This is a genomic window from Pseudomonas botevensis, from assembly GCF_019145475.1.
Taxonomy (GTDB): Bacteria; Pseudomonadota; Gammaproteobacteria; order Pseudomonadales; family Pseudomonadaceae; genus Aquipseudomonas; species Aquipseudomonas botevensis.
The window spans coordinates 1-101,393 of sequence record NZ_JAHTKI010000026.1 but is presented as its reverse complement, the minus strand read 5'-3'; the positions used below and the strand labels follow the sequence as shown (position 1 = coordinate 101,393).

96 protein-coding genes are annotated in these 101,393 nt (G+C 61.9%); 49 read left to right on the top strand and 47 right to left on the bottom strand.

Annotated elements, in window-relative coordinates; translation table 11 throughout:
• From KVQ74_RS25530 to miaE, 3 genes are all read right to left on the bottom strand, one after another.
• A partial coding sequence (locus KVQ74_RS25530; RefSeq protein WP_217834135.1) for an ATP-binding protein occupies window positions 1–1,248 on the bottom strand: 1,248 nt, incomplete at its 3' end.
• Window positions 1,249–1,956 carry a winged helix-turn-helix domain-containing protein gene (locus KVQ74_RS25525; RefSeq protein ID WP_217834134.1) on the bottom strand — a complete coding sequence of 236 codons (708 nt, stop codon included), beginning with the start codon at window positions 1,954–1,956 and terminating at the stop codon, window positions 1,249–1,251. It abuts the gene before it with no gap.
• A gap of 147 nt (window positions 1,957–2,103) precedes the next feature.
• Window positions 2,104–2,712 carry a tRNA-(ms[2]io[6]A)-hydroxylase gene (gene miaE, locus KVQ74_RS25520; RefSeq protein WP_217834133.1) on the bottom strand — a complete coding sequence of 203 codons (609 nt, stop codon included), beginning with the start codon at window positions 2,710–2,712 and terminating at the stop codon, window positions 2,104–2,106.
• A gap of 160 nt (window positions 2,713–2,872) precedes the next feature.
• On the opposite strand from miaE, the gene KVQ74_RS25515 reads away from it, so the two are divergent.
• Window positions 2,873–3,736: a universal stress protein gene (locus KVQ74_RS25515; protein WP_217834132.1), complete on the top strand. Its 864-nt coding sequence runs from the start codon at window positions 2,873–2,875 to the stop codon at window positions 3,734–3,736.
• Between the two features lie 60 nt (window positions 3,737–3,796).
• On the opposite strand, the gene KVQ74_RS25510 is transcribed toward KVQ74_RS25515, so the two are convergent.
• Window positions 3,797–4,267, bottom strand: coding sequence for a DUF1289 domain-containing protein (locus KVQ74_RS25510; RefSeq protein ID WP_217834131.1), 471 nt, complete (start codon window positions 4,265–4,267; stop codon window positions 3,797–3,799).
• A 467-nt stretch (window positions 4,268–4,734) separates the two neighbouring features.
• Between KVQ74_RS25510 and acnB the strand changes: the two genes are divergently transcribed.
• On the top strand, window positions 4,735–7,344 hold the full coding sequence (acnB, locus tag KVQ74_RS25505; RefSeq protein ID WP_217834137.1) for a bifunctional aconitate hydratase 2/2-methylisocitrate dehydratase: 2,610 nt from the start codon (window positions 4,735–4,737) through the stop codon (window positions 7,342–7,344).
• A gap of 81 nt (window positions 7,345–7,425) precedes the next feature.
• Here acnB and KVQ74_RS25500 read toward each other — a convergent pair whose 3' ends face one another.
• The 5 genes from KVQ74_RS25500 to KVQ74_RS25480 form a co-directional block, all read right to left on the bottom strand.
• The gene (locus tag KVQ74_RS25500) at window positions 7,426–9,072 is read right to left on the bottom strand and encodes a SulP family inorganic anion transporter (RefSeq protein WP_217834130.1); all 1,647 of its coding nucleotides are present in this window, start codon (window positions 9,070–9,072) and stop codon (window positions 7,426–7,428) included.
• Between the two features lie 4 nt (window positions 9,073–9,076).
• A complete protein-coding gene (locus tag KVQ74_RS25495; RefSeq protein WP_217834129.1) occupies window positions 9,077–9,694 on the bottom strand; it encodes a ParB-like protein in 618 nt (205 codons plus the stop codon).
• Between the two features lie 149 nt (window positions 9,695–9,843).
• Window positions 9,844–11,124: an HAAAP family serine/threonine permease gene (locus KVQ74_RS25490; protein WP_217834128.1), complete on the bottom strand. Its 1,281-nt coding sequence runs from the start codon at window positions 11,122–11,124 to the stop codon at window positions 9,844–9,846.
• A 251-nt stretch (window positions 11,125–11,375) separates the two neighbouring features.
• On the bottom strand, window positions 11,376–11,558 hold the full coding sequence (locus tag KVQ74_RS25485; protein WP_217834127.1) for a hypothetical protein: 183 nt from the start codon (window positions 11,556–11,558) through the stop codon (window positions 11,376–11,378).
• Between the two features lie 68 nt (window positions 11,559–11,626).
• On the bottom strand, window positions 11,627–11,821 hold the full coding sequence (locus KVQ74_RS25480) for a hypothetical protein (RefSeq protein WP_217834126.1): 195 nt from the start codon (window positions 11,819–11,821) through the stop codon (window positions 11,627–11,629).
• 286 nt (window positions 11,822–12,107) lie between these two features.
• On the opposite strand from KVQ74_RS25480, the gene KVQ74_RS25475 reads away from it, so the two are divergent.
• Window positions 12,108–12,491 carry a tautomerase family protein gene (locus KVQ74_RS25475; RefSeq protein ID WP_217834125.1) on the top strand — a complete coding sequence of 128 codons (384 nt, stop codon included), beginning with the start codon at window positions 12,108–12,110 and terminating at the stop codon, window positions 12,489–12,491.
• 147 nt (window positions 12,492–12,638) lie between these two features.
• Complete coding sequence (locus KVQ74_RS25470; RefSeq protein WP_217834124.1) at window positions 12,639–13,607, top strand: 2-hydroxyacid dehydrogenase; 969 nt, start codon at window positions 12,639–12,641, stop codon at window positions 13,605–13,607.
• Here KVQ74_RS25470 and tssA read toward each other — a convergent pair.
• The 5 genes from tssA to KVQ74_RS25445 are packed head-to-tail and all read right to left on the bottom strand — an operon-like array spanning window position 13,604 to window position 21,144.
• Window positions 13,604–14,692 (bottom strand): type VI secretion system protein TssA, encoded by a 1,089-nt coding sequence (gene tssA / locus KVQ74_RS25465; protein WP_217834123.1) that lies wholly within the window; start codon window positions 14,690–14,692, stop codon window positions 13,604–13,606. The genes KVQ74_RS25470 and tssA overlap by 4 nt on opposite strands.
• A complete protein-coding gene (locus tag KVQ74_RS25460) occupies window positions 14,689–18,516 on the bottom strand; it encodes a type VI secretion system protein (RefSeq protein ID WP_217834122.1) in 3,828 nt (1,275 codons plus the stop codon). The genes tssA and KVQ74_RS25460 overlap by 4 nt, the downstream gene beginning before the upstream one ends.
• Window positions 18,513–19,289, bottom strand: a complete 777-nt coding sequence (locus KVQ74_RS25455; protein WP_217834121.1) for a DotU/TssL family secretion system protein — start codon at window positions 19,287–19,289, stop codon at window positions 18,513–18,515. Before KVQ74_RS25455 ends, KVQ74_RS25460 begins: the two co-directional genes overlap by 4 nt.
• An 18-nt stretch (window positions 19,290–19,307) precedes the next feature.
• Window positions 19,308–20,639, bottom strand: a complete 1,332-nt coding sequence (gene tssK / locus KVQ74_RS25450) for a type VI secretion system baseplate subunit TssK (RefSeq protein ID WP_217834120.1) — start codon at window positions 20,637–20,639, stop codon at window positions 19,308–19,310.
• 58 nt (window positions 20,640–20,697) lie between these two features.
• Complete coding sequence (locus KVQ74_RS25445; RefSeq protein ID WP_217834119.1) at window positions 20,698–21,144, bottom strand: type VI secretion protein; 447 nt, start codon at window positions 21,142–21,144, stop codon at window positions 20,698–20,700.
• 228 nt (window positions 21,145–21,372) lie between these two features.
• On the opposite strand from KVQ74_RS25445, the gene tssB reads away from it, so the two are divergent.
• The 12 genes from tssB (at window position 21,373) to KVQ74_RS25385 (ending at window position 34,205) form a co-directional block, all read left to right on the top strand.
• Window positions 21,373–21,915, top strand: coding sequence for a type VI secretion system contractile sheath small subunit (gene tssB, locus KVQ74_RS25440; RefSeq protein WP_217834118.1), 543 nt, complete (start codon window positions 21,373–21,375; stop codon window positions 21,913–21,915).
• 29 nt (window positions 21,916–21,944) lie between these two features.
• Window positions 21,945–23,426 (top strand): type VI secretion system contractile sheath large subunit, encoded by a 1,482-nt coding sequence (tssC, locus tag KVQ74_RS25435; RefSeq protein ID WP_217834117.1) that lies wholly within the window; start codon window positions 21,945–21,947, stop codon window positions 23,424–23,426.
• Between the two features lie 75 nt (window positions 23,427–23,501).
• A complete protein-coding gene (locus KVQ74_RS25430) occupies window positions 23,502–23,999 on the top strand; it encodes an Hcp family type VI secretion system effector (protein WP_217834116.1) in 498 nt (165 codons plus the stop codon).
• Between the two features lie 15 nt (window positions 24,000–24,014).
• Window positions 24,015–24,458, top strand: a complete 444-nt coding sequence (tssE, locus tag KVQ74_RS25425) for a type VI secretion system baseplate subunit TssE (protein WP_217834115.1) — start codon at window positions 24,015–24,017, stop codon at window positions 24,456–24,458.
• Window positions 24,442–26,250, top strand: coding sequence for a type VI secretion system baseplate subunit TssF (gene tssF, locus KVQ74_RS25420; RefSeq protein ID WP_217834114.1), 1,809 nt, complete (start codon window positions 24,442–24,444; stop codon window positions 26,248–26,250). The genes tssE and tssF overlap by 17 nt, the downstream gene beginning before the upstream one ends.
• On the top strand, window positions 26,214–27,239 hold the full coding sequence (gene tssG / locus KVQ74_RS25415; RefSeq protein ID WP_217834113.1) for a type VI secretion system baseplate subunit TssG: 1,026 nt from the start codon (window positions 26,214–26,216) through the stop codon (window positions 27,237–27,239). The genes tssF and tssG overlap by 37 nt, the downstream gene beginning before the upstream one ends.
• Before the next feature lies 1 nt (window position 27,240).
• Complete coding sequence (gene tssH, locus KVQ74_RS25410; protein WP_217834112.1) at window positions 27,241–29,781, top strand: type VI secretion system ATPase TssH; 2,541 nt, start codon at window positions 27,241–27,243, stop codon at window positions 29,779–29,781.
• Between the two features lie 68 nt (window positions 29,782–29,849).
• Window positions 29,850–30,338 (top strand): hypothetical protein, encoded by a 489-nt coding sequence (locus tag KVQ74_RS25405; protein WP_217834111.1) that lies wholly within the window; start codon window positions 29,850–29,852, stop codon window positions 30,336–30,338.
• 83 nt (window positions 30,339–30,421) lie between these two features.
• Window positions 30,422–30,886: a putative adhesin gene (locus tag KVQ74_RS25400; protein ID WP_217834110.1), complete on the top strand. Its 465-nt coding sequence runs from the start codon at window positions 30,422–30,424 to the stop codon at window positions 30,884–30,886.
• 55 nt (window positions 30,887–30,941) lie between these two features.
• On the top strand, window positions 30,942–31,607 hold the full coding sequence (locus KVQ74_RS25395; protein ID WP_217834109.1) for an endonuclease/exonuclease/phosphatase family protein: 666 nt from the start codon (window positions 30,942–30,944) through the stop codon (window positions 31,605–31,607).
• A 33-nt stretch (window positions 31,608–31,640) separates the two neighbouring features.
• Window positions 31,641–33,650, top strand: a complete 2,010-nt coding sequence (gene tssI / locus KVQ74_RS25390; RefSeq protein ID WP_217834108.1) for a type VI secretion system tip protein VgrG — start codon at window positions 31,641–31,643, stop codon at window positions 33,648–33,650.
• A 12-nt stretch (window positions 33,651–33,662) separates the two neighbouring features.
• Window positions 33,663–34,205 (top strand): toxin-antitoxin system YwqK family antitoxin, encoded by a 543-nt coding sequence (locus KVQ74_RS25385; RefSeq protein ID WP_217834107.1) that lies wholly within the window; start codon window positions 33,663–33,665, stop codon window positions 34,203–34,205.
• Window positions 34,206–34,423: 218 nt separating this feature from the next.
• Here the strand turns inward: KVQ74_RS25385 and KVQ74_RS25380 are convergent, their stop codons facing one another.
• A complete protein-coding gene (locus KVQ74_RS25380) occupies window positions 34,424–34,819 on the bottom strand; it encodes a DUF4280 domain-containing protein (protein ID WP_217834106.1) in 396 nt (131 codons plus the stop codon).
• A 190-nt stretch (window positions 34,820–35,009) separates the two neighbouring features.
• Here KVQ74_RS25380 and KVQ74_RS25375 point away from each other — a divergent pair, with 190 nt between their 5' ends.
• Window positions 35,010–36,077, top strand: coding sequence for a phosphotransferase family protein (locus KVQ74_RS25375; protein WP_217834105.1), 1,068 nt, complete (start codon window positions 35,010–35,012; stop codon window positions 36,075–36,077).
• Between the two features lie 38 nt (window positions 36,078–36,115).
• Window positions 36,116–36,883, top strand: a complete 768-nt coding sequence (locus KVQ74_RS25370; protein WP_217834104.1) for an SDR family oxidoreductase — start codon at window positions 36,116–36,118, stop codon at window positions 36,881–36,883.
• A 42-nt stretch (window positions 36,884–36,925) separates the two neighbouring features.
• On the opposite strand, the gene KVQ74_RS25365 is transcribed toward KVQ74_RS25370, so the two are convergent.
• The 3 genes from KVQ74_RS25365 to KVQ74_RS25355 form a co-directional block, all read right to left on the bottom strand.
• Window positions 36,926–37,522 (bottom strand): trimeric intracellular cation channel family protein, encoded by a 597-nt coding sequence (locus tag KVQ74_RS25365; protein ID WP_318837876.1) that lies wholly within the window; start codon window positions 37,520–37,522, stop codon window positions 36,926–36,928.
• Between the two features lie 1,013 nt (window positions 37,523–38,535).
• Window positions 38,536–38,796, bottom strand: a complete 261-nt coding sequence (locus KVQ74_RS25360; RefSeq protein WP_217834136.1) for a DUF1652 domain-containing protein — start codon at window positions 38,794–38,796, stop codon at window positions 38,536–38,538.
• A 194-nt stretch (window positions 38,797–38,990) separates the two neighbouring features.
• A complete protein-coding gene (locus tag KVQ74_RS25355) occupies window positions 38,991–40,484 on the bottom strand; it encodes a helix-turn-helix transcriptional regulator (RefSeq protein ID WP_217834102.1) in 1,494 nt (497 codons plus the stop codon).
• 254 nt (window positions 40,485–40,738) lie between these two features.
• Between KVQ74_RS25355 and KVQ74_RS25350 the strand changes: the two genes are divergently transcribed.
• Complete coding sequence (locus KVQ74_RS25350; RefSeq protein ID WP_217834101.1) at window positions 40,739–40,948, top strand: hypothetical protein; 210 nt, start codon at window positions 40,739–40,741, stop codon at window positions 40,946–40,948.
• Between the two features lie 68 nt (window positions 40,949–41,016).
• Here KVQ74_RS25350 and KVQ74_RS25345 read toward each other — a convergent pair whose 3' ends face one another.
• Together KVQ74_RS25345 and KVQ74_RS25340 are read right to left on the bottom strand one after the other, a co-directional pair.
• Window positions 41,017–42,300 (bottom strand): Zn-dependent hydrolase, encoded by a 1,284-nt coding sequence (locus KVQ74_RS25345; RefSeq protein WP_217834100.1) that lies wholly within the window; start codon window positions 42,298–42,300, stop codon window positions 41,017–41,019.
• A 67-nt stretch (window positions 42,301–42,367) separates the two neighbouring features.
• On the bottom strand, window positions 42,368–43,852 hold the full coding sequence (locus KVQ74_RS25340; RefSeq protein WP_217834099.1) for an NCS1 family nucleobase:cation symporter-1: 1,485 nt from the start codon (window positions 43,850–43,852) through the stop codon (window positions 42,368–42,370).
• 622 nt (window positions 43,853–44,474) lie between these two features.
• Here KVQ74_RS25340 and hydA point away from each other — a divergent pair.
• The 3 genes from hydA (at window position 44,475) to preA (ending at window position 48,714) form a co-directional block, all read left to right on the top strand.
• Window positions 44,475–45,914 (top strand): dihydropyrimidinase, encoded by a 1,440-nt coding sequence (gene hydA / locus KVQ74_RS25335; protein WP_217834098.1) that lies wholly within the window; start codon window positions 44,475–44,477, stop codon window positions 45,912–45,914.
• Between the two features lie 157 nt (window positions 45,915–46,071).
• Window positions 46,072–47,439, top strand: coding sequence for an NAD(P)-dependent oxidoreductase (locus KVQ74_RS25330; RefSeq protein WP_217834097.1), 1,368 nt, complete (start codon window positions 46,072–46,074; stop codon window positions 47,437–47,439).
• Complete coding sequence (gene preA, locus KVQ74_RS25325; protein ID WP_217834096.1) at window positions 47,440–48,714, top strand: NAD-dependent dihydropyrimidine dehydrogenase subunit PreA; 1,275 nt, start codon at window positions 47,440–47,442, stop codon at window positions 48,712–48,714. It abuts the gene before it with no gap.
• 231 nt (window positions 48,715–48,945) lie between these two features.
• Here preA and KVQ74_RS25320 read toward each other — a convergent pair whose 3' ends face one another.
• Complete coding sequence (locus KVQ74_RS25320) at window positions 48,946–49,566, bottom strand: TetR/AcrR family transcriptional regulator (RefSeq protein ID WP_038365564.1); 621 nt, start codon at window positions 49,564–49,566, stop codon at window positions 48,946–48,948.
• A gap of 146 nt (window positions 49,567–49,712) precedes the next feature.
• Between KVQ74_RS25320 and KVQ74_RS25315 the strand changes: the two genes are divergently transcribed.
• The 3 genes from KVQ74_RS25315 to copD are packed head-to-tail and all read left to right on the top strand — an operon-like array spanning window position 49,713 to window position 51,418.
• A complete protein-coding gene (locus KVQ74_RS25315) occupies window positions 49,713–50,147 on the top strand; it encodes a GNAT family N-acetyltransferase (RefSeq protein WP_217834095.1) in 435 nt (144 codons plus the stop codon).
• Between the two features lie 47 nt (window positions 50,148–50,194).
• Window positions 50,195–50,557 (top strand): copper homeostasis periplasmic binding protein CopC, encoded by a 363-nt coding sequence (gene copC / locus KVQ74_RS25310; RefSeq protein WP_217834094.1) that lies wholly within the window; start codon window positions 50,195–50,197, stop codon window positions 50,555–50,557.
• 3 nt (window positions 50,558–50,560) lie between these two features.
• Complete coding sequence (copD, locus tag KVQ74_RS25305) at window positions 50,561–51,418, top strand: copper homeostasis membrane protein CopD (RefSeq protein ID WP_217834093.1); 858 nt, start codon at window positions 50,561–50,563, stop codon at window positions 51,416–51,418.
• Between the two features lie 2 nt (window positions 51,419–51,420).
• Here the strand turns inward: copD and KVQ74_RS25300 are convergent, their stop codons facing one another.
• The 5 genes from KVQ74_RS25300 to KVQ74_RS25280 all read right to left on the bottom strand — a co-directional run bounded on the left by KVQ74_RS25300 (window position 51,421) and on the right by KVQ74_RS25280 (window position 56,916).
• Complete coding sequence (locus KVQ74_RS25300; protein ID WP_217834092.1) at window positions 51,421–52,563, bottom strand: HlyD family secretion protein; 1,143 nt, start codon at window positions 52,561–52,563, stop codon at window positions 51,421–51,423.
• A complete protein-coding gene (locus tag KVQ74_RS25295; RefSeq protein ID WP_217834091.1) occupies window positions 52,560–54,215 on the bottom strand; it encodes an MFS transporter in 1,656 nt (551 codons plus the stop codon). The genes KVQ74_RS25300 and KVQ74_RS25295 overlap by 4 nt, the downstream gene beginning before the upstream one ends.
• A 231-nt stretch (window positions 54,216–54,446) precedes the next feature.
• The gene (locus KVQ74_RS25290; RefSeq protein WP_217834090.1) at window positions 54,447–55,247 is read right to left on the bottom strand and encodes a sulfite exporter TauE/SafE family protein; all 801 of its coding nucleotides are present in this window, start codon (window positions 55,245–55,247) and stop codon (window positions 54,447–54,449) included.
• A 9-nt stretch (window positions 55,248–55,256) separates the two neighbouring features.
• Window positions 55,257–56,501 (bottom strand): NAD(P)/FAD-dependent oxidoreductase, encoded by a 1,245-nt coding sequence (locus tag KVQ74_RS25285; RefSeq protein ID WP_217834089.1) that lies wholly within the window; start codon window positions 56,499–56,501, stop codon window positions 55,257–55,259.
• A 73-nt stretch (window positions 56,502–56,574) separates the two neighbouring features.
• The gene (locus tag KVQ74_RS25280; RefSeq protein ID WP_217834088.1) at window positions 56,575–56,916 is read right to left on the bottom strand and encodes an ArsR/SmtB family transcription factor; all 342 of its coding nucleotides are present in this window, start codon (window positions 56,914–56,916) and stop codon (window positions 56,575–56,577) included.
• A gap of 104 nt (window positions 56,917–57,020) precedes the next feature.
• Between KVQ74_RS25280 and KVQ74_RS25275 the strand changes: the two genes are divergently transcribed.
• Window positions 57,021–57,884, top strand: coding sequence for an MBL fold metallo-hydrolase (locus KVQ74_RS25275; RefSeq protein ID WP_217834087.1), 864 nt, complete (start codon window positions 57,021–57,023; stop codon window positions 57,882–57,884).
• 123 nt (window positions 57,885–58,007) lie between these two features.
• Window positions 58,008–58,862 carry a tyrosinase family protein gene (locus tag KVQ74_RS25270; protein ID WP_217834086.1) on the top strand — a complete coding sequence of 285 codons (855 nt, stop codon included), beginning with the start codon at window positions 58,008–58,010 and terminating at the stop codon, window positions 58,860–58,862.
• Window positions 58,863–58,875: 13 nt separating this feature from the next.
• Here KVQ74_RS25270 and bkdR read toward each other — a convergent pair whose 3' ends face one another.
• A complete protein-coding gene (gene bkdR / locus KVQ74_RS25265; protein WP_016985245.1) occupies window positions 58,876–59,364 on the bottom strand; it encodes a Bkd operon transcriptional regulator BkdR in 489 nt (162 codons plus the stop codon).
• Between the two features lie 185 nt (window positions 59,365–59,549).
• Here bkdR and KVQ74_RS25260 point away from each other — a divergent pair, with 185 nt between their 5' ends.
• The 5 genes from KVQ74_RS25260 (at window position 59,550) to KVQ74_RS25240 (ending at window position 65,676) form a co-directional block, all read left to right on the top strand.
• Window positions 59,550–60,785, top strand: coding sequence for a 3-methyl-2-oxobutanoate dehydrogenase (2-methylpropanoyl-transferring) subunit alpha (locus KVQ74_RS25260; RefSeq protein WP_217834085.1), 1,236 nt, complete (start codon window positions 59,550–59,552; stop codon window positions 60,783–60,785).
• 1 nt (window position 60,786) lies between these two features.
• Entirely contained in the window at window positions 60,787–61,845 is a 1,059-nt protein-coding gene (locus KVQ74_RS25255; RefSeq protein WP_217834084.1) for an alpha-ketoacid dehydrogenase subunit beta, read from the top strand.
• Window positions 61,846–63,114 carry a dihydrolipoamide acetyltransferase family protein gene (locus KVQ74_RS25250; RefSeq protein ID WP_217834083.1) on the top strand — a complete coding sequence of 423 codons (1,269 nt, stop codon included), beginning with the start codon at window positions 61,846–61,848 and terminating at the stop codon, window positions 63,112–63,114. It begins immediately after the preceding gene.
• Window positions 63,115–63,117: 3 nt separating this feature from the next.
• On the top strand, window positions 63,118–64,491 hold the full coding sequence (gene lpdA / locus KVQ74_RS25245; RefSeq protein WP_217834082.1) for a dihydrolipoyl dehydrogenase: 1,374 nt from the start codon (window positions 63,118–63,120) through the stop codon (window positions 64,489–64,491).
• A 165-nt stretch (window positions 64,492–64,656) separates the two neighbouring features.
• Window positions 64,657–65,676: a branched-chain amino acid aminotransferase gene (locus KVQ74_RS25240; RefSeq protein ID WP_217834081.1), complete on the top strand. Its 1,020-nt coding sequence runs from the start codon at window positions 64,657–64,659 to the stop codon at window positions 65,674–65,676.
• A gap of 54 nt (window positions 65,677–65,730) precedes the next feature.
• On the opposite strand, the gene KVQ74_RS25235 is transcribed toward KVQ74_RS25240, so the two are convergent.
• A complete protein-coding gene (locus KVQ74_RS25235; protein ID WP_217834080.1) occupies window positions 65,731–66,609 on the bottom strand; it encodes a LysR substrate-binding domain-containing protein in 879 nt (292 codons plus the stop codon).
• Window positions 66,610–66,714: 105 nt separating this feature from the next.
• Between KVQ74_RS25235 and KVQ74_RS25230 the strand changes: the two genes are divergently transcribed.
• Window positions 66,715–67,323, top strand: coding sequence for a LysE family translocator (locus KVQ74_RS25230; RefSeq protein ID WP_217834079.1), 609 nt, complete (start codon window positions 66,715–66,717; stop codon window positions 67,321–67,323).
• Window positions 67,324–67,346: 23 nt separating this feature from the next.
• Here the strand turns inward: KVQ74_RS25230 and KVQ74_RS25225 are convergent, their stop codons facing one another.
• The 4 genes from KVQ74_RS25225 to KVQ74_RS25210 all read right to left on the bottom strand — a co-directional run bounded on the left by KVQ74_RS25225 (window position 67,347) and on the right by KVQ74_RS25210 (window position 70,758).
• Complete coding sequence (locus tag KVQ74_RS25225; RefSeq protein ID WP_217834078.1) at window positions 67,347–68,180, bottom strand: TIGR03915 family putative DNA repair protein; 834 nt, start codon at window positions 68,178–68,180, stop codon at window positions 67,347–67,349.
• Window positions 68,177–69,397, bottom strand: a complete 1,221-nt coding sequence (locus tag KVQ74_RS25220) for a putative DNA modification/repair radical SAM protein (protein ID WP_217834077.1) — start codon at window positions 69,395–69,397, stop codon at window positions 68,177–68,179. Before KVQ74_RS25220 ends, KVQ74_RS25225 begins: the two co-directional genes overlap by 4 nt.
• A gap of 144 nt (window positions 69,398–69,541) precedes the next feature.
• Complete coding sequence (gene dmeF / locus KVQ74_RS25215) at window positions 69,542–70,471, bottom strand: CDF family Co(II)/Ni(II) efflux transporter DmeF (RefSeq protein WP_217834076.1); 930 nt, start codon at window positions 70,469–70,471, stop codon at window positions 69,542–69,544.
• A gap of 11 nt (window positions 70,472–70,482) precedes the next feature.
• Entirely contained in the window at window positions 70,483–70,758 is a 276-nt protein-coding gene (locus KVQ74_RS25210) for a metal/formaldehyde-sensitive transcriptional repressor (protein WP_217834075.1), read from the bottom strand.
• Between the two features lie 442 nt (window positions 70,759–71,200).
• On the opposite strand from KVQ74_RS25210, the gene KVQ74_RS25205 reads away from it, so the two are divergent.
• Window positions 71,201–71,572, top strand: a complete 372-nt coding sequence (locus tag KVQ74_RS25205; RefSeq protein ID WP_217834074.1) for a DUF6124 family protein — start codon at window positions 71,201–71,203, stop codon at window positions 71,570–71,572.
• Between the two features lie 73 nt (window positions 71,573–71,645).
• A complete protein-coding gene (locus tag KVQ74_RS25200; protein WP_217834073.1) occupies window positions 71,646–71,915 on the top strand; it encodes a hypothetical protein in 270 nt (89 codons plus the stop codon).
• 129 nt (window positions 71,916–72,044) lie between these two features.
• On the opposite strand, the gene KVQ74_RS25195 is transcribed toward KVQ74_RS25200, so the two are convergent.
• The gene (locus KVQ74_RS25195; protein ID WP_217834072.1) at window positions 72,045–72,455 is read right to left on the bottom strand and encodes a hypothetical protein; all 411 of its coding nucleotides are present in this window, start codon (window positions 72,453–72,455) and stop codon (window positions 72,045–72,047) included.
• Window positions 72,456–72,498: 43 nt separating this feature from the next.
• Window positions 72,499–72,837, bottom strand: coding sequence for an FKBP-type peptidyl-prolyl cis-trans isomerase (locus KVQ74_RS25190; RefSeq protein ID WP_217834071.1), 339 nt, complete (start codon window positions 72,835–72,837; stop codon window positions 72,499–72,501).
• 143 nt (window positions 72,838–72,980) lie between these two features.
• On the opposite strand from KVQ74_RS25190, the gene KVQ74_RS25185 reads away from it, so the two are divergent.
• The 3 genes from KVQ74_RS25185 to KVQ74_RS25175 all read left to right on the top strand — a co-directional run bounded on the left by KVQ74_RS25185 (window position 72,981) and on the right by KVQ74_RS25175 (window position 75,561).
• Window positions 72,981–74,042 (top strand): M4 family metallopeptidase, encoded by a 1,062-nt coding sequence (locus tag KVQ74_RS25185; protein ID WP_217834070.1) that lies wholly within the window; start codon window positions 72,981–72,983, stop codon window positions 74,040–74,042.
• Window positions 74,039–74,350 (top strand): protealysin inhibitor emfourin, encoded by a 312-nt coding sequence (locus KVQ74_RS25180; protein WP_217834069.1) that lies wholly within the window; start codon window positions 74,039–74,041, stop codon window positions 74,348–74,350. Before KVQ74_RS25185 ends, KVQ74_RS25180 begins: the two co-directional genes overlap by 4 nt.
• A gap of 131 nt (window positions 74,351–74,481) precedes the next feature.
• Entirely contained in the window at window positions 74,482–75,561 is a 1,080-nt protein-coding gene (locus KVQ74_RS25175; protein WP_217834068.1) for a sensor domain-containing diguanylate cyclase, read from the top strand.
• 9 nt (window positions 75,562–75,570) lie between these two features.
• On the opposite strand, the gene KVQ74_RS25170 is transcribed toward KVQ74_RS25175, so the two are convergent.
• Complete coding sequence (locus KVQ74_RS25170; RefSeq protein WP_217834067.1) at window positions 75,571–75,879, bottom strand: RcnB family protein; 309 nt, start codon at window positions 75,877–75,879, stop codon at window positions 75,571–75,573.
• Window positions 75,880–76,076: 197 nt separating this feature from the next.
• Between KVQ74_RS25170 and KVQ74_RS25165 the strand changes: the two genes are divergently transcribed.
• The 4 genes from KVQ74_RS25165 (at window position 76,077) to KVQ74_RS25150 (ending at window position 80,083) form a co-directional block, all read left to right on the top strand.
• Window positions 76,077–76,673, top strand: coding sequence for a LemA family protein (locus KVQ74_RS25165; protein ID WP_217834066.1), 597 nt, complete (start codon window positions 76,077–76,079; stop codon window positions 76,671–76,673).
• A gap of 72 nt (window positions 76,674–76,745) precedes the next feature.
• Window positions 76,746–77,723: a M48 family metallopeptidase gene (locus KVQ74_RS25160; protein ID WP_225930177.1), complete on the top strand. Its 978-nt coding sequence runs from the start codon at window positions 76,746–76,748 to the stop codon at window positions 77,721–77,723.
• A gap of 288 nt (window positions 77,724–78,011) precedes the next feature.
• Complete coding sequence (gene tcuC, locus KVQ74_RS25155; RefSeq protein ID WP_217834064.1) at window positions 78,012–79,304, top strand: MFS transporter; 1,293 nt, start codon at window positions 78,012–78,014, stop codon at window positions 79,302–79,304.
• A gap of 11 nt (window positions 79,305–79,315) precedes the next feature.
• Window positions 79,316–80,083, top strand: coding sequence for a substrate-binding domain-containing protein (locus tag KVQ74_RS25150; RefSeq protein WP_217834063.1), 768 nt, complete (start codon window positions 79,316–79,318; stop codon window positions 80,081–80,083).
• Here the strand turns inward: KVQ74_RS25150 and KVQ74_RS25145 are convergent.
• Window positions 80,073–80,987 (bottom strand): LysR family transcriptional regulator, encoded by a 915-nt coding sequence (locus tag KVQ74_RS25145; protein WP_217834062.1) that lies wholly within the window; start codon window positions 80,985–80,987, stop codon window positions 80,073–80,075. The two genes, KVQ74_RS25150 and KVQ74_RS25145, sit on opposite strands and share 11 nt — an antisense overlap.
• 218 nt (window positions 80,988–81,205) lie before the next feature.
• Here KVQ74_RS25145 and KVQ74_RS25140 point away from each other — a divergent pair, with 218 nt between their 5' ends.
• Window positions 81,206–83,014 (top strand): monovalent cation:proton antiporter-2 (CPA2) family protein, encoded by a 1,809-nt coding sequence (locus tag KVQ74_RS25140; RefSeq protein ID WP_217834061.1) that lies wholly within the window; start codon window positions 81,206–81,208, stop codon window positions 83,012–83,014.
• Window positions 83,015–83,059: 45 nt separating this feature from the next.
• Here KVQ74_RS25140 and hcnC read toward each other — a convergent pair whose 3' ends face one another.
• The 5 genes from hcnC to KVQ74_RS25115 form a co-directional block, all read right to left on the bottom strand.
• The gene (gene hcnC / locus KVQ74_RS25135) at window positions 83,060–84,319 is read right to left on the bottom strand and encodes a cyanide-forming glycine dehydrogenase subunit HcnC (RefSeq protein ID WP_217834060.1); all 1,260 of its coding nucleotides are present in this window, start codon (window positions 84,317–84,319) and stop codon (window positions 83,060–83,062) included.
• Window positions 84,312–85,721, bottom strand: coding sequence for a cyanide-forming glycine dehydrogenase subunit HcnB (gene hcnB / locus KVQ74_RS25130; protein WP_217834059.1), 1,410 nt, complete (start codon window positions 85,719–85,721; stop codon window positions 84,312–84,314). The genes hcnC and hcnB overlap by 8 nt, the downstream gene beginning before the upstream one ends.
• Window positions 85,718–86,032 carry a cyanide-forming glycine dehydrogenase subunit HcnA gene (gene hcnA / locus KVQ74_RS25125; RefSeq protein WP_217834058.1) on the bottom strand — a complete coding sequence of 105 codons (315 nt, stop codon included), beginning with the start codon at window positions 86,030–86,032 and terminating at the stop codon, window positions 85,718–85,720. The genes hcnB and hcnA overlap by 4 nt, the downstream gene beginning before the upstream one ends.
• A 240-nt stretch (window positions 86,033–86,272) precedes the next feature.
• Entirely contained in the window at window positions 86,273–86,812 is a 540-nt protein-coding gene (locus KVQ74_RS25120; RefSeq protein ID WP_217834057.1) for a hypothetical protein, read from the bottom strand.
• Between the two features lie 223 nt (window positions 86,813–87,035).
• The gene (locus KVQ74_RS25115; RefSeq protein ID WP_217834056.1) at window positions 87,036–87,968 is read right to left on the bottom strand and encodes a hypothetical protein; all 933 of its coding nucleotides are present in this window, start codon (window positions 87,966–87,968) and stop codon (window positions 87,036–87,038) included.
• Window positions 87,969–88,269: 301 nt separating this feature from the next.
• Here KVQ74_RS25115 and KVQ74_RS25110 point away from each other — a divergent pair, with 301 nt between their 5' ends.
• Both KVQ74_RS25110 and KVQ74_RS25105 read left to right on the top strand, forming a co-directional pair.
• Window positions 88,270–88,953 carry a response regulator transcription factor gene (locus KVQ74_RS25110; RefSeq protein WP_217834055.1) on the top strand — a complete coding sequence of 228 codons (684 nt, stop codon included), beginning with the start codon at window positions 88,270–88,272 and terminating at the stop codon, window positions 88,951–88,953.
• On the top strand, window positions 88,931–90,325 hold the full coding sequence (locus KVQ74_RS25105) for a sensor histidine kinase (protein WP_217834054.1): 1,395 nt from the start codon (window positions 88,931–88,933) through the stop codon (window positions 90,323–90,325). Before KVQ74_RS25110 ends, KVQ74_RS25105 begins: the two co-directional genes overlap by 23 nt.
• A gap of 38 nt (window positions 90,326–90,363) precedes the next feature.
• Here KVQ74_RS25105 and KVQ74_RS25100 read toward each other — a convergent pair whose 3' ends face one another.
• The 3 genes from KVQ74_RS25100 to KVQ74_RS25090 are packed head-to-tail and all read right to left on the bottom strand — an operon-like array spanning window position 90,364 to window position 92,621.
• Complete coding sequence (locus KVQ74_RS25100) at window positions 90,364–90,774, bottom strand: SRPBCC family protein (protein ID WP_217834053.1); 411 nt, start codon at window positions 90,772–90,774, stop codon at window positions 90,364–90,366.
• A gap of 30 nt (window positions 90,775–90,804) precedes the next feature.
• Window positions 90,805–91,602, bottom strand: coding sequence for an SDR family NAD(P)-dependent oxidoreductase (locus KVQ74_RS25095; protein ID WP_217834052.1), 798 nt, complete (start codon window positions 91,600–91,602; stop codon window positions 90,805–90,807).
• Window positions 91,599–92,621 (bottom strand): aldo/keto reductase, encoded by a 1,023-nt coding sequence (locus KVQ74_RS25090; RefSeq protein ID WP_217834051.1) that lies wholly within the window; start codon window positions 92,619–92,621, stop codon window positions 91,599–91,601. The genes KVQ74_RS25095 and KVQ74_RS25090 overlap by 4 nt, the downstream gene beginning before the upstream one ends.
• Window positions 92,622–92,734: 113 nt before the next feature.
• Here KVQ74_RS25090 and KVQ74_RS25085 point away from each other — a divergent pair, with 113 nt between their 5' ends.
• On the top strand, window positions 92,735–93,700 hold the full coding sequence (locus KVQ74_RS25085) for a LysR substrate-binding domain-containing protein (RefSeq protein ID WP_225930176.1): 966 nt from the start codon (window positions 92,735–92,737) through the stop codon (window positions 93,698–93,700).
• On the opposite strand, the gene KVQ74_RS25080 is transcribed toward KVQ74_RS25085, so the two are convergent.
• Together KVQ74_RS25080 and KVQ74_RS25075 are read right to left on the bottom strand one after the other, a co-directional pair.
• A complete protein-coding gene (locus tag KVQ74_RS25080) occupies window positions 93,675–94,913 on the bottom strand; it encodes a M20/M25/M40 family metallo-hydrolase (protein WP_217834050.1) in 1,239 nt (412 codons plus the stop codon). The two genes, KVQ74_RS25085 and KVQ74_RS25080, sit on opposite strands and share 26 nt — an antisense overlap.
• A 124-nt stretch (window positions 94,914–95,037) precedes the next feature.
• Window positions 95,038–96,111, bottom strand: coding sequence for a diguanylate cyclase (locus tag KVQ74_RS25075; RefSeq protein WP_217834049.1), 1,074 nt, complete (start codon window positions 96,109–96,111; stop codon window positions 95,038–95,040).
• Between the two features lie 189 nt (window positions 96,112–96,300).
• Here KVQ74_RS25075 and KVQ74_RS25070 point away from each other — a divergent pair, with 189 nt between their 5' ends.
• The 3 genes from KVQ74_RS25070 to hglS all read left to right on the top strand — a co-directional run bounded on the left by KVQ74_RS25070 (window position 96,301) and on the right by hglS (window position 100,205).
• Entirely contained in the window at window positions 96,301–97,755 is a 1,455-nt protein-coding gene (locus tag KVQ74_RS25070; RefSeq protein ID WP_217834048.1) for a flavin-containing monooxygenase, read from the top strand.
• Between the two features lie 21 nt (window positions 97,756–97,776).
• On the top strand, window positions 97,777–98,706 hold the full coding sequence (locus KVQ74_RS25065; protein WP_217834047.1) for an alpha/beta fold hydrolase: 930 nt from the start codon (window positions 97,777–97,779) through the stop codon (window positions 98,704–98,706).
• Window positions 98,707–98,825: 119 nt separating this feature from the next.
• Entirely contained in the window at window positions 98,826–100,205 is a 1,380-nt protein-coding gene (gene hglS / locus KVQ74_RS25060) for a 2-oxoadipate dioxygenase/decarboxylase HglS (RefSeq protein ID WP_217834046.1), read from the top strand.
• A gap of 93 nt (window positions 100,206–100,298) precedes the next feature.
• Here the strand turns inward: hglS and KVQ74_RS25055 are convergent, their stop codons facing one another.
• Complete coding sequence (locus KVQ74_RS25055) at window positions 100,299–100,976, bottom strand: type 1 glutamine amidotransferase domain-containing protein (protein WP_217834045.1); 678 nt, start codon at window positions 100,974–100,976, stop codon at window positions 100,299–100,301.
• Window positions 100,977–101,393: the final 417 nt, after the last annotated feature.

The window sequence follows — 101,393 nt, the reverse complement described above, 5'->3', positions numbered from 1 at the left end:
ACCCCAGACCGAATCCCCCACCTCCACCTGCCCCCCATGCGACTGCGAAACCCGCCGCACCAGCGCCAACCCCAGCCCGAACCCACCGGTGCGCCGGTCCCGACTCGCATCCAGCCGCGAAAACGGCTGAAAAATCTTCTCCCGCCCCTCCACCGGCACCCCCGGCCCGTCATCGTTGACCTGCACCTCGTACAGATCCCCGACACGCACCAGCGACACCTCGACCCGCTGCTCGGCATAACGAATCGCATTGCGCAGCAAATTGATCACCGCCCGCGCCATGAACCGCGGCTCGATCCTTACCTCGTCGACCCCACATTCGCCGATCGACAACTGCACCCCGGCAGCCTCCGCCTCCAGCGCCACGCTGCCGACCACACTGTCGAGCCAATTGGCCGCCTGAATATTCTCGCGGGTAATCACCGTCGCCCCGCGCTCGAGACTGGCGTAGGTCAGCAACTCAGAGACCATTTCCTCCAGCTCACCGAGGTCGGCATACATATCGGCGATCAGTTCGCGATTCTGACTGGCGTCCGGCTGCTGCTTGAGCTGATCGAGCTCGAACGACAGCCGCGCAATCGGCGTGCGCAGCTCATGGGACACCGCGTTGGTCAGCTCGCGCTGATTGGCGATCAGACCCTCGATGCGCGCCGCCATCAGGTTGAAGTGTTCAGCCAGATCGCGAATGTTCGAGCGCTTGGACAGTTGAATGCGCACCGACAGGTCGTTGTCACCGAAACGCTCGGCGGCCAGGCGCAGTTTTTCCAGATCCCGCCAGTGCGGGCGCACCCAGAAGAACAGGACGATGCCGATCATCACCGCGATCATCAGGTAGGCCCCGGCAATGTAGAACGGCATCAGGCTCGGCTCCGCCGGCAGTTTGATGCTGAGCAGTTGCGGGCCGCCGTCGATCGAAGCGATGTACTGGGTGTACTTGTCGCGGATCACCAGCAGACCACGGTCCAGTTCGGCCTGTTCCTCTTCGTTCAGCGCCAGTTGATCGGCCTGAACCAGGGTCAGGCCCAGGCCGTAGTGCGGACGGATCGCCTGCAGGCGTTGTTCCCGCCCCGCACCGTCCAGCCCGCGCAACTGCTCGGTCAGCGTCCAGGCCTGACCACGCACGGCTTCGCGGTTATAGTCCTGCATCTGGTAGTCGAGCAGCGCGTCGAACGTGCGCTCGACGGTCTGCAGCGCGACGACCAGCCCCAGGGTCATGACCAGAAACAGCCCGAGAAATAACCGCAGCATCTACAACTCCCACGCAAACGGATTGAACAGGTAACCCTTGCCCCACACGGTCTTGATGCATACCGGCTCACGAGGGTTGTCCTTGAGTTTGTTGCGCAATTTGCTGATGTACACGTCGACACTGCGATTGAGACCGTCGAACGCGATGCCGCGCATGCGGTTGAGAATGTCATCGCGGGAAAGGGTCTGCCCGGCGGCACTGGCCAGCAACCACAGCAATTCGAACTCCATGGTCGTCAGCTCGATGTTTTCCCCGGCCAGGCGTACTTCCCGGCAACTGCGATCGATGCTCAAGTGACCGAACTCCAGCGCGCTGACCACGCCGCTGTCCGGCACCTGGCGCCGTTGCAGCGCCCGCAGGCGGGCGAGCAGCACTGGCGGCTTGATCGGTTTGATCACGTAATCGTCGGCGCCGGACTCCAGCCCCAGAATGTGATCGAGGTCATCTTCCTTGGCGGTGAGAATGACAATCGGCGTGTCCGACACGCTGCGAATCTCGCGGCACACATGCAGCCCGCTCTGCCCCGGCAGCATCAGATCAAGCACCACCACTTTGGGCCGAAACTCAAGAAAAGCGGCCACGGCCAGATCGCCGCGATGCACCGTGCGCACCTCGTAGCCGTGTTGTTCGAGGAAATGTGCGATCAACGCGGCGAGGCGCTCATCGTCTTCCACCAGCAGGACTTTGCCAAAACCCAGGTTATCCATAACGACCGTCTGCGACCCTAATCTCAAGTGGGCGACATTATGGCGGCATTCACGACTGGGGCGTTTGTCGCGGGCAGCAAAAACCGGCCGCTGGGGCCGGTTTTCCGTGATGTTTCATACTCTTAAGAGTTTTTAACAGTTTGTATCTCAAGCCGCGACCGGCACACCGCTGTGGAAGCGGAACTCCTCGTCCGGCGACTCGATCAGTTCCTGCTCGGCGGCGCGGACTTTCTCGATCACCTGAGCGATGTCCTTGGCGTCACCGTACTGGTAGGCCAGTTTCAGATACCCCTGAAAATGCCGCGCCTCGCTTTTCAGCAGGCCGAAGTAGAACTTGCCGAGTTCTTCGTCCAAATGCGGCACCAATGCTTCGAACCGCTCGCAACTGCGCGCTTCGATGAAGGCGCCGACCACCAGGGTATCCACCAGTTTCACCGGTTCATGGCTGCGCACGACCTTGCGCAGGCCCGAGGCGTAGCGACCGGCGTGGAGCTGGCGCAGTTCGATCTTGCGTCGCTTCATCAGGCGCATGACCTGTTCGTGATGCACCAGTTCTTCCCGGGCCAGGCGCGACATCATGTTGATCAGATCGACATGGGAATGGTACTTGGCGATCAGGCTCAACGCCGTGCTGGCGGCCTTGAACTCGCAGTTCTTGTGGTCGATCAGCAGGGTTTCCTGATCGGCCAGCGCGGCCTGAACCCAGGCATCGGGGGTGCGACAGCCAAGGAATTCGTGAATTTCGGGAAGGATCATGGGACTCACGGTTTAAAGGGGTTCGAGCGAAAGGCGCCGATTATACCGGGCTGTCCGCAGACCACCAGCCGCCAGCGTTGATATGCATCAAGTCGCGGGCGCGGCGGCAGGAACTATAGTTGTGCAACGCCGTGCCTTTTCATTGCTGGAGACTCCGCTCATGCAAGCCATTCGCAGCATTCTGGTAGTCATCGACCCTGAACACGCGGAAAGCCTGGCGCTCAAGCGCGCCAAGCTGATCGCCGGGGTGACCCAGGCCCATCTGCACCTGTTGGTGTGCGACAAGAAGCACGACCATGCCGGCATGCTCAGCGTGCTCAAGGCTGCGCTGCTGGCGGACGGCTACAGCGTCACCACCGAACAGGCATGGAACGAAAGCCTGCACGAAACCATCATCGACGTGCAGCAGGCCGAAGGTTGCGGGCTGGTGATCAAGCAGCATTACCCCGACAGTTCGCTGAAAAAGGCCCTGCTGACCCCGGCCGACTGGAAACTCCTGCGCCACTGCCCGACCCCGGTGCTGCTGGTGAAAACCGCCGGTTCCTGGAAAGACAAAGTGATCCTGGCCGCCGTCGACGTGGGCAATGCCGATGGCGAGCACCGCCACCTGCACACCACCATCATCGACCACGGTTTTGACATCGCCAGCCTGGCCAAGGGGCACCTGCATGTGATCGCCGCTCATCCGTCGCCGATGCTCTCGGCCGCCGACCCGACCTTCCAGCTCAAGGAAACCATCGAGGCACGTTATCGCGAGCAATGCCGGGCGTTCCAGGCCGAATTCGATATCGACGATGCACATCTGCACATCGAGGAAGGCCCGGCGGACGTGCTGATTCCGTTCATGGCGCACAAGCTCGAAGCGGCGGTGACCGTGATCGGCACCGTGGCGCGTACCGGACTGTCAGGGGCGCTGATCGGCAACACCGCCGAAGTGGTGCTGGATGCGCTGGAAAGCGATGTGCTGGTGCTCAAGCCGCAGGAGGTCGAGGATCATCTGGTGGAACTGGCGGTGAAACACTGAGTTTTTGGGCGTTTGTTTGAAAGTCCGTCTTCGCGGGCCAGCCCGCGAAGTGCCAGGGCTTCAGCCGCCCAGGGCATCCTTGAGGAAACCGGGCGCGATGTAGCGCTGATAATGCGCTTCCGACAGCAGGAAGAATTCCCGATCAATGGCGTCGCGCAGCTCCGGCAGGTTCCAGTCACGAAACTCCGGCATCAGCACCATCCCGTAGGCTTCCAGATTAATGATCACCCGCGCGCCCCGGGCGATCAGCTGGTAGGCCCAGCAATATTCCGACTGATGCGGCACGAAGCGGATCTTGCGCTGTTCCAGTTGCTGGCGCAGCAGCCCGCGATCAAACACCTCGACCTTGCTCGCCATCACTTGTGACAGCAATTGCTCCAGACGCAACCAGACGGCGGTCTTCTGCTCTTCGTCGTAACCGTTCCAGTGAATCACTTCATGGTGGAAACGCTTGCAGCCACGGCACACCAGGTCACCGTAAACAGTGGAGCAGAGGCCGACGCAGGGGGTCTTGATGGTCTGATTGGGCATAAATCGGGTTAACACTGAAACGCGGAACAGGTCGGCATGGTAGTCCTTTACCGGACAGACATCACCCCTCAAACATCAGGGTCTGGCGCCCGACCGGACTTTGCCCCGCCCGTCACCCCCGCCACCAAAGTCCAATAGAAGCCGACTTACCTTTAAATTTTTTTTGCCGTAGAATCAGCCAGCCTTTTTAGGCGCCAATGTCCGTTAGAAGCTGTTTTCAAAGCGTCACGAGCACAGTCGTTCCTTCAGAGCGGTGTTGGCGAAGGGTTTTTCCAGCGGGGAAAAGCCCAACGCCAACCCTCATCAGCTCCCCGTTCTGCAGGCGTAAAACTTTGAAAGCAGCTTCTGTAAGGAATGGTCGGTAATTCTGGCTAAGTGGCCCACAACGCCACGCAGCGCATGAGTACGAGCATTTCGGGATGAGCGTCCCGGACACCCATTTGGGACCACTGATGAGGGTAATAACTGTGCTTGAAGCCTACCGCAAACATATCGAAGAGCGTGCAGCACTGGGTATCGTTCCCCAGCCGCTTAACGCCGAACAAACTGCAGGCCTGGTCGAGCTGCTGAAGAATCCTCCGGCTGGCGAAGAAAACTTCCTCGTTGACCTGATCACCAATCGCATTCCACCAGGCGTGGACGAAGCGGCCTACGTCAAGGCCGGTTTCCTGTCCGCCATCGCCAAGGGCGAAGCCAAATCCCCACTGCTCGACAAGAAACGCGCCGTCGAACTGCTGGGCACCATGCAGGGCGGCTACAACATCGCCACTCTGGTTGAACTGCTGGACGACGCCGAACTGGCCGCCGTTGCCGCCGAACAACTGAAGCACACCCTGCTGATGTTCGATGCCTTCCACGACGTTGCCGAGAAAGCCAAGGCGGGCAATGCCCACGCCAAGGCCGTGCTGGAATCCTGGGCCGCCGGCGAGTGGTTCACCAACAAGCCAGCCATCGCCGACAAGTACAGCCTGACCGTGTTCAAGGTCACCGGCGAAACCAACACCGACGACCTGTCCCCTGCCCCGGACGCCTGGTCGCGCCCTGACATCCCGCTGCACGCCCTGGCCATGCTGAAAATGGCCCGTGACGGCATCGTGCCTGAGCAACAAGGCGCCATCGGCCCGCTCAAGCAGATCGAAGAAGTCAAGGCCAAGGGTTTCCCGGTTGCCTACGTCGGTGACGTGGTCGGTACCGGTTCTTCCCGTAAATCGGCTACCAACTCGGTACTGTGGTTCTTCGGCGACGACATCCCTTACGTGCCGAACAAGCGCGCCGGTGGTTTCTGCTTCGGCTCGAAAATCGCTCCGATCTTCTACAACACCATGGAAGATGCCGGCGCACTGCCGATCGAGTTCGACGTCACCAACATGAACATGGGCGACGTCATCGACGTTTACCCGCATGCTGGCAAAGTCTGCAAGCATGGCACCGACGAAGTCATCACTCACTTCGAACTGAAAACCCCGGTTCTGCTGGACGAAGTTCGTGCCGGCGGCCGTATCCCGCTGATCGTCGGCCGTGGCCTGACCGAGAAGGCGCGTGCCGAACTGGGACTGGGCCCAACCGACCTGTTCAAACTGCCGGAAGCACCTGTCGACACCGGCAAGGGCTACACCCTGGCGCAGAAAATGGTCGGCAAGGCTTGCGGCCTGCCAGTTGGCAAGGGCGTTCGTCCTGGCACTTACTGCGAACCGAAGATGACCACCGTCGGCTCTCAGGACACCACCGGTCCAATGACCCGTGACGAACTGAAAGACCTGGCGTGCCTGGGCTTCTCCGCTGATCTGGTGATGCAGTCCTTCTGCCACACCGCGGCTTATCCGAAGCCGATCGACGTGACCACCCACCACACCCTGCCTGACTTCATCATGACCCGTGGCGGCGTTTCGCTGCGTCCGGGCGACGGCATCATCCACTCGTGGTTGAACCGCATGCTGCTGCCGGACACCGTGGGCACCGGTGGTGACTCGCACACCCGCTTCCCGATGGGCATCTCGTTCCCGGCCGGTTCCGGTCTGGTCGCGTTCGCCGCTGCCACCGGCGTCATGCCGCTGGACATGCCGGAATCGATCCTGGTTCGCTTCAAGGGCAAACTGCAACCTGGCATCACCCTGCGTGACCTGGTTCATGCGATCCCTTACTACGCCATCCAGAAAGGCCTGCTGACCGTCGAGAAGAAAGGCAAGAAAAACGCCTTCTCCGGCCGCATCCTGGAAATCGAAGGCCTGGACGAGCTGACCGTTGAACAAGCGTTCGAACTGTCCGACGCCTCCGCCGAGCGTTCCGCTGCCGGTTGCACCATCAAGCTGCCGGAAAAGGCTATCGCCGAGTACCTGCAGTCGAACATCACCCTGCTGCGCTGGATGATCGGCGAAGGCTACGGCGATGCTCGTACCATGGAACGTCGTGCCCAGGCGATGGAAGCCTGGCTGGCCAACCCGGAACTGATGGAAGCCGACAAAGACGCGGAATACGCCGAAGTCATCGAAATCGATCTGGCCGACATCAAAGAGCCTGTGCTCTGCGCGCCAAACGATCCGGACGACGCCCGTCTGCTGTCCAGCGTTGCTGGCGAGAAGATCAACGAAGTGTTCATCGGTTCGTGCATGACCAACATCGGTCACTTCCGCGCTGCCGGTAAACTGCTGGATCAGGTCAAGGGTCAGCTGCCAACCCGTCTGTGGCTGTCGCCGCCGACCAAGATGGACGCTCACCAACTGACCGAAGAAGGCTACTACGGCATCTACGGCAAGGCCGGCGCACGCATGGAAATGCCAGGCTGCTCGCTGTGCATGGGTAACCAGGCACGCGTTGAGCCGAACAGCACCGTGGTATCGACGTCGACCCGTAACTTCCCGAACCGTCTGGGTGACGGCGCGAACGTCTACCTGGCCTCGGCCGAGCTGGCGTCGGTTGCTTCGATCCTGGGTCGCCTGCCGACCGTCGAGGAGTACATGGAATACGCTGGCAAGATCGACAGCATGGCGGCCGATGTCTACCGCTACCTGTCCTTCGACCAGATCGCCGAGTTCCGTGAAGCGGCTGCGAATGCCAAGATCCCGGTCATTCAAGCGTAACGCTGCAAGGCAATGAAAAACGCCGCCCATCGTGAGATGGGCGGCGTTTTTTTTATGCCCCGAATAAACCCTGCCAGGACTTCACGCCTGCAACTTGAGCGCCTGCTGCACTGCTCCGTCCACACTCAAGTCACTGAGCAACACATGCTTACGCTCCTGCTCGGGCAATTGCGCCAGTACGCCCTGCGCCTGGTGCTTGAGCCGCGCCAGGATCAGCAGCTTGTCCTCGGCTCGTATCTGCAAGAAAAACGCCTCCAGCGCCTCGATACTGGTGCCGTCCAGATCCGGCGACTCCTCCAGGCTGAGAACGACCGCATGCACCTGCGGCGCTCGCCGTGCCAGCTTCAGAGCGGCGCCGAGAATCCGCTCCGCATTGGCGAAAAACAGCGCCTCGCTCGGCCGTACGATCAGCACTCCGGGAATTTCCCGGGCGTCCGGATGGCGCTGCACATCGACATAGTCATGCCCGCCACCCATCTGCCCCAGCACCTGGATATCCGCCGAGGACATCTGCTTCAACATCAGCACGACACTGATCGCCACGGCCAGCAGCAACCCGTCCAGCACGCCCAGCACCAGCACCGCCGCCACCGCGCAGATCACCAGTACCCGGTCCCGTCGCCAGATAAAGTAGCGACCCAACGGTTGCAGGCTCAGCCCCCGGCCCAAGGCATGAATGACAATCGCGGCCAGCACCGGCTCCGGCGTCAGGGCGATGTACGGCAGCAAGGTCAGCACGATCAGCAGCACAACCCCTGCCGCCACCACACCCGCCAGCCGCGACGTGGCCCCTGCCGCCTCGTTGGCAGACGTCGCCGAATACCCGGCCCCGGCCGGCATGCCGTGAAACAGGCCGGACAACAGATTAGAGGCGCCGAGGGCCAGCAGATCGCGATTCGACGACACCTTGTCGCCGTGCTTCAAGGCAAACGAGCTGATCGAGCCATAGGACTCGGCATACAGAATCATCACCATGGCAAACGCCAGTTCCCCGAGTCGCAGCCAGTCGGCGAACGGCATGTTCGGCAGACGCGGCATTTCCAGGCTCAGGTCGATGACCCCGATCAGCTTCACCCCGTGAGCCGGCAGATTCAGCCAATGACTGGCAGCCACCCCCAACGCCACCACTATCAACCCGCCCGGGACCCGGCGAAACCGCGCACAGGCCATCAGCACCAGCAGCGCCGCCACAGCAACCCCCGCACCAGCCAGATTCCATCGCGGCCATTGCTCCAGCAACTGCGGCAGAAAACGGATCAGGTTGCTGTCCGTCAGGTGTACGTCCACCACGCTCGCCACTTGCTTGAGAATGATGGTCGCCGCCAACCCCAGCGCAAACCCGCGCAGCACGGGCTTGGCAATAAACGACGTGACGCTGCCAAGCTTGAGCAGTCCGGCGAGCAGAAACAGTACGCCCGTCATCATCACCAGACCAACGGCCAGCCCCAGGCGCAACGACGGATCACCACCCGCCAGCGAAGCGGTGGCCGCCGCCAGCACCGCCGCCGACGAAGACGTGGCCGAGACCACGGCAAAGCGGCTGGTGCCCATCAGTGCGTAGCACAGAAGGCCGGCGAACAATGCGATCACCCCGGCCTGAGGCGGCAACGCGGCAATACTGGAATAAGCCACCGCCTCAGGCAGCAACAGTCCGGCAATCGACAACCCGGCGAGCAGATCCTGACTCCGGCTTTGCCGATCGACCTGTGCCGCCGGTGCGGCTCCCATGGGTTCAGTCGGCAATCGACCCCACCCACCCCGGCAGATACCGAGCCTCCTGACTGCGTACCAGCGCCATGCCCTTGGCCTGCAATTTGGCACCCTGATTGACGATCTGATCACTGGCAATGCGGCTACGCAGAAAGTCCGCCCACAGGAACTCGCTGTAAGGCGTGGCATCCTTGGCGTAGCCACCGGCCCTGCGCAACTGGCCGGCGAGGCTGCGATAAGGGTCATCCTGCAAGTCGACGATCGACCGGGGAATGGCTTCGAAGGTACGCCTGACGCCACGGCTGTCGTAGGGATGCGCCCATTGGTTGAAGTTCATCACGTTCCAGAACGTCACCGGATCGACAAACGACAGATCCTTGAGCACCAGCAACGACACGCGCTTGACCTCTTCTTCCAGCAGGGCGAGGCCAAAGTGGTGGTGGTCGACGATGTAGTAGACGTCTTCAGCACCCAGCACGCAGGGAAACCAGTGGTTATCCAGGGCGGCGGCCCGCTCCTTGCGTTTGAGTTGCTTCCATTCCTGGCGTTTGTCAGCGACTTCGGCGAGGCCGACCGTCAGCTGGGTGGGATGGAGTTTTTCCAGTTTGCCGCGGATCAATTGCGGGCGGGGTCGAGGCATGAGGCATCTCCGGTGGAAAGTGCCTCCCAAGCGTAGTCGCTTATACCTCGGGATGGGTGCCCTGAATCAGGCACCCGGCTGTCATGTTGAAAACAACCTGCGGGAGCGAGCCTGCACACGCCGGCAGACTCGCTCATTCACAGGGGCAATCAGACAGCCAGTTTGTAGACCAGCGCCGAAATCGCCACCAGGCCTACCGCCGTGACGAAGACATTGGACGCCTGGCCACGATAGCGAGCCATCGCCGGCACCTTGCGAATCGCGTACATCGGCATCAGGAACAGAATCGCCGCGATGACCGGGCCACCGACGGTTTCGATCATGCCGAGAATGCTCGGGTTGAGGGTCGCCACGATCCAGCACACCACCAGCATCGCCGCTGCGACGATGCGGTCCAGGGCCTTGGCACCCGGGCGCTTGCCGCTCTTGATGATCAGGCCCTTCAAGCCTTCGCTGGCACCAATGTAGTGGCCGAGGAACGACTTGGAGATAGCCACGAAGGCAATCAGCGGCGCGGCGAACGCGATGGTCGGATTGCTGAAGTGGTTGGCCAGGTACGACAGGATCGACAGGTTCTGATCCTTCGCCTCAGCCAGTTGCGCCGGCGACAGGGTCAGCACGCAACTGAAGACGAAGAACAGCACCATCAGCACCATCAGCGCGTGGGCGCGGGACAGGATCTGCGAGCTGCGCTGTTCGGCATGGACGCCATAACGACGCTTCTGGTCCACTGCAAACGCCGAGATGATCGGCGAGTGGTTGAACGAGAACACCATCACCGGGATCGCCAGCCACAGCGTATGCAGCAGCGCCGAGGGTGCCGGCACTTGCGAAGCGGTAGCGAGGATGCCGCCGTTCCAGTGGGGGATCAGGTACACCGCAAGGAACAGCAGTGCAACGATGAACGGGTAAACCATCAGGCTCATGGCCTTGACGATTGCCTGCTCGCCGCAACGCACCACGGCCAGCAGGCCGAGGATCAGCACAAACGACAGCACCGCCCGTGGCGGCGGCATGATGTGCAATTGATGTTCGAGGAAACTGGCGACCGTGTTGGTCAGGCCGACGCTGTAGATCAGCAGGATCGGGAAGATGGCGAAGAAGTACAGCAAGGTGATGAGTGCGCCGGCCTTGATGCCGAAATGCTCTTCGACCACTTCAGTGATGTCGGCGCCTTCGCGACCGGAAAGCACAAAACGGGTCAGGCCGCGGTGTGCGTAGAACGTCATCGGGAAGGCCAGCACCGCGAGGATCAGCAACGGCCAGAAGCCGCCCAGACCTGCGTTGATCGGCAAAAACAGGGTGCCGGCACCGATGGCCGTCCCAAACAGTCCCAACATCCAGGTGGTGTCCTGACGACTCCAGCTCGAAAGTTCAGCTGGTGCCGCCGCTTCATAGCGCTCGTTGACGCTATTGGCCTGCTCATTCATCCGGTCGGATCTCCGCATTCCGGTCAGTTGCCACTCAGTCGAAACGCGCCGGAAAAAACCGACAGAAACGTCGCAACCGAAACAGGGGCGCGATTCTCCGCGATAAATGAGCAGAAGCAAAGACTTAGCTGAGGAATGGTTGTGCGGTGCAGATTGAAGACATGTCGTTTTTGGAAAAATAACTGTCGGTTACAGCAATGGAAAATGTCGTTTTTCAGTCAATTGAATCAACCGGACACAGGTAAAAAGGTTCAGATGAATCGGGCCAACAGCACAACAAATACAAGTCCCACCGCAGCCATCAACATACCAAGACCAAACAGCAACAACGCTTCACGCATTTCAGCTTTATGAAAAGGTTGCATGGCTTCCCGGAACTCGAGTTCCTCTTGATACAGTCGTTCGATTCTGGCCCTGCGCTCTTCTTTGCTCATATTGACTTCCTCTTTCGGGGGTGACTTGAACCGTTGTTGGCAATGTGATGCGGGCGTACCGGGCGCCCCTACAGCTTGAGAAAAAGTCCATAGGCAGTAGCGCATGCCGCCAGGACTCCAGCACCCGCTACAAGTGGATAAAAAGCAGTTTCCCGCTTCAGTTTTGCTCGCTCCGCCAAAAGCTTGCATCTTTCCGCTGCGAGTTTTCGGGTTTCTGTTTGCAGCTTTTCCAGTTCGACGTTTTCGCGTTCATCCAGATACATTGGCCTTCCTTGGCTGATGGCAGTGACCGCTCAGAGGGGCTTGTCCATCTGTGGGTAGCCTCCCTTGGCAGCCTCATCATTTCGTGTTCATCACCTGACGAATAGCGGACGAATCTGCTGTTTTCGTAGGCAAAATCCGTGAGCTGCGTAGGCGGCCTCATACAAAAAACACCCCATGACCAACCCACCCCCTGCGCCTGAAAGCGCTCGATCAAACACCGAAATACTTTCAATCCGCCCAACATCATCTAGCGTGAGAAAAGCCCCTCTCCCAAGGAACCCGCTCATGCCCCTCGTCCGCGTCGACATCAGACAAAACCCCGATCCCGCCTTCGCCAAGCGCATCGGCGAACAGATTTACGCCGCCCTGCGCCGTTGCATCGATGTGCCGGAACACGACAACTTCCAGATCCTCACCGAACACGATGCCCAGCACTTCATCTATGACCCGCAGTACCTCGGCATCCCGCGCAGCGACGGCAATGTGTTCATTCAGATCACCATCAGCGAAGGCCGCAGCGTGGAGAAGAAACAGCTGCTGTTCAAAACCATCGCCGACAGCCTGCACAGCCAATTGGGCGTGCGCCGGGAGGACGTGTTCATCAATCTGGTGGAAGTGAAGAAAGAGAACTGGTCGTTCGGCAACGGTGTCGCCCAATACGTGACCTGACGAGCAGCAATGTCCTGCCCCTCCGAAGATCCGCATCAGCCCCTACACTGGCTGGTGCGAGTCCGGCGCCGGCGATTGCCAAACGCTCCGGGAATCAGCACTCTGAAGCGAATGCGTACGAAAGCCGACGATCTCAGGAGCCGTGCAATGCCCGCAACCGTTCTGGTACTGGTTGAAACCATCAATGACTACCTGCCCATTCTTGAACGACAGGGCTTTCACCTGATTCTCGCCCCGACTCCCGCCGAACGTGCTCAGGCCATTGCCACCCATGGCAGCCGCATCGATGCGGTGCTGACCCGTGGCCCGCTGGGCCTGTATGCCGAAGAAATCGATGCGCTGCCGGCGCTGAAGATCATCTGCGTGATCGGCGCAGGTTACGAACAGGTGGATCTGCAAGCCGCCAGTGATCGCGGCCTGACAGTGACCAACGGCGCCGGGGTCAACGCCTCGTCGGTGGCCGACCACGCCATGGCCCTGCTGCTGGCCCTGGTACGTGACATTCCCCGTTGCGACGCCGCCGTGCGCCGGGGCGAGTGGCCGAAAGTCATGCGCCCGTCCCTGGCCGGCAAACGCCTGGGCATTCTCGGGCTCGGTGCGGTGGGGATGGCGATTGCCAGGCGAGCAGGCCAGGGCTTCGACATGCAGATCAGTTATCACAACCGCCAGGTGCGCAGCGATGTGCCCTACGCGTTCTGCTCGACCCCGACCGAACTGGCCCGCGCGTCGGACTTCCTGGTGGTGGCGACGCCGGGCGGGATCGGCAGCAAACACCTGGTCAACCGCCCGGTGCTGGATGCGCTGGGGCCAGACGGTTTTATCGTCAACATCGCCCGCGCCAGTGTGATTGCCACCGCCGACCTGATCAGCGCTCTGGAACAACGGCGGATCGCCGGTGCGGCGCTCGATGTCTTCGACCACGAGCCGCAAGTGCCGGATGCGCTGAAAACCCTCGGCAACGTGATTCTCACCCCGCACGTCGCCGGGCTGTCACCGGAAGCGACCCAGGGCACGGTGGAACTGGTGGGGAAAAACCTCGTGGCATTCTTCTCCGGAGAACCGGTGCTGACGCCCCTTGCGCTGCCACCGAGGCTGAGCAATCAGCGCATGCACTAAAGCACGCCGAGCAACGTCCACAAACGACGCGACTCGGCGTCGGCGGAAATCAGCTCGCCCAACAATTCGCTTAACGGCTTGTTGCCCCACTCCACCCCGCGCCGGATCAGATATGGCACCGGGCTGTGGGGTTCGGTGCGGGCCAGGTATTCGGCGATCAGCAGCAGTTGTCGGTAGGCCTCTTCCCGGCTGGCCGGCTCACGGAACACCTGCGCCGCTTGCGGGACAGGGGCGGTTTCCTCGTCCGGTTGCGTGACGACCTCCGGCGCGGGCGCGGGTGTTGTCACCGGTTGCTGTGGGTGCATGGCGATAAACTCCTGAACCAGCGTCAACAACGCTTGAATGGTTTCCTGCAACGGTCGCAGCCCCGGCCCCTGATCGCCCAGGTACGCATCGCACCATGTGTCGAGGCGTTGCAGGTGTTGCAGGCTCAGCAGCAGATTGCCCTGGGTGCGCAGCCAGAACGCCATCGGCGTGACGCGGATCTGATCGCTGAGCTTCTTCTGTTCGCTGCGAGCGGTTTCCGCCGAGGTCTTGGCATTCTTGCTGTCGTTGACCTGCACTTGCTGGAGCTGCAAGCGACGCCAGGCTTCAAGGGTGTACGCCTCGAAATCGCTGTTGCGCGTGCCGAACAGCGGCACCCGGGTCAGCAGGATTTCACTGTAGCGACGCACCAGCCATTCCAGCGGAATCACCCGCCACGACTGATCGCCGTCCTCGGCCCGGGGATACAGCTGCTCGGGGTAACGCTCGCACAGACCGGCGATCAGCGCCAGGCTGCCGGGCAAACCATCCAGCGCTTGCAAGTGCAGCCAGGCCTCGCCGAGCCAGGCGCTGAGCATCAGGTCCTTGCTGCGCTCCAGCAACAGGCTCGTGGTCAGTTTCTCGACTTCGGGCCAGCTCGCCCGTTTCAGGGTCGATTGCCAGACGCCGGTCGGCAGGCTGGCGTCGTCCTCGCGGCGCAGGTCGCGCAACTGGTCGAACTCACGCTCATAGCGCAGATCCACACCGCAGGGCGCTTCGCTGCTGATCGGCGCGAGCAGTTGTTCGATCGGGTCCGGCAACGTGGTCGATGGCAGGCTCACAGCCCCTCCTCCCGGGTTTCAATGGCCGCCGTCGTGCCGGTCACCTGAAACGGCGAGCGCGGCGCACGGGTTGGCGGCGGTGCGATGGACAACGGCAGTTTCGAGCCCTGGCTCATCAATGACAGGCGCACGAACATCCGGGTGAATTCGTTGGTGACGCTGTCGGTCTGCGCGGTGACCGGCAGGCGCAGGCTCAACGGAAAGTCGGTGTAGTCCATGCTCGGCTGACGCTGCACCGAAAAGTGCGCGCGCATCAGCCGCAACAACGACCACGGCCCGCCGTACTCCCAACCCGCCTCAAGGTCGCGCACCACCAGGTTCGGTTGCGACGGGTCATTGACCGGCCGATCCTTGCCGTTGCGTGCCCAGCGCAAGGTCAGGCGAATCGGCTGGCCGACCATCCAGCGCAGATTCGGTTGCTCGCCGGCGGGGTAGTTGACCTGCTGATTGCCCGACAACAAGCCCCACGCGATCACCTGATCGGCGCCCTTTTCCTCCTCACGGTCGGTGCGCCAGCGCACGTCCAGCTCGACGCCCAGAATGCCGCTCTTGTCGCGCACGAACAGCGGCGTGAGCCAGGTCGCGCTCTGTTTCAAACGGTTGAGAAAGTCCTCGGCCGCCAACCGCTCCGGCGCCTGACTCATCACCAGTCCGGCCTGGGCCACCGGCAAGCGCTTGTCGATCAGTTCGAGCAGATGCTGAACCCGCGCCGGGTCGGCATCCTGGGCCTGCACACCGTTGGCGAAGGGGAAACGGTCGGCCAGGTACTGATTGAAGTAATTGGCCAACTCATTCCACGCGGCGGCGGCCTGCTGTTGTTGCAGGAACTGGCAACGTTGCAGCGCCGACTGTTGCAGTTCCACCGCGCGCATCGCCAGGGTGCCGCGTCCGCCCGTCAGATTGGCGGTCTGCAACATCTGCACGCAGGAGTTGGTGTCCATTTCGATGAAGTCGCGGCTGACCAGTTGCTCGATCTGCGCCGGCGAGCTGGCGGGGTTGGAATCCTTGTATTTGAGCAATTCATCGTTGAGCGCGCTGAACTGGGTGACCCGCTCATAGTCCAGGGCCGAAAGATTCCCCTGCTGGGTCTTGAGCCATTGCAGCGCCGGGGTGCGACGTTCGGTGATGCCGAGCATGGTGTTGAACTGCTGCTTGAGGCCGAGCTTCAAGTCCTGCACGTCACTGGCGCCGTACAACTGCAAGCCGAGGTTTTTCGAGCCGTCCCACTGGCTGATTTCGGCGCGGCCACCGAACAGCGGCTGCGCGGTGATTTCATCCAGCCCACTGACAATCTGCCCCATCGCCCGACGGTTCAGGGCACTTTGCAGGCGCGCCGCCAGATCCGTGCGGTGCACCTCGACGAAGGCTTTTTGCAGGGCCATCGCCTGTTCGGCCTGAACGTTGAACACCGCGTAAGACTGCGTCTGGTCGTTGTGATCCTTGAGGCTCAGCCACATCGCCTGGGCCGCCGCGTTCTCGGCGGCTTGCAGCAACGCGCCGCGATACACCGGCGGAATGCGCGGCAGTTCTTCGGCGATATAACTCTTGTAGCTGGCGAAGTAGCTCAGCGAGGTGTTGAGGTCATCGCCGTCCACGACCTGGCCTTGCAGGTCGACATTGTCCTGACTGGCACGCAAGGCAATCGACACGAAGTCACGCTTGAACAGTGACTGCACCGCGTTGTCCAGCTTCACCACATGCTCTTGCAACGTCAGTTGCCCGCTGCCCTGCTGCACCAGCAGATTGCCCCGGGAGCCGACCTGGGCGATCCACTGATCGCGAAAACTTTGCTGCAACCGCGCGGCCTGTGCCTCCAGTTGTTGCTCGACCGCCGGCCCCAGCAAGGCACTTTTGCGCACCTTGTCCAGCAGCTCGCGATAACCCGGCACCAGTTCCTGGCCCTTGCCACGCCCCCACGCCGAATTGGTCAGGGCGATGGCCGCCTGCAAGTCGTCGACCAGCGCCCGCAGGTCTTCCAGTTCGCGCAGGCTGTTGCCGCTGCCGACTTCCAGTTGTTCGAGGTGCAACTTGAGGTAGCCGGCCTTGCTGACGAAGTTGTCGGCGAGGAAATACTGATCGAGCCAGCGCTCCATCAATCCGGAAAAATTGCTGGTGATCAACGGCCGCTCGGCACTCAAGTCCAGCGCCTGCAATTCCCCGCTATCCCCGGCGCCGGCCACCAGCAAGCGGTTGTAGAACGCGGCATGGGGCAAGGCGCCGGCATTGAGATTGAGCGACAGCGCGTTGTTGCTCAGTTGCACCAGATCCTCCAGCGGCACCCGCTGATTGTTCTGCACCTGACTGAACAACTGGTTCTGCTGTTCCAGGCGCAACGCGCGGTCCACCAAATCCGTGGCCTTCTGATAGTTCTGCCATTGCGCCGGGTCTTCGCTTTCGACGCTGGCGCGCCGGTCGGTGCTGCGAATCGCCTTGATCTTCACCAGCTCCGCCGTCAGCAACTCATGCAGCGGGGTCAGGATATGGCGCCGGGAGGACTGCAACAGCTCCTGTTCGAGACGGCTGTCCAGCGAGGAAAACCACGACGTCGGAAACACCAGCGAGGCGTAATCCCAGCGCGGCGCCCGTTCCAGTACCCGCCAGAAGCTCTGCACGTTGCGCCGGGTCGGTTCGACCCGATGCGCCTCGTCAGTGACCGCCACGTAATTTTTTTGCGCGCCTTGCAGCAGCCGCGCCAGTTCGTGGGCATCCTTGACCGACGCGTGCCACACCCACACCATCGCCACGCCCCAGATCACCCCGACCACCAGCGCCACGCCGACGGTCAGCCGTTGCCAGCGCTGACGCAAACGCAACAGACGCGGCACGCCCTGGGCCAGACCGCGCTCACCCACCAGACGCTGGCGCCACAACTGGCGCATGAAGGCGCTTTCCTGCAAGCCGCTGTCGTCGGCGCTGAAGCCGTCACGGGCATCTTCGGACGCCTGATTGGCGCTCAAATACACTCCGCGAAAACACGGCGCCTCGCCTTGAGCGTTGCCCTGAAACACCGGTTCCAGCACATTCTGCAAACCCCGACGCAAGGTCTCCAGGCGCTCCGGCAAAGCGAACAGATCGGCGCTCAGTTGCCCGGACAAAGTGCCGATTTCCACCACCGCTTCCGCCACCGCCCGGTGCAGCCGATCCAGCGCCTGATCGCTCCACTGCCCCTGCCACACCGCATCGCGCGCGTAGGGCGACGACCAGCCCAGGGTTCGCTCCCGAGCCTCTTCGGGCAACGCGGCGATCAGTTCCTGAAACCCCGGCAACTCCTCAAGCCCGGTGATCACCACGTACACCGGCAGACTCAGGCCGAAGCGCTGCAGCAGATCGATGAACCGTCGACGCGCCGCCAGCCCCAAAGTGGTGGCTTGTTCCAGATTGCCCAGACGACTGACCGGCACCGTCCAGATCACCCCGTCCAGCGGTCGCTTGCTGCGCAGACGCAGGATCAGTCCGAGCACTCGCCACCAGCCGCCACGCTGCAAATGCATGCCGTCTTCCGGCAGGAACAGCGCCTGCGGCACCACCAGCACCGCGCCCTCGGGATCCGACCACCAGCGGCCGAACCACGCCGGTTTGTCGGTGGGTTGCAAGCGCCATTCGGCGACCAGTTGCGTGCCCTGGTTTTCGTCGCCGAGCATCAGCAGCCAGGGCAATTGATAACGGTCGTGGCTGCCCTGCTCTTGCTCCATGTGCCGCACCGCCGCATAAAAACTGCGGATCGCCGCGCCACTGCGCGTGCGTAGCCACCATACTGCGACGGCCACCAGCGCCAATAACAGAAGGATCGCCAGCACCCACGCGACAAGCGTCAGGGTGCTCATGAGTCTTGCTCCGGCGCCGGCACGGCATCGGTCATCTGCAACACCGGTTCCAGCTCCATGCGGATGTCGCGCCACAGCACATGACCGAGCCCGGTCAGCAACATCATCAACGCCAGAATGCCCAGCGCCAGACGAAAGCCGTCAGGCAACGCCGTGCGCACCGGCAATTGCAGCGGCGGAGTCTGCGCAGGTTGCGTCAGACGCTGGCTGACATCGGCGTAGTCCGCCTCTTCCTGCCAGGCAAAAGTGAACAGCGCCAGACGCCATTTCTCCCGCTGCACCTGACTCTGCTCACCACGCAAGCGCCCGTGAAAACCGAGAATCAGGCACAGCAGATACACGTTCGCCAGATCGCGGGTGGTGGGTTGTTGTTCGTCGAGCAGGGTTTGAATCGCCGCCGGCACTTGCTCACCGGCCTGACGGCTGCTGTACAGACGCGACTCCAAAGGCTTGTCCTGCCACGCCGACTGACCGGGCCACGGGCTGAACAACAGGGTTTCATCGACCAGCGCGACGAAGGCGTAGACCAGCGCCTTGACCTGCTCGGTCGCCGAATCGCCGACCCGTGAGTACGCCGTTCGCCATAACCGCTGCGAGCCTTGGGTCGAGAGTTCGACCACCGTTTCCACCAGCGCCGCTTCGTCCTCGCTGTCCTTGGGCAACTGGCTCCAGTCCCGCGACCACTGCTGCCACGCCTCGCGGAATGCGCTGCTCAAGGGCGCGTCCTGCACGCTCAGGTTTCTTGTCCCGGACCCGCCATTCCCTTCAGACATACAGCGTTCCTTGTGTAATCAGGCACTTTCACTGGTCTGGGCAACAAACAGCACGACCTGCCACGGACTGCTGGTGAGTCGGGCCACCGGCGCCGCGATCACCAGCGGCAGTTGGGCGTCGAACCAGGTCCCTTCGGCGGTGACCACAAACAACCGGGTATCGTCGCCGACGCTGTAGGCCACCTGCTCGCTGCGGCTCATGGCCTGGTGCGTCAGGCCGCTCATGCGTTGGCGGCTGAGCAAGGCGATGTGCGGCGCCGAGGCAATGATCGCGCCACGCAACCAGTCGCCGGCCGCCTGTTCGCTGGCACCGTTGGGCATGCGCAGACCGATGACCAGACGCTGGCTCGGCTGATCGTCCGGCAACTCGATGGAAAACCCTTGCTCGCCGCGTTCGAACGGCAGGCTGCGATAGCCGGCGCGGATCAGTTCCAGGGTGGTTTCCAGCCAGTCGAGGACTTGCCCGTAGCCGCGCTGCAACTCGTAGAAATCCAGCGGCGCGAACGCCGGCACACCGGCCAGCAGATCGAGCGCCGACCAGGCACCGGCCAGCCCGAGCAATTGCCCATACAGGGTTTGCGGATGGGCGACGCGACTGTTGAGCGTGCCTTCGACTTCCGGCAGTCGCGCCCACAACGCGGTCAACTGGCGGCGGATCTCCAGGGCATCGTCCTGATTGCCGGCCTGCTGCGCCTGACGCAGACGCCCGCCGAGAAACAGACACTTCTCCCGAGCCCGCGCACACAGCCCGGCGACTCGTCGGCCCAGCGGTGATTCAGGCAACAGGATCGGCGTCGGCGGCGTGTAGGGCAACGGCAGGAAACCGCCGCCCTCCTTGCGGATCTTCAGCAGCGGCAGACAGATCGAATCCGCCTTGGTCAGTTGCGTACACAGGCGCGGATTCGGCCGCCACACTGTGATCGACTCGGGGAACTCGCCGCTGGTGAGATCCGGCAGCGCCTCCCCCACCAGCGACTGCAACCGCCCCTTGAGCGGGAGCAGTTGCCCGGCGCGCCACAACGGGCTGATCGCCAGGTAAACGGTGACGGTGGCGTCGTCGGTTTCGCTGATCGACGGGCCGACATCCAGCTCCAGCGCCGGGCCGACACCGGCCTGCAGATTGACCGGCAAACCATCGGGCATCGTCCCTTGCAGCGATACCACGCGCACCACCCCGGCGCTCATCGCCGAGGGGTCGAATTCCATGTGACCGACCCCGAAGAACCACGGGTTGCACGCCTGCGCCGCGTGCGCCACCAGCGCCTCGGCGCGCAGCCCCTGCAACTGAAAATGCTGCGGCAGCAACTGCATGCCTTCATGCCAGCAAACCGCGTCAGGTAGCAGACTCATACGACTCCCTTCGACTGCGCCGCAACCTGGCGGCGTACGGTAATTGCGTGTGCGAGGCTCAGTGCTCGGTGCTGACCAGGCTCATCTCGCGGCTGTCGAACTTCAGCCACGCCTCGCTCTGGTCGTCCAGCCGCAAGCGGTGCGCTCCGGGTGTGTTATAGCTGGCGAAGACCAAAAGTCCAGCCGCCCGCTTGCCCCCCAGCGGGAAGGGTTGACGGTCGATGAATTGCCCCGGCACCAGCTCCAGTCCCCACACGCTCATCAGTTGACGATAGTCGCGCTGGTACTGCTCGCGTCCGGCGAACCACTGGCTGGCACTGATGCCCGACAGTTGCTTGAGCAGGTCCGGGTCGTTGACCGCGATGAAGTCCACGGCGATGGGGGTGTCGTCGTTGGCCCTGGGCGCGACATCGAGGGTCAGGCTGTCGAGGTCGACCTTCGGCCCGAACAACGAACAGCCCGACAGACACACGAACAAAAGGGCAGCAAAAAAACGTGCATTCAAAATGAATTTTCCTTTTCTCGCGACAGTCCAAAAATGTTTTTCGCTTGCATTTTTATAGACCTGTTCTAGCGTCTTGGGTAGTTCGGTTCCTACAGCCGAATGTGGAAGGTTTGTCAAAGGAACGACAGGTCATCTGCCTCCCTTTCTAACCTGTGGTCCAGCAAGGGAAAGCGATGAGCGGGCCACCCCGATGCATTGCGCCCGCTCATCGCATCGGAGTCCGCCGACATGGCAGAAAGTACCCAGCACAAGCTCGACCGGGTTCGCCCGCCTCGGGTGCAAATCACCTACGACGTCGAAATCGGCAATGCCATCGAGAAAAAGGAATTGCCGCTGGTGGTCGGGATCCTGTCCGACCTGTCCGGCAAACCTCTTGAGCCATTGCCGAAACTGAATGAGCGGCGCTTTACCGAAATCGACCGCGACAATTTCAACGAAGTGCTCGCCTCCATCGCCCCCCGCGCCACGCTGCAAGTCAACAACACCCTCACCGGCGACGACAGCAAGCTCAACATCGAGCTGAACTTCAAACACATCGACGATTTCGACCCGGTCAAGGTGGTGGAGCAAGTCACCCCGCTGCGCCGTCTGTTCGAGGCTCGCCAGCGCCTGCGCGACCTGCTGACCAAACTCGACGGCAACGATGATCTGGACAAGCTGTTGCGCGACGTCATCGCCAACACCGAAGGCTTGCAAGAGATCAAGTCGGCCCGCCCGGACACCGCTGTCCCGGCCGCTGATGCCGAAGCCCCGGCCGAACCGCAAGCCTGATCGTCCACTTGAACGAGGGAGAATCCGCCATGCCCGCCGCAGCCCAGAATGAAGCCAGTGAAGGCTCGACCCAGACTTTGTCACTGCTGGACAAGATCATCGCCGAGGGCCGCATGGCCCATGACGACAGCCAGCAGGATTACGCCCGCGACATGCTCGCGGAATTCGCCACCCAGGTTCTCGACGAAGGCATGGCCATCGACAAGGACACCGTGGCGATGATCAACGACCGCATCAGCCAGATCGACGAGCTGATCAGCGCCCAGCTCAACGAAGTGCTGCACCACCCGGACCTGCAAAAACTCGAAGCGTCCTGGCGCGGCCTGCACATGCTGGTGCAGAACACCGAAACCAGCACCCGGCTCAAACTGCGGCTGCTCAACGTGACCCAGAAAGAGCTGCAGAACGACCTGGAAAAAGCCGTCGAATTCGACCAGAGCTCGCTGTTCAAGAAGATCTACGAAGAGGAATACGGCACCTTCGGCGGCCATCCGTTCAGCCTGCTGGTGGGCGACTACACCTTCGGCCGGCACCCGCAGGACATCGGCCTGCTGGAAAAACTCTCGAACGTCGCCGCCGCCGCACACGCACCGTTCATTGCCGCCGCCAGCCCACGGCTGTTCGACATGAACAGTTTCACCGAACTGGCCGTTCCCCGCGACCTGTCGAAAGTGTTCGAGAGCCAGGAACTGATCAAATGGCGCTCGTTCCGGGAAAGCGAAGATTCGCGCTACGTGTCGCTGGTGTTGCCGCACTTCCTGCTGCGCCTGCCATACGGCCCGGACACCTCGCCGGTGGAAGGCATCAACTACGTCGAAGACGTCAACGGCACCGACCACAGCAAATACCTGTGGGGCAACGCTGCCTGGGCGCTGTCGCAACGCATCACCGAAGCCTTTGCCAAGTACGGCTGGTGCGCGGCGATTCGCGGCGCCGAAGGCGGCGGCGCGGTCGAGGGCCTGCCGGCACACACCTTCCGCACCAGCTCTGGCGATCTGTCGCTCAAATGCCCGACCGAAGTGGCGATCACCGACCGCCGGGAAAAAGAGCTCAACGACCTCGGTTTCATCGCCCTGTGCCACAAGAAGAACAGCGACATCGCGGTGTTCTTCGGCGGCCAGACCACCAACAAATCCAAGGTCTACAACACCAACGAGGCCAACGCCAACGCGCGCATCTCGGCGATGCTGCCGTACGTGCTCGCGGCCTCGCGTTTCGCCCATTACCTGAAGGTCATCATGCGCGACAAAGTCGGCAGCTTCATGACCCGCGACAACGTGCAGAGCTACCTCAACAACTGGATCGCCGACTACGTGCTGATCAACGACAACGCGCCGCAGGAAATCAAGGCGCAGTACCCGTTGCGCGAGGCGCGGGTGGACGTCACCGAAGTCGCCGGCAAGCCTGGCGCCTATCGGGCCACGGTGTTCCTGCGGCCGCACTTCCAGCTCGAAGAGCTGACCGCGTCGATCCGCCTGGTCGCCACCCTGCCACCTCCGGTAGCGGCCTGACCGTCACCGCCCGCAGGCCTGGCCTGCGGGCGTCAACCGTTTGTCTAGCGCGATAACCTTCAGGAGTTTCAAGCGATGGATGCAATCATTCTCGACCTCGGCGGCGACATCAAAGGCGACAGCCTGCTCGAGGGCTACACGGACAAGATCGAAGTCATGTCCTACAGCCACAACGTCGCGATGCAAGTGACCAACGACGTCAGCAACTCGGAGCGGACCTCGGGCAAACCTCACGTCGGCGAGTTCACCCTGACCAAGTTCGTCGACACCTCCACCCCGTCCCTCAACGAATACTGCTGCGCCGGCAAGCCGATTCCGGAGGCCAAGATCACCATCGGCCGCAACGCCGCCGAGGGCAGCGGCAAACTGCTGCCGTTCATCATCTACACCCTGACCAACGTGGTGATTTCCAACGTCAGCGTCAGCGGCGGCACCGGTGGCAAACCGGTGGAAACCCTGTCCCTGAACTTCACCAAGATCAAATGGGAGCTCACCGCACAGAAAGACGACGGCACCAAGGAAGGCACGGCCGCCGCGACCTGGGACATGGCCGCCAACAAGCTGGTCAGTTAAGCGGACGCCCCGGCCATGGCTGGCACCGGCCTCCTTGCACCGCTGTTCGAACGCCTCGCGTCCGGCGAAGCCGACGTCGCGCAGGCGTTCGATCTGCAAGCGCTGCTCGACTCGGTACACACCGAACTGGCGCGGCTGTTCAACACCCGCCGTGGCCCACGGACGCTCACCTCCCCGCCCAGCGTGATCGATTACGGCATCGCCGACTGGAGTGCCCTGCAGCAACAGCGCAGCGATGATCGTCGACGCCTGGCGCGGGACATCCGCGAGGCCGTCAACCATTTCGAACCGCGCCTGCGTCTGGGCGAGGTTCAGGTCAATCCTCTGCCGGCGCAGCCGCAGCAGTTGAGCATTCGCCTGGTCGGCGAGCTGCGCAGCGGCCAGCGGCACTGGCCGGTGGCGTTTGTCATCGAGCCCGGTGGCCAGGGGCTGGAGGTGCGCCATGAGCGACTCGATTGACCCGCAACTGCTCGACTATTACCAACGTGAACTGACCTGGCTGCGACATGCCGGCGGCCAGTTCGCCGAGCGTTATCCGAAAGTCGCGCGACGCCTGGAACTGTCGCCCGGCGAATGCCCCGATCCGCACGTCGAACGTTTGCTGGAGGGTTTCGCCCTGCTCGCCGCGCGCCTGCAACGACGGCTCGATGACGACTACGCCGAGTTCAGCGACGCCCTGCTCGAACAACTCTATCCGTTGGCGATGCGCCCGCTGCCATCGTGCGCCATCGTCCAGTTCCAACCCGACCCAGGCAAAGGCAAACTCGACGGCGGCTATCCGCTGCCCCGGGACACGCCGCTGTTCGTCACCACCAGCCAGGGCGAGAGCATTCACTTTCGCACCAGCGCCGCCGTGCGCCTGTGGCCGATCGACGTGAGCGAAGCCCTGCTGCTCGGCAGCGATGAGGCCCAGGCACTGACCGGCGTCGCACAGGCTCGTTCGGCCTTGCGCCTGAGCCTGCGTTGCCTCGGCGAGACGCAATGGTCAGAGCTCACGCGCCTCAACACCGGCACCGAAAAACTGCGCATTCATCTGGCGGCGTCGCCGGTGATCAACGCTTGCCTGTATGACTTGCTCGGCGCCCATGCGGTGCAAGTGCTTGGCGGTACGCCGGGGAGCATTCCGCTGACGCTGAAGGGACTACCGCAAGTCGTCGGGTTCGCCGACGAGGAGGTATTGCTGCCGGACGAGGACGGCGTGCATCCGGGTATGCGCCTGCTGGCGGAGTACTTTGCCTTCCCGGAGAAATTCCACTTTTTCGACCTGCCGCTGGACGGTGCCTCCAGCGACAGCCAGACGCTTTATCTGTACATCGTTTTCGACCGTGCTCCGGCCAGTCGTCTGCATTTGCAGGCCAGCGACATCGCCCTCGGCTGTGCCCCGGTGATCAATCTGTTCCCGCGTACCTCGGAGCCGCTGCGCCCCGACGGCACCCGCAGCGAATACCGTTTGATCGCCGACAGCCATCGGGAAAACAGCGTCGAGATCCACAGCATTCGCGGTATGCGCGCCAGCTCCAGCGCCGGGGTGCAACGCCTGCCGGCGTATTACGGCAGCCAGCACAGCGGCGGCGATCAACAGCGTTACTGGCATGCGCGGCGGGTCAGCGGCATGACCCCGAACCGGCTCGGCAGCGATCTGCTGATCAGCGTGGTCGACACCCGGTTCAATCCACAAACCGACCTGCCCGACTACAGCCTCACCGCCGAACTGCTCTGCACCAACCGCCACCTCGCGCAGAGCCTGCCGGCCGGAACGCCGCTGGGTTTCGAGCGACCAGGGCCGGTGGCCTGGGCACGCTTGCGCAACCCGCCGACCCCACAGAGCCTGCCGCGCCTGGACGGCGAATCGCGCTGGCGCCTAGTGTCGCAATTGACCCTCAATCACCTGTCACTGGTCGAAGGCCCGCAGGCGCTCGATGCGCTGAAAGAGATTCTGCAACTGCATAACCTGCGCGACGAATCCAGCGCCCTGCGGCAAATCGAGGGCCTGCTGAGCCTCAGTTGCGAGCGGGTGATCGGCCATGTCGGTGCTGACGCGTGGCGTGGTTGGCGCAATGGTCTGGAGGTGCAATTGCAACTCGACCCGCAGCATTTCGTCGGCAGCAGTGCGGTGCTGTTTTGCGCGGTACTGGCACAGTTTTTTTCGCTGTACGCCACGGCTAACCGCTTCGTGCGCACGGTGCTGATGCAGGCAGACAAGGAGGTCAAGGCATGGCAACCCCAAGCCGGCATGCCCCTGTCGCTCTGACCCTGGGCCAACGACTGCGCCGCGATCCGCAGGCGTTCGAATGGTTGCAGGCCTTGTTGCTGCTCGAGCGCGAACAGCCGCAGGCCGATTCCCTCGGTTCCGGCACGTCACCGCAAGCCGAGGCATTGAAACTGCGCGGGCCGCTGACGCCCGTGTTCGCCGCCAGCCAGATCGAAAACCTGCGTGAAGAGCCGGGCGAACCGCTGACCCTCGACACGCCGATGTTCGGCCTCGGCGGCCCCGACGGCCCGCTGCCCTACGCCTATCAGGAATGGCTGCAACAACGGGCGCGGGCCAGGGATCATGCGCCTGCCGAGTTCCTCGACCTGTTCCAGCATCGGCTGCTCAGCCTGCTCTACAAAGTGATGCGCAAACACCGGATCGCCCTGGGCTTCGTGACACCCGGCGCCTCGCCGGTGCAGGCGCAATTGCGCGCCCTGACCGGGTTGTTGCCCAAGTCGCTGCAAGAGCGTCAGGCCGTTCCCGACTGCGCGGTGCTGGCCTGCACCGCGCTGTTTGCCGATGGTCGCCGCTCGCTCGCGGGGTTCGCCGCGATTGTGCGCGAGCAGTTTGAAGTGCCGGTCGAGCTGAGCGCCTACGAAGGCGCCTGGCGCGAGATTCCGCCGGCCAGCCGCAGCGTGATGAAACCCGGCGGACGCAATCTGCAACTTGGGCGCACGGCCGTGGCGGGTTCCCGGGTCTGGGACGAACACGCCGGGATTCGCCTGACTCTCGGCCCGTTGCCTTCAGCCCAGGCCGGGCGCTTTCTGCCGGACGGCGAAGCACATCCGGCACTGGCGAGTCTCGCCGGGTTGTACTTCGGCCCCGATCTGGACGTGACACTGGTGCTGCTGGTGCGCGGTGCAGGGCCAATCAAACTCGGTCGCCAGGCCCCGGCCCTGCTGAGCTGGAACGGTGGTCTGCAACGTCAGGCCAGCCTCGCGGTGCAGCGGATCGAAACCCGTCTTCGTCAGCTGGAGATCACCTGACATGGAACTGGCCAGCCTGATCGGACGCCTCAACCCGGACAACCGCCGCGCCCTCGAACGCGCCGCGCAACGTTGTTTGCAGCGCGGGCATCATTTCGTCGAGATCGAGCACCTTTTGCTTGAGCTGCTCGACATCGAGGGCGGCGATCTGGCGTTTCTGCTGCCGCGCTTCGGCCTGGAACGGGATGCGCTGACAGCGGAAATCAACAAGGCCCTGGAGCTGTTCAAATCCGGCAGCACCCGCACCCCGGCGCTGTCCTCGCACACCCTCGGTCTGCTGGAAGATGCGGTGGTGCAGGCCAGCGTGCTGGGCATCGACAGCATCCGTTCGGGGCTGTTGCTGCTGGCGTTGATCGACCGCGACGAACGCCGCAGCCTGCTGCTCAACAGCGCCTCTTCATTGTTGCGAATTCCCAAGGAAGCCCTGCGCGCCAATCTGCTGGAATGGACGGAAAACTCCCGCGAACATGTCGGCGCGCGCTCGACGTCAGTGGCAAACCCCGCGCCCCGGCAGGATTCAGTGCTGGATCAATACACCCAGGACCTGACCGCCGACGCCCACGCCGGTCGCATCGATCCAATCGTCGGACGCGACGGCGAGATCCGTCAGTGCATCGACATCCTCCTGCGGCGTCGGCAGAACAACCCGATTCTGGTGGGCGCGCCCGGTGTCGGCAAAACCGCCGTGGTCGAAGGCCTGGCCCTGCGCATCGCCGCCGGGGACGTGCCGCCGTCGTTGCAGGAAGTCAGCCTGCGAGTGCTCGACCTCGGCCTGTTGCAGGCCGGGGCCGGGGTCAAGGGTGAGTTCGAACAACGGCTCAAAGGCGTGATCGACGCGGTGCGCAGCGCCGACAAGCCGATCATCCTGTTCATCGATGAGGCTCACACCCTGATCGGCGCGGGCGGTGCCGAGGGCGGCAGCGATGCGGCCAACCTGCTCAAACCGGCGTTGGCCAGGGGCGAATTGCGCACCCTCGCCGCCACCACCTGGATGGAGTACAAAAAATACTTCGAAAAAGACCCTGCCCTCGCCCGCCGTTTTCAACTGGTGCAAGTGGAGGAGCCGGACGAAATCACCGCCGTGGAAATGCTCCGGGGCGTCGCCGCCAAACTCGAACAACACCACGGCGTGCAGGTGCTCGATGCGGCGATTCACGAAGCGGTGAAACTCTCGCACCGCTACATCTCCGGCCGCCAGTTGCCGGACAAAGCCATCAGCGTTCTCGACACCGCCTGCGCCCGCGTTGCCCTCGGTCAGCATGACGTGCCGCCGCCGCTGGAGAGCCTGCGTCACCGCCAGCAAAGCCTCAAGGAAGAAGTCGAACGCCTGCGCCGCGAGCAGGCCACGGGACTGGACCACCGTGAGCGCATCACCCTGCTCGAAGGCGAATCCACCGGCAACGTCCAGGCAATCCGCGAACTGGAAACCCGCTGGGGCGAAGAACGGGTCGCCGTGCGCGAACTGCTCGACACCCGCCGCGAACTCCTGGCCCTGAGCGAACGCGCCGACAGCGACAAACCCGATGAAGCCACCGACAGCCGCATCGATCACCTGGCCGCCGAACTGCTGCGCCTCGAAGCCGGACTCGACGCCATCCGCCAGGACGACCCGCTGGTGCCCGAGCAGGTCGACAGCAAAACCGTCGCCGCCGTGATCGCCGGCTGGACCGGTATCCCGGTCGGCAAAATGCTCGCCGACGAAGCCCACGCCGTCCGCACCCTCGGCCAGCGCATGGGCCAGCGGGTGATGGGCCAGAGCACCGCACTCAACACCATCGCCCAGCGCTTGCAGGCCTACCGCGCCGGGCTGACCGATCCGCAAAAACCGGTGGGCGTGTTCCTGTTGGTCGGCCCCACCGGCGTCGGCAAAACCGAAACTGCCTATGCGCTGGCCGACGCCTTGTACGGCGGCGAGCGCAACCTGATCAGCATCAATCTCTCTGAATATCAGGAAGCGCACACCGTCAGCCAGCTCAAGGGCGCCCCGCCGGGTTACGTCGGTTATGGCAGCGGCGGCGTACTCACCGAAGCGGTGCGGCGCAAACCGTATTCGGTGGTGCTGCTGGACGAAATCGAGAAGGCCCACCCGGATGTGCTCGAAGCGTTCTACAACGTCTTCGACAAGGGCCTGATGGAGGACGGCACCGGGCTGGTGGTCGACTTCAAGAACACCGTGATGCTCGCCACCAGCAACGTCGGCGCCGAATTGCTGCTCGACACGCCGGTGGCGCAAATCGGTTCCGAAGCGTTCAACGAAGCCCTGCACAAAGTCCTGCTGCAAGCCTTCCGCCCGGCGTTTCTGGCACGCATGACGGTAGTTGCCTATCGGCCGCTGGACGAGGCGACGCTGGAAGGGATTGTGCTGGCAAAGCTGGAAAAACTGCGCGGACGCTACAAGGCTGCGACCGGCAAGCAGTTCGAATTCGATGCCGGGATCGTCAAGGCAGTCCTCGCCAAGTGCAGCGCGGCAGGTGCGCGGGATGTCGAGAATGTGTTGATGACGCAGGTGACGGGGAAGTTGGCGGAGTGGGTGTTGGAGTAATCACTTCAACACCCACGGTAGAGCGATCAGGCCTCTGAAAAACGTGACGCCCATAAAAGGATGATGTGATGCCAAGTGGACACAAAACGGATCTCAACCTAGCGAACGTCAAATCAAAGAAAGACAAAGCGCTGACTTACATCAGGGGGCAGATTCTGAAGATCGAAAAACACTTCAGAACCCGCACTGTTATTTTCCTGGGCGAAAGCCACACCAATGACGTTGATATCGCCATCAATACTTCGCTTGTCGCGACCCCTCCCTTGCTCAGAGACAGCGCAACTCGCGTCATCTTCGAACGCCTGCTGGATGACCGGTACGAAGCCGGAACCAGCGCGAGCGTCGACATCAAGAAAGAGAAAATCGACCTTGAAGCAACGCCCCTCAAGCGAAGTGAGCGCATGGCAGCGATGATTGAAGATGCCTTTGCGAACGATGCGAAGACATTGGTGTACGTGGTCTGCGGTAGTCGGCACGGTCCTGAAATCTTCACCGCACTCGAAAAAATATGTTCAGCGGACTTTTCATACGTCATCAAGCCTTCAGTCACTGACTGAGCCGAAAAGGGAACAGATTTGTTGTCTCGGTCCTCATTCTGAACAGCAATCTTTCATGAACAACGTCAAGGAGACATGCAGCCATGCTCGGTATCCCTTATCAAAACGGAAAACGTCTTTGGCTGAGCTCGCCGAAGACTGATTGGTCGTCAGGTGCGATGATGTTTGTCTTCGGACATTCAGCCTGGAACCCACAGGACGGCTTCTACTCCCTGCCCAAAGGCTCTCAGGTGGGTTTTTATAACGATGCCGGTGAATTGATGAACGCTGCGAAAGCCAAAGCCATGATCTGGGACGCCAGCGAACTCGATCGGCCAGATACCATCGTCAAACAATTTCAATCTGTACAGAACCTGCGTTTATTTCCAGCCCCGGAGCATCTCGGCGGTGTTCGAGCGGCATTCGATTACGCCTCCCTTCACGGGAACGCCATTCCCATCCTTACATCCACAGAGGATGACCGTGGCGTTACGCTGAAAAATATTATTCAGCGCTTTCCGGATAAATACATCATCTGGCTGGGATGTCGCGGCATGCAGTTCATGTAGAAGTATCGGAAAAACATTCGGTATTCGGATCTAACACAAGCGCAGTGGTCGACTTATGAGAATCGGAAGTTTCAACGTCGAGAAAAACGGCAAGTCCTCGACCCTCGACAAGCAGACCCAGGTCGAATTCTTCATCCACAACTGCTGCACCGATGCATGGGACGCGGACATCGTTTTCCTGTGCGAAATCCATTCGGCCCAGGTCGACAACTACCGACTCAACCTGGCGGCCATCTACAAACACTACACCGTGCATGCGTTCGATGGCGGTTACTCAAACGCCTACATCGTGATGGTCAAGAGTTTTGAAGCCCTGCAAGTGTGCAGCCAAGGCAGTCTGTTCGGTTTGAACAGGGACCTGATCGCCGTCGAGGCCAATGCCGTGAAAGGTTATACCGGCTACGTTTTCCTCGCCCATTTCAAATCCGGACAGACCGGACTCACCAGAAGCCAACTCAGGTCCTGCACCGCGCTGGGTGGCCGCTGGGTCGCGACGGGGGACCTGAATCTGGACTATCAGAACGTCGGACTACTTGATACCGCGGGACTCGCTTATGACTGCTGGGGCGGCCAGCAGACCCAGAGCAAGGGCGGGATCCTGGACTGGGTTCTGGCGTCCGCCGACGTCAGCGTCAAAGTCGTCGACATCACCGGACTGGGACACATTTTCGACATGTCCGGCCCGGATCACCGCCCGATTCTTTTCGACGTCACCGGCTGAAATCCGGTTTCGCGCCGCCATTGAGGACGTTCGATGCCCCGCTCCACCGACAGCACCACCAGCCTCTCCCTCACCGCCTCATCGCTGTCGGCACTTTTCCCTGAATCGCTGTCCGGTGAGGAAGCCCTGAACGCGCTGGGTTCGCAAATCTTCACCGGCATCAACGACGGTGCGTCCCTGACGCTGACCAGCGCCATCGCCACCCACGTCACCACCACCCTGCACAACGACGCCCAACTGCGCCCGTTCGACGCCTTGGTTGCTGAAATCCGCCAGCTCCCCGCCGATGCCACCGCCGAGCGCTATCAGCTGGTATTAAGGCCGTGGCTCTGGTGGCTGACCCTGGCCAGCAATAACCGGGTGTTCCAGAACCTTGCCACATCGGACATCGTCACCACGATCTTCAAGGCCCACGGTTTCACCGATTTCAAACTGTCGCTGAGTGGCAGCTACACCCCGCGTGAATATTGCGTGCAGTACGGCGAAACCGATTTCGCTTTCGTCTCGCGACTGCTGGAGGAGGAAGGCATTTTCTGGTTTTTCACCCATGCCGACGGCGTCCATACGCTGGTGCTGGGAGACAGCAATGACGCCTTCGTGCAGATCCCCAACGGGCCGAAGGTCAAGTACCTGGGCCAGGAACTCGGCGAGCGTGAGTTACACGGCATTCGCTCAGGCCAGGTGTGTTTGCAGGCGGTAGCCGGGGTATATCGCGCGACGGATTACGAATTCACCACGCCCACCACTTCGCTCTACGATCAAGCCGAGGCGGTGGCCGGGCCGCGTTCGATCTATGAGCATCCGGGCGGCTACAACGCCAAGGCGCGGGGCGATGCGTTAACCAAGCAGCGGGTCGACGGTTTGCGCAGCGAAGAGAAACGTTTCGTCGGTGAAAGCGATTGCCGCTGGCTGGTGCCAGGCCACTGGTTCACCCTCGATGGTCACGACGATGCGAGCCTGAACATCGATTGGGTGGTGACGCGGGTAACCCATGACGTCAGCCACGACGACTATCGCAACCGCTTCGAGGCGATTCCCAAAGCCACACCGTTTCGCCCACAACGGCTCACGCCGAAACCGCGCATGCCCCCGCAAACGGCGATCGTGGTGGGCAAGTCCGGCGAGGAAATCTGGACCGACGAGTATGGCCGGATCAAGTTGCAATTCCCCTGGGATCGCGACGGCAACAACGATGAAGCCAGTTCCTGCTGGGTGCGCGTGGTATTGCCGTGGAGCGGCAAGGGTTTCGGCATGCAGTTCGTGCCGCGCATCGGCCAGGAAGTCATCGTCACCTTCATCGATGGCGATCCGGATCGGCCACTGGTGACCGGTTGCGTGTACAACGGCGACAACGCCCTGCCCTACGCCCTGCCCGCGAACCAGACCCAGTCGGGAATCAAGACCCAGTCGTCCAAGGGCGGCGGCGGTTTCAACGAACTGCGTTTCGAGGACAAGAAAGACGCCGAAGAGGTGTTCCTGCAAGCGCAGAAGGACTTGAAGATCAACGTGCTCAACGACACCACCGCCACCGTCGGCCACGACGAAACCCTCACCGTGCAGAACGCCCGCACCCGCACGGTGAAGGACGGCGACGAAACCGTCACGCTGGAGAAAGGCAAACGCAGCGTGACCATCCAGACCGGCAGCGACTCACTCGACGTGAAGGACAGCCGCACGGTGAAGGTGGGCGCCGACCAGACCCACAGCACCGGCGGCAACTACACCGACAAAGTCACCGGCGACTACAACCTGACGGTGGACGGCAACCTGACGATCAAGGTCAGCGGCACGTTGACGCTGCAAAGCGGCGGCAGTTTCACGATCAAGAGCGGCGCCGACCTGGCGACCTCGGCCAGCACCTCGATCACCCAGAAGGCCGGCACCGCCATGACCAACCAGGCCGGCACCTCGCTGGACAACAAGGCCGGGACGACGCTGACCAACGACGCCGGCATCAGCCTGACCAACAAGGGCGCCGCCTCGCAGACCGTGGACGGCGGCGGCATGCTGACCATCAAGGGCGGTCTGGTACAGGTCAACTGACAAGGAGAAGCCATGGCGATCACACCGCTGGATCTGCAGCAGGATGACAAACACCTCAAGGGTCGTCTGCAGGACGGGCAACTCGACGGTCCGTTGAACATCAAGGATGACGGTCGCCAGCAGGCGGACCTGAATTACAGCCAGGGAGAATTGCAGGGCTCGTCCCTGCTCTATCACCCCAACGGCAAGGTGTCGGCGCAGATGCCGTTCGTGCGTGACAAGCTGCAAGGTGTCGCCAGTTTCTACGCGCCGGAGGGATTTTTACAGCGTAAGGCGACGTATCGACGCGGGCTGCTGCATGGCGAGGCGTTCAACTACTTCCCCGACGGGCAACTGGCGGAAGCCGAGTTCTACCGCGACGGCGTGCGTGAGGGGCGCTATCAGCGCTTTCATCCCAACGGCAAGCCGGCGCTGGAAGCGCGCTATGTGAACGGGCAATTGCTGGAGCCGGAGCAAGGGTTTGCCGAGGATGGGCGACCACTGGGCGCGGATGGCAAGCCGATTTCGCGGGTGCGCTGGTGGTATCGGCAGTGGGCGGATCCGCAGCAGGCCTGAAAACCCAGAAGAGCCCCTCACCCTAGCCCTCTCCCAGAGGGAGAGGGAACTGATTGGGGGATATTGGCGAGTTACGCCGACATGGAAGACTTGCTGTGAATCCATAATCGACTCGGTTACTCAGATCGATGTACAACGAAAGACACCTCGGTCGGCGCCCTCTCCCTCCGGGACAGGGCTGAGGTGAGGGGCGGCGGTATTCGAATAAACGCAAAATCTCAGGGAATCAACATCTGCATCTGCCCCGGCATCACAATCTTGATCACCCCCGCCCAGTTGCACATCAACGTGCTGTTGGCATCGATCGCCGGCATTCCGCCCAGCAGCAGGGTCGGCGCACCGCCGGGGATCCATGGCGTGGCGGTCGCAGGAATGCACGGCATCGGCGTCAGCACGCCAAGCGCGGCGGCGGTGGCAGCGGCGACCATCGGATTGGCCATGCTCATGCACATGCCGAATGTGGTGACGTTGGCCAGCGGAATATGATCCATGATGTTCGCCGCCGGCATTCCGCCGGTCAGCGTGCGGTTGACCGGCAACACGTTGAGCACCGCCGGCGCGGCGCCGAAACTGCATTGCAGGGTGGCGCTGGCACAGACTTGCGGGCAGCCCATTTCAAAGCTCCTTTCTGAACAAGGCATTCGTGCTAAACCTTAGTCGCCTGCGGGCCGCTGCGCACATTCCCAAAGGTGATTATCGTCCAACACGCTAACCTATAAGACCGAACCGCGCTTGTGACGACCCGAGCGCACCATTAGATTAGCCAATGATGTCTGGCCTCCAAAATAAGCAGAAGGGATAAGCATGGCGCTTACTGACCAGTCCACCCGTATCCGCTCCGGCGAAGAACTCGATGCCAGCCTGATCGATCCGTATCTCAAGGCGCACATTCCGGGCCTGACCGGCACCCCACGGATCAGCCAGTTCCCTGGTGGCGCCTCCAACCTGACGTACCTTCTGGAATACCCGGAACAGGAATTCGTCCTGCGCCGCCCGCCGTTCGGCAAGAAAGCCAAGTCCGCCCACGACATGGGCCGCGAATTCCGCATCCTCAATCAGTTGCGCGACGCCTTCCCGTATTGCCCGAAAGCCTACGCCCATTGCACCGACGAGTCGGTGATCGGTGCCGAGTTCTATGTGATGGAACGGGTCAACGGGATCATCCTGCGCTCGGACCTGCCAGCGGAGCTGGGCCTGGACGCGGCGAAGACCGAAGCCGTGTGCAAAAGCTTCATCGACAAATTCGTCGAGCTGCACCGCGTCGACTACCAAGCCTGTGGCCTGGGCGACCTGGGCAAGCCGGAAGGCTACGTCGCCCGCCAGATCAAAGGCTGGAGCGAGCGCTACGAAAAGGCCCTGACGCCGGACGCGCCGCATTGGGAAGCGGTGAAAGCCTGGCTCAACGACAAGATGCCGGCCGACCACCCGACGTCGAGCATCGTCCACAACGACTACCGCTTCGACAACGTGATCCTCGACCCGAACAACCCGATGCAGATCATCGGCGTACTCGACTGGGAACTGACCACCCTCGGCGATCCGCTGATGGACCTGGGCAACACCCTCGCCTACTGGATCCAGGCCGACGACCCGGCGCCGGTGCAACTGATGCGCCGCCAGCCGAGCCACGCGCCGGGCATGCTGACCCGCCGCGAGTTCGTCGACTACTACGCCGAGCGCGCCGGCATCCAGATCGACAATTTCGACTTCTACTACACCTACGGCCTGTTCCGCCTGGCCGGCATCGTGCAGCAGATCTACTACCGCTTCTACCACGGCCAGACCCAGGACAAACGCTTCGCGCAGTTCATTCACATGAACAAACTGCTGGAGCAGATGAGCCTGCAGGTCATTGCCAAATCCAGCCTCTGATCGCGGCCCCATAACAAGCCTTACTACAAGGGAATCCCATGTCCAAGACTCAGTTGTTCGACCTCGACGGCAAGATCGCTTTCGTCTCCGGCGCCAGCCGCGGCATCGGCGAAGCCATCGCCAAACTGCTGGCCCAGCAAGGCGCCCACGTGATCGTCTCGAGCCGCAAACTCGAAGGCTGCCAGCACGTGGCCGACGCGATCATCGCCGCCGGCGGCAAAGCCACTGCGATCGCCTGCCACATCGGCGAAATGGACCAGATCAGCCAGGTGTTCGCCGGGATCAAGGAACAGTTCGGGCGCCTGGACATCCTGGTCAACAACGCCGCGACCAATCCGCAATTCTGCAACGTGCTGGACACCGACCTCAGCGCCTTCCAGAAAACCGTCGACGTGAACATTCGCGGCTACTTCTTCATGTCGGTGGAAGCCGGCAAGCTGATGCGCGAAAACGGTGGCGGCAGCATCATCAACGTCGCGTCGATCAACGGCATCTCGCCAGGGGTCTTCCAGGGCATCTACTCGGTGACCAAGGCGGCGGTGATCAACATGACCAAGGTGTTCGCCAAGGAATGCGCGCAGTTCGGCATCCGCTGCAACGCCTTGCTGCCAGGCCTGACCGACACCAAGTTCGCGTCGGCGCTGGTGAAGAACGATGCGATTCTGAAGCAGGCGCTGACGCAGATCCCGCTCAAGCGCGTGGCCGATCCAAGCGAAATGGCCGGCGCGGTGCTGTACCTGGCGAGCGACGCGTCGAGCTACACCACCGGGGTTTCGCTGAATGTGGACGGTGGCTTCCTGTCCTGATCCGCTGACGCAAAAGAAAAGGCAGCCCAAGGGCTGCCTTTTTCAGGCCTCCAGCACTTTCGGCAACTGCCAGCCGAAATGCACCGACAACAACCTCAGCAACAAACACGCCGCGCCCGCCAGCAACGCCGCCGCCACCGGCGGAACACCCAGCCTGCGCCCGACGATCAACACCGCGGCGCCAACAAACGCCGAGCTGGCATACAAATCCGCCTGCAACACCACCGGCACCCGCGCCAGCACAATATCGCGCAGCACCCCGCCACCGACCCCGGTGACAGTCCCCATGAGCATCGCGACAAACGGCGAGATCCCGAAATTCAGCGCCTTCTGCGCCCCGGCCACGGCAAACAGCGCCAGCCCCGCCGCGTCGAGCACAATCAGGGTCGAACCGGTCCAGGCCAACACCTGCTCGTGAAAAACAAACGCCAGCCCGCCCATGGCAAACGCCAGCGCCGGATAACGCCAGTCGGCCACCGCATTGGGCGGCGTCGCACCGATCAACAGATCCCGGGTCACCCCGCCGCCCAGGGCAACGATGAACGCAATCACCATCACCCCGAGCAGATCGAGCTGACTGCGCATCGCCGCAATCGCCCCTTCGACGGCAAACACGGCAGTGCCGACCAGATCGGCCACCAACACAATCCGCTCGACCCGACTCCTCAACGCAAACGCCGCCCGCTACTGCGTAACGCAGCGCGTCGTGGTGATGTGCCGAGTCACCTGCCCATCGGCATACACATCCCCTGCGACCTCAGTGTTTTCCAGAACCTGGCAAGTACGTTCCGGCGGCGGTGGCGGCGTCACGGGCGGGGGCGGCGGCGGACTGGCACACCCCCCCAACAGCGCAAAACCCAACACCCACGCCAACGGCGAACACACGCGTTTCCCAAGACTCTTCATAGGCTGACCCGCGATAAATGGACAACACACTCCCGCCACCGCGCATATAAGCGCCTGGCAACGGAAACCTACCCACTCATTCTTTATAGCCGAGGTGCTTGTGAGCGCCAGTGAAATGGCCACAGGGGATGGATTGGGCTGTCGATTTTGATTCGGGATTTGTGGGGTGTTTTCGTGGGGACAGATGTTTTTGAACACCCTTGAGGACGCAGCCCTCACCCTAGCCCTCCCGAAACGTCGGACCGCCCGGAGGGAGAGGGAACTGACCACATCGGCAGTAAAGAATATGTACCCCCACCAAAACCCGGTCGGCCCGAAGGCCACCTTCACGGGCAAGCCCACTCCCACAGAAAAGCAAAAACAAAAACAGATCGCGGACGCCATTAGGCCGAGTGTCAGCTCGCCTGCCGCTTTTGATCTTGCCGTGCCGGCCCCTTCGGCAGGCTGAGTGGAGGGATTTATCCGGGGGTGGGAGCGCAGCGACCGTTTGGCGCAGCCAAACACATCGAGAGGAGGTGCAGCGCAGCAAACCGTAGGCGATGCCCCCGGATGAATCCCGTAACGAAGGAACACCGAGCCTAAGCGAGGGGCCGCACGCCGGGGCCCAGACCTTTGCTTCCTTTGGGGCGTTTGCCAAAGGGAGTCGCCGTAAGGGCGAAACCGCCAGCAGCAACCCCCGAAGCAACGGATATTCACCCAAAACACCCCAAAACCTGGTCGGCCCAGAGGCCGCCAAGGTCAAAGGTTCAAGCCAAATCAGGATCCCCCGAAGGCCCGGACAACGAGTTACTCCCCAACTCATAGCGCAATTCGTCAATCAACCCCGCCATGGCCTCCGGCGTCCGCAGGGCATCCAGACTCAACCCGCTCACCACCAGATCCACCTGCCCCGAAGCCGGGTGATAAAGCTTCACCGTCAACGAATGATCCCCATCCACCGAGCATTCACACGCCAGAGGCGAAAAACTGCGCTCCAGCATCGCGCGCAACTGCGCCAGATAAATCATCCCGGCAACCTCGCCAGGCACTGACTCGAATCCGAACAGAAAAACAGGGACTGACACATAACGGCTGTTCCTTTAGCTGATTCACAGGGGACGCCACGGCAATCCGCAGACCACCGAGGCACCCCATCAGCCTAAGAACCGAAGCCGCGTGCCAACACATGAATTTGCACCCCGGCGCCTAGTGCATTTGCACCCTAGCGCTGGCCCTTGGGCCGCCGCTCGCTGGAAAACAGCCCCCGCTCGCGCGCCCAGACAATCGCCTCGCTGCGGCTGTGCACATCCAGCTTGGAATACACCGTCGCCACATGATTGCGCACGGTATTGGGCGCCAGCTTCAGCCGCGCGGCGATTTCCTTGTCCGCCAGTCCCTCGCAGATCAACCCCAGCACATCTCGCTCACGCGCCGTGAGGTCGGTGAAAGAAACACTGGGCAATTGCGGCGAGTTGACGTTCTTCACGTTGGCCAGTTTCTCGATCAAGGTACGACTGAACCACGACGCATCCTTCATCACCTCTTCAATCGCCGCCACCAGCTCCAGCTCGGTCCGCTTGCGCTCGGTGATGTCCATCAGCACCAGCAAGTAGCACAGCTCATCGTCGATGCTCACTGTATCGGCCGACACCGCACACTCCAGCACTCCGGCATCCTTGCGCCGCACCCGCACATCGACGCGGTCGACCCGGCCGGTTTTCTCCAGTGCCGCCAGCAGGCGCGTACGCTCACCCTGGTCATCGATGAATTCGAGCTGGTCGACCGTTTTGCCGATCACCTCTTCACCCGCATAGGCCAGGGTGTCGAGAAACGCCTGGTTGACGTCGATCATCCGCTGCTCTTCGGCGCTGCACACCAGGATCGGCACCGGGGTCAGACGAAAGGCCTTGGCGAAGCGTTCTTCACTCTGGCGCAAAGCAATTTCGGCCTTGTGCCGCAGCTCCATGTCGACAAAGGAAAACAGCATGCAATCCTCATCGTTCAGTTGCAGGGTTTGCCCGGCGACGATCACTTGTTTGCTGCTGCCGTCGGGCAAACGCAGTTGCGCCTGCATCTGCGGAATGGTCGCGCCGTTGCGCAAACGCTCGATGGCGAGGTCACGCCGCTCGGCCTGTTCCAGCACATCCAGCTCATAGGTCGAGGCACCGATCACCTGATCACGGCTGTAGCCGGTCATCTCCAGGAACCCCGAATTGACCTTGAGGTAGCGCAGATCGCTGAGGCGACAGATCACCGCCGGTGCCGGGTTGGCATTGAAGGTTTTTTCGAAGCGTTGCTCGGCATTTGCCCAGTCGGTGACATCGCTCATGATCAGCACCAGCGACTCAGGCTCACCGTCACGATCGGTCAACACCATGCTGCGCACGCTATGGACCCAGGCGCGCTCGTCATCCCGTGGCGCCACCTCCACCAACACATCGCTGAACGCCTCCCCCGCCGCCACCCGACTGATCGGGTACTGCTCCGGCGTCAGCGGGTGGTTGTTGCGATAGCGCAAATGAAAACGCTCGGCATACTCCCGGGCATTGCGGCCCAGATCTCCGACGCGATTGACGCCATGCATGCGCAGCGCCGCTTCGTTGGCCCAGAGAATGCTCTGGTCGAGTTCCAGCAGAATCACCCCGTCCGACAGACCGGCAATGATCTGCTGCAACTGGCGGCGATTGGTTTCGGTGGTCAGAACGTCCTGGCTCATTGGCCCTCCACAAATGCTCGCGTGTGAAAGTACGACCGCAGGCGTTTGTGATCGTGCCGATCACATCAGGGACACCCATGGATTGCCCCGGTGAGAGTGGACTTGCCCGCGAAGGCGGCCGAATGTCATGGCCAGAAAAGTCGCCTCACCAGAATCATCCGGCCATTCGCGCCCCACGCAGTTCTCGACTAACGTTAGTACCTCATCGGATTGAGCCCCTGCCCGCAAGCGGGCTCTTGATCAAGGAGAGACTGATGACATCCCGCCACACCATCGAGCAGACCTACCGCACCTGGTCGACGCCGATTCTGCTTGAGCTGAAAAAACGCGAACACCAGATGGGCGCGGACGAACGCCAGGCGCTGGAGACTGTAATGGTCGAAAGACGATTGCTGGACACCGGTAATCCCAATGGCAGTGAGCGTCGCCAAGGGAGCACGAATAAAACCGTCAGACCAGGCTGACAGCGATTGCCCGCGCCAACGAGCCCCTGCAGGTTGAACACAAATCCCTGCAGGAGCTTGCCTGTTACTCAAGCCGCAGCCTTGTCACCCGCCACCGCCGCCGAAGCCGCCAGCATCGCCCGCAACAACACCGCACACCCCGCCGCCAGGTCATCGGGTGCGGCGTTTTCGATTTCATTGTGGCTGATGCCGCCCTCGCACGGCACGAAGATCATTCCGGCCGGGCCGAGTTCGGCAAGGAAGATCGCGTCGTGGCCGGCGCCGCTGACGATGTCCATGTGCGACAGACCCAAGCCCTTGGCCGCACCACGCACGGCTTCGACACAACCCTTTTCGAAGTACAGCGGCGGGAAGTCGGCGGTCCGGGTCAGTTCGTAGGTCAGGCCATGTTGTTGGCAGGTGGTTTCGATGATCTGCTTCACTTCGGCGATCATCGAGTCCAGGCGTGCCGGTTCCAGGTGACGGAAGTCGAGGGTCATGCGCACTTCGCCGGGGATGACGTTGCGCGAGCCGGGATAGGCTTGCAGACAACCGACGGTGCCGCAGGCGTGCGGCTGATGACCAAGGGCGGCGCGATTGACTGCTCCGACGATCACCGAGGCGCCGACCAGAGCGTCCTTGCGCAGGTGCATCGGCGTCGGGCCGGCGTGGGCTTCGACGCCGCGCAATTTCAGGTCGAACCATTTCTGGCCGAGGGCGCCGAGTACGACGCCAATGGTTTTCTGCTGGTCTTCAAGAATCGGCCCTTGCTCGATATGCGCCTCGAAATAGGCGCCGACCTTGTGCCCGCTGACCTTGCGCGTCCCGGCATAACCAATGGCATTCAGCGCCTGGCCGACGGTGACACCTTCGGCATCGACCTTGGCCAGGGTTTCCTCAAGGGTGAATTTTTCCGCGAACACCCCGGAGCCCATCATGCACGGGGCGAAGCGCGAACCTTCTTCGTTGGTCCAGACCACTACTTCCAGCGGTGCTTCGGTTTCCACGCCCAGGTCATTGAGGGTGCGCAGCACTTCGACCCCGGCCAGCACGCCGAAGCAGCCGTCGAACTTGCCGCCGGTGGGCTGGGTGTCGATGTGGCTGCCGGTCATCACGGGCGGCAGGTTCGGATTGCGTCCGGGGCGGCGGGCGAAGATGTTGCCGACTTCATCGACCGTGACGCTGCAACCGGCGTCCTTGCACCACTGCACGAACAGGTCGCGGGCCTGGCGGTCGAGGTCGGTCAGGGCCAGGCGACAGACGCCCCCCTTGACCGTGGCACCGAGTTGCGCCAGGTCCATGAGCGACTGCCACAGGCGATCGCGGTTGATGTGCTGATGGGTCGATTGCAGAACGTCTACGGCTGCGTTCATGGGGATCTCCTCTGGCTTTTCTTATGGCTGTTTTTGCGGTGTCCGTAAGCCCGCGAAGGGCCGCTCGCTACACCGCCGATTTCACGGCATCAGGCTGCGCCCGCATCACGCACAACCCGTAATAAATCAGGCCGCCCAGCGCCGAACCGGTGAACCAGCCGTAGCTGTAGAACCAGTTGAACGCATCGCTGCCCAGCGACAGCAGGGTCAGTACCACCGGCACGCCGAAGGCGATGAACCCGGCCCAGTTCCACGCCGGATACACGTCATCGCGGTACAGCCCGGCCAGGTCCAGTTGTTGTTTCTTGATCAGGAAATAGTCCACCACCATGATCCCGGCGATCGGTCCGAGCAGGCTGGAGTAACCCAGCAGCCAGTTCGAATACACGGTTTCGAGACTGACATCGGAAACGATCAGCCCGAGTTTTTTCAGCAGCTCATGGCCCATCAGCAACAGACCGACCAGCCCGGTAAGGATCACTGCCTTGGTGCGGTTGATGGCTTTCGGCGCGATGTTCTGGAAGTCGTTGGTCGGCGACACGATGTTCGCGGCGGTGTTGGTCGACAGCGTGGCGATGATAATCAGCGCCATCGCCACCGCGACCCACACCGGGCTCTGGATATGACCGATCAGCGACACCGGATCGGAGACGCTGACGCCCACCAGTTTCACCGACGCGGCGGTCATCACCACACCCAGCGAGGCGAACAGGAACATGGTCAGTGGCAGACCGAAAATCTGCCCGAGGATCTGATCCTTCTGGCTGTGGGCGTAGCGGCTGAAGTCAGGAATGTTCAGCGACAGCGTGGCCCAGAAGCCGACCATCGCCGTCAGCCCGGCGGCGAAGTAACTGACCACGCTGGCGCCCTCCGGCCGTTTCGGCGGGATCGCCAGCAGTTCGCTCATCGACACGTTGGGCATGGCCCACACCAGCAGGCCGATGCCGACCGCCACCAGCAGCGGTGCGGACAGGGTTTCCAGCCATTTGATCGACTCGGCACCACGAATCACCACCCACAGATTCAGCGCCCAGAAAATCATGAAGCCGATCACCTCCCCCGTGCCACCGAGGGATTTCCAGCCCTCGAACACCGAGCCGAGAAACAGGTGAATCGCCAGGCCGCCGAACATCGTCTGGATACCGAACCAGCCGCACGCCACCAGCGCGCGGATCAGGCACGGCACGTTGGAGCCGAGAATGCCGAACGACGAGCGCAGCAGCACCGGAAACGGAATGCCGTACTTGGTGCCGGGAAACGCGTTGAGGGTCAGGGGAATGAGGACGATGACGTTGGCGAACAGAATCGCCATCAGCGCCTCGCCGACGCTCAGGCCGAAGTACGCGGTGAGCACCCCGCCAAGGGTGTAGGTCGGCACGCAGATCGACATGCCGACCCACAGCGCGGTGATGTGCCATTTGTTCCAGGTTCGTTCGCGCACCTTGGTCGGTGCCATGTCGTGGTTGTATCGGGGACTGTCGAGGACATCGCTGCCGGCTTCGAGCTCGAACAAGCCGTCGCGCTCGGTCACTTGCGATCTGTTCTGTTGCATGGCCGCTCCACTGTTTCTTCTGATTATTTTTTGCTCATCAGACGGCTGCCACACGAGCGTGGAAACCGGACGATGGCCGGAGGAACTGACAACTTTCATGCACCGGCCAAGGTGTCAGCGGCGGCATCAATTTACGTGCCGGGTTCTCCGCTTGCGGCTTGGGCGATGCCTTTGAAGCATTTCAAGCAACTGATGTTTATCAGTTTTTAATTATTTACCCGTTCAATCCCCGGCAACTTTCCAGGCGCTCAGGCTAAACGCCGGCAAGTTGTCCGAACAGACAGGACTCAAACTGGTGCATCACACTTTTTTCATCGTCACACATCAACCTTCGGCCACTGTTCAAGCGGCTGATTTCACATAGGAAATCTTGACCATATTTCCATCCTGTCAAGTGCGTCAAAATGGTGAGCTGCCTCGCCATTTTGGTGATTTTTGATTTTTATCGTTATTTATCAATAAGTTAATAATTGAATAAGCTTATAAAAAATAATCTTGCCCAATCATCATTCTGCGACTAGCGTTTATTCCTGACAGTGCTGACAGGAATACATCGATCAGCGCTGCATCAATACAACATCTAGAACCGGCACCAGTCGGTCATGCCTGCGAGGAACTCGGAATGTCTCTGTTGATCCGTGGCGCCACCGTTATTACCCATGATGAAAGTTACCGCGCCGATGTCTATTGCGCTGACGGCGTGATCAAAGCCATTGGTGAAAACCTGGATGTTCCGGCCGGCGCTGAAGTGCTCGACGGCAGCGGCCAATACCTGATGCCCGGCGGCATCGATCCGCACACCCACATGCAACTGCCGTTCATGGGCACCGTCGCCAGCGAAGACTTCTACAGCGGCACCGCCGCCGGCCTGGCCGGTGGCACCACGTCGATCATCGATTTCGTGATTCCCAATCCGCAGCAATCGCTGCTCGAAGCCTTTCACCAATGGCGGGGCTGGGCCGAGAAGTCGGCGTCGGACTATGGCTTCCATGTCGCAATCACCTGGTGGAGCGAGCAGGTGCGCGAGGAAATGGCCGAGCTGGTCAGCCATCACGGGGTCAACAGCTTCAAGCATTTCATGGCCTACAAGAACGCGATCATGGCCGCCGACGACACCCTGGTGGCGAGCTTCGAACGCTGCCTGGAGCTCGGCGCCGTGCCGACCGTGCATGCGGAGAACGGCGAACTGGTCTATCACCTGCAACGCAAGCTGATGGCCCAGGGCATCACCGGGCCGGAAGCGCATCCGCTGTCGCGGCCCTCGCAGGTCGAAGGTGAAGCCGCGAGCCGGGCCATTCGTATCGCTGAAACCCTCGGTACGCCGTTGTATCTGGTACACGTCTCGACCAAGGAAGCTCTCGACGAAATCACCTACGCCCGTAGCAAGGGCCAGCCGGTTTACGGCGAGGTGCTGGCCGGGCATCTGCTGCTCGACGACAGCGTCTACAGTCACCCGGACTGGCAGACCGCCGCCGGTTACGTGATGAGCCCGCCGTTCCGTCCGCGCGGCCATCAGGAAGCGTTGTGGCACGGGTTGCAGGCCGGCAATCTGCACACTACCGCCACCGACCACTGCTGTTTCTGTGCCGAACAGAAAGCCGCTGGCCGTGATGATTTCAGCAAGATCCCCAACGGCACCGCCGGGATCGAAGACCGCATGGCAGTGTTGTGGGATGAAGGGGTGAACAGCGGTCGGCTGTCGATGCAGGACTTCGTCGCCCTCACCTCCACCAACACCGCCAAGATCTTCAACCTCTACCCGCGCAAGGGCGCCATCCGCGTCGGCGCCGATGCCGACCTGGTGCTGTGGGACCCGCAAGGCACGCGCACCATTTCCGCCAAGACCCACCATCAGCAGGTGGACTTCAACATCTTCGAAGGCAAGACCGTGCACGGCGTGCCGAGCCATACCGTCAGCCAGGGCCGGGTGGTCTGGGCCGATGGCGACCTGCGCGCCGAGCGCGGGGCCGGGCGCTACATCGAGCGACCGGCGTATCCGGCGGTGTTTGATTTGCTGAGCAAGCGGGCGGAGCTGCATCGCCCGACTGCCGTCAAACGCTGAATTCGAGGCCTGCGGCCTTCGCGGGCAAGCGTGCTCCCACATTTGAAATGCATTGCGCCTGTGGGAGCGCGCTTGCTCGCGAAGACGCCCGTCCGGACAACCTGTAAATCACTGCCCGTCAGAGGCAGCACCTCAAATAACCGTGAGGCATAAAACCGTGATCGAGACCCTGAACCATCTCCCGCACCCGCACGAAAGTGCCGCCGCCCTCGCCGGCCATTTCACCGATCTGGCGCCGCCACTCAACGCACGTAAGGCGCATCTGGAGGCCTCGCGTTGTCTCTACTGCTACGACGCGCCGTGCGTGAACGCCTGCCCGAGCGAGATCGATATCCCGTCGTTCATCCGCAATATCCATCAGGACAACGTGCCCGGTGCCGCGCAGAAAATCCTTTCGGCGAACATCCTCGGCGGCAGTTGCGCGCGAGTCTGCCCGACGGAAATCCTCTGCCAGCAGGCCTGCGTGCGCAACAACGCCCACGAATGCGCGCCGGTGCTGATCGGCCTGCTGCAACGCTACGCCGTGGACAACGCGCACTTCAGCGAGCATCCGTTCCAGCGCGCCGCCGCCACCGGTAAACGCATCGCCGTGGTCGGCGCCGGGCCAGCCGGTTTGTCCTGCGCCCACCGCAGTGCCATGCACGGCCATGACGTAGTGATTTTCGAAGCCCGGGATAAGGCTGGCGGCCTGAACGAGTACGGCATCGCCAAGTACAAACTGGTGGACGACTATGCGCAGAAGGAACTGGATTTCCTCCTGCAAATCGGCGGCATCGAAATCCGCCACGGCCAGAAGCTCGGTGACAACCTGACCCTCAGCGAACTGCATCAGCAATTCGACGCGGTGTTCCTCGGCCTCGGCCTCAACGCCAGCAAACAACTGGGCCTGGCCCACGAAGACGCGCCGGGCTTGCTCGCCGCCACCGACTACATCCGCGAACTGCGCCAGGCCGATGACCTGACGCAACTGCCGCTGGCCGAGCGCTGCATCGTCCTCGGCGCCGGCAATACCGCCATCGACATGGCCGTGCAAATGGCCCGCCTCGGTGCCCGCGACGTCAATCTGGTGTATCGCCGGGGCTCGGAGGACATGGGCGCCACCGGTCACGAACAGGACATCGCCAAGGCCAATCAGGTGCGGTTGCTGACCTGGGCGCAACCGGACGAAGTGCTGCTCGACGACCAAGGCAACGTGCGCGGCATGCGCTTCGCCCGCACCCATCTGGTCGAAGGCCGGCTGCAAACCACCGGTGAAACCTTCGAGCTGGCGGCCGATGCGATCTTCAAGGCCATCGGCCAGGCCTTCGACACAACCGCCCTCGCCGACCCGATGGCCCGCGAGCTGAAGCGCCAGGGCGAAAGGATCGCGGTGGATGAAAACCTGCGCACCAGCATTCCCGGTGTGTATGCCGGCGGCGACTGCACCAGCCTCGACCAGGACCTGACCGTGCAGGCGGTGCAACACGGCAAGCGGGCCGCCGAGGCCATCAACGCTCAACTGATGCTCAACGTGGAGGCTGCGTAAATGGCCGATCTTTCGATTGTCTTCGCCGGTATCAAAGCCCCCAATCCGTTCTGGCTGGCCTCCGCGCCACCGACCGACAAGGCCTACAACGTGGTGCGCGCCTTCGAGGCCGGTTGGGGTGGCGTGGTCTGGAAAACCCTGGGTGAAGACCCGGCGGCGGTCAACGTGTCGTCGCGCTACTCGGCGCATTACGGCGCCAACCGCGAGGTGTTGGGGATCAACAACATCGAGCTGATCACCGACCGCTCGCTGGAGATCAACCTGCGGGAAATCACCCAGGTGAAGAAGGACTGGCCGGATCGCGCATTGATCGTGTCGCTGATGGTGCCGTGTGTCGAAGAGTCATGGAAACACATCCTGCCGCTGGTGGAAGCCACCGGCGCCGACGGCATCGAGCTGAATTTCGGCTGTCCCCACGGCATGCCCGAGCGCGGCATGGGTGCGGCGGTGGGCCAGGTGCCGGAGTACGTCGAGCAGGTCACGCGCTGGTGCAAGACCTATTGCTCGCTGCCGGTGATCGTCAAGCTGACGCCGAACATCACCGACATCCGCGTCGCCGCCCGCGCCGCACACCGAGGAGGTGCCGATGCGGTGTCGCTGATCAATACGATCAACTCGATCACCAGCGTCGACCTCGAACACATGGTCGCCCTGCCCACCGTCGGCAGCAAAAGCACCCACGGCGGCTACTGCGGCTCGGCGGTCAAACCGATTGCGCTGAACATGGTCGCTGAAATCGCCCGCGACCCGCAGACCCAGGGCCTGCCGATCTGCGGCATCGGCGGCATCGGCAGTTGGCGCGATGCGGCGGAGTTCATCGCCTTGGGCAGCGGCGCGGTGCAGGTGTGTACGGCGGCGATGCTGCATGGTTTCCGGATTGTCGAGGAGATGAAGGATGGTCTGTCGCGATGGATGGACAGTCAGGGCTACGCCAGCCTCGCCGAGTTTTCCGGGCGCGCGGTGGGCAACACCACGGACTGGAAGTACCTGGACATCAACTATCAGGTGATCGCCAAGATCGATCAGGCGGCGTGCATCGGCTGCGGGCGTTGTCACATTGCCTGTGAAGACACGTCACACCAGGCGATCAGCAGCCAGCGGCAGGCCGATGGCACGCACAAATATGAAGTGATCGATGATGAGTGCGTGGGCTGCAATCTGTGCCAGATCACCTGCCCGGTGCAGGACTGTATCGAGATGGTGCCGATGGAGACGGGCAAGCCGTTTCTGGACTGGAATCATGATCCGAGGAATCCGTATCACATTGCTCTGTAGATCGCCTGCAGATCCACAAGCCCCTCACCCTGGCCCTCTCCCAAAAGGAGAGGGAACTGATTGGGGGATGCTTCAGGACTCCGCCGACCTGAACGTGCAGCGTTGAATCCAGAATCAAGCTTCGCTGTGAATTCACAATCGACGCGGTGGTTCAGGTCGATGTAGCTCGCAAGTCACCTCGCTCGGCCCCCTCTCCCTCCGGGAGAGAGCTGGGGTGAGGGTCTGTGCCTCTCAAGGCTCCAGCCCGATCCCCCGCAAAATCACACTGGTCACCGTCTGCACCGCCCGCTCGAACTGCATGTCCGACAGCGGTTGATGCTCGTTGAGAATATTCACCTGATGATCGAAGTCGGCGTAGTGCTGGGTCGACGCCCAGATCATGTACAGCAGGCTCGACGGTTCCACCGGCAGGATGCGCTTGTCCTCGACCCACTGACGGATCTTCGCCTCTTTCATCTTCGCCCAGTCGTACAGGCTGACGTCCAGCGCCTCACCGAGGGTCGGGGCGCCGTGGATGATTTCATTGGCCCAGACCTTCGAGCCATACGGCCGGCTGCGCGAGTGGTTCATCTTGGCGCGGATATAACTGCTGAGCACCACGCGCGGATCGTCGAACATCTCGAAGCACAGCGCGTCCTGTTTCCACACTTCCAGCAGGTCGAACAGCACCGCGCTGTACAGCTCGCTCTTGGTACTGAAGTAGTAATGCAGGTTGGAGCGCGGCAGTTGCACTTCGGCGGCGATGTCCGCCATCGCGGTGCCGCCGAAGCCTTTTTCGGCGAACACCTTTTCCGCCGCCAGAAGGATTTTCTCGACGTTACTGCGACGGATCTCGATCTTGTGATTGCCCATGAGGGCTCCCTGACGACAACGTTGTTGAAGACTAGCATCCGCTCAGGCACGGGGGCGACAGCCGAGAACGATTCTTCACACACCCCGGCTGTTTTCTGGTTTAGGATCGCCCCCCTTCTCCTTGCAACCGCTGAAGGAATACCACCATGAGCATTCGCAAGCGCATCGCCGCTGACGATCCGCAACTCGCCGCGCTGTGGGAGCGTTCAGTCCGCGCCACCCACGATTTTCTCCCGGAAGACGATATCTCCCGGTTGTTTCCGATGGTGCGCGACGCCTACCTGCCCTCGCTCGATGTCTGGGTCTGGGAAAACCCGGACCAGACCCCGGCCGGTTTCATCGCCACCGACGCGGACACCGTGCAGATGCTGTTCATCGACCCGGCCTTCCGAGGTCAGGGCATTGGCCGGCAACTGCTCGATCACGTGGCCCGGCCACGGCTGAAAGTCGACGTGAACGAGCAGAACCCGCAGGCCCACGGTTTCTACCTGCACTACGGTTTCGAAGACATCAGCCGCTCGGCACTCGACGGCGAAGGCCGGCCGTTCCCGGTCATTCACATGCGTCTGAAAGGCGCCTGATTCGCGCTCTATACTCAGCCCGCGACTTCACTGAAAGGAACCTGTCCATGTCGATGAAAAAACTGCTCACCGCTGGCGCCCTGCTGGCTTCACTGGCCGTCACCTCCCAGGCCTTCGCCCACGCCCACCTGAAAAGCCAGACCCCGGCCGCCGACAGCACCGTCACCGCACCTGCAGACCTGCGCCTGGTGTTTTCCGAAGGCGTCGAAGCCGCTTTCACCAAGGTCGTCATCACCCATGACGGCGCGCCGGTAGCGGTCAAACCGCTGACCACCGAAGGCGACAAGAAAACCCTGATCGTCACCCCCGAAGCCCCACTGACCGCTGGCGAATACAAAGTCGAATGGCACGCGGTATCGGTCGATACGCACAAGAGCGAAGGCGCCTATCAGTTCAAGGTCGGCCAGTAATTCATGAGCGAAGCGCTGGTGCTGTGCCGATTCCTGCATTTCGCCGTGGTCTTGATGCTGTTCGGAGCCTGGTTGTTCAGGCCGCTGCTGCTCAAGGGTGAAGCGCCGGAACTGGATCGGCACCTGGCGCGACTGACCCGCTGGCTGGCGGCGATTGCCCTGGCCAGCGGCGTCATCTGGGCGTTGTTGATTACCGCAAGCATGGCCGGTTCGGCGGCGGACGCGTTTGATCCGGTCACCGTCGAGCTGGTCCTCGGTCATACGTTTTTCGGTCAGGTCTGGCGCTGGCATCTGTTGATCAACGCCCTGTTGCTGGCGTTGCTGTTTACGCCGTGGCGTTCGAACCGCCCATTGCGACTGGGCTTGAGCGCGCTGCTACTGATGACGCTGGCGCCGGTCGGTCACGGCGCCATGCTCGACGGTTTCAGTGGCCAGATGCTGATCCTCAATCAGGTCATTCACCTGACCTGCGTCGGCGCCTGGCTCGGCGGCCTGCTAATGCTGGTGATGATCCTGCGCCAACCCGAACATCCCGTGCGCGAAGTCTTGCAGCGATTCAGCGGGCTCGGTTACGGGCTGGTCGCCGGCCTGCTGATCACCGGGCTGATCAACGTGCGCGTGCTCACCGGCCAATGGTGGCCGACGCCGCTGTTCTCGGGGTTCGCCCTGATCCTGTTGATCAAGGCGCTGCTAGTATTCGGCATGCTTGCACTGGCACTGTTCAATCGCCTGCGGATCAACGATTGCGAACAGCGGATCAACACCCTCAAGCGCAGCGTCATGCTCGAATGGCTGCTGGGGATCGGCGCCGTGGCGGCGGTTTCTGTGCTCGGCACCCTGCCGCCGATGATCGCCGCCTGAGGTCAGTGTTTCTGGGTATCACCCGCCGCCGTATCAATGCTGACCACCACCGACATCCCCGGCCGCAAGCGCTCGCTCTCCTGCTGATCCGGATCGATGGTGATACGCACCGGCACCCGCTGGGCGATTTTCACGAAGTTGCCGGTGGCGTTGTCGGCCTGCAACAACGCGAATTCGGAGCCGGTGCCCGGCGAAATATGCTGCACATGCCCGGTAAACTTCCGATGGTTCAACGCATCGACGGTAAAGCTCGCCGGTTGCCCGACCCGCACGTTGTCCATCTGGGTTTCCTTCATGTTGGCGATCACCCATTTCTGGTTCGGCACCAGCGCCATCAGTTGCGCCCCGGAGTTGACGTAGGCACCGAGGCGCACGCCGATCTGCCCGAGCTGACCATCGCGCGGGGCGGTGATCCGGGTGTTGGACAGGTCGATCCGCGCCAGTTGCACCGCCGCCTCGGCACTGGTCACCGCAGCCTCCAGCGAACCGCGATTGACGATCACCGTTTGCAGGTCCTGCCGGGCGATTTCCAGATTGGCCTTGGCCTGCGCCACCGCCGCGGTGGTCTGGGCATTGGCGGCGAGAGTCACGTCGAATTCACGCCTGGACACCGAACCGTCCCGCACCAGCTCCTGATTGCGCCGCAGATCCGCCTCGCTCTTGCGCAACTGCGCCTCACTGTCGGCCAATACCGCCTGACGCAGCTTGATGCTTGCCTCGGCGCTGTTGCGTTGCTGCACCACATTGGCCAGCGCGGCTTTCTGCACCGCCAGTTGCGCCAGCGACTGATCGAGACGCTGCTGATAGATACGGTCATCGAGCCGCACCAGCAGGTCGCCCTCCTTCACAAACTGAAAGTCCTGCACCGGCACCTCGAACACGTAACCGCTGAGCTGCGGGCCGATGATCGTCACCTGGCTGCGCACCAATGCGTTTTCCGTGGTCTCGACCGCGCTGCTGAACGGTGGCAATTGCCAGGCGTACAGCACGATCAGCACACCCACGAGAGCAATCGCCGCAAAGCCCAGCGACGAGATGATCCGCACCCGCAGCGAGCGCGGCTCGGTGTTCGACGACGGCGGCGCGACGCCTTCCGGTGTCGCAGCAATGGCATTGGTGGTGGTTGTGGTGGTCGGTTCAGTCATGAAGAAGAGGCACCGCTGGTGGGAACGGAAGGTGTCGGGGTGACGGCTTTGGTGGTGCTCATCAGCCACAGCGCACGGATGGAAATCCAGATCATGGTCAGTACCGCGATGATCGCGATCAGCATGAAGATATCGTTATAGGCCATGACATTGGCCTCGCGGGTGGCGGCATTCGCCAGGCTGCGCATGCCCGCCAGGTTGCGCAGGCTCGGGTCGGCGAGCACCGAACCGTAGGCCGCGCCACCGCCCTGCACCCGGGCGACCACCAGCGGATCGGACATCGTCAGTTGCTCGACGATATGGCTGGAATGAAACTTCTCGCGCACGATCTGGAACGTCCCCAGCAACGCCGCGCCGATCAGCCCGCCGAGGTTGTTGCAGATCCCGAACAACACCGAGAAGCTCACCAGATTGCGCGGATTGGTCAGCACGTTGCGGGTCCCGAGGACCATGGTCGGGCCGAGGAAAAACGTGCTGCCGAACGCCAGCAGAAACTGACTGAAATACAGGTTCGCCGGGCGGGTCAGGTTGTTCGAAAAGCTGTCCATGACCGAACCGGTGGCCATCAGCGCCAGCGAAATGATCAGCGGCATGATCAGGTGTTTCGGGTCGATGGTCAGCGCACTGGTCAACAGCCCGGCGACACTGCCGATCAACATGACGATGTACAGACTGTGCAGTTGCTGGCTGCTCATGTTGAGGTTTTGCATGAAGCCGACGGCGCCGGTGGATTGCTCCGAGGTCACCATGCGAATCAGGATCACCGCCAGCGCCAGGCGAATCATCGCCCCGCTGCCGAGCCAACGGGTCATCAGCATCGGGTTACTGCGGTTGTGCTCGATCGCCAGACCGCCAACGATCAAGGCGATCGATGCCGCCAGCGCAACACCGATCCACTGAGCTTCAAGCCACCAGTCGATGCGCCCCAGGGACAGCACCGCACAAAGCAATGCGACGCCACTGGCGAGGATGGCGAAGGTCAGGAAGTCCAGCGGTTCAAATGTCTTGAAGCGGTCGCCCGGCGGCAACTTGAGCATCAGCACGCAGCCCAGCGACAACAGCGCCATGCCCAGCTCGAACAGGTACAGCCCGCGCCATTCGGCGATCTGCAACAGGTCTTCGGAGAACAATCGCGCCAGCGGCAGGGCCAGTTGCGAGGCGCCGAGGCCAAGCACCAGGGCTTTCATCCGCCACTTGGCCGGGAACGCCTGCACCATGTAATACAGACCCAAAGAACTGAGCGCCGCACCGACCATGCCGTGGGCCGTACGCACCGCAATCGCCGAACTCAGATCGTTGACGAACAGATGGCCGAAGGTCACCAGCGCATACAGCACCAGAAACACCTCGGTAAACGCACGCAGACCGAACTGCTGGCGAAACTTCACCAGCAGCAGGTTCATCGATACGTTGGTCATCACATACGCCGCCGGCAGCCAGGCCATCTCGGCGGTGGTCGCCCCCAGCGCACCTTGCAGGTAAGGCAGGTTGGCGACCACCAGCGAATTGCCCAACCCGCCCGTCAACGCCACCAGCAAGCCGACCAGCGCATAGGCCATGCGCCTGGGGTTGGAGTGAATCGGCGTCGAGGGGGAACCGGGCAGACTGGGCTTCTCGTGCGGCTGCCAGTTGCGCGGGGCGTATTGATCCATTGAAAAACCTTGGGCCGAGGGTTGCTGGAGTGTGCCGCAAAACCAAAAAAGTTACACACCCGGCCCATATAGGAGTGTGGCGCCCCTGTGGGAGCGGGCGTGCCCGCGAAGGCGGCCGAATGGCATTGCCAAGACAGTAGCCGCCACGAAAGGGTTCCGTATGACACAGGAGTTTGTTCGGCGAATGCTTAAAGTCTGTTTAACGGTCATCTCAACCGCAGCGGACTCGGCTCAAGCACGCACCAACATATAACCGGCCACCACCAGGCACACACTGGCGAATCCCACCTGCAACGCCCGCGCCGGCACCCTCGCGCACAGCTTGCGACCAATGATCATGCCGACAATGCTGGCGACAATGAAGGCCGCGCCCAGGTGGTCGATCCGCACACCGGCATGAAACGCGCCGGCCACGCCAATCGCGGAAATCAGGCTGATGACCATCAGCGACGTGGCGACGATACCGCGCATCTGCACATCGGTCAGTTGCTTGAACGCCGGCACGATCAGAAACCCGCCACCCACCCCGAGCAACCCCGACACCACCCCGGTGACCGCGCCCAGCGCCGCGAGGGTTGCGGTGCATTTGGCGGTCCAGGCGAGGCGTCCGGTTTCATGATTGAGCATGCAGTTTTTCTGCCCCCAACTGGCGTGCCCGTGGTCACTCGGCCCTTGCTCCTGACGCTCGCGCCGCAACATGCGCCAGGCGACCATCACCATCAGCAGGCTGAACAGAATCATCAGGATCTTTTCCGGCATCTGATGGGCGAAGTAGATGCCCACCGGCGAAAACACCGCACCGAGCGCCGCGATCAGCAGCGCCGCGCGGTAACGCACCAGGCCATGACGCAGACCGTCGATGGCACCGACCGCCGCCGCACTGCCCACCGCGAACAACGCCACCGGTGCCGCCTGGGTCATGCTCCAGCCCAGGCCGAGGACCAGTGCCGGCACCGCGAGAATGCCGCCGCCGGCCCCGGTCAGCCCCAGAATCAACCCCATCACCACGCCAAACAGACTTGCCAGCAACATAGTGATTTCTCAGTCGACTTGAGACAGACGCGTCAGCCACTCGCGGCCCTTGAGCATGCCGTTCCAGTAGAACCACGGCAGCAACGTCGCTTTCAGCCACCAGGCGGAACGACGCGGCACGGTCGGGTCGAGGGGAAAGGTCGGCAGCAATTTTCCGCCGTAGCCGAACTCGGCGAGGATCACCTTGCCCTTCTCCACCGTCAGCGGGCAGGAACCGTAGCCGTCGTACTTCAGCGGCAGCGCCAGCTCCTTACGCTGGGCCAGCAGGTTTTCCGCGACCACCACGATCTGTTTGCGCACGGCCGCCGCCGTCTTCGCATTGCTGGTGCCGCAAATGTCACCCAGCGCAAACACCTCGGGAAAACGCGGATGCTGCAGGCTGTGCGGGTTGACCTCGCACCAGCCGGCGGCATCGGCCAGCGGACTGTGCGCGATGAAATCCGGTGCTACCTGCGGCGGCACGACGTGCAACAGGTCGAAGGTTTTCGCCTGGCGGGTGACGTTGCCGTCGGCGTCCTTCACGTCGAACCACGCGGTTCGCGCCGGGCCGTCGACCTTGACCAGATTGGCGTTGAAGGCCAGGCGGGCGTTGTATTTCTCGATGTACTTCATCAGCGGCGGGACAAACGTCGGCACACCGAACAGCGCCGCGCCGGCCAGGTTGAACTCAACCTCGACCTTGTTCAAAACCCCGGTCTTGCGCCAATGATCGCAGGACAGGTACAGCGCCTTTTGCGGCGCCCCGGCGCATTTGATCGGGATCGGCGGCTGGGTGAACAGCGCCTTGCCGCCGCGCAGTTTCTGCACCTGATCCCAGGTGTATGCCGCGTGCTGGTAGCTGTAGTTGGAGGTCACGCCGTGCTGGCCGAGGCTTTCCTGCAAACCTTCGATCTTCTCCCACGCCAGGCGCAGGCCCGGGCAGACAATCAGGCTCTGATAGCCGACGGTGCGGTCGTCATGCAGGGTGAGGCGGCGCTTGTCCGGATCGACGCCGGTCACGGCGGCCTGCACCCAGGTGGCCTGACGCGGCAGCACCGATGACATCGGCCGGGCGGTGTCCTTCACGTTGTAGGCGCCACCACCGACCAGCGTCCACGCCGGTTGATAGTAATGATGGGTGCCCGGTTCGATCACGGTGATGTTCAAGTGCGGATCGCGCTTGAGCAGGCTGGCGACAAGACCGATGCCGGCAGTGCCGCCGCCGATGACCACGATGTCCGCACTGATGGATGGGCCCCAGTGTTGATCGTTCATTGTTTGTTCCTTATTGCCGCATGCAAGGAGTCACTCACCCACCCGATGTGGGAAGGGTGGCTTTTGGATGAAATCAGGACTGAATCCAACTCTTGAGCACCGCTCCACAGTACAGCCCGGAGAGGGTTTTCATCACCTGGATCACTTCATGACTGGCGAGACCGTAAAAAATGTACTTGCCTTCACGTCGGGTCGCGACCAGCCCTTCATCGCGCAGGATGCCCAATTGCTGGGACAGGGTCGGCTGGCGCACGCCGGTCATTTTCTCCAGTTCGCCGACGTTGCGTTCGCCCTGGGTCAACTGGCACAGGATCAACAGCCGATCCTCGTTGGCCAGGGCCTTGAGCAACGCGCAGGCCTTGGAGGCCGAGGCGCGCAATTGGGCGACTTCACATTCGGTCAGACTGGATTGCATTTGCAGGATGCCTTCAACGTCACTTAAGCTGCGAACATTATGTTTTTACATAAAGTGTTGCAACCCATGACAGACTTTTCGTCCTCCCGCACAGGTTCACGTCCATGCCCGCGCTGATAGAAGCCTTCCTCGACCCCGCCTCCTCGACCTACAGCTACGTGGTCTACGAGGCCGACGGCGGCCAGTGCGCAATCGTCGATCCGGTGCTCGACTACGACGGCCCGGCCGGTCGCACCTGCACCGCCCAGGCCGACAGGATCATCGCCTTCGTTCGCGCCCATCGCCTGCAAGTGCAATGGCTGCTGGAAACCCACGCCCACGCCGATCACCTGTCCGCCGCGCCGTACCTGCGTCGCGAACTGGGCGGGAAAATCGCCATCGGCCAGTCGATCAGCAAGGTTCAGGACGTGTTCAAGGCGCTGTTTAATCTGGAGCCGGAATTTTGCGTCGACGGCTCGCAGTTCGATCATCTGTTTGCGCCCAACGAGTCGTTCCTGATCGGCAACCTCAAGGCCACCGCCCTGCACGTCCCCGGCCACACCCCGGCCGACATGGCCTACCTGATCGACAGCGAGCAGATCCTGGTCGGCGACACACTGTTCATGCCCGATGTCGGCACCGCCCGCTGCGACTTCCCCGGCGGCAACGCCCATCAACTGTTCAACTCGATCCACAAGCTGCTGGCCTTCCCCGCCAGCGTGAAGCTCTACGTCTGCCACGACTACCCACCCGCCGGTCGCGAAGCGCAATGCCAGACCACCGTGGGTGAACAGCGCAAAAGCAATATCCATGTACACGACGGCATTGATGAGGCGGCGTTCGTCGAGATGCGGACCAAGCGCGATGCCGGGCTGGGAATGCCGACGCTGTTGCTGCCGGCGATTCAGGTGAACGTGCGGGCGGGCAACCTGCCCCCGGCGGAAGACAACGGCGTGGTCTATCTGAAAATTCCGCTGAACGCCTTTTGACGGAGATTCGCCGCCCTTCTCCAGGTGATTTTTCCCACCCTTGCCGGCGAAAGGGTCGAATTGAACGGGGTGGCCTCCAGGCGGAAACTCGATTGGGCAAACATTCAATGGAGTTTTCGCAATATGGATATTCGTATCAATCATCGGGACATGACGCCGGATCAGAAGTCCCGTTTCATCAGCGCCATTCTGAAACTGAAAACCGAAGTCGACAGCGTGCTGCAGCCCGGGATGCAGAGTCGCTACGATGACTTCGTGCAAATCCACAAGAATTCGATGGGACGTGGGAATCCACTCAGCCCCAATCCTCACGCCAGTCCTTTGTTCTACCCATGGCATCGTGTCCTGCTGCGTCAATTCGAATGGGCCTTGCAGTCCGCCGCCGGCGACTCCAGCATCACAATCCCCTACTGGAACTGGCAGCTTACGGGCGCCGATAACCCCTTCACCTCGGACTTCATGGGTGGCAACGGCGACAGCTCGCAACAACAACGCGTGACGAGTGGTCCGTTCACGGTGGAGGCAGGCCGATTCAGCGTAGCGGTCTGGGACACCGATACCGGCGACGCCAACCTACGCCGCAACCTGGGACAGAACGGCGGCCTGCCACCGCCAGGCGTGGTGATTCAGGCACTCAACAGTGTTGTCTACTGGGACGAAACCCTCGGTTGGGAGAACGTTTCGGAAGCACAACTGCACAACCCCGTGCATTCGTGGATCGGCGGCACCATGACGGAAGCGTCCTCCCCCAACGACCCGATCTTCTTCCTGCACCACTGCTACCTCGATCTGCTCTGGGAGCGCTGGAGACAGCAGCACCGCAACGCATTGCCGTTCATGAGTTCGTCCGGCGAAGCGGGGTTGAACGAGGTTCTGGTTTTCCACCCGATCAACGAACCGGCCCCCTGGGCGCGAGCCTACGCGGTACGGGACACACTCGACACCCAAGCACTTGATTACACCTATGCCTACGTCTGACGGCTCTGGTTGATCAACTGCCCAGGGTCAATCCGTTCGCTGGCAACGGCAGAGCAGTCTTGTAGCGCACCTGCTTCAAGGCAAAACTCGAGCGGATGTTCGCCACCCCTGGCACCTTGGTCAGGAAGTCCATCATGAACCGCTCCAGCGACTGAATGGTCGGCACCAGCACCCGGATCAAATAGTCCGGGTCGCCGGCCATCAGGTAGCACTCCATGACTTCCGGACGATCGGAAATCGCTTCTTCGAAATGCTGCAACGCCTCTTCCACCTGCTTCTCCAGGCTGACGTGAATGAACACGTTGACGTGCAGCCCCAGCAGGTCGGCATCGAGCAGGGTCACCTGCTCGCGAATCAGTCCCAACTCCTCCATCGCCTTGACCCGGTTGAAACACGGCGTCGGCGACAGGTTCACCGAGCGCGCGAGATCGGCGTTGGTGATGCGCGCGTTCTCCTGAAGGCTGTTGAGAATCCCGATGTCGGTACGGTCCAGTTTGCGCATGAGACAAAACCACCTGTTTTTTATGTTTATGCAGAATTTCTATCTGCAAATGATCTTCAGCGCAACGAAACACAGAGAAATATTCTTCTTGCCGGAGCCTATGATGTTTGTAGGACAAGATTTCTTTTATCGAAGAATGACTGCCAGCTCACTACAAGAAATTCACAAGATCGAGCGTAGAAGCCATGACCCAAGCGTATGAACCGCTGCGTCTGCACGTCCCTGAACCTTCGGGCCGTCCAGGCTGTAAAACCGACTTCTCCTACCTGCACCTGACCGATGCCGGTACGGTGCGCAAACCTTCCATCGACGTCGAACCGGCCGACACCGCCGACCTGGCCCGAGGCCTGATCCGCGTGCTCGACGACCAAGGCAATGCCCTTGGGCCATGGGCCGAGGACGTGCCGGTCGAGATCCTGCGCAAAGGCATGCGCGCCATGCTCAAGACGCGCATCTACGACAACCGCATGGTGGTCGCCCAGCGCCAGAAAAAAATGTCGTTCTACATGCAGAGCCTCGGCGAAGAGGCCATCGGCAGCGCCCAGGCCCTGGCCTTGAACATCGACGACATGTGCTTCCCGACCTACCGCCAGCAAAGCATCCTGATGGCCCGCGACGTACCGCTGGTCGACCTGATCTGCCAGCTGCTGTCCAACGAGCGCGATCCGCTCAAGGGCCGTCAGTTGCCGATCATGTACTCGGTCAAGGATGCCGGCTTCTTCACTATTTCCGGCAACCTCGCGACCCAGTTCATCCAGGGCGTGGGCTGGGGCATGGCCTCGGCGATCAAGGGCGACACCAAAATCGCTTCGGCCTGGATCGGTGACGGCGCCACCGCCGAATCGGACTTCCACACCGCCCTCACCTTCGCCCACGTCTACCGCGCGCCGGTGATCCTCAACGTGGTCAACAACCAGTGGGCAATCTCGACCTTCCAGGCCATCGCCGGTGGTGAAGCCACCACCTTCGCCGGACGCGGCGTCGGTTGCGGCATCGCCTCGCTGCGGGTTGACGGCAATGATTTCTACGCGGTCTACGCCGCTTCCAGATGGGCCGCCGAACGCGCCCGCCGCAACCTCGGCCCGACCATGATCGAATGGGTCACCTACCGCGCCGGCCCGCACTCGACCTCCGACGATCCGTCGAAATACCGTCCTGCCGACGACTGGAGCCACTTCCCGCTGGGCGATCCGATTGCTCGCCTCAAGCAGCACCTGATCAAGGTCGGCCACTGGTCGGAAGAAGAGCACAGCGCCGTCAGCGCCGAACTGGAAGCCGAGGTGATTGCCGCGCAGAAACAGGCCGAACAGTACGGCACCCTCGCCGGCGGCCAGATTCCGAGCGCCGCGACCATGTTCGAGGATGTCTACAAAGAGATGCCGGAGCACTTGAAGCGCCAGCGTCAGCAGTTGGGGATCTGACATGAACGATCACAACAACAATATTCAGCTGGAAACTTCCATGACCACGACCACCATGACCATGATCCAGGCCCTGCGCTCGGCCATGGATGTGATGCTTGAGCGTGACGACAATGTTGTGGTGTTCGGCCAGGACGTTGGCTATTTCGGCGGAGTGTTCCGTTGCACCGAAGGCCTGCAGACCAAGTACGGCACCTCGCGGGTGTTCGACGCACCGATCTCCGAAAGCGGCATCGTCGGCGTCGCCGTGGGCATGGGCGCCTACGGCCTGCGTCCGGTGGCGGAGATCCAGTTCGCCGACTACGTTTACCCCGCTTCCGACCAGATCATTTCCGAAGCCGCACGCCTGCGCTATCGCTCGGCCGGCGAGTTCACCGCACCGATGACCCTGCGCATGCCTTGCGGCGGCGGCATCTACGGCGGCCAGACCCACAGCCAGAGCATCGAAGCGATGTTCACCCAGGTCTGTGGCCTGCGCACCGTCATGCCATCCAACCCGTATGACGCCAAGGGCCTGCTGATCGCCTCCATCGAAAACGATGACCCGGTGATCTTCCTGGAGCCGAAACGCCTGTACAACGGCCCGTTCGACGGCCATCACGACCGACCGGTGACCCCATGGTCGAAGCACCCGGCCGCGCAAGTGCCGGACGGCTATTACACCGTGCCGCTGGACGTCGCCGCGATCACCCGTCCGGGCAAGGACGTGACCGTGCTGACCTACGGCACCACCGTATACGTGTCGCAAGTGGCCGCTGAAGAGTCCGGCATCGACGCCGAAGTCATCGACCTGCGCAGCCTGTGGCCGCTGGATCTGGACACCATCGTCAAATCGGTTAAGAAAACCGGCCGCTGCGTGGTGGTTCACGAAGCGACCCGCACCTGCGGTTTCGGTGCCGAACTGGTGTCGCTGGTGCAAGAGCATTGCTTCCATCACCTGGAAGCGCCGATCGAACGCGTCACCGGTTGGGACACCCCCTACCCGCACGCGCAAGAGTGGGCGTATTTCCCTGGGCCGTCCCGAGTGGGCGCGGCGCTGAAACGGGTCATGGAGGTCTGAATGGGCACGCACGTTATCAAGATGCCGGACATCGGCGAAGGCATCGCAGAAGTAGAACTGTCGCAATGGCACGTCAAGGTCGGTGATCTGGTCGTGGAAGATCAGGTGCTGGCGGACGTGATGACCGACAAGGCGATGGTCGATATTCCGTCGCCGGTACACGGCAAAGTCATCTCCCTCGGCGGGCAGCCGGGCGAAGTGATGGCGGTCGGCAGTGTGCTGATCAGCATTGAAGTAGAAGGCGCAGGCAACCTGAAAGAGTCCACCGCGCCTGCACCGGTAAAAGAGGCGCCCGTTGCGCCGAAAGTCGAAGCCGTCGTGGAAAGCAAACCTGCCGCGGCTCCGCGTCCGGCCCCGGCCTGCCAAGGCCCGATGGTTGCCCGCGAGGCCGATGAGCGTCCGCTGGCCTCTCCGGCCGTGCGCAAACACGCACTGGACCTGGGCATTCAATTGCGTCTGGTACGCGGCAGCGGCCCGGCCGGCCGGGTGCTGCACGAAGACCTCGACGCCTATCTGGCCCAGGGTCAATCGAATGCCTCGGCGCCTGTTGGCGCCGCTTACGCCCAGCGAAACGATGAAGAACAGATTCAAGTGATCGGCATGCGCCGCAAGATCGCCCAGCGCATGCAGGACGCCACCCAGCGCGCAGCGCACTTCAGTTACGTCGAGGAAATCGACGTCACCGCGATCGAAGAACTGCGCGCGCACCTCAACGAAAAACACGGCGCCAGCCGTGGCAAGTTGACCCTGCTGCCGTTCCTGGTGCGAGCCTTGGTCGTCGCCTTGCGTGACTTCCCGCAGATGAACGCCCGTTACGACGACGAAGCCCAGGTCATCACCCGCCTCGGCGCGGTGCATGTCGGCGTCGCCACGCAAAGCGATGTCGGCCTCATGGTGCCGGTGGTACGTCACGCCGAGGCGCGCAGCCTGTGGGACAGCGCCGCTGAAATCTCCCGCCTGGCCAACGCCGCGCGTAACGGCAAGGCCAGCCGCGACGAGTTGTCCGGTTCGACTATCACTCTGACCAGCCTCGGTGCACTGGGCGGCATCGTCAGCACCCCGGTGTTGAACCTGCCGGAAGTGGCGATCGTCGGCGTGAACAAAATCGTCGAACGCCCGATGGTCGTCAAAGGCCAGGTGGTGATCCGCAAGATGATGAACCTCTCCAGTTCCTTCGATCACCGCGTGGTCGACGGGATGGACGCGGCGCTCTTCATCCAGGCCATCCGTGGCTTGATCGAACAACCCGCAACGCTGTTTGTGGAGTAAGCAATGCAGACTCTGAACACCACGCTGCTGATTATCGGCGGCGGCCCCGGCGGCTATGTGACCGCGATTCGCGCCGGGCAACTGGGCATTCCGACCATTTTGGTCGAGGGCCAATCTTTGGGTGGCACCTGCCTGAACATCGGCTGCATTCCGTCGAAAGCGCTGATCCATGTGGCCGAACAGTTCCACCAGACCCGGCATCACAACCAGCATTCGGCACTGGGCATCAGCGTCGGCGCACCCACCCTGGACATCGGCAAAAGCGTCGAGTGGAAGGATGACATCGTGGATCGTCTGACCACTGGCGTCGCCGCGCTGCTGAAAAAGAACAAGGTTCAGGTCATCAACGGCTGGGCCAAGGTGATTGACGGCAAAACCGTAGAAGTCGGCGATACACGTATCCAGTGCGAGCATCTGGTGCTGGCGACCGGTTCGAAAAGCGTCAATCTGCCGATGCTGCCAATCGGCGGGCCGATCATCTCGTCCACCGAAGCGCTGGCGCCGACATCGGTGCCAAAACGCCTGATCGTGGTCGGCGGCGGTTACATCGGTCTGGAACTGGGCATCGCCTACCGCAAGCTCGGTGCGGAAGTCAGCGTGGTCGAAGCGCAGGATCGCATTCTGCCGGCCTACGACGCGGAACTGACGCAACCGGTACACGAAGCGCTGAAGCAACTGGGCGTGAAGCTGTACCTGAAACACAGCGTCCAGGGTTTTGACGGCACCTTGCAGGTGCGTGACCCGGACGATGAAACCCTGAATCTGGAAACCGATCAGGTGCTGGTTGCCGTCGGCCGCAAACCGAACACCCAGGGCTGGAACCTCGAAGCGCTGAATCTGCAAATGAATGGTGCGTCGATCAAGATCGACAGCCGCTGCCAGACCAGCATGCGCAACGTCTACGCCATCGGCGACCTGAGCGGCGAGCCGATGCTGGCCCACCGCGCCATGGCACAGGGTGAGATGGTCGCCGAGCTGATCAGCGGCAAGACCCGCGAATTCAACCCGACCGCCATTGCCGCCGTGTGCTTCACCGATCCGGAGCTGGTGGTGGTCGGCAAGACCCCGGACGAAGCCAAGGCTGCCGGCCTGGACTGCATCGTGTCGAACTTCCCGTTCGCCGCCAACGGCCGGGCGATGACCCTGGAATCGAAAAGCGGCTTCGTGCGCGTGGTCGCCCGTCGGGACAATCATCTGATCGTCGGCTGGCAGGCGGTGGGCGTGGGTGTTTCGGAACTGTCGACGGCGTTTGCGCAAAGCCTGGAAATGGGCGCGCGGCTGGAAGACATCGGCGGCACCATCCACGCACACCCGACCCTGGGAGAAGCGGTGCAGGAAGCGGCGTTGCGTGCATTGGGGCACGCGCTGCACCTGTAATAATCGGACGAAGGGGGAGATTTTTCATAAGCAGGCTAATAAATCTGCTTCTCCCCCCATCGCCCGGGCTGCGAAACCGCTCAAGAATGAAGTATTGTTGTGCCCATCCAAAAAACGTCAGAAGCCTTGAACCGTTTCGACGGTTGTTAAGTGATAGAGGGTGTCATGGGTAACGAAAGCATCAACTGGGACAAGCTGGGTTTTGACTACATCAAGACCGACAAACGCTATCTGTCGTACTTTCGCAATGGCGAGTGGGACAAAGGCACCCTGACCGAAGACAACGTGCTGCACATCAGCGAAGGCTCCACTGCCCTTCACTATGGCCAGCAGTGCTTCGAAGGCCTGAAGGCCTATCGTTGCAAGGACGGCTCGATCAACCTGTTCCGTCCGGACCAGAACGCCGCGCGCATGCAGCGCAGCTGCGCCCGCCTGCTGATGCCGCATGTGTCCACCGAACAGTTCATCGAAGCGTGCAAGGACGTGGTTCGCGCCAACGAGCGCTTCATCCCGCCTTACGGCACCGGCGGCGCGCTGTACCTGCGTCCGTTCGTGATCGGCGTGGGTGACAACATCGGCGTGCGTACCGCGCCGGAGTTCATCTTCTCGGTATTCGCGATCCCGGTCGGCGCCTATTTCAAGGGCGGTCTGACCCCGCACAACTTCCAGATTTCCTCCTTCGACCGCGCCGCGCCACAAGGCACCGGCGCCGCCAAGGTCGGTGGCAACTATGCCGCCAGCCTGATGCCGGGCTCCCAGGCCAAAAAAGCGCATTTCGCTGACGCCATCTACCTGGATCCGCTGACCCACAAGAAGATCGAGGAAGTCGGTTCGGCCAACTTCTTCGGGATCACCCACGACAACAAGTTCGTGACCCCGAACTCGCCATCCGTGCTGCCGGGCATCACCCGTCTTTCGCTGATCGAACTGGCCAAGACCCGTCTGGGCCTGGAAGTGGTCGAAGGCGACGTGTTCATCGACAAGCTGTCGGACTTCAAGGAAGCCGGCGCCTGCGGTACTGCTGCGGTGATCACGCCGATCGGCGGCATCAGCTACAACGACCACCTGCACGTGTTCCACAGCGAGACCGAAGTCGGCCCTGTGACCCAGAAGCTCTACAAAGAGCTGACTGGCGTACAGACCGGCGACGTCGAAGCGCCAGCGGGCTGGATCGTCAAGGTTTGATCTGACGGCCAGACGTAAAAAAGCCCTCCATCGAGTGATCGATGGGGGGCTTTTTCATGGCTGCTGTTGGCGCAGCCATTCGATAAATGCCTGAGCCGAAGCCGTCATCGGCGGCACCGTACCGTAGTAATAACGTGGCAAGCGCATGCGCAAATCCGGCAGCGGGCAGATCAATCGTCCGCTCGACAGGTGCGTGCCCAGCAACGAGGTCGGGCACAAGGCGATGCCCTCAGCCGCCACCGCCGCGTCCAGCACCCGATGCATGTAGTCGAACTGACGGGTCACCTGCCCGGCATCCTGACTTTGCCCAAAGCGCATGGCCCAGTTATGCCAGTCCTCGCGACGAGCCCGAACGGTCAGCAACGTGTGCTGATTCAGCGCCGCAAGGTCCGCGAGAGGCACGCGCTCGATGAGTTCGGGTGCAGCGACCAGCAGCAATTCATCCTCGAACAGCGCATGAGCCTCGATGGTCGGGGCCCAGTCATCGCGCCCGCGCCGAATGACCACGTCGAAACGGTCGACGGCCGGATCCGGGGATCGGGTTTGGGTGATGACCTCGGTTTTGATGTCGGGGTGCTGCGCTATGAAGTCCGGCAACCGAGGCATCAGCCACAACTGAGCGAAGGAGGGACGCACATTGAGGGTCACCGTCGGCTGCGCGACCTGCTGTTTCAACTCGAACGTGGCATCGGCAATCTGCGCAAGGCCCGCGCTGACCTGCTCGTAGTAACGCTGCCCGACGGCGGTCAGCAGTGACTGGCGGATACGCCGCTCGAATAGCAGCACACCGAGGTGTTCTTCCAGCAGTTTGATATGACGGCTGATGGCGCTGTGACTAACATGCAGCTCTTCGGCCGCCAGGCTGAAGCTCTGGTGACGCGCCGCGACGGCGAATGCGCGAACAGCGTTGAGCGGAGGCAATGGTTTTTTCATGCGTCTAATTTAGTTACATATGCAGCGCATTTAAAGCGTTTGTCACACCCGCAGCCGCCACGCCAATCTGCCCGCACCCAGCCACGGGATTCGACGGAGCCATCCATGCACAGCTACGGACTGTTTTTACTGTTCGCCACCCTGACCATTCTCAGTCCCGGACCGGGTGTGGTTCTGACCCTGTCCAACGCGGTGCGACATGGCTGGGCCGGCGCCCTGCCGGGGATTTTCGGCATTGCCTCGGGTGCTTTCGTAGTGGCCGCGATCAGCGCCACCAGCGTCGGCCTGATCCTCAGCGCCTCGGCCAACGCCTTTATCGTGCTGAAATACGTCGGCGCCGCTTACTTGTTGTACCTGGGCTTCAAGAACTGGCGCTCGGATCGCTTCGTGGCCCTCAAAGCGCTGCCGCCCTCCCGTCCCGGCTATCGGTTTCTGGAAGCGGCCTCGCTACAGTTTCTGAACCCCAAGGCCATTTTCTTTTTCCTCGCGGTGTTCCCGCAATTCATCGACACCACCCAGGCTTTCCATCCGCAGTTCTTCAAACTGGTCGCCTCCTACGGGGTGCTGGTGATTCTGGTTCACGGCAGCTACGCCCTGCTCGCCCATGTCGCCAAGGGCTGGCTGTCGAGTCCGAAGGGTTCCTGGTGGACGGCGAAGGCCTCGGGGGTAACGTTTGCCGGTTTTGGGTTGCTGATGGCTTCGGCAAGTCATTGAGCACTTCCATCAAATCAAGCACGTCACTCCCGCCCTTCCTTCATAGCAATCCGCTTCCCACCCCGCGCAGCAATCCCGCTCGCCTGCCCGTTCTGTTGCTTGCCTGTCCGTGCCTGGGTAATCAACCCCGGAATCAACTCCCCCTCCGGCAGATTCTTCCAGAACCGCGCCGGCAAATGCCCTTGCATGACCTTCGGGTTCAACCGCGCCGGGTTGAAGATGTGGCTGTAGTAAGTCAGCCACAACTCACCATGGGGATCGTCGACATTCTGCGCCAGTTGCTGCCACTCCACCGGGCACTGGCGCTGATGAATCAACTGCTCGCCATCGTAATAAACGCCATCCCTGGGCGTGGCGATCAACCAGCGGTGGCGCCCCATGCGGCCGATGAAATGTTCGCTGGCGCTGTGCAGGATGTCGTGGGCCGGCTCATGCCAGGCCACATATTGTGGGCCGGGGCTGCCTTGCGGCCGTTCGATGAAACGCACGAACGCATGCAAATGATGGGCTTCGCGCTGCACTTGCTTGAGCCGCCGTTGCAACTCGCTGCCCAGCTTGTCGCCGGCCATCATCGCCGTGCGATCGCCGTGACTGACCCGCCACAGCACTTCGTAAAGCAGACTCCAGCGCTGGTCACCACGATATTGCGCGGCGCGTTCAAGGGTATCGAGCAGCAGGCGCGGAATCCGCGCCTGAAACGGCCCCTGCCCCTCGGGAACAGACTGCTCGTTGGCAAACAGATCGCTGACTCCTTCAGACGCCCAGCTCACCAGACTCGGATCGACCTCATGACTGAGCAGCCAGCGCGCCTGCTGGCGCCAGCTGTCGAACAGGTCATCGCAATCGAGATTGATCATCCCCACAACCCCATTTGCTGCGGCATCGGTCGGTCGCGCAGTTGCTGATAGAGCATCTGGCTGGTGACTTCGGCCTGCTGCGGGTGGTAATCGCTGGTAATGATGAACGGCTTGGCCTTGGCCAGCACACAACGCATGCGGGCCAGGTCTTCGTAGCGAATCCGTCGCTGCCGACGCAGCTCCACCAGGCGCTCGGTGGTTCGCAGACCGATACCGGGAATACGTGAAATCAGCGCCGGCTCCGCGCGATTCAGGTCCAGCGGAAACACCTCGCGATTCTGTAGCGCCCAGGCCAGTTTCGGGTCGATGTCCAGCGCCAGATGCCCCGGCCCCTTGAACAGCTCCCCGGCGCTGTAGCCATAACCGCGCAACAGGAAATCGGCCTGGTACAAGCGGTGCTCACGCATCAGCGGTGGTGCGGCGAGCGGCACGCTTTTCGGGCTGTTAGGGATCGGGCTGAACGCCGAGTAATAGACCCGGCGCAGGCGGAACTTGCCATACAGCGCCTGGGCACTGTGCAGGATGGTGCTGTCGTCGGTGTCATCGGCGCCGACGATCATCTGCGTGCTCTGCCCGGCCGGAGCGAACTTCGCCGCGCGGGGCTCGTTGAGTACGGTTTGTTCACCGGTATAGATGGTGTTCATCGCCTGCTTGATCGAACCCAATTGCTTCTCCGGGGCCAGGGTTTGCAGGCTGGCGTCGGTGGGCAACTCGATGTTGACACTCAAACGGTCGGCATAGCGCCCCGCCTCGGCGATCAGCGCCGGGTCGGCTTCGGGAATGGTCTTGAGGTGGATGTAGCCGCGAAACTCATGCTTCTCGCGCAGCAAGCGGGCCACACGGTTGAGCTGTTCCATGGTGTAGTCCGCCGAGCGGATGATCCCGGAGCTGAGGAACAACCCGCTGACGCAGTTGCGCCGGTAGAAATCCAGGGTCAGCGCGACCACCTCCTCGGGCGTGAAACGGGCGCGCGGCACATCGCTGGAGCGGCGGTTGACGCAGTATTGGCAGTCGTAGAGACAGAAATTGGTCAGGAGGATTTTCAGCAGCGAGACGCAGCGCCCATCCGGCGTATAGCTGTGGCAAATGCCCATGCCATCGGTCGCGCCCAGCCCGCTCTTGCCCTCGGAACTGCGCTTGGGCGCGCCGCTGCTGGCGCAGGAGGCGTCGTACTTGGCGGCGTCGGCGAGAATGCTGAGCTTGTCGATGAGTTGCATGGCTGGACCCGATACTGTTTGCATATACAGTATCGGTCCGATTGCGATACGACAAGGCGAAAAAACTGTTCCTCGTCGGCAAGCACGCAAAGGCAAAAGATCGCAGGTGGTGATCTTTTGCCTTTCCGGCATTCAGTTCAGCGCTCAGGCACCGCGCAATTCAACCGTCAGGTGCGACAGCTCATGCACCGGTGCCAGACGTTCGCGAATGGCCTCCGCCGTCACACCGGCAGTCGCCACCACACTGACAATCGCCGCCCGCGCCTGCGGGCCGACCTGCCAGACATGCAAGTCGCTGATGCGCACGTCATCCGAGGTTTCCAGCAACTCGCGGATCTCGGCGGCCACCGGTTCATCGGTGGCGTCGAGCAGCACGGCGGCGCTGTCGCGCATCAGGTTGTAGGCCCACTTGGCGATGACGATCGCGCCGACGATACCCATCACCGGATCCAGCCATACCCAGCCCAGATAACGCCCGGCCAGCAACGCCGCAATCGCCAGCACCGAGGTCAAGGCGTCGGCCAGGACATGCACGTAAGCCGAGCGCAGGTTGTTGTCATGATGGTGGTGATGATCGTGGCCGTGGTCATGATGGTGCCCATGGTCGTGGCTGTGATGGCCCATCAGCAAAAACGCGCTGACCAGATTCACCGCCAGGCCCACCACGGCGATCACCGTTGCCTCGCCGAATGCCACGCTGGTCGGCTGGAACAACCGCAGGATCGACTCGCCGGCAATGCCCAGCGAAACCAGCCCCAGGACCATGGCCGAGGCGAAACCGGCGAGGTCGCCGACCTTGCCGGTGCCGAAACTGTAGCGGCTGTTTTGCGCATTGCGCCGGGCGAAACCATAGGCCGCCGCCGCAATGCCGAGGGCGCCGGCATGGGTCGCCATGTGAAAGCCGTCGGCGAGCAACGCCATGGAACCGGTGATGTATCCAGCGGCAATTTCGCCGATCATCATGATAAATGTCAGGATCACCACCCATAACGTGCGGCGCGCGTTCTCATCGTGGGAGGCGCCCAGGAACTGGTGGTCGTGGCGAAAGCGTTGCGCTTGCGGCGTCAGAGTCATGATTTGGCGCTCTACTTTGAATAACGACGGATGGCTTGCAGCAACTCTTCCACACCCTGGGCGCGCTCGTCGTCACTCAGGCCGGGGCGGGCCACATGTTCACGGGCGTGGGCGTCGATGAACTGATCCATCAAGCCGTTGACCGCACCACGGATCGCCGCGACCAGGTGCAGGGTCTTGGCGCAATCGGCATCGCCTTCGAGCGCCTTTTCCACGGCCTGAACCTGTCCGGCAATGCGCCGAACCCGGTTGAGCAGATCATCTTTGTGTTCATGAATGTGCGACATACCTATACCCCCTACCCCTATATGGCGGGCATATTGGCTGATCGCCGGAATGAACGCAACTTCCGTTATGGGCGCGGATTTGCTCGCGAAGGCACGCTGAAAAACGAAGCATCATTTCAGCATCATCCGCGAGGTTACATCGCCTTGCGCCTTTGCCTACAACTGCGCCAGAATCCGCCGGCTTGTGCGGTTTGGGGGGGCGTCGGTAACTTGAATTCCGTCACTGAAATGGTCAGTGATCGGGTTTAGTCGCTCGGTGTTTTCCAGGTTCGCAAGCGGTTATTCAGTCAGGCATTTCCACGCCTGCACTCAATGGCGGCTGTGCGCAGGGCGCCCTCGGGCGCGCCGGTGATGCTTGGACACTGGTCGACTAACCTGCGTATAGCTGCCACCTATTGTTTAGTCGCAAGAAAGTGTCAGCCTCATTCAGGTATCCAAGCAAATGATTAAACCAACACCCAATCCACCCGAAACAGACACCCCAACCGAAGCCGATCCAGCCTCCCCCTATTCCTCCCTCGATCCGAAAAAGCTTCACGATGCCGCCGAGCGCGCCCTCGATCACCATCTCAAACCCCAAGCGCCGAAACGCCGCAAACCCAGCACCATGTTCACCATCGATCCCCATCTCGATCAGCAATCGCTGCTGGCCCACGCCTGCGAATCCATGGCCTCGGCCAACGTGATGCTCAGCGACTTCGCCGCCCTCCTCGACCCGCCCTACCGCAGCACCGTGCTGGGCATTGCCCAAGTGGTGATGTTCGGCGAACTGGCGGTCAACCGGGCGCTGGACAACTTCGAATCATCCATCTGAGCCGTCATTGCAAGCATCCGTGGCGAGCGAACGCCCTCGCCACATCCGGAAACTGCGTTAGGGAGGACATCACATGCTCAACCAAACAGACACACATGTCGTCGCCGCACTGAGCGCCATCGGCCTCAACGAACGCGACCACCTCTGGGCGCAACGGGCATGCCTGGTGCTGTTCGAGAGTCAAAACGAATCAATCGTCGCCTGCGCCGTCACCGCGCTCGGGCAGCTGGGCGAACTGGACCGAAGCACCGTACTGCCGGCGCTAACGCGAGTGAAGAACCGCTTTCCATCACTCGAAACCACAGTGGCCCGGACGCTGGGCGAAATAGCGAGGGTTGCCTGATCCTCACGCAATCATCCCGCAGATCGCAGCCCCCTCACCTCAGCCCTCTTCCGGAGGGCTGGGGTGAGGGGAACAGCCTGACTCAGATCCAGTGTGGGTGCAGGCTTGCCCGCGAAAGAGCCGGCAGATTCACCGCTTGAAATCCGCCAGGATAAAAGGCGTATGAGCCCGAAGGTAAACATCCACATGTTCCAGCGAATGCAGCACATCGCTGGATGTCTCAGTGCTTCCCCGGGCATCGAGACGAGTGAGGGTGACGGAGTAAAACTCATTGTCCTGAAGCAGAACGCCAGTAAACCTGACCTTCTGCCCTTCCTCGTCGGTAACGGACGTCGCCGTCAAAGGCCTGGACTCCAGCACTTGTGAGAGCCGCGCCTTGAGCGCGTTGCGTTTGGCAATAAGTTCCTTGCTCACGACCCAAGCGCCAATCCCCACCGCAACGGAGAGCAATGTCATAAAGCCGCTGGAATAGCGCCCACGCCTCGAATGGTTTTCCCCCAACCAATCGACGACCTGAGAAACCACGTGCCATACGTCCATTATTCAGTCCCTGAAAGTGATAAGAGCATCGGCGCAATCGACCTCAATCCTCCCGCGTCAGCACTTCCAGCAGCTCAATCTCAAACACCAGGTTCGAATTCGGCGGGATCTTGCCCATTGTCCGTTCGCCGTAGCCCAAGTGTGCCGGCACCAGCAGTTTGCGTTTGCCACCGACTTGCATGCCCATGATTCCCTGATCCCAGCCTTTGATGACGCGGCCCGTTCCGATCACGCACTGGAATGGTTTGCCCCGGCTCCAGGAAGAATCGAACTCCGTACCGTCTTCCAGCCATCCGCTGTATTGAGTGGTGATCAGCGCGCCTTTGACGGCGGTTTTGCCGTCGCCCGGTTGCAGGTCGATGATTTGCAGTTCGTCTGTCATGGTTCTTAACTCATTAACGATGGCCCGGTCGGGGCGCGGACGCAGGTTTTCGCAGAATCCGTCGCCAATGGCAATGCATGGAACGGAATCATTCACCGCCGCTCACATGAATATCGACATCGCTTCAAGCCAGGGACGCTCTGATGACCGACTCACGATTGCTGCGCAGTTTCATCCCGCCGTACATCCTTAACCGGATCATTGCCCACGGTTCGGAGGCGCAGCGCAGGGCCGCGATGCTGACCCTCAATCATGTCCGCAGCCTGTTGCCCAATCCCGGCCCGCCCCTGCGTCCGCCGGCCAGGACGATCCAGCCAGCGGGCAAACCCGGCCTGGCCCAGCGCAGCGTTCACGATGCACAGAATAAAATGCTGCTGCCGGGGGGCGCGGTGCGCCTGGAAGGCCAGCCGGCGTCGGGCGACCGGGCGGTAGACGAGGCCTATGACGCCCTGGGCGCCAGTTATGATTTTTTCTGGAAAGTGTTGGGACGCGACTCGATCGATAACAAGGGTTTCGCCCTGATCGGCAGCGTGCATTACGGCCAGGGTTACGAAAACGCCTTCTGGAACGGCGAGCAAATGGTCTTCGGTGACGGTGATGGCGAGATTTTCCAGCGCTTCACCCGCTCGCTGGACGTGATCGCCCACGAACTGGCGCACGGCGTGACCGAGAGCGAGGCCGGGTTGATTTACGCGGGCCAGTCCGGGGCACTGAACGAGTCGCTGTCGGATGTGTTTGGCGTGCTGGCCAAGCAATACGCGCTCAGCCACACGGTCGAGCAGGCCGACTGGCTGATCGGCGCCGATCTGCTCACGCCGAGGATTCAGGGCAAGGGCCTGCGCTCGATGTCCCATCCCGGTACGGCATATGACGATCCGCTGCTGGGCAAGGACCCGCAGCCGGAACACATGCGCAAATTCGTCATCACCACGGAAGACAACGGCGGCGTTCACATCAACTCCGGAATCCCCAACCGCGCGTTTTATCTGGCGGCACGGGCGTTGGGCGGGTTTGCCTGGGAGAAGGCCGGGCGGATCTGGTACGACACGTTGTGCGATCAACGCTTGAGTCAGGATGCAACGTTCGACGCCTTTGCCCGATTGTCCGTCGAGCACGCGGGCAAGCGATTCGGGGCCAGGGAAGTCGCGGCGGTGCATCAGGGTTGGTCTCAGGTCGGCATTGAAATGTCGCTGGAGGTTGTATGAAAACCCTGCCCGAGTTGGGCGACGATTCCGTAGTACGGGTTTCCCGACAGGGTGGCGTGGCGGCGATTCATAGCCTGAGCCGGCCGAGGGAGATCGAGTTCGCGCAATGCGATATCGGCCAGCGCAGCCGAATCTGCTCGGTACTGGAAAGGTGTTTGTCCTTGGACAACAGCGAGTCCGGGCGTGGGGATCAGCGGTTTTATCAGATCGAGGTGCGCTCCCGGGCGGGTGAAATGGTGCTGAAAGTGCCGGAGGATCAGGCACCGGGCGATCTGGTTCATCTGTGGGACAAGGGGCAATTGTTGTAGGGAGCCAATGGATACTGACCAAGTGCCATACACGCGGGCTTTACAGGGGCTGTTGCCGCGCAGATCAGTGATTTAAGCTGTGCGGCAATTTCGTCGGTGTACGGTCCGCTCGTCATGTTGACTACTTCTGAATGAATCCGGTCTGGATCGTCGCGGTTGCGGGCGCGATCATGCTTGGCGTGATCGGCTACCTGTTATGGCGTCAGCGTGCGCTGCACAAGCAATTGGCGACGTATCAGGCACTGGTCACCCGCCTGACCGACCATCCACCGCCGCGTACCGATGGCGACGCCGAACGTTTCAAGCGCAGCCAGTATTTCGCCCGGATCGGCACCTGGGATTGGGAAGTCGACACCGACCGTCTCTACTGGTCGGACGCGATCTTCGGCATGTTCGGGTTCAAGATCGGCGAAGTGACGCCGTCCTACGCCCTGTTCTGTTCCTGCGTCCACCCGGACGACCGGGAGAAAGTCCGTGCCGGTGAGTTGCGCTGTCTGGAAACCGGCGAAAACCACGACGAGGAATACCGCGTGGTCTGGCCCGATGGCACCATTCGCTGGCTGCGCGAGACGGGTAACGTGGTGAAAAACGATCACGACACCATGATCAAAATGATGGGCGTGGTGCGCGACATCACTGACGAAAAGGCGTCCGCCAGCTACCTCCAGCACCTGGCCCACTTCGACCCGCTGACCGGTCTGCCCAACCGGCTGGTGCTGGAAGAACGGCTCTCGCAAGCCCTGGAACACGCCCGCAACACCGAGACTCGGGTGGCGCTGGTGTTCGTCGACCTCAACGGCTTCAAATCGATCAACGACCGCTACGGCCACGCCGCCGGCGACCGCGTCCTGATCACCACCGCCACCCGCCTCAAACGCATCCTGCGCGCCAGCGACACCGTCGCCCGAATCGGCGGCGACGAATTCGTGGTCGTCCTCCAGGGCCTCTCCCCCACCCTCAACCTGCAAGACGAAGCCCGCAGCATCTGCCAGAAAATCTTCGTCGAACTCTCCCCGACCATCACCATCGGCAGCGACCAGCGCCACATCGGCACCAGCCTCGGCGTCGCCGTCTTCCCCGACCACGCGCCAAGCATGGATCGACTGCTGCACATTGCCGATCTGGCGATGTATGAGGCCAAGCGCAGCGGGAATAATCAGTATCGGTTGGGGGGTGAAAACCCGGTGCGTGTCCATGCACCGGGGTATTGAGCGGGCGGGTCAACGCACCACCGGCTGAATCTCCACAATCGTCCCGTTGGTAATCATCACCATCACGTACTTGTCATCGATCTGTACCCACTGCGCCTGCGGCTCCGGTGCCTTGAGGCCTTTGTGTTTCCAGTCGGTGATGGCTTTTTCGCTGCGCTGGTAGATGTCCGGCGCGCGGTCGTTGACCTTCAGTGCGCGGTTGCCGGTCGGGGATTGCACGCTGGTGCTGCTTGAGGTTTCGGCCGCTTGAACGATGGGGCTGATCCCGGCGATACCCGCGACGAGGGCCAGGCTGGCGATTAGGGTCTTGTTGTTCATCGGTGAACCTCCTGAGATGTGTGATACCTGAACTCCGACTGTGGGGCGCGGGAATCATTCCATGTGGTTTGCTGACTTCTGGCGAGACAGTCTAGAACCTCCTCGCCAGCAGGATGACCCCGACAGGTTCACGGCCAGACCTGCGCATTTACGCTAAGATGCCGCGCAAAACTTGCCGAGTGAATAAGGACATCACCGTGAAAATCTACATCGTCGTCAACCTGGTGCTTCTCGGCCTTCTCGCCCTCTACGCCGTACACCTGTTCAACTCGTTGGTCGCCCGCCGCAACGAAATCAAAAATGCCTTCGCGCAAGTCGAAGTCCAACTCAAACGCCGCTATGACCTGATTCCCAATCTGGTTGCCGTTGCCAAGGGCTATCTGGCCCATGAGCGCGAAACCCTTGAAGCGGTCATCTCTGCGCGCAACGCTGCGGTGGTCGGGCTGGCGGCTGCACAGGCCAAACCCGGCAACGCACAACATATTGCAGAGCTAGGCCAGGCAGACGCCGCGCTCAGCAGTGCCGTCGGCCGATTGAACCTGACTCTGGAAGCCTATCCGGAACTCAAAGCCTCACAGAACATGCAGCAACTCAGTGAGGAACTGAGCAGCACCGAGAACAAAGTGAGCTTCGCACGACAGGCTTTCAACGATGCGGTCATGGCCTACAACACCCTGAAACAGAGTTTCCCGGCGGTGCTGCTGGCCGCCAGTTTCGGCCATCGCGACGACGCCGTTCCGCTGAAGTTCGCCGATACGCTGGCAATCAAATCAGCGCCCACCGTTTCGCTCTGAACCTCCCTGCCCACGGACGGCTCCATGAACTTCTTTGAACAACAACACCAGGCCCGGCGCAAGACCACACAGTTGGTCAACCTGATGATCCTGTCGGTTCTCGCCCTGATCGTCCTCACCAGCCTGCCTTTTGTCTACACGGGTTTTGAGGATTACTTGAACGGTACTGGCAGTTTGCGGGATGCCTTGATGGCGATGGCTGTGATCGCATCACTCATCAGTGGTGTCGTGGTGATAGGCGGCCTGTTGAAATACCGGGAACTGCGTGCCGGCGGGAAAGTGGTTGCCGAAAAACTTGGCGGTCGACTGATCAACGACAACGCGCGCTCGCTGGATGAACAACGACTGATGAACGTCGTCGAGGAAATGGCGATCGCCTCCGGCACCATCACTCCTGCGGTGTACCTGCTGCCGGACGAAACCATCAACGCCTTCGCGGCCGGACTCACGCCCGAAAACGCGGCCATTGGTGTGACGCAAGGCGCCGTCAGATTGCTGACCCGGGAAGAACTGCAAGCGGTGATCGCCCACGAATTCAGCCACATTTTCAACGGGGACATGCGCCTCAATACCCAAATGGTTGCGGTGGTACACGGCCTCTTGGTTTTGGGACTCACCGGTGCCTACATTCTGGCCAGCCAACTCAAGATTGAAAGCGGTAAAAAGCGCGATCTGCGAATGGTCCTGCTGGGGATGTTCATCGGTCTGGTGTTGTGTGCTGCCGGATTCGCCGGGAATTTCTTTGCCAACCTGATCAAGGCCGGCGTTAGCCGCCAACGCGAATTCCTCGCCGACGCCAGCGCCGTACAATTCACCCGCAACCCACAAAGCATTGTCGGCGCCCTGAAAAAGATTGGTGGACAGGGTTCGTCCATCAGAGCAGCCCGCGCCGGTGAATTCAGTCACCTGTATTTCAGCGCTGGCGTGTCGAACCCACTCAGTCGCCTGTTTGCCACTCATCCGAATCTGAGCGAGCGTATCCGCCGAATTGATCCGCAGTGGGACGGCAATTTTGCACCTGCCCAAGCAGGCTCATCTCCACAGGTTTAGTAGTGTTCACCCACCACCCGCCAACCCATAACGCTGGGTGAGCGGGCTTGCTCGCGGAGGCAGGCCAGCCAACCTCCCCACCCGCTGAACCACCGATTTCGCGAGCCAGTCCGGCTCCCACGGGTTTCCGACCGATGCCATGCAATCGGCGATTGATCCGTCCTGCGCATCAATGCATGCCAACAATGCAATTAACAGATCGATCCCCCTGCGCCACTATCCGCCCCAATAAAAACCGTGCGCCGCCTCCCCGTAGCGCACGTCATAAAAGCGGTGGAGTACTTTTCTATGACAGCCTCAATCCCACACGGCGGCTCGCGGGCCGGCGCCATTTTCCGGGTGACCTCGGGTAACTTCCTCGAACAGTTCGACTTCTTCCTGTTCGGCTTCTATGCCACGCAGATCGCGGCGGTGTTCTTTCCGGCGAGCAGTGAGTTCGCGTCCCTGATGATGACCTTTGCCGTGTTCGGCGCAGGCTTTTTGATGCGTCCGCTGGGGGCTATCGTGCTCGGCGCGTACATCGATGACGTCGGCCGCCGCAAAGGTCTGATCGTCACCCTGTCGATCATGGCCAGCGGCACGATCCTGATTGTGCTGGTGCCCGGATATGAGTCCATCGGCCTGTTCGCTCCGGCGCTGGTGCTGATCGGGCGCTTGCTGCAGGGCTTCTCCGCCGGTGCGGAACTGGGCGGCGTGTCGGTGTATCTGGCGGAAATCGCCACACCGGGCAATCGCGGGTTCTTCACCAGTTGGCAGTCGGCCAGCCAGCAAGTGGCAATCGTCGTCGCGGCTGCGCTGGGCTACGCGCTGAACCAGTGGATGGCACCGGATGTGATTGCCGATTGGGGCTGGCGGATTCCATTTTTCGTCGGTTGCATGATCGTGCCGTTCATTTTCCTGCTGCGGCGCAATCTGGCGGAAACCGAAGAGTTCACCGTGCGCAAGCATCGCCCGAGCATGAAGGAAGTGTTCCGCACCCTCGGCCAGAACTGGGTCGTGGTGCTTGGCGGGATGCTGATGGTCGCGCTGACCACCACCGCGTTCTATCTGATTACCGTGTACGCGCCAACCTTCGGCAAAACCGTGCTGCACCTGAGCACCGCCGATGCGTTGCTGGTGACGCTGCTGGTCGGGGTGTCGAACTTCTGCTGGCTGCCCATCGGCGGTGCAATTTCCGATCGCATCGGTCGCCGTCCGCTGCTGATCGCCATGGCGCTGCTGGCACTGGCGACGACTTATCCGGCGCTGTCGTATCTGGTGCAGGCGCCGAGCTTCGCTCACATGCTGCTGGTGCTGCTGTGGCTGTCGTTCATCTACGGCATGTACAACGGCGCGATGATTCCGGCGCTGACCGAAATCATGCCGGTGGAAGTGCGCGTGGCCGGGTTCTCCCTCGCCTACAGCCTGGCGACTGCGGTGTTCGGCGGTTTCACTCCGGCGATGTCGACGTTCCTGATCCAGTACACCGGGGATAAAGCCGCGCCGGGCTACTGGATGAGTGTGGGCGCCCTCTGCGCGTTGTGCGCGACGCTGTACCTGTATCGCCGTAGCGGCGGTCGTCTGCAACCGGCCGTGGCCTGAGGAGCGTCAGCATGAAAAAACTGTTCAGCCTGACCGCGTTTGCCCTCCTCGCGTGCAGCGCTCTGGCGCAAGCCGAAGAACTGCGGGTGATGACCTCCGGCGGCTTCACCGCCGCCTATAAGATCCTCGGCCCGAAATTCGCGGCTACCACCGGCAATACCCTCGACACCACCCTCGGCCCATCGATGGGCAAAGCCCCGGAGGCGATCCCCAATCGCCTCGCACGCGGTGAGCAGGCCGATGTGGTGATCATGGTCGGCTACGCCCTCGACGACTTGATCAAGCAAGGCAAGGTCGACCCGGCCTCGCGGGTGGAGCTGGCGGATTCGCGGATCGGTCTGGTGGTGCGTGAAGGCGCGCCGAAGCCGGATATCAGCAACGTCGACGCCCTGAAGAAAACCCTGCTCGACGCACAATCGGTGGCCTACTCCGACAGCGCCAGCGGCGTGTACATCGAGCAGCAGCTGTTCAAGCGTCTGGGCATCGAAGACCAGTTGAAACCAAAAGCGAAGATGATCCCGAAAATCCCGGTGGGCTCGGTGGTCGCCACGGGCGACTATCAACTGGGCTTCCAGCAGGTCAGCGAATTGCTGCCGGTGCCGGGGGTGAGTTTCGTGGCGAAGATTCCGGAGTCGGTGCAATCGGTGACGCGCTTCGCGGCGGGCATTCCGGTGGGCGCGCAGCATCCGCAGGAGGCCAAGGCCCTGCTCGCCTACCTCGCCGCGCCCGCCGCCCAGGCGGATGTGCAGGCCACCGGACTGGATTCGGTCAAGCGCTGACGATGGGCGGCTGGACCTTCATTTCCACCACCAGCCGCTCCAGTTCCAGTGCCGCCGGGGTCAGGGTACGACCCCGGCGCTTGATGATGCCGACGCTGCGCATCACTTGCGGATCGGTCAGCGGCACCCGCGTCAGGATCGGGTGATCCGCCGCCGGCATCGCCATCAGCGGCACCGCCGCCACCCCCAATCCCGCCTCCACCAGACCGATCATCGTCGTCACATGCAGGGTTTCGCAGATGCTCGGACGCTGCGGCACCACGCGGCTCAATGCCTGATCGAGCAGAAAGCGATTGCCGGACGTCTTGTCCAGCGAGATGTAATCCTGCTGGTAGAACTCGTCCCACGTCACACTGCTGCGCCCGGCCAACGGGTGATCGCGGCGACAGGCGACCACGTAGCTTTCTTGCACCAGCGGCTCGAAATCGACGCCGGCGTCCTGGGTGCCCATGAAACTCAGACCGAAATCCGCCTCGCCATTGACCACCGCGCTGAGCACGTCGTGGGCGCTGGAATCGTGGACTTTGACTTTGATCCGGGGAAACTGCTGGTGATAACGCGCGACCACGCGCGGCATGAAGTAATACGCCGCCGACGGGACGCAGGCGACGGTGACGTGACCGAGCCGGTTCGAGGCCACTTCGCTGATGCCGAGCAACGCCACGTCAAGGTCATCCAGCAAGCGCTCGACCCGAGGAATGAACCCGCGCCCGGCCTGGGTCAGGCTGACTTTGCGGGTGGTGCGCTCAAACAGCTTCACGCCGAGGGCGTCTTCGAGCTTCTCGATGCGCCGGCTCAGGGCCGGTTGCGAGATCAGCACGGTGTCGGCGGCCTTGCGAAAACTGCCCTGCTCGACCACCGCACGAAAGGCTTGCAGGTCGTTGAGGTCGAAGTTGATGGCCATGGGAGACTCGCGGAGATTGATTCGCTGGAGCTATAAATGTAACTAATTGATGCAAATTATTACAGGATCACATCAATACAATCCGCAGCCACCGAACGATGTTCAGATAGGCGCATGCTCTCTGCACCAGCCCTCCCCAGTGGCTTTGCGGTAGATATGAAATCGTTTCAGCCTTTATCCTTGTCGCCCCCGCCGTACCGCGTTACTGGAGTCCCGCCATGCCCCATGAAGGCAATCTGTTGCAAGCCGCCGTCGTCTTTCTCTTCGCTGCGGTGCTCGCCGTGCCCCTCGCCAAACGCCTGCAACTGGGTGCCGTGCTCGGTTATTTGTTTGCCGGGGTGATCATCGGCCCGTCGGTGCTGGGCCTGGTCGGCAATCCGCAGAGCGTCAGCCATATTTCCGAGCTGGGGGTGGTGCTGCTGTTGTTCATCATCGGTCTTGAGTTGTCGCCGCGACGCTTGTGGGTGATGCGCAAATCGGTGTTCGGCGTCGGTCTGGCGCAGGTGTTGCTGACCGGCTCGGTGATCGGCGTGCTGGCGCTGTCGGTGTTCGGCCAGACGCTCAACAGTGCCATCGTGCTTGGCCTCGGGCTGGCGCTGTCGTCTACCGCGTTCGGCCTGCAGAGCCTGGCCGAGCGCAAGGAACTGACCAGCCCCCACGGGCGTCTGGCGTTCGCGATTCTGTTGTTCCAGGACATCGCCGCGATCCCGCTGATCGCCCTGGTGCCGATGCTCGCTGGCGTCGAACACCACACCAGTACCGCCGACGATGTGCGCCACAGTTTGCAGGTCCTCGGCAGCATCGCCGTGGTGGTGATCGGCGGCCGCTATCTGTTGCGTCCGGTGTTCCGCGTGGTGGCGAAAACCGGCCTGCCGGAGGTATCCACCGCTACCGCATTGCTGGTGGTGATCGGTACGGCCTGGTTGATGGATCTGGTAGGGGTGTCGATGGCGCTCGGGGCGTTTCTCGCCGGCCTGCTGCTGGCGGATTCGGAATATCGCCATGAGCTGGAAGCGCAGATCGAACCGTTCAAGGGCCTGCTGCTCGGGCTGTTTTTCATCAGCGTCGGCATGGGCGCCAACCTCAGTCTGCTGCTCAGCACGCCGCTCACGGTGCTGGGCCTGACGCTGCTGTTGATCGGCCTGAAGCTGCCGCTGCTGTTTGTGGTCGGCCGGCTCGCGGGCGGGTTGAACAAGGTCAGCGCCATTCGCCTCGGTATCGTGCTGGCGGCGGGCGGTGAGTTTGCTTTCGTGGTGTTCAAGATCGGTCGCGATCAGGGCCTGTTCGAGCCGCAACTGTATGACCTGCTGGTGCTGACCATCACCCTGTCGATGGCCGTCACCCCGCTGCTGCTGTTGATCTGCGCGCGACTGGTCAGCCCCAAGGTGCAACCGGTGGAAGTGCCGGAGAAATTCCGTCAGATCGACACCGAAACCCCACGGGTGGTGATCGCCGGCATGGGCCGGATGGGGCAGATCGTGGCGCGGATCCTGCGCGCGCAGAACATCAAGTTCGTGGCGCTGGACACGTCGGTGGAAACCATCGAGCTGTCGCGCAGTTTCGGCGGCGTACCGGTGTTCTACGGCGACCCGATGCGCCCGGAAATCCTCAGTGCGGCCAAGGTCGAGGAAGCGGAATATTTCGTGATCGCCACTGACGATCCGGAGACCAACATCAAGACCGCCGAAGTCGTGCGCAAGCTTTACCCGCACATGAAAATCATCGCCCGCGCACGTAACCGTCAGCACGTTCACCGACTGGTGGATGTCGGCGCCGAGGCGGTGCGTGAGACGTACTACTCCAGTCTGGAAATGAGCCGCCGCACACTGGTCGGCCTCGGTCTGACCCAGGCCCAGGCCGATGCGCGGATCAAGCGCTTCAAGCACCACGACGAACAGGTGCTCGAAGCCCAGCACGCGATCTACGACGACGCGGCCAAAGTCCTGCAGACCGCCCAGGAAGCCCGGGCGGAACTGGCGCGGTTGTTCGAATCGGATCAACTGGAAGAGGAATCGCGCAAGGCTTGAGCCTTGTTAGGGCTGATCGTTCCCACGCGTGGGAACGATCGGTCATCAGGCCATTTCCAGTGCCCGCTCCTCCCTAGCCGATGCGCTTTCAAAGCGATCCGCCAGAAACGGCGTGATGTCCAGCGGCAGCGGTTCATCGTTGACCAGTTTGTCGAGCAACACCCCGGTAATCGCCGACGTCAGCACCCCGGTGCGGAAGTGCCCGCAGGCGTTCAAGTAGCCGTCCACCCCGCGTACCGGCCCGAGAATCGGCAGTTCATCCGGCGACCCCGGGCGCAACCCTGCCCAGGTGCGCTTGAGGTTGATGTCCGCCAGTTCCGGCAGGCAACGCACCGCGCCCTGCACCAGACCGGCGATTTCCGGCCAGGTGGTGGTGACGTCGAAGCCTTTGTCTTCGGTGGTGCTGCCGATCAGGATTTCGCCATTGTCCTTCTGCGCCATGTAGCAATCGCTGGTGGTCAGGCAGCCGTTGAGGATTTTCGGCAGGCGTTCGGTGAGCAGGATCTGGCCCTTCACCGGTTTCACCGGAATCCGCACGCCGGTGGCCCACTCGCTCAGGTCCGCCGCCCAGGCACCGGCGGCGTTGATCAGGGTCTTGCAGTGAAACACCCCCGCTTCAGCCGTCTGCACCCCGGTCACCCGCGTACCGTGATGCAACACCCCGGTGACGTTGGTGTTGACGAACATCTCCACGCCGTTCTGCCGGGCACCCTCGGTGTAGGCGTCGGCGAGACGGAACGGGCTGACCTGGTGATCGCAGAGAAACTCCAGCGCACCACGCGCCTCACGGCTGACGCTCGGCTCCGCTTCACGCAGCGCCGTCTGATCGAGCCAGCGCACCTGATCGGCCAAGTGCGGAATGCAGCCGACAATGTGCTCGGCATACATCTGGTCTTCTTCGTCGTAGATCACGAATTTGAGCCCGGTCTTCTCGAACTTGAAATCCATCCCGTGGTTGTCCAGCAGTTCACGGTGCAACGCCGGGTACAGCGCGTTGGACTGCAAGGCGAAGTCGAAGAACGATGGCGGCAGGATGTGCGGCGTACTCGCGTCCACCGCCACCGCTGCGCCTTGGGTCGCGCGTTTGCGGTTGGCCGACATCATGCGGAAGAAAATCACCCCGCAACCCAGGCCCACCGACTCACCGATGGCCCACAAACCACCGGCGGAAGCGCGGGTCGCATTGCCCGGACGCTTGGCGTCGATCAGCGCGACTTTGAGATCCCTGCGCTTGGACAGTTGATAGGCAATGGACGCGCCGATCACGCCGCCTCCGGCGATGACCACGTCATAAAACTTACTCATGGGAAACGGCCTCCGTGCCGAGGGACTGGAACGCGGAAAAAGGGATCGGATCAACCGGGAAGCGCGGCCGCAGCCAGCCGACATCCTGTCGACCGGTGGCCTGGCGCAGGCGATCGCTGCAATAGCCGACGCACATCCGTCCCTGACAGTCGCCCATGCTTACGCGGGTGCGCATTTTCAGGCTGGCGATGTCTTGCACACCCTGATCCAGCGCCCGGTCGATGTCGGCGCGGGTTGCGTGCTCACAACGGCAGATCACCGTGTCGGCCGCCGGCAATGCGGTTTGCCCGACGCCGCGTCCGGTGTAGCGATCCACCGCTGCACGAAAGCGCACGATGGATTTGAGTTTGCCCAGGTAACGGTCGCGGCGAACCCGCGCCAGCTCCTCTTCCAGCACGCCGCGTTGCAGCAGGATCGAGGTCGCGGCGATCTTGCCCGCGAGCATCGCCGCTTCACCGCCGCGAATCCCGCCCATGTCGCCGGCCAGATGCACGTGCGGCTCACTGCTCTGCTGCCAGATATTGGCGTGGGCGCGCAGATAGCCGTCGTCGCTGAAGCCGTGATCCAGGCCCATTTGCTGGCTCAATTGGGTACGCGGAATGAAGCCGTAGCCGACCGCCAGGGTCTTGGCCTCAATGCGTTCGAGCCGGGACAGATCCGCCTCCCACGTCGCCGAATACGGCGCCACGCTGACGCTGCTCAACTCGCCGTCACCCCGAGCCTCGACCACGCCCCAGCCGTAGTTCATCGGGATGCCGTGCAGTTTCAGGTAGGTGAGCATGCTCAAGCCGTCGAGGAACAATTGCGGCTTGTTCAACAGCGCCAGGCTCTCACGGGCGATCTTGCCGAAAGCGCAGGCCTCGTAGACGCCCGCGACGCTGACGCCGGAGGCGTGCAACTGACACGCCACCAGCGGCAGCAGCGGCCCGGTGCCGGCGATCACCACCGGCCCTTGCGGCTTGACCACACCGCTCTTGATTTGCAGCTGCAAGCCACCGAGCAACATCACCCCCGGCAGGGTCCAGCCAGGAAACGGCACGCTGCGCTCATGGCAACCGGCGGCCAGCAGCAACTGCGGGTACTCGATTTCATGCAGGCGTTCATCGCCGTCCAGCACCACCAGCGAGCGCGTGCCTTCGGCACCGACCACCCGATGATTGAGGCGCACGTCGATCAACCCGGATTGCGCCTGGAAATCACCGTGCAGTTTGCCCAGCGCTTCGGAATAGCGCGGTCCCAGGTAATCCAGCTGCACGCCGTCGCGCAACGGCCCGCGATAGACCACGCCACCCAGGCGCGAGGCTTCTTCGAGCAAGGTACAGCGCACACCATGGCGGGCCAGTTCGATGGCAGCCGCCATTCCCGCCGGGCCGCCGCCGACGATCACCGGATACAGGCTCATGGCGCCTCCTGCTCGTTGATGCGGTTGACCCGGGTTTCGATGTGCATGCCCTCGCGCACCACGGTCTGGCAGGCGCGGCGCTTGTGCCGGCCATTGATCTTCACCAGGCAGCACTGGCACACGCCCATGCCGCAATAGGCACCGCTGATCTGGTTGTGATCGTTGCGTGCGACCTGACGCACACCGAGGGACTGAATGACGCTGAGGACGGTTTCGCCGATGGCGGCGGTGACCGGTTGACCGTTGATGTGTACGGTCATATCCGCCTGTGTCAGAGGCTGGATATCAAAGGTTCTTTCTAGGCAGTGCATTGCGATGTTCATCCGTGAAGGTTCGGTTGAGGTGGTGTCAGCTCCTTGCTGCACTACATCTTGTCGACGTTTTTATTGCTGTGGTTTGGGTGTCGACGCGGGTACTCCCGTCAGCGCAACAAGGTGCGCGTGAAGCACTGTAGTTCATACCTCAGCAAAGGCCTGGATCATTCACGTTAGGCGATCGCGCCGAGGGAAATATTGATCCAGGCCAGTGAAAGCAGTCGGATTGTTCAACGATCAGTTGGAGAAAACGAACTGCCCCTTGATCTTTTTCGGTCCGATGAAACCCAGATCAGGGAATAGCAGGTTTTTCAGCCAGGCAACGAAGAACACCATCGCCAGCGTAATCACCACCCCGATCACCGTCCCCGTCGGGTCCTCGGCGTAACCCTTGAACATCCGTGGCACCTGGCTGATCGACAGAATCACGTAAGCGGTATAAGCCTGCGCCATGTTCCGGTGGAAGCCCCAGACAAACAGCAAGGGCACGCCCCCAGCAAACAGGCCCAGCCCGATGGCGAAACCCGGGCTGATGGTCAATCCCAGAAAATAGCCGGCCACCAGACCGATAAGCGCCTGGACGTAAGTCAGCCCGAGCAGGATTTTTATCTTGCCGGCATGCCGGTCCAGCAACTGCGGATCCGGGCGCGAGCCGATCAGATAAGCCAGGGCCTTGTCCTTGAGCGCGCCACCGGACAGCGCCTGGAAAGTCTCGGTCTTCGAGCGACCGGCGCCGAGCATTTCGCCAACCTGGCGTCTGATTTCCTTCTTGTCCAACGTACTCATCCTTAAAAACAGGTAGAAAGCGGCCAATCCACTTCCGGCAGTGATTCTCCCTTCTGCCTTCCCGGAAAGCAAAAAGCCGCTTGCACCCGAAAGTGAAAGCGGCCGAGGCCCGTGCCTCAAGGGATCAGTGTACGAACAGGGCGATCAGAATGATGATCGGGATTGGCACGCCGAGGAAAAACAGCAGTAGTGAACGCATGGTCATGCTCCTTGATTAACGGACGGGGGTCGTCGTGGTGTAGGTTTCGACTTCGACATACTCGACGGCATCCCGGCGGCGACCGCCGAAGGTAGCGGCGAGGCTGGCAAAGAAGGCACCGGCCAACAGCGCTACGAACATCCACAGCGTTGTCACGGCAGCGACTTTGGCGGCGGTATCGGCCGCTTGCTGGGCCTTAACTTTGGCGTCGGCGATGGCTTTCTGGGTACGGGCATAGATTTCATCGACACGACGTTCGGCATCGGCCTGCGACAGGTTGGTCCGTTGCGCCACCAGTTGAGCGAGGTAGGTACGGTCCTCGGCGCTGAGCTGACCGTTGGCCAGGCTCTGGGCGAAGATCCTGGTCACGGTGCCACGGGCCGCGTCATCGCTGACGGCAGCCGGACGGTCATCACGGAACAGGCTGTCGACGAAGTAACCGTACTGATCGCTGTCGGTGTTGGCCGCCGCCGTACCGGCCGCCTGGGTCATGGCACTGGCGGCACCACCGGCAACACTGGCTCCGGCCTGCACCCCGCCACTGACGATGCTGCTGACCGAGCCGACCACCAGGGTCGCGGTCACCAGCGTCGCCACGCACCAGGCCAGGAAACCATGGGCGGTGTCGCGGAAATACACCTCGTCACCATGCATGTTGGCCCACTTCACCCGCAGCCGGCCGGCGATGTAGCCACCCGCGCCGGAAGCGATGATCTGCGTGGCAGCCAGCCAGACAATCGTCGAAATGCCCAGGCCCTTGGCACTGACGCCCTCCCCGGCCCATGGAGAAACCGCTGAGAAGCCCAGGCCGAAACCGAGCAGCACCAGAATCATCGACAACGCCGCAGCCGCTGCGGCACCGGCGAAGATCGCGCCCCAGGACACCCCTGAGACGTCGCTCGACTCACCTTCAAAGGCAGGATAAAACCCATCAGAGGATCTATTCATTGTTGTTCTGCTCCCGGCAGGAAAAATGGTGTTACAACTCGTCGAGAGATGAATTGCAGTGACCGTGCCAGACGCAAAACTTTAATAAATTCTTATTTTTCAATCAGTTAAATAAACTGAACTTCCTGTAACCATGCAAATTGCAACAAGCCGTCAATAACAGCGGGTTTTATGCATTGGCACAAAAAGTTCGGCTGACATCGCCCGCAGCAGCTACAACATGAAAGTTAATTTAAAGCGACAGCGCAAAATCTTGGCAAAATGCTGCCATTCCGTTTGAACCGATCAGCAGGGCCGCCCTATGACTCGTATCTTGACCATCGAAGACGACGCCGTGACCGCGCGGGAAATCGTTGCCGAACTGAGCAGCCACGGCCTCGACGTGGACTGGGTCGACAATGGCCGCGAAGGCCTGGACCGCGCCGTCAGCGGCAACTATGACTTGATCACCCTTGACCGCATGCTGCCGGAGCTGGACGGTCTGGCCATTGTCACCACCCTGCGCACCATGGGCGTGGCGACGCCGATTCTGATGATCAGTGCGCTGTCCGATGTCGATGAGCGAGTGCGCGGCCTGCGCGCCGGTGGTGACGATTACCTGACCAAGCCGTTCGCCACCGACGAGATGGCTGCTCGGGTCGAGGTGTTGCTGCGGCGGCAGAACAGCGGCGGCACGCAACCGACCACCCTGCAAGTCGCGGATCTGCAACTGGACTTGATCACTCACGAAGCGCGGCGCGCCGAGCAGGTGCTGACGCTGTTGCCGACCGAGTACAAATTGCTGGAGTTTCTGATGCGTAACAGCGGCCAGATCCTCTCGCGGATGATGATTTTCGAAGAAGTCTGGGGTTATCACTTCGACCCCGGCACCAACCTGATCGACGTCCACATCGGTCGCCTGCGCAAGAAGATCGACCCGCCGGGCAACGTCCCGCTGATCCGCACCGTTCGAGGCTCGGGTTATGTCATTGCCGAACCCGTCTGACGGCTGGCGTTCCTCCAGCAGCCGGCTGCTGGCGCTGTACAGTTCGTTGTTCGTGGCCTGGAGCGCGATCCTCATGGGGGTCATGTATTTCGAGGTGTCCGCCTATCTCGACAACCTCGCCAAGCACTCCTTGATGCAACGCCAGCACCTGTTCTCGCACTTTCAGGGCGATCAGTTGGAAGAGGCCCTGGCCGCGAGCATGACGTTCGACATTCGCGGCATCGACGCCTACGGCCTGTTCGATGCGCACGGCAATTACCTCGGCGGTGCGTTGCAGCAGATCCCCGAAGGCCTGGCGCTGGACGGCAAGATTCACACCCTGGCCGATTGCGCCGACTCCGATGACCCGACCCTGCCCGCTGACAGCTGCGATGCCATCGCCACCCACACCCGCGACGGGCGCTGGCTGGTGTTGCTGCGTGACAACGGTTCGCTGTTCGCCGTGACCCGAATCATCCTGCATGCGTTGTTCTGGGGCGTTTCGCTGACGATCCTGCCGGGAATCGCCGGTTGGCATCTGTTGCGTCGCCGACCGCTGCGGCGGATCCGCGCGATCCAGGCCAGCGCCCAGGCAATCGTGGCCGGCGATCTCACCCATCGCCTGCCGCTGTCCAATCGCCGGGATGAGCTGGACATGCTCGCCGCCATCGTCAACGCCATGCTCGAACGCATCGAGCGCCTGATGAACGAGGTCAAAGGCGTGTGCGACAACATCGCCCACGACTTGCGCACCCCGTTGACCCGTCTGCGCGCGCAGCTGTATCGCATGCAGCAGCAGGCTGGCGAAGGTTCCCAGGAAGCGACCCAACTGGATCTGGTGCTGGCCGAGGCGGATACGCTGATGGCGCGGTTTCGCGGGTTGTTGCGGATTTCCGAGCTGGAAGATCGGCAGCGGCGCTCAGGCTTTGTCGAACTGGACCCGGTGTTGTTGCTCGAAGAACTGCACGAGTTCTACCTGCCACTGGCCGAAGAAGACGAACTGCGGTTCGAGCTGAACATGCCGGAAACCCTGCCGCGCCTGAACGGCGACCGGGCGTTGCTGTTCGAGGCCCTGGCGAACCTGTTGAGCAACTCGATCAAGTTCACCCCGGCCGGGGGCACGGTGATTTTGCGGGGGGTCAATGATGGCGGGCATACCCGGATCGAAGTACATGACTCAGGTCCCGGTATTCCCGCCTCGGAGCGCGAAGCGGTGTTCCAGCGCTTCTACCGCGCCGAGGGTGGACAGCTGAAAAACGGCTTTGGTCTGGGATTGTCGATCGTCGCCGCGATTGTCAGCCTGCATGACTTCAGCCTCGATGTCGGCAGCAGCGAGCTGGGCGGCGCGAAACTGGTGCTCGATTGTCGGCAGAGCCTGATCTCGCAATCCTGAAGCTCACCCTCCCTTGCGGGAGGGTGATCACCGATCAATCAGGCCGGGTAATTGGCCCGCAACGCCTCAAGGCCGCCCTGATAGATGCCGCTGAACAGCGCCACCACTTCCTCGTCGCTCACGCCCTTGGCATTGAAGCGGCCCGACCAGGTCACCCGTGCGCCTTGCCCCAGGGCTTCGACTTTCAGGGTCGACAGATAGTCAGTGGCCGGGAACGGCGCTTGCAGGATCGAGTAGCTGTAGGTTTTCGCCGCGTCATCGAACGCTTGCAGGCGCTCGATCACCACCCCGCCGTCGGCGGTTTGCAGCGAACGCACGCGCCCGCCTTCGCTCAGTTCGCTTCGGGGAATGAACGGCAGCCAGTCCGGCAGCGAGTTGAAGCCGCCGATCAATTGCCAGACCTGCTCGGCCGAAGCCGGGATATCGATAAATGCTGATGCAGTTGCCATGAATAAACGTCTCTGGGTAGAAATTCAGGTTCAGATTGCCAGGCTGTCGACCACGCCACCGTCAACGCGCAGCGCGGCGCCGGTCGTGGCCGAAGACAGTGGTGAAGCGATGTAGGTGACCAGATGCGCGACTTCCTCGACATCCGCCACACGCTGGATAATCGACGTCGGACGGGCCTTGCGCACAAAGGCGTCGGCCTCGTCACGCAGCTCACGGCCGGACTCGGCGGCGGCCCCCTGGAGCATCTTTTGCAGACCGTCGGTGAAGGTCGGCCCCGGCAGGACCGAATTGACCGTCACCCCTGTACCGGCCAGGCGTTTGGCCAGACCATGGGACACCGCCAGGTTGGCGCTTTTGGTCACGCCGTAGTTGATCATGTCGGCCGGTGTCGCCACGCCGGATTCCGAAGACAGGAAAATCACCCGGCCCCAGCCCTGCTCGACCATGGCCGGCGTGTAATGCCGCGCCAGACGGACGCCGGAAATCACGTTGATCTCATAGAAGCGCGTCCACTCACTGTCTGGCGTTTCGAAGAAGTCCACGTCGTTGAAGATCCCGAGGTTGTTCACCAGGATGTCGGCCTTCGGCTCCGCCGCGAACAGTGTCTGCGCGCCTTCGGCGGTGCCCAGGTCGGCCGTCAGACCACGCAGTTGCGCACCCGGCACCTTCTGGCGAATGCTCGCCAGTGCCTCGTCGACCTTGGCGGTGGTTCGGCCGATCACCACCACCGTGGCGCCGGACTCGGCCAGCGACCGGCTGATGCCCAGGCCGATGCCGTCGGTACTACCGCTGACGATTGCGAGTTTTCCAGTCAAATCGATTTTCATGCTTTCACCTCGTCGATTGGCAATGGTGCCCGTTCCGACACCAGGTTCGCTTCACGCATGGCCTGCCAGAAACCGGCCGGGATCACCGCCGACAGGGCCGCCACATCTTCAGCAATCCGCCCCGGTTTGCTGGCGCCGGGGATCACCGCCGCGACCGCCGGATTGGCCAGGGAGAATTGCAACGCCGCTGCCTTTACATCCACGCCATGGGCCGCCGCGAGCGCTTTGATCCGCTCGACTTTCGCAATGATCTGCGGGCTGGCTTTCTGGTATTCGAAGTGCGCGCCGCCGGCCAGGATCCCCGAGCTATAAGGGCCGCCGACAACGATTTCAACGTTTTGCGCCCGTGCCGAATCCATCAGACGCTGCAAGGCGCGGTCGTGATCCAGCAGAGTGTAGCGGCCGGCCAGCAGAAAGCCGTCGGGTTGCGCTTCGCTGAGGTCGAGGGTCAGTTCGCACGGCTCGACCTTGTTCACGCCCAGGCCCCAGCCCTTGATCACGCCCTCTTCGCGCAGACGGGTCAGGACCTTGAATGCGCCGGTGCGCGCCTGGTTGAAATACTCCAGCCATTGATCGCCATAGAAGTCTTGGGCGATGTCGTGGACCCAAACGATGTCGAGACGGTCAGTCTTCAGACGTTTGAGACTGTCTTCGATCGAACGCAGGGTGGCATCGGCGCTGTAATCGTTGACGATCTTGTTCGGCCGGCCGTGTTCGAACACGCCGCTTTTCTCGCCCAGATCCCGGGCAGCGGCGTCTTCGACTTCATCGAGAATCACCCGGCCAACCTTGGTGCTGAGCACATAGTCATCACGCTGGTAGCGGGACAACGCCTCGCCCAGGCGGATTTCCGAGAGGCCCGAGCCATAGAACGGCGCGGTATCGAAGTAACGCACACCGGCCTCCCACGCCGCGTGTACGGTGGCTTGTGCTTCGTCTTCCGGGATTGCGCGGAACATGTTGCCCAATGGCGCGGTGCCGAAGCCCAGTTGGCCGGGCAGTTTGTCTTTCAAGCTCATGATTCTTTCCTCGTAGTGTCTTGGCCGTGATCGACCGTTGGGCAGATCCTAGATTGCGACCTCAAGACCGTCCAAGACATAATGCGCAGCACTTGAGTCCCTGAAGGTCTGACATGCTGGATATTCGCCAATTGCGTTATTTCGTGGTGGTCGCCGAGGAAGAGCACGTCGGTCGTGCCGCCGAGCGCCTGCACATTTCTCAGTCGCCGCTGAGCCGGCAGATCGCCCAGCTCGAAGAGCGCCTCGGCCTGACCCTGTTCGAACGCAGCCAGCAACGCATCCGCCTGACCCGCGACGGTCAGACGTTCCTTGCCGAAACCCGCGCCCTGCTGACCCACGCCAATCGCCTGGAATCCCTCGGCAAGCGCCTGGGCCGTGGCGAGGAAGGCGGCTTGTGCATCGGCTACATCGAAAACGCCATGCACGCCGGGGTGCTGCCCAATGCGTTGCGCGTGTTGCGGGTGGATCGGCCCAACGTCCACGTTGCGTTGTACAACCTGAGTTCCGCCGAGCAACTCGAAGGCCTGCGTCAGCGTAGTCTGGATATCGCGCTGGTCAGTGAGCCGCCGACGACTGACGACCCCGACCTGCTGGGTTTCCAGGTCCTCGACGACCCGATGCTGCTGGCGTTGCCGGAACAGCATCCGCTGGCACAGCGGGCCGCGCTGACCCCGGAGGATCTGGCCGGTCAGGAGTGGATCGGTGTGCAACCGCGCCAGGGCGCCGACGATGAGTTTGTAAGCGCGTGCATCCGTGCCGGGTTCACCCCGGATGTGCGCATGCAGGCTACCGAGCCGTTTACCGCCCTCGGACTGGTCGCTTCAGGGCTGGGCATCGCGATGATCCAGAAGGGTCTGAGCCATAACGCGCCGCCGGGCGTGGTGCTGCGCGAGGTGCCCTGGCTGGCGTTCACCACGCCGCTGTGGGCAGCGTGGCACCGGATCAATTTGCGCCCGTTGGTGGAGACGTTTCGCAAGGTGCTGACGGACTCCAACCCTCAGCCTCTTCCAGAGAGTGAGGATTGGGGGATATTGGATGAAGGTCAGGCCAGGATCACCGCCCCTTCGCCAGCTCCATGATCATCCGCGACAACAGATAGATTCGCGGCGCCACACTGTCGACTTCGGCGTACTCCTCGGGGGTATGGATATTGCCGCCGACGATCCCGAAACCGTCCAGCGTCGGCGTCCCGACACCGGCCGACAGGCTGGCATCCGCCGCCCCGCCGCTGCCTTCCTCGGTCAGTTTGCGACCGATTTCACCGTAAATCCCCTGCGCCATCGCCATCAGACGATCGGACTCCGCCGTCTGCGGCATCGGCGGCAAGCCGCGTTGCAGGCTGGTGATGACGGTGGTGTCGGCAATCAACTTGTCCTGCGACACCCGCGCCAGGTCTTTCTCGATCCGGTCGAACTCCTCCGGCACCGCCGCGCGCACGTCAGCCTTGGCCGTGGCCTGATCGGGAATCACGTTGGTACGATCGCCAGCCTTGAGCACGGTGAAATTGATCGTGGTTTTCTTCGCCTCGTCGCCCAGCTTGCCCAGTTGCAGAATCTGGTGCGCCGCCTCCATTGCCGCGTTGCGCCCCAATTCCGGCGCGACCCCGGCGTGAGCCGCTTTGCCCTTGACCTCGACCAGCGCCGTGGCACTGCCCTTGCGCCACACCACCAGGCCATCGGCCGGACGGCCCGGCTCGAGATTGAGGGTGACGTCGTGCAGCTTCGCGGTTTTCTTGATCAGGTCGGTGGCGACGTCCGAACCGGTTTCTTCGCTGGCGTCGAGCAGAAAGGTGATTTGCGCGTAATCCTTGAAGTCGAGGTTCTTCAGGACTTTCAGCGCATAGATACCGGCAACGATGCCGCCCTTGTCATCCATCACCCCAGGCCCGTACGCCCGGCCATCCTTGATGTGAAACGGCCGCTCGGCAGCGGAACCCTCCTTGAACACCGTGTCCATGTGCGCCATCAGCAGGATTTTCGCCTTGCCGGTGCCCTTGAAGGTGGCGAGAACGTGGTTGGTTTTTTCCGGGGTATTGGGCACCCGTTCGATGGTCGCGCCGAGCTTTTTCAACTCGTCGATGGCAATCTCGCTGACCTGCTTCAGACCCGGTTCATAACCGGAGCCGGAGTCGATATTGACCAGGCGTTCCAGCAGTTTCAGGGCTTCGGGCTGATACTGCTCGGCATCGGCCAGCACTTGTTTGTGGGGTTCGGAAAAAGCGCTGGAGGCTGCAAAGGACAGTGTCAGGCCGAGGCCGGCGGCCAGCAGGGAACGCGGGATATTGAGCGTCATGAATCGATCCTTGTTTCGTGTCGGGAGGCTCTGAACCGTACCGTACATCGCGCCGAGGCTCTACACCGGATGCGACATTCCCCGGATTGATACCGCACTCCCGCAAGGGGATTTTCGCTGGGTTTCAGACCGAGCCGAGCACTTCGCGCCGGGGTTTGCCGGCACTGCAGCAAATCACCCGGTTGCGCCCGGTTGACTTGGCTTCGTACAGCGCCAGGTCAGCATCGTTGAGCCACAGCGTGGCATCGCCGTGGGACGCGTCGAGCACCGCCAGGCCGATGCTCAGGCTGACTTTCAGTGCCGGGCTCTGTTCGTAGCCCAGCGCGGAAAAACGCTCGCGCAATGCTTCCATGTTCTGGGCGGCGTTGAACAGCGGCAGTTCTGGAAGGATCACGCAGAACTCATCGCCACCATAACGTCCGGCCACATCACTGGCCCGCAGGTTCTGCTTGAGCATCTTGCTCAACTGGCGCAGGACGATGTCACCGGCCACATGGCCGTAGGTGTCATTGATGGCTTTGAAATGGTCGATGTCGATCAGCGCGATTGCCGCGCCTTTCTGCTCGCGCTTGCAACGCTGAAACTCGATGTCCAGTTGATCCTTCCAGGCGCCGTGATTGAGCAGACCGGTAAGGCTGTCGGTGCGGCTCAGCGCCAGCAGCTCACGTTTATGCCGGCCCAAGGTGTAGGCCTGACGGAAACAGATCCAGCCCAGCGCCAGCGGATACAGCATCAACAACGGCAGGCAGGCGTAGAGTTGCGACGGCGTGGTCGTCGGGATGAATGCCGGCGCAAACACCACCAACCCCACCCCGACGCCCAGCAACTGCGCCGCCGCGCCGACCAGCAGAAAACGCAGGCCGCCAATGGCGACATTGTTCATCGCCATCATCGAAACGGTCGTGGCACTGGGCAGCGGATTGAAATGCATGGCGGCGACCCAGAAGCCGCCGAGAAAGGCGTCGATCAGCAGATTGCGGTGTTCGGCGTGGTACGGAACCCTCGCCCGGCGCGCCCATTGAAAGGCCAGATGCGGCCAGAGCAGGCCGTTGAACAGCATCAGCACCCAGACCCACACGGGCGGGTCGAGCGGGTACATGGCAGCGCCCACGCACAAGAGCCCGAGGACCAGCCCGAGCGTTCGCGATGTATACAGCCTCCTGGCCAGTGAAAGTCCCTTTCCTCCTGTTTTTCCCATAGGAGCCTCTACCACTCGGCGCGACGGCGCGTACTGCAAAACCGACTGCTGGGAGTCTAACAGGGCAACGTTAAACCGCCATCACCGGCCAGCGGGCCGAATACCCCGCCATCACCAGCCCACACCGGACAAATGTTTGGCTATACATGAATGTAGGAAAACGGAAAAACGACTATAAGAAGGAGGCCCATGCACACCTATCGAGTGTTGATCATCGGCAGCGGTTTTGGCGGCCAGTGCGCGGCGGTCAACCTGCTCAAGGCCGGCATCGACGATTTTCGCTTGCTCGAGCGGCGGGACTTCTTCGGCGGCACCTGGTGCCAGAACACCTACCCCGGCGCGGCAGTAGACGTGCCTTCGCCATTGTATTCGCTGTCTTTCGCGCCCTATCGCTGGACGCAGATGTTCGCCGGCCAGGCAGAACTGCACCGCTACACCGAATACGTGGCCGAGCGTTTCGGCTTGCGTGAGCGGGTCGAGTTACAGGCCAATGTCGAGCGCATCGAGTGGGACGATACACAAAAGCGTTGGGCCGTACACGCGGGCGCCAAAGGCACTTTCTATGCGCAATTCGTGATCAACGCCAGCGGGCCGCTGAGCCAACCGGTGATCCCACACTTCCCTGGACAAGAACGCTTTCGGGGCAAGACTTTTCACACAAACAATTGGGATCACAGCTACGACTACCGAGGTAAACGTGTGGCAATCATCGGCAGCGGCGCCAGCGCGGCACAGGTGATTCCAGCGATTGCCCCGGATGTCGAACACCTGCACGTCTTCCAGCGCACGCCACACTGGGTCTTGCCCCGGGCCGACCGCACGTTCGGCGTATTCCAGCGCTGGCTGCTCGGTCTGAAACCGGCCTACAAACTGTTGCGCTGGCTGCTCTACTGGCAGTTCGAGACTCGGGTCATCGCCTTCAAATACTCAAGACCAGCGGTTCATCTGGTGCAGCGCCAGGCCCTGCGCTTCCTCAAACGTCAGGTGCCTGACCCGCAAATGCAGCGAAAACTGACACCGGACTTCACCATCGGCTGCAAGCGCGTACTGGTTTCCAGCACGTACTACCCGGCGCTGACCCGGCCCAACGTGACCCTGCACAGCCGCGAGCAAGGCATCGCCGCCCTCGATGAAACCGGCATTCTCACAGCGGACGGTCAGCACGTCGATGTTGACCTGATCGTCTGGTCGACCGGTTACGACGCCACCGACGGGGTGATTTCCTACCCGGTCAGCGGCAAGAACGGCGTGCAGCTGCGCGACGTCTGGGCACAATTTCCGCGCGCCTACCTCGGCACCAGCCTGCCGGACTTTCCCAACCTGTTTATCGTCACCGGGCCGAACACCGGGATTGGCCACACCTCGGCGCTGTTCATCATCGAATCGCAGATGAACTACATCCTCGACTGCATCCGCACCTTGCAGGCCAAAGGCCTGCGCAGCATTGAAGTTCGCCCCGAAGCAGAACGTACCTACACTCAGATGATTCACCGGGAGATGGAGCGTACGGTCTGGAAAACCGGTGGCTGTCACAGCTGGTATCAGAGCAAAAGCGGTCATGTGATCGCGATATTTCCGGGCTTCAGTTTCAGCTTTTACCGGTTGACCCGGGCGCTGAAACCGGCTGACCACATTCTGTCTTGAGCACGTAAAAGGAAGACGTCGATGCTTTTACTGTTTGTCGCCCTCGCAGTTTTCGTGGCCTGGAGCTGGTTGAGTTATCCGGCGGTCGGCCATTGGCTCTATGACCTCAGCATGGCGCTCGAGGCCAAGTTGTATCGTCTGCACAAAATTGAAGTGCCGATCGCCGAAATGTCCGTTTCGACCTGGCAAGGCGGGCCATACGAAGCGTCGAGCAGCATCCTGATGCTCCACGGCTACAGCGCCGAGAAGAACCTGTGGCTGCGCTTCGCCCGGCACTTTGTCGGGCATTACCGGGTGATCATTCCGGATCTGGCCGGCCACGGTGAAACCGGCTTCAAGGCCGGAGGCGGCTACGACATTGCGGTACAAGCCAAACGAATGATCCAGTTGCTGGACGTCTGCGGCGTCGAAAAAGTGCACGTGATCGGCAACTCGATGGGCGGCTACATCGCCGCGTGGCTGGCGGCGAACTACCCCGACCGGATCGCCTCGGTGGCCCTGATCGACCCCGCCGGCGTCACCGCGCCGGAGCCCAGCGACATGGAACGCCACCTGGCACGCGGGCATAACCCGTTCCTGATCAATTCCCGGGAGGAATTCCGGCGTTTCTACGCGATGACCATGGCCACCCCGCCGTGGGTGCCCGGCCTGGTGCTGGACGCCATGGCCCAGCGTTACGAGCAGCAGCGCGACGAACTGGAGGAGATCTTCCGTGATTTCCGCGCCAGCCCGCCGATGGAGCCACAACTACCGAACATCAAATGCCCGGCGCTGCTGCTTTGGGGTCGCAAGGATCGCCTGATCGACGTCAGCAGCGTACCGGTGTGGAGCAAGGGCATCGTCAATTTGCGGGTCGACGTCTGGGACGGTGTCGGGCACATGCCGATGGTCGAGCAACCCTCCAACACCGCGCGGTTGTATCGGGACTTTTTGAGCACTGGCGCACGATGAAATAAGCACGGGATCAGTCGTTGGCAGAATGAAGTTCGTAGGATTCTTCGTTTGCCCGCGCAGGAGAAGGCTGCGATCTTTCCTCCATCCTCTACGTGACCGTGCCAGGAATTTTTTTCATGACCGTGCAGCCGTTCATCAGCCCCGACCTGATCCGCCAACGCTTCTCCAAAGCGATGTCCGACATGTACCGCGAAGAAGTGCCGCTGTACGGCGCACTGATGGAACTGGTCGAACAGACCAACCGCAATGTGCTGGAGCGCGATCCGAACGTCGCCCGGCAACTGAACAGCACCGGCGAAATAGAACGCCTGGACATGGAGCGTCATGGCGCGATCCGGGTTGGCACCGCCGCCGAACTCGCCACCCTCGCCCGCCTGTTTGCGGTGATGGGCATGCAACCGGTGGGCTATTACGACCTGACTCCGGCGGGCGTTCCGGTGCACTCCACGGCATTCCGTGCGGTGCATGAAGATGCCCTGCAAGTCAGCCCGTTCCGGGTGTTCACCTCGCTGTTGCGCCTGGAACTGATCGAGGCTCCCGAGCTGCGAGCCTTCGCAGAGTCGGTGCTGGAAAAGCGCTCGATCTTCACGCCGCAAGCACTGCGCCTGATCGAACAGGCCGAAAGCGCCGGTGGCCTGACCGAGTCCGAAGCCCGGGAATTTGTCCTGCAAGCCCTGGAGACTTTTCGCTGGCATCACAGCGCCACCGTTACCGCCGCGCAGTACCAGAGCCTCAGCGCCCAGCATCGCCTGATCGCCGATGTGGTGGCCTTCAAAGGCCCGCACATCAACCACCTGACGCCCCGCACCCTGGACATCGACACCGTACAGACACAGATGCCCCTGCATGGCATCACCCCCAAGGCCGTCATCGAAGGCCCCCCACGCCGGCAGTGCCCGATCCTGCTGCGCCAGACCAGTTTCAAGGCGCTGGACGAACCGATCGCCTTCACCGACCAGGCGCAAACCCGTGGCAGCCACAGCGCCCGTTTCGGTGAAATCGAACAACGCGGCGCGGCGCTTACGCCCAAGGGCCGTGCGCTGTACGACCGCTTGCTGAATGCCGCTCGCGATGAACTCGGTGAGTTTCCCAACGAAGGCAATGCCCTGCGCTATGACGCGCTGATGACTCAGCACTTTGGCGAATTTCCTGACAGCCTTGAGGGCATGCGGAAACAGGAGCTGGCGTATTTTCGCTATTTTGTGACGGAAAAAGGCCAGACGGCGGGTCGCCAGGGTGATGCGTCTGTGGAGGATCTGGTGAGTAACGGCTATGTGAAAGCTGAACCACTGGTGTACGAAGATTTCCTGCCGGTCAGTGCGGCAGGGATTTTTCAGTCGAACCTCGGGGATGCAGCGCAGGCGCACTATGGCGAGCATTCCAATCGCCAGGCCTTCGAACAGGCGCTGGGGCGTTCGACGATCGATGAGTTGGGGTTGTATGCCGAGACGCAGCGGCGGTCGATCGAGGAGTGTCTGGCGCTGCTGAGTCGTTGAAGTAAGAAAGATCGCAGCGTTTAGCAGTTCCTGCATTGAAGTTCGGTCCCTGCAGGAGCTGCCGAAGGCTGCGATCTTTGGCTTTCTAAAACGTCAACGTAACCGCGACAGCAATGCCAACGCAGTCTCTTCGGATGACGCCGGATTCTGCCCGGTCAACAGCAACCCGTCTTCCACCGTATAACTGACCCAGTCCTCAGCTTTGGAATAAATCCCGCCCTTGGCCTTGAGTTCATCTTCCACCAGAAACGGCACGACATCGGTCAATTGCACCGCGTCTTCCTCACTGTTGGTGAAGCCGGTGACGCGCTTGCCCTTGACCAGCGGCTGACCATCGCCCCCCTTGACATGACGCAGCACGCCGGGCGCGTGGCAGACCGCCGCCACCGGTTTGCCGCTGTTGTAAAACGCCTCGATCAAGGCAATCGAGTTTCGATCCTCGGCCAGGTCCCACAACGGGCCATGACCGCCGGGGTAGAACACCGCGTCGAAATCCGCTGCCTTGATCGTCTCGAGCCTGACTGTCGAGGCCAGGGCCGACTGGGCGGCGGAGTCCTTGCGAAAACGCTCGGTGGCGTCGGTTTGCGCATCGGGTGCATCGCTCTTCGGATCGAGCGGTGGCTGGCCGCCCTGGGGCGACGCCAACGTCAGTTGAGCGCCCGCATCCTTGAACACGTAATACGGTGCGGCGAACTCCTCCAGCCAGAAGCCGGTTTTTTTGCCGGTGTCGCCCAGTTGATCGTGGGAAGTCAGAACCATCAGAATTTTCATATCGTTCGTACTCGGTTTGAGGAATGTTCAAACGCTCAACGGCGCGTGAGTGATTGACCCTTTTGCCCACGGGTTCGTTTCACCCGGTCGAATGCTGGCATCAGGCCGTGATGCGCAAGAAGTTGCGCAACAATTTCCCGAACAAGCCGGTCAGAATCGCTGGAAGCCTTGTGGCTCAAGGCTTCCAGCCAAGTGCGCAAGAAGTTGCGCAGTACTGCGCAACTTCTTGCGCACTTTCTTCCTGAGTCACTACCAGAAACGGCGGAAAACGCCTGTCAGAGCGCGTTATAGCCCCGGATTCCGGCACCTGCACAAAACCTGGCACGCTCCTTGATAACCGTCAGGCACCCACCGGGCGATATCGCCTCCGGGCCATTAACTTTTATTCCGCAAGGAGAGCACCCCATGGCAACACCA

Bases quoted from the DNA above. Each gene is read 5' to 3' on its own strand.
- KVQ74_RS25525 (WP_217834134.1), bottom strand. From the start codon at position 1,956: ATGGATAACCTGGGTTTTGGCAAAGTCCTGCTGGTGGAAGACGATGAG.
- miaE (WP_217834133.1), bottom strand. From the start codon at position 2,712: ATGATCCTTCCCGAAATTCACGAATTCCTTGGCTGTCGCACCCCCGAT.
- KVQ74_RS25515 (WP_217834132.1), top strand. From the start codon at position 2,873: ATGCAAGCCATTCGCAGCATTCTGGTAGTCATCGACCCTGAACACGCG.
- KVQ74_RS25510 (WP_217834131.1), bottom strand. From the start codon at position 4,267: ATGCCCAATCAGACCATCAAGACCCCCTGCGTCGGCCTCTGCTCCACT.
- KVQ74_RS25500 (WP_217834130.1), bottom strand. From the start codon at position 9,072: ATGGGAGCCGCACCGGCGGCACAGGTCGATCGGCAAAGCCGGAGTCAG.
- KVQ74_RS25495 (WP_217834129.1), bottom strand. From the start codon at position 9,694: ATGCCTCGACCCCGCCCGCAATTGATCCGCGGCAAACTGGAAAAACTC.
- KVQ74_RS25490 (WP_217834128.1), bottom strand. From the start codon at position 11,124: ATGAATGAGCAGGCCAATAGCGTCAACGAGCGCTATGAAGCGGCGGCA.
- KVQ74_RS25485 (WP_217834127.1), bottom strand. From the start codon at position 11,558: ATGAGCAAAGAAGAGCGCAGGGCCAGAATCGAACGACTGTATCAAGAG.
- KVQ74_RS25480 (WP_217834126.1), bottom strand. From the start codon at position 11,821: ATGTATCTGGATGAACGCGAAAACGTCGAACTGGAAAAGCTGCAAACA.
- KVQ74_RS25475 (WP_217834125.1), top strand. From the start codon at position 12,108: ATGCCCCTCGTCCGCGTCGACATCAGACAAAACCCCGATCCCGCCTTC.
- KVQ74_RS25470 (WP_217834124.1), top strand. From the start codon at position 12,639: ATGCCCGCAACCGTTCTGGTACTGGTTGAAACCATCAATGACTACCTG.
- KVQ74_RS25460 (WP_217834122.1), bottom strand. From the start codon at position 18,516: ATGAGCACCCTGACGCTTGTCGCGTGGGTGCTGGCGATCCTTCTGTTA.
- KVQ74_RS25455 (WP_217834121.1), bottom strand. From the start codon at position 19,289: ATGTCTGAAGGGAATGGCGGGTCCGGGACAAGAAACCTGAGCGTGCAG.
- tssK (WP_217834120.1), bottom strand. From the start codon at position 20,639: ATGAGTCTGCTACCTGACGCGGTTTGCTGGCATGAAGGCATGCAGTTG.
- tssB (WP_217834118.1), top strand. From the start codon at position 21,373: ATGGCAGAAAGTACCCAGCACAAGCTCGACCGGGTTCGCCCGCCTCGG.
- tssC (WP_217834117.1), top strand. From the start codon at position 21,945: ATGCCCGCCGCAGCCCAGAATGAAGCCAGTGAAGGCTCGACCCAGACT.
- KVQ74_RS25430 (WP_217834116.1), top strand. From the start codon at position 23,502: ATGGATGCAATCATTCTCGACCTCGGCGGCGACATCAAAGGCGACAGC.
- tssE (WP_217834115.1), top strand. From the start codon at position 24,015: ATGGCTGGCACCGGCCTCCTTGCACCGCTGTTCGAACGCCTCGCGTCC.
- tssF (WP_217834114.1), top strand. From the start codon at position 24,442: ATGAGCGACTCGATTGACCCGCAACTGCTCGACTATTACCAACGTGAA.
- tssG (WP_217834113.1), top strand. From the start codon at position 26,214: ATGGCAACCCCAAGCCGGCATGCCCCTGTCGCTCTGACCCTGGGCCAA.
- tssH (WP_217834112.1), top strand. From the start codon at position 27,241: ATGGAACTGGCCAGCCTGATCGGACGCCTCAACCCGGACAACCGCCGC.
- KVQ74_RS25405 (WP_217834111.1), top strand. From the start codon at position 29,850: ATGCCAAGTGGACACAAAACGGATCTCAACCTAGCGAACGTCAAATCA.
- KVQ74_RS25400 (WP_217834110.1), top strand. From the start codon at position 30,422: ATGCTCGGTATCCCTTATCAAAACGGAAAACGTCTTTGGCTGAGCTCG.
- KVQ74_RS25395 (WP_217834109.1), top strand. From the start codon at position 30,942: ATGAGAATCGGAAGTTTCAACGTCGAGAAAAACGGCAAGTCCTCGACC.
- tssI (WP_217834108.1), top strand. From the start codon at position 31,641: ATGCCCCGCTCCACCGACAGCACCACCAGCCTCTCCCTCACCGCCTCA.
- KVQ74_RS25385 (WP_217834107.1), top strand. From the start codon at position 33,663: ATGGCGATCACACCGCTGGATCTGCAGCAGGATGACAAACACCTCAAG.
- KVQ74_RS25380 (WP_217834106.1), bottom strand. From the start codon at position 34,819: ATGGGCTGCCCGCAAGTCTGTGCCAGCGCCACCCTGCAATGCAGTTTC.
- KVQ74_RS25375 (WP_217834105.1), top strand. From the start codon at position 35,010: ATGGCGCTTACTGACCAGTCCACCCGTATCCGCTCCGGCGAAGAACTC.
- KVQ74_RS25370 (WP_217834104.1), top strand. From the start codon at position 36,116: ATGTCCAAGACTCAGTTGTTCGACCTCGACGGCAAGATCGCTTTCGTC.
- KVQ74_RS25360 (WP_217834136.1), bottom strand. From the start codon at position 38,796: ATGATTTATCTGGCGCAGTTGCGCGCGATGCTGGAGCGCAGTTTTTCG.
- KVQ74_RS25355 (WP_217834102.1), bottom strand. From the start codon at position 40,484: ATGAGCCAGGACGTTCTGACCACCGAAACCAATCGCCGCCAGTTGCAG.
- KVQ74_RS25350 (WP_217834101.1), top strand. From the start codon at position 40,739: ATGACATCCCGCCACACCATCGAGCAGACCTACCGCACCTGGTCGACG.
- KVQ74_RS25345 (WP_217834100.1), bottom strand. From the start codon at position 42,300: ATGAACGCAGCCGTAGACGTTCTGCAATCGACCCATCAGCACATCAAC.
- KVQ74_RS25340 (WP_217834099.1), bottom strand. From the start codon at position 43,852: ATGCAACAGAACAGATCGCAAGTGACCGAGCGCGACGGCTTGTTCGAG.
- hydA (WP_217834098.1), top strand. From the start codon at position 44,475: ATGTCTCTGTTGATCCGTGGCGCCACCGTTATTACCCATGATGAAAGT.
- preA (WP_217834096.1), top strand. From the start codon at position 47,440: ATGGCCGATCTTTCGATTGTCTTCGCCGGTATCAAAGCCCCCAATCCG.
- KVQ74_RS25320 (WP_038365564.1), bottom strand. From the start codon at position 49,566: ATGGGCAATCACAAGATCGAGATCCGTCGCAGTAACGTCGAGAAAATC.
- KVQ74_RS25315 (WP_217834095.1), top strand. From the start codon at position 49,713: ATGAGCATTCGCAAGCGCATCGCCGCTGACGATCCGCAACTCGCCGCG.
- copC (WP_217834094.1), top strand. From the start codon at position 50,195: ATGTCGATGAAAAAACTGCTCACCGCTGGCGCCCTGCTGGCTTCACTG.
- copD (WP_217834093.1), top strand. From the start codon at position 50,561: ATGAGCGAAGCGCTGGTGCTGTGCCGATTCCTGCATTTCGCCGTGGTC.
- KVQ74_RS25300 (WP_217834092.1), bottom strand. From the start codon at position 52,563: ATGACTGAACCGACCACCACAACCACCACCAATGCCATTGCTGCGACA.
- KVQ74_RS25295 (WP_217834091.1), bottom strand. From the start codon at position 54,215: ATGGATCAATACGCCCCGCGCAACTGGCAGCCGCACGAGAAGCCCAGT.
- KVQ74_RS25290 (WP_217834090.1), bottom strand. From the start codon at position 55,247: ATGTTGCTGGCAAGTCTGTTTGGCGTGGTGATGGGGTTGATTCTGGGG.
- KVQ74_RS25285 (WP_217834089.1), bottom strand. From the start codon at position 56,501: ATGAACGATCAACACTGGGGCCCATCCATCAGTGCGGACATCGTGGTC.
- KVQ74_RS25280 (WP_217834088.1), bottom strand. From the start codon at position 56,916: ATGCAATCCAGTCTGACCGAATGTGAAGTCGCCCAATTGCGCGCCTCG.
- KVQ74_RS25275 (WP_217834087.1), top strand. From the start codon at position 57,021: ATGCCCGCGCTGATAGAAGCCTTCCTCGACCCCGCCTCCTCGACCTAC.
- KVQ74_RS25270 (WP_217834086.1), top strand. From the start codon at position 58,008: ATGGATATTCGTATCAATCATCGGGACATGACGCCGGATCAGAAGTCC.
- bkdR (WP_016985245.1), bottom strand. From the start codon at position 59,364: ATGCGCAAACTGGACCGTACCGACATCGGGATTCTCAACAGCCTTCAG.
- KVQ74_RS25260 (WP_217834085.1), top strand. From the start codon at position 59,550: ATGACCCAAGCGTATGAACCGCTGCGTCTGCACGTCCCTGAACCTTCG.
- KVQ74_RS25255 (WP_217834084.1), top strand. From the start codon at position 60,787: ATGAACGATCACAACAACAATATTCAGCTGGAAACTTCCATGACCACG.
- KVQ74_RS25250 (WP_217834083.1), top strand. From the start codon at position 61,846: ATGGGCACGCACGTTATCAAGATGCCGGACATCGGCGAAGGCATCGCA.
- lpdA (WP_217834082.1), top strand. From the start codon at position 63,118: ATGCAGACTCTGAACACCACGCTGCTGATTATCGGCGGCGGCCCCGGC.
- KVQ74_RS25240 (WP_217834081.1), top strand. From the start codon at position 64,657: ATGGGTAACGAAAGCATCAACTGGGACAAGCTGGGTTTTGACTACATC.
- KVQ74_RS25235 (WP_217834080.1), bottom strand. From the start codon at position 66,609: ATGAAAAAACCATTGCCTCCGCTCAACGCTGTTCGCGCATTCGCCGTC.
- KVQ74_RS25230 (WP_217834079.1), top strand. From the start codon at position 66,715: ATGCACAGCTACGGACTGTTTTTACTGTTCGCCACCCTGACCATTCTC.
- KVQ74_RS25225 (WP_217834078.1), bottom strand. From the start codon at position 68,180: ATGATCAATCTCGATTGCGATGACCTGTTCGACAGCTGGCGCCAGCAG.
- KVQ74_RS25220 (WP_217834077.1), bottom strand. From the start codon at position 69,397: ATGCAACTCATCGACAAGCTCAGCATTCTCGCCGACGCCGCCAAGTAC.
- dmeF (WP_217834076.1), bottom strand. From the start codon at position 70,471: ATGACTCTGACGCCGCAAGCGCAACGCTTTCGCCACGACCACCAGTTC.
- KVQ74_RS25210 (WP_217834075.1), bottom strand. From the start codon at position 70,758: ATGTCGCACATTCATGAACACAAAGATGATCTGCTCAACCGGGTTCGG.
- KVQ74_RS25205 (WP_217834074.1), top strand. From the start codon at position 71,201: ATGATTAAACCAACACCCAATCCACCCGAAACAGACACCCCAACCGAA.
- KVQ74_RS25200 (WP_217834073.1), top strand. From the start codon at position 71,646: ATGCTCAACCAAACAGACACACATGTCGTCGCCGCACTGAGCGCCATC.
- KVQ74_RS25195 (WP_217834072.1), bottom strand. From the start codon at position 72,455: ATGGACGTATGGCACGTGGTTTCTCAGGTCGTCGATTGGTTGGGGGAA.
- KVQ74_RS25190 (WP_217834071.1), bottom strand. From the start codon at position 72,837: ATGACAGACGAACTGCAAATCATCGACCTGCAACCGGGCGACGGCAAA.
- KVQ74_RS25185 (WP_217834070.1), top strand. From the start codon at position 72,981: ATGACCGACTCACGATTGCTGCGCAGTTTCATCCCGCCGTACATCCTT.
- KVQ74_RS25180 (WP_217834069.1), top strand. From the start codon at position 74,039: ATGAAAACCCTGCCCGAGTTGGGCGACGATTCCGTAGTACGGGTTTCC.
- KVQ74_RS25175 (WP_217834068.1), top strand. From the start codon at position 74,482: ATGAATCCGGTCTGGATCGTCGCGGTTGCGGGCGCGATCATGCTTGGC.
- KVQ74_RS25170 (WP_217834067.1), bottom strand. From the start codon at position 75,879: ATGAACAACAAGACCCTAATCGCCAGCCTGGCCCTCGTCGCGGGTATC.
- tcuC (WP_217834064.1), top strand. From the start codon at position 78,012: ATGACAGCCTCAATCCCACACGGCGGCTCGCGGGCCGGCGCCATTTTC.
- KVQ74_RS25150 (WP_217834063.1), top strand. From the start codon at position 79,316: ATGAAAAAACTGTTCAGCCTGACCGCGTTTGCCCTCCTCGCGTGCAGC.
- KVQ74_RS25145 (WP_217834062.1), bottom strand. From the start codon at position 80,987: ATGGCCATCAACTTCGACCTCAACGACCTGCAAGCCTTTCGTGCGGTG.
- KVQ74_RS25140 (WP_217834061.1), top strand. From the start codon at position 81,206: ATGCCCCATGAAGGCAATCTGTTGCAAGCCGCCGTCGTCTTTCTCTTC.
- hcnC (WP_217834060.1), bottom strand. From the start codon at position 84,319: ATGAGTAAGTTTTATGACGTGGTCATCGCCGGAGGCGGCGTGATCGGC.
- hcnB (WP_217834059.1), bottom strand. From the start codon at position 85,721: ATGAGCCTGTATCCGGTGATCGTCGGCGGCGGCCCGGCGGGAATGGCG.
- hcnA (WP_217834058.1), bottom strand. From the start codon at position 86,032: ATGCACTGCCTAGAAAGAACCTTTGATATCCAGCCTCTGACACAGGCG.
- KVQ74_RS25115 (WP_217834056.1), bottom strand. From the start codon at position 87,968: ATGAATAGATCCTCTGATGGGTTTTATCCTGCCTTTGAAGGTGAGTCG.
- KVQ74_RS25110 (WP_217834055.1), top strand. From the start codon at position 88,270: ATGACTCGTATCTTGACCATCGAAGACGACGCCGTGACCGCGCGGGAA.
- KVQ74_RS25105 (WP_217834054.1), top strand. From the start codon at position 88,931: ATGTCATTGCCGAACCCGTCTGACGGCTGGCGTTCCTCCAGCAGCCGG.
- KVQ74_RS25100 (WP_217834053.1), bottom strand. From the start codon at position 90,774: ATGGCAACTGCATCAGCATTTATCGATATCCCGGCTTCGGCCGAGCAG.
- KVQ74_RS25095 (WP_217834052.1), bottom strand. From the start codon at position 91,602: ATGAAAATCGATTTGACTGGAAAACTCGCAATCGTCAGCGGTAGTACC.
- KVQ74_RS25090 (WP_217834051.1), bottom strand. From the start codon at position 92,621: ATGAGCTTGAAAGACAAACTGCCCGGCCAACTGGGCTTCGGCACCGCG.
- KVQ74_RS25085 (WP_225930176.1), top strand. From the start codon at position 92,735: ATGCTGGATATTCGCCAATTGCGTTATTTCGTGGTGGTCGCCGAGGAA.
- KVQ74_RS25080 (WP_217834050.1), bottom strand. From the start codon at position 94,913: ATGACGCTCAATATCCCGCGTTCCCTGCTGGCCGCCGGCCTCGGCCTG.
- KVQ74_RS25075 (WP_217834049.1), bottom strand. From the start codon at position 96,111: ATGGGAAAAACAGGAGGAAAGGGACTTTCACTGGCCAGGAGGCTGTAT.
- KVQ74_RS25070 (WP_217834048.1), top strand. From the start codon at position 96,301: ATGCACACCTATCGAGTGTTGATCATCGGCAGCGGTTTTGGCGGCCAG.
- KVQ74_RS25065 (WP_217834047.1), top strand. From the start codon at position 97,777: ATGCTTTTACTGTTTGTCGCCCTCGCAGTTTTCGTGGCCTGGAGCTGG.
- hglS (WP_217834046.1), top strand. From the start codon at position 98,826: ATGACCGTGCAGCCGTTCATCAGCCCCGACCTGATCCGCCAACGCTTC.
- KVQ74_RS25055 (WP_217834045.1), bottom strand. From the start codon at position 100,976: ATGAAAATTCTGATGGTTCTGACTTCCCACGATCAACTGGGCGACACC.